118 protein-coding genes and 2 tRNA genes (1 of these 120 only partly in view) are annotated in these 110,295 nt (G+C 65.0%); 53 read left to right on the top strand and 67 right to left on the bottom strand.

Features of this window, described 5'->3' with window-relative positions:
* Both WJU21_RS06385 and WJU21_RS06380 read left to right on the top strand, forming a co-directional pair.
* Window positions 1-277 carry the 3' portion of a dienelactone hydrolase family protein gene (locus tag WJU21_RS06385; RefSeq protein WP_346322569.1) on the top strand. It extends 467 nt beyond the left edge of the window, so only the last 277 of its 744 coding nucleotides appear in the window; the start codon falls outside the window, past its left edge; it ends in the stop codon at window positions 275-277.
* A 23-nt stretch (window positions 278-300) separates the two neighbouring features.
* On the top strand, window positions 301-954 hold the full coding sequence (locus WJU21_RS06380; RefSeq protein ID WP_346322568.1) for a glutathione S-transferase family protein: 654 nt from the start codon (window positions 301-303) through the stop codon (window positions 952-954).
* Window positions 955-961: 7 nt separating this feature from the next.
* Here WJU21_RS06380 and gloA read toward each other — a convergent pair whose 3' ends face one another.
* The 9 genes from gloA to WJU21_RS06335 all read right to left on the bottom strand — a co-directional run bounded on the left by gloA (window position 962) and on the right by WJU21_RS06335 (window position 8,763).
* The gene (gene gloA, locus WJU21_RS06375) at window positions 962-1,486 is read right to left on the bottom strand and encodes a lactoylglutathione lyase (protein WP_346322567.1); all 525 of its coding nucleotides are present in this window, start codon (window positions 1,484-1,486) and stop codon (window positions 962-964) included.
* Between the two features lie 4 nt (window positions 1,487-1,490).
* On the bottom strand, window positions 1,491-1,940 hold the full coding sequence (locus WJU21_RS06370) for a cupin domain-containing protein (protein WP_346322566.1): 450 nt from the start codon (window positions 1,938-1,940) through the stop codon (window positions 1,491-1,493).
* 110 nt (window positions 1,941-2,050) lie between these two features.
* Window positions 2,051-3,433 carry an FAD-dependent oxidoreductase gene (locus WJU21_RS06365; RefSeq protein ID WP_346322565.1) on the bottom strand — a complete coding sequence of 461 codons (1,383 nt, stop codon included), beginning with the start codon at window positions 3,431-3,433 and terminating at the stop codon, window positions 2,051-2,053.
* 201 nt (window positions 3,434-3,634) lie between these two features.
* Window positions 3,635-4,054, bottom strand: a complete 420-nt coding sequence (locus WJU21_RS06360; RefSeq protein ID WP_346322564.1) for a GNAT family N-acetyltransferase — start codon at window positions 4,052-4,054, stop codon at window positions 3,635-3,637.
* An 86-nt stretch (window positions 4,055-4,140) separates the two neighbouring features.
* Window positions 4,141-4,986 carry a carboxylating nicotinate-nucleotide diphosphorylase gene (nadC, locus tag WJU21_RS06355; RefSeq protein WP_346322563.1) on the bottom strand — a complete coding sequence of 282 codons (846 nt, stop codon included), beginning with the start codon at window positions 4,984-4,986 and terminating at the stop codon, window positions 4,141-4,143.
* Window positions 4,979-5,998, bottom strand: coding sequence for a quinolinate synthase NadA (nadA, locus tag WJU21_RS06350; protein ID WP_346322562.1), 1,020 nt, complete (start codon window positions 5,996-5,998; stop codon window positions 4,979-4,981). The genes nadC and nadA overlap by 8 nt, the downstream gene beginning before the upstream one ends.
* Before the next feature lie 125 nt (window positions 5,999-6,123).
* Window positions 6,124-7,485: an aminotransferase gene (locus tag WJU21_RS06345; protein WP_346322561.1), complete on the bottom strand. Its 1,362-nt coding sequence runs from the start codon at window positions 7,483-7,485 to the stop codon at window positions 6,124-6,126.
* Window positions 7,485-8,390 (bottom strand): MBL fold metallo-hydrolase, encoded by a 906-nt coding sequence (locus tag WJU21_RS06340; RefSeq protein WP_346322560.1) that lies wholly within the window; start codon window positions 8,388-8,390, stop codon window positions 7,485-7,487. Before WJU21_RS06340 ends, WJU21_RS06345 begins: the two co-directional genes overlap by 1 nt.
* Window positions 8,391-8,394: 4 nt before the next feature.
* The gene (locus tag WJU21_RS06335; protein WP_346322559.1) at window positions 8,395-8,763 is read right to left on the bottom strand and encodes a DUF2147 domain-containing protein; all 369 of its coding nucleotides are present in this window, start codon (window positions 8,761-8,763) and stop codon (window positions 8,395-8,397) included.
* Between the two features lie 82 nt (window positions 8,764-8,845).
* Here WJU21_RS06335 and WJU21_RS06330 point away from each other — a divergent pair, with 82 nt between their 5' ends.
* Window positions 8,846-9,034: a hypothetical protein gene (locus WJU21_RS06330; RefSeq protein ID WP_346322558.1), complete on the top strand. Its 189-nt coding sequence runs from the start codon at window positions 8,846-8,848 to the stop codon at window positions 9,032-9,034.
* Here WJU21_RS06330 and WJU21_RS06325 read toward each other — a convergent pair whose 3' ends face one another.
* The 5 genes from WJU21_RS06325 to WJU21_RS06305 all read right to left on the bottom strand — a co-directional run bounded on the left by WJU21_RS06325 (window position 9,035) and on the right by WJU21_RS06305 (window position 15,277).
* Window positions 9,035-11,332 (bottom strand): PAS domain S-box protein, encoded by a 2,298-nt coding sequence (locus tag WJU21_RS06325; protein ID WP_346322557.1) that lies wholly within the window; start codon window positions 11,330-11,332, stop codon window positions 9,035-9,037.
* Between the two features lie 212 nt (window positions 11,333-11,544).
* Window positions 11,545-12,042 (bottom strand): MarR family transcriptional regulator, encoded by a 498-nt coding sequence (locus tag WJU21_RS06320; protein WP_346322556.1) that lies wholly within the window; start codon window positions 12,040-12,042, stop codon window positions 11,545-11,547.
* Window positions 12,039-12,878, bottom strand: coding sequence for an alpha/beta fold hydrolase (locus WJU21_RS06315; protein WP_346322555.1), 840 nt, complete (start codon window positions 12,876-12,878; stop codon window positions 12,039-12,041). The genes WJU21_RS06320 and WJU21_RS06315 overlap by 4 nt, the downstream gene beginning before the upstream one ends.
* A gap of 13 nt (window positions 12,879-12,891) precedes the next feature.
* Window positions 12,892-14,445: a wax ester/triacylglycerol synthase family O-acyltransferase gene (locus WJU21_RS06310; RefSeq protein WP_346322554.1), complete on the bottom strand. Its 1,554-nt coding sequence runs from the start codon at window positions 14,443-14,445 to the stop codon at window positions 12,892-12,894.
* Window positions 14,446-14,467: 22 nt separating this feature from the next.
* Complete coding sequence (locus WJU21_RS06305) at window positions 14,468-15,277, bottom strand: SDR family oxidoreductase (RefSeq protein ID WP_346322553.1); 810 nt, start codon at window positions 15,275-15,277, stop codon at window positions 14,468-14,470.
* A 238-nt stretch (window positions 15,278-15,515) separates the two neighbouring features.
* Between WJU21_RS06305 and WJU21_RS06300 the strand changes: the two genes are divergently transcribed.
* Window positions 15,516-17,057: an acyl-CoA synthetase gene (locus WJU21_RS06300; RefSeq protein ID WP_346322552.1), complete on the top strand. Its 1,542-nt coding sequence runs from the start codon at window positions 15,516-15,518 to the stop codon at window positions 17,055-17,057.
* A 10-nt stretch (window positions 17,058-17,067) separates the two neighbouring features.
* Here the strand turns inward: WJU21_RS06300 and WJU21_RS06295 are convergent, their stop codons facing one another.
* The 5 genes from WJU21_RS06295 to WJU21_RS06275 all read right to left on the bottom strand — a co-directional run bounded on the left by WJU21_RS06295 (window position 17,068) and on the right by WJU21_RS06275 (window position 22,795).
* A complete protein-coding gene (locus tag WJU21_RS06295) occupies window positions 17,068-18,279 on the bottom strand; it encodes a hypothetical protein (protein ID WP_346322551.1) in 1,212 nt (403 codons plus the stop codon).
* Complete coding sequence (locus WJU21_RS06290) at window positions 18,272-18,772, bottom strand: hypothetical protein (RefSeq protein WP_346322550.1); 501 nt, start codon at window positions 18,770-18,772, stop codon at window positions 18,272-18,274. Before WJU21_RS06290 ends, WJU21_RS06295 begins: the two co-directional genes overlap by 8 nt.
* Window positions 18,773-18,821: 49 nt before the next feature.
* Window positions 18,822-20,204 (bottom strand): aminotransferase class III-fold pyridoxal phosphate-dependent enzyme, encoded by a 1,383-nt coding sequence (locus tag WJU21_RS06285; protein WP_346322549.1) that lies wholly within the window; start codon window positions 20,202-20,204, stop codon window positions 18,822-18,824.
* Between the two features lie 184 nt (window positions 20,205-20,388).
* Window positions 20,389-21,297 carry a ChuX/HutX family heme-like substrate-binding protein gene (locus tag WJU21_RS06280; protein WP_346322548.1) on the bottom strand — a complete coding sequence of 303 codons (909 nt, stop codon included), beginning with the start codon at window positions 21,295-21,297 and terminating at the stop codon, window positions 20,389-20,391.
* Window positions 21,298-21,376: 79 nt separating this feature from the next.
* Window positions 21,377-22,795, bottom strand: a complete 1,419-nt coding sequence (locus tag WJU21_RS06275) for a DegQ family serine endoprotease (RefSeq protein WP_346322547.1) — start codon at window positions 22,793-22,795, stop codon at window positions 21,377-21,379.
* Window positions 22,796-22,962: 167 nt separating this feature from the next.
* Here WJU21_RS06275 and WJU21_RS06270 point away from each other — a divergent pair, with 167 nt between their 5' ends.
* On the top strand, window positions 22,963-23,472 hold the full coding sequence (locus tag WJU21_RS06270; protein ID WP_346322546.1) for a CYTH domain-containing protein: 510 nt from the start codon (window positions 22,963-22,965) through the stop codon (window positions 23,470-23,472).
* Window positions 23,473-23,680: 208 nt separating this feature from the next.
* Here WJU21_RS06270 and WJU21_RS06265 read toward each other — a convergent pair.
* Both WJU21_RS06265 and WJU21_RS06260 read right to left on the bottom strand, forming a co-directional pair.
* Window positions 23,681-23,757: transfer RNA gene (locus tag WJU21_RS06265), tRNA-Pro, on the bottom strand.
* A 76-nt stretch (window positions 23,758-23,833) separates the two neighbouring features.
* On the bottom strand, window positions 23,834-24,856 hold the full coding sequence (locus WJU21_RS06260) for a polyprenyl synthetase family protein (protein WP_346322545.1): 1,023 nt from the start codon (window positions 24,854-24,856) through the stop codon (window positions 23,834-23,836).
* A gap of 105 nt (window positions 24,857-24,961) precedes the next feature.
* Here WJU21_RS06260 and WJU21_RS06255 point away from each other — a divergent pair, with 105 nt between their 5' ends.
* The 6 genes from WJU21_RS06255 to WJU21_RS06230 all read left to right on the top strand — a co-directional run bounded on the left by WJU21_RS06255 (window position 24,962) and on the right by WJU21_RS06230 (window position 28,835).
* The gene (locus tag WJU21_RS06255) at window positions 24,962-25,171 is read left to right on the top strand and encodes a DUF2007 domain-containing protein (RefSeq protein ID WP_346322544.1); all 210 of its coding nucleotides are present in this window, start codon (window positions 24,962-24,964) and stop codon (window positions 25,169-25,171) included.
* Entirely contained in the window at window positions 25,164-25,895 is a 732-nt protein-coding gene (locus WJU21_RS06250; protein WP_346322543.1) for a methyltransferase, read from the top strand. Before WJU21_RS06255 ends, WJU21_RS06250 begins: the two co-directional genes overlap by 8 nt.
* Before the next feature lie 118 nt (window positions 25,896-26,013).
* The gene (locus WJU21_RS06245) at window positions 26,014-26,535 is read left to right on the top strand and encodes a hypothetical protein (protein WP_346322542.1); all 522 of its coding nucleotides are present in this window, start codon (window positions 26,014-26,016) and stop codon (window positions 26,533-26,535) included.
* A gap of 19 nt (window positions 26,536-26,554) precedes the next feature.
* Entirely contained in the window at window positions 26,555-26,848 is a 294-nt protein-coding gene (locus WJU21_RS06240; protein WP_346322541.1) for an HPr-rel-A system PqqD family peptide chaperone, read from the top strand.
* Complete coding sequence (locus WJU21_RS06235) at window positions 26,845-27,750, top strand: HprK-related kinase A (RefSeq protein WP_346322540.1); 906 nt, start codon at window positions 26,845-26,847, stop codon at window positions 27,748-27,750. The genes WJU21_RS06240 and WJU21_RS06235 overlap by 4 nt, the downstream gene beginning before the upstream one ends.
* On the top strand, window positions 27,747-28,835 hold the full coding sequence (locus tag WJU21_RS06230) for a nucleotidyltransferase family protein (protein WP_346322539.1): 1,089 nt from the start codon (window positions 27,747-27,749) through the stop codon (window positions 28,833-28,835). Before WJU21_RS06235 ends, WJU21_RS06230 begins: the two co-directional genes overlap by 4 nt.
* Here WJU21_RS06230 and WJU21_RS06225 read toward each other — a convergent pair.
* The 6 genes from WJU21_RS06225 to WJU21_RS06200 all read right to left on the bottom strand — a co-directional run bounded on the left by WJU21_RS06225 (window position 28,832) and on the right by WJU21_RS06200 (window position 32,609).
* Window positions 28,832-30,154, bottom strand: coding sequence for an MFS transporter (locus WJU21_RS06225; RefSeq protein WP_346322538.1), 1,323 nt, complete (start codon window positions 30,152-30,154; stop codon window positions 28,832-28,834). The two genes, WJU21_RS06230 and WJU21_RS06225, sit on opposite strands and share 4 nt — an antisense overlap.
* Window positions 30,155-30,220: 66 nt before the next feature.
* Window positions 30,221-30,466, bottom strand: coding sequence for a hypothetical protein (locus tag WJU21_RS06220; protein WP_346322537.1), 246 nt, complete (start codon window positions 30,464-30,466; stop codon window positions 30,221-30,223).
* A 54-nt stretch (window positions 30,467-30,520) separates the two neighbouring features.
* The gene (locus tag WJU21_RS06215) at window positions 30,521-31,225 is read right to left on the bottom strand and encodes an alpha/beta hydrolase (RefSeq protein WP_346322536.1); all 705 of its coding nucleotides are present in this window, start codon (window positions 31,223-31,225) and stop codon (window positions 30,521-30,523) included.
* On the bottom strand, window positions 31,222-31,515 hold the full coding sequence (locus WJU21_RS06210; RefSeq protein ID WP_346322535.1) for a hypothetical protein: 294 nt from the start codon (window positions 31,513-31,515) through the stop codon (window positions 31,222-31,224). The genes WJU21_RS06215 and WJU21_RS06210 overlap by 4 nt, the downstream gene beginning before the upstream one ends.
* Window positions 31,509-32,114 carry a hypothetical protein gene (locus WJU21_RS06205; RefSeq protein ID WP_346322534.1) on the bottom strand — a complete coding sequence of 202 codons (606 nt, stop codon included), beginning with the start codon at window positions 32,112-32,114 and terminating at the stop codon, window positions 31,509-31,511. Before WJU21_RS06205 ends, WJU21_RS06210 begins: the two co-directional genes overlap by 7 nt.
* A gap of 84 nt (window positions 32,115-32,198) precedes the next feature.
* Window positions 32,199-32,609, bottom strand: coding sequence for a nuclear transport factor 2 family protein (locus WJU21_RS06200; RefSeq protein ID WP_346322533.1), 411 nt, complete (start codon window positions 32,607-32,609; stop codon window positions 32,199-32,201).
* 202 nt (window positions 32,610-32,811) lie between these two features.
* Here WJU21_RS06200 and WJU21_RS06195 point away from each other — a divergent pair, with 202 nt between their 5' ends.
* Entirely contained in the window at window positions 32,812-33,825 is a 1,014-nt protein-coding gene (locus WJU21_RS06195; protein WP_346322532.1) for an energy transducer TonB, read from the top strand.
* An 83-nt stretch (window positions 33,826-33,908) separates the two neighbouring features.
* Window positions 33,909-35,144, top strand: coding sequence for a serine hydrolase domain-containing protein (locus tag WJU21_RS06190; protein ID WP_346322531.1), 1,236 nt, complete (start codon window positions 33,909-33,911; stop codon window positions 35,142-35,144).
* Window positions 35,145-35,151: 7 nt separating this feature from the next.
* Here the strand turns inward: WJU21_RS06190 and WJU21_RS06185 are convergent, their stop codons facing one another.
* The 5 genes from WJU21_RS06185 to WJU21_RS06165 form a co-directional block, all read right to left on the bottom strand.
* A complete protein-coding gene (locus WJU21_RS06185) occupies window positions 35,152-36,090 on the bottom strand; it encodes a beta-1,6-N-acetylglucosaminyltransferase (protein ID WP_346322530.1) in 939 nt (312 codons plus the stop codon).
* A 78-nt stretch (window positions 36,091-36,168) separates the two neighbouring features.
* Window positions 36,169-36,900: a pseudouridine synthase gene (locus WJU21_RS06180; RefSeq protein ID WP_346322529.1), complete on the bottom strand. Its 732-nt coding sequence runs from the start codon at window positions 36,898-36,900 to the stop codon at window positions 36,169-36,171.
* Between the two features lie 22 nt (window positions 36,901-36,922).
* Entirely contained in the window at window positions 36,923-37,897 is a 975-nt protein-coding gene (locus WJU21_RS06175) for an HWE histidine kinase domain-containing protein (protein WP_346322528.1), read from the bottom strand.
* 176 nt (window positions 37,898-38,073) lie between these two features.
* Window positions 38,074-38,649, bottom strand: a complete 576-nt coding sequence (locus tag WJU21_RS06170; RefSeq protein ID WP_346322527.1) for a putative 2OG-Fe(II) oxygenase — start codon at window positions 38,647-38,649, stop codon at window positions 38,074-38,076.
* A gap of 23 nt (window positions 38,650-38,672) precedes the next feature.
* A complete protein-coding gene (locus WJU21_RS06165; protein ID WP_346322526.1) occupies window positions 38,673-39,134 on the bottom strand; it encodes a VOC family protein in 462 nt (153 codons plus the stop codon).
* Between the two features lie 573 nt (window positions 39,135-39,707).
* On the opposite strand from WJU21_RS06165, the gene WJU21_RS06160 reads away from it, so the two are divergent.
* From WJU21_RS06160 to WJU21_RS06145, 4 genes are all read left to right on the top strand, one after another.
* On the top strand, window positions 39,708-40,337 hold the full coding sequence (locus tag WJU21_RS06160) for a VOC family protein (protein WP_346322525.1): 630 nt from the start codon (window positions 39,708-39,710) through the stop codon (window positions 40,335-40,337).
* A 6-nt stretch (window positions 40,338-40,343) separates the two neighbouring features.
* Window positions 40,344-41,291, top strand: coding sequence for an alpha/beta hydrolase (locus WJU21_RS06155; RefSeq protein WP_346322524.1), 948 nt, complete (start codon window positions 40,344-40,346; stop codon window positions 41,289-41,291).
* Between the two features lie 109 nt (window positions 41,292-41,400).
* Window positions 41,401-41,994, top strand: coding sequence for a pyridoxamine 5'-phosphate oxidase family protein (locus WJU21_RS06150; RefSeq protein WP_346322523.1), 594 nt, complete (start codon window positions 41,401-41,403; stop codon window positions 41,992-41,994).
* 107 nt (window positions 41,995-42,101) lie between these two features.
* Window positions 42,102-42,806 (top strand): outer membrane beta-barrel protein, encoded by a 705-nt coding sequence (locus WJU21_RS06145; RefSeq protein ID WP_346322522.1) that lies wholly within the window; start codon window positions 42,102-42,104, stop codon window positions 42,804-42,806.
* Window positions 42,807-42,857: 51 nt separating this feature from the next.
* Here the strand turns inward: WJU21_RS06145 and WJU21_RS06140 are convergent, their stop codons facing one another.
* The gene (locus WJU21_RS06140; protein WP_346322521.1) at window positions 42,858-44,969 is read right to left on the bottom strand and encodes an EAL domain-containing protein; all 2,112 of its coding nucleotides are present in this window, start codon (window positions 44,967-44,969) and stop codon (window positions 42,858-42,860) included.
* 176 nt (window positions 44,970-45,145) lie between these two features.
* On the opposite strand from WJU21_RS06140, the gene WJU21_RS06135 reads away from it, so the two are divergent.
* Window positions 45,146-45,883 (top strand): class I SAM-dependent methyltransferase, encoded by a 738-nt coding sequence (locus tag WJU21_RS06135; RefSeq protein ID WP_346322520.1) that lies wholly within the window; start codon window positions 45,146-45,148, stop codon window positions 45,881-45,883.
* A 2-nt stretch (window positions 45,884-45,885) separates the two neighbouring features.
* Here WJU21_RS06135 and WJU21_RS06130 read toward each other — a convergent pair whose 3' ends face one another.
* Entirely contained in the window at window positions 45,886-46,842 is a 957-nt protein-coding gene (locus WJU21_RS06130) for a restriction endonuclease (RefSeq protein WP_346322519.1), read from the bottom strand.
* A 225-nt stretch (window positions 46,843-47,067) separates the two neighbouring features.
* On the opposite strand from WJU21_RS06130, the gene WJU21_RS06125 reads away from it, so the two are divergent.
* The 3 genes from WJU21_RS06125 to WJU21_RS06115 all read left to right on the top strand — a co-directional run bounded on the left by WJU21_RS06125 (window position 47,068) and on the right by WJU21_RS06115 (window position 48,460).
* On the top strand, window positions 47,068-47,520 hold the full coding sequence (locus WJU21_RS06125) for a TspO/MBR family protein (protein ID WP_346322518.1): 453 nt from the start codon (window positions 47,068-47,070) through the stop codon (window positions 47,518-47,520).
* 64 nt (window positions 47,521-47,584) lie between these two features.
* Window positions 47,585-47,788 carry a hypothetical protein gene (locus tag WJU21_RS06120; protein WP_346322517.1) on the top strand — a complete coding sequence of 68 codons (204 nt, stop codon included), beginning with the start codon at window positions 47,585-47,587 and terminating at the stop codon, window positions 47,786-47,788.
* A 228-nt stretch (window positions 47,789-48,016) separates the two neighbouring features.
* Window positions 48,017-48,460 (top strand): EthD domain-containing protein, encoded by a 444-nt coding sequence (locus WJU21_RS06115; RefSeq protein WP_346322516.1) that lies wholly within the window; start codon window positions 48,017-48,019, stop codon window positions 48,458-48,460.
* Here the strand turns inward: WJU21_RS06115 and WJU21_RS06110 are convergent.
* From WJU21_RS06110 to WJU21_RS06095, 4 genes are all read right to left on the bottom strand, one after another.
* Complete coding sequence (locus WJU21_RS06110; protein ID WP_346323473.1) at window positions 48,457-49,734, bottom strand: phospholipase D-like domain-containing protein; 1,278 nt, start codon at window positions 49,732-49,734, stop codon at window positions 48,457-48,459. The two genes, WJU21_RS06115 and WJU21_RS06110, sit on opposite strands and share 4 nt — an antisense overlap.
* A gap of 300 nt (window positions 49,735-50,034) precedes the next feature.
* Window positions 50,035-50,475, bottom strand: a complete 441-nt coding sequence (locus WJU21_RS06105) for a cupin domain-containing protein (protein WP_346322515.1) — start codon at window positions 50,473-50,475, stop codon at window positions 50,035-50,037.
* 79 nt (window positions 50,476-50,554) lie between these two features.
* Complete coding sequence (locus WJU21_RS06100; RefSeq protein WP_346322514.1) at window positions 50,555-51,286, bottom strand: peptidase; 732 nt, start codon at window positions 51,284-51,286, stop codon at window positions 50,555-50,557.
* A gap of 25 nt (window positions 51,287-51,311) precedes the next feature.
* On the bottom strand, window positions 51,312-52,604 hold the full coding sequence (locus tag WJU21_RS06095) for a hypothetical protein (RefSeq protein ID WP_346322513.1): 1,293 nt from the start codon (window positions 52,602-52,604) through the stop codon (window positions 51,312-51,314).
* A 258-nt stretch (window positions 52,605-52,862) separates the two neighbouring features.
* On the opposite strand from WJU21_RS06095, the gene WJU21_RS06090 reads away from it, so the two are divergent.
* The 3 genes from WJU21_RS06090 (at window position 52,863) to WJU21_RS06080 (ending at window position 55,074) form a co-directional block, all read left to right on the top strand.
* Window positions 52,863-54,047: a hypothetical protein gene (locus WJU21_RS06090; protein WP_346322512.1), complete on the top strand. Its 1,185-nt coding sequence runs from the start codon at window positions 52,863-52,865 to the stop codon at window positions 54,045-54,047.
* A 240-nt stretch (window positions 54,048-54,287) separates the two neighbouring features.
* Window positions 54,288-54,524 (top strand): hypothetical protein, encoded by a 237-nt coding sequence (locus tag WJU21_RS06085; protein ID WP_346322511.1) that lies wholly within the window; start codon window positions 54,288-54,290, stop codon window positions 54,522-54,524.
* A 157-nt stretch (window positions 54,525-54,681) separates the two neighbouring features.
* Window positions 54,682-55,074 (top strand): nuclear transport factor 2 family protein, encoded by a 393-nt coding sequence (locus WJU21_RS06080; protein WP_346322510.1) that lies wholly within the window; start codon window positions 54,682-54,684, stop codon window positions 55,072-55,074.
* Between the two features lie 84 nt (window positions 55,075-55,158).
* Here WJU21_RS06080 and WJU21_RS06075 read toward each other — a convergent pair whose 3' ends face one another.
* The 3 genes from WJU21_RS06075 to gph all read right to left on the bottom strand — a co-directional run bounded on the left by WJU21_RS06075 (window position 55,159) and on the right by gph (window position 58,501).
* Window positions 55,159-57,402, bottom strand: a complete 2,244-nt coding sequence (locus WJU21_RS06075) for a TonB-dependent receptor (protein WP_346322509.1) — start codon at window positions 57,400-57,402, stop codon at window positions 55,159-55,161.
* Between the two features lie 254 nt (window positions 57,403-57,656).
* Window positions 57,657-57,732: transfer RNA gene (locus tag WJU21_RS06070), tRNA-Val, on the bottom strand.
* Window positions 57,733-57,823: 91 nt separating this feature from the next.
* Entirely contained in the window at window positions 57,824-58,501 is a 678-nt protein-coding gene (gph, locus tag WJU21_RS06065; protein WP_346322508.1) for a phosphoglycolate phosphatase, read from the bottom strand.
* A gap of 97 nt (window positions 58,502-58,598) precedes the next feature.
* Between gph and glmU the strand changes: the two genes are divergently transcribed.
* From glmU to WJU21_RS05995, 14 genes are all read left to right on the top strand, one after another.
* Entirely contained in the window at window positions 58,599-59,945 is a 1,347-nt protein-coding gene (glmU, locus tag WJU21_RS06060; RefSeq protein ID WP_346322507.1) for a bifunctional UDP-N-acetylglucosamine diphosphorylase/glucosamine-1-phosphate N-acetyltransferase GlmU, read from the top strand.
* Window positions 59,946-61,772, top strand: a complete 1,827-nt coding sequence (gene glmS / locus WJU21_RS06055) for a glutamine--fructose-6-phosphate transaminase (isomerizing) (RefSeq protein WP_346322506.1) — start codon at window positions 59,946-59,948, stop codon at window positions 61,770-61,772. It begins immediately after the preceding gene.
* A 162-nt stretch (window positions 61,773-61,934) separates the two neighbouring features.
* Window positions 61,935-63,332 carry a glutathione-disulfide reductase gene (gene gor / locus WJU21_RS06050; protein WP_346322505.1) on the top strand — a complete coding sequence of 466 codons (1,398 nt, stop codon included), beginning with the start codon at window positions 61,935-61,937 and terminating at the stop codon, window positions 63,330-63,332.
* A gap of 87 nt (window positions 63,333-63,419) precedes the next feature.
* Window positions 63,420-64,799: a 3-deoxy-7-phosphoheptulonate synthase class II gene (locus WJU21_RS06045; protein ID WP_346322504.1), complete on the top strand. Its 1,380-nt coding sequence runs from the start codon at window positions 63,420-63,422 to the stop codon at window positions 64,797-64,799.
* A 137-nt stretch (window positions 64,800-64,936) separates the two neighbouring features.
* A complete protein-coding gene (locus WJU21_RS06040) occupies window positions 64,937-66,631 on the top strand; it encodes an NAD+ synthase (RefSeq protein WP_346322503.1) in 1,695 nt (564 codons plus the stop codon).
* Window positions 66,628-67,947 carry a glutamate--tRNA ligase gene (gene gltX / locus WJU21_RS06035; protein WP_346322502.1) on the top strand — a complete coding sequence of 440 codons (1,320 nt, stop codon included), beginning with the start codon at window positions 66,628-66,630 and terminating at the stop codon, window positions 67,945-67,947. The genes WJU21_RS06040 and gltX overlap by 4 nt, the downstream gene beginning before the upstream one ends.
* Window positions 67,948-68,063: 116 nt before the next feature.
* On the top strand, window positions 68,064-69,494 hold the full coding sequence (gene cysS / locus WJU21_RS06030; protein ID WP_346322501.1) for a cysteine--tRNA ligase: 1,431 nt from the start codon (window positions 68,064-68,066) through the stop codon (window positions 69,492-69,494).
* Between the two features lie 117 nt (window positions 69,495-69,611).
* Window positions 69,612-71,222, top strand: a complete 1,611-nt coding sequence (gene cimA, locus WJU21_RS06025; protein WP_346322500.1) for a citramalate synthase — start codon at window positions 69,612-69,614, stop codon at window positions 71,220-71,222.
* Between the two features lie 263 nt (window positions 71,223-71,485).
* Window positions 71,486-72,886, top strand: coding sequence for a porin (locus tag WJU21_RS06020; RefSeq protein WP_346322499.1), 1,401 nt, complete (start codon window positions 71,486-71,488; stop codon window positions 72,884-72,886).
* A gap of 272 nt (window positions 72,887-73,158) precedes the next feature.
* The gene (locus tag WJU21_RS06015; RefSeq protein WP_346322498.1) at window positions 73,159-74,586 is read left to right on the top strand and encodes a porin; all 1,428 of its coding nucleotides are present in this window, start codon (window positions 73,159-73,161) and stop codon (window positions 74,584-74,586) included.
* A gap of 124 nt (window positions 74,587-74,710) precedes the next feature.
* Window positions 74,711-75,271: an N-acetyltransferase gene (locus WJU21_RS06010; RefSeq protein ID WP_346322497.1), complete on the top strand. Its 561-nt coding sequence runs from the start codon at window positions 74,711-74,713 to the stop codon at window positions 75,269-75,271.
* A complete protein-coding gene (locus WJU21_RS06005; protein WP_346322496.1) occupies window positions 75,268-75,852 on the top strand; it encodes a DUF1285 domain-containing protein in 585 nt (194 codons plus the stop codon). The genes WJU21_RS06010 and WJU21_RS06005 overlap by 4 nt, the downstream gene beginning before the upstream one ends.
* Window positions 75,853-75,854: 2 nt before the next feature.
* Complete coding sequence (locus WJU21_RS06000) at window positions 75,855-76,469, top strand: CoA pyrophosphatase (protein ID WP_346322495.1); 615 nt, start codon at window positions 75,855-75,857, stop codon at window positions 76,467-76,469.
* Window positions 76,469-77,671, top strand: a complete 1,203-nt coding sequence (locus tag WJU21_RS05995; RefSeq protein ID WP_346322494.1) for a CCA tRNA nucleotidyltransferase — start codon at window positions 76,469-76,471, stop codon at window positions 77,669-77,671. Before WJU21_RS06000 ends, WJU21_RS05995 begins: the two co-directional genes overlap by 1 nt.
* Window positions 77,672-77,680: 9 nt before the next feature.
* Here the strand turns inward: WJU21_RS05995 and hemF are convergent, their stop codons facing one another.
* Together hemF and WJU21_RS05985 are read right to left on the bottom strand one after the other, a co-directional pair.
* A complete protein-coding gene (gene hemF / locus WJU21_RS05990; protein WP_346322493.1) occupies window positions 77,681-78,532 on the bottom strand; it encodes an oxygen-dependent coproporphyrinogen oxidase in 852 nt (283 codons plus the stop codon).
* Entirely contained in the window at window positions 78,529-78,993 is a 465-nt protein-coding gene (locus WJU21_RS05985; protein WP_346323472.1) for a tRNA (cytidine(34)-2'-O)-methyltransferase, read from the bottom strand. Before WJU21_RS05985 ends, hemF begins: the two co-directional genes overlap by 4 nt.
* Window positions 78,994-79,171: 178 nt before the next feature.
* Between WJU21_RS05985 and petA the strand changes: the two genes are divergently transcribed.
* The 6 genes from petA to WJU21_RS05955 are packed head-to-tail and all read left to right on the top strand — an operon-like array spanning window position 79,172 to window position 83,896.
* Complete coding sequence (petA, locus tag WJU21_RS05980; RefSeq protein WP_346322492.1) at window positions 79,172-79,714, top strand: ubiquinol-cytochrome c reductase iron-sulfur subunit; 543 nt, start codon at window positions 79,172-79,174, stop codon at window positions 79,712-79,714.
* Window positions 79,715-79,726: 12 nt separating this feature from the next.
* A complete protein-coding gene (locus WJU21_RS05975) occupies window positions 79,727-80,953 on the top strand; it encodes a cytochrome b/b6 (protein ID WP_346322491.1) in 1,227 nt (408 codons plus the stop codon).
* 16 nt (window positions 80,954-80,969) lie between these two features.
* On the top strand, window positions 80,970-81,779 hold the full coding sequence (locus tag WJU21_RS05970) for a cytochrome c1 (protein WP_346322490.1): 810 nt from the start codon (window positions 80,970-80,972) through the stop codon (window positions 81,777-81,779).
* A 30-nt stretch (window positions 81,780-81,809) separates the two neighbouring features.
* Window positions 81,810-82,460, top strand: coding sequence for a hypothetical protein (locus tag WJU21_RS05965; protein ID WP_346322489.1), 651 nt, complete (start codon window positions 81,810-81,812; stop codon window positions 82,458-82,460).
* 21 nt (window positions 82,461-82,481) lie between these two features.
* The gene (locus tag WJU21_RS05960) at window positions 82,482-83,366 is read left to right on the top strand and encodes an S-methyl-5'-thioadenosine phosphorylase (protein WP_346322488.1); all 885 of its coding nucleotides are present in this window, start codon (window positions 82,482-82,484) and stop codon (window positions 83,364-83,366) included.
* Window positions 83,366-83,896, top strand: coding sequence for an adenine phosphoribosyltransferase (locus WJU21_RS05955; RefSeq protein ID WP_346323471.1), 531 nt, complete (start codon window positions 83,366-83,368; stop codon window positions 83,894-83,896). Before WJU21_RS05960 ends, WJU21_RS05955 begins: the two co-directional genes overlap by 1 nt.
* A gap of 49 nt (window positions 83,897-83,945) precedes the next feature.
* Here the strand turns inward: WJU21_RS05955 and WJU21_RS05950 are convergent, their stop codons facing one another.
* The 9 genes from WJU21_RS05950 to lgt all read right to left on the bottom strand — a co-directional run bounded on the left by WJU21_RS05950 (window position 83,946) and on the right by lgt (window position 91,185).
* Window positions 83,946-84,617: a dienelactone hydrolase family protein gene (locus WJU21_RS05950; RefSeq protein ID WP_346322487.1), complete on the bottom strand. Its 672-nt coding sequence runs from the start codon at window positions 84,615-84,617 to the stop codon at window positions 83,946-83,948.
* Window positions 84,610-85,086, bottom strand: a complete 477-nt coding sequence (locus WJU21_RS05945; RefSeq protein WP_346322486.1) for a MaoC family dehydratase — start codon at window positions 85,084-85,086, stop codon at window positions 84,610-84,612. The genes WJU21_RS05950 and WJU21_RS05945 overlap by 8 nt, the downstream gene beginning before the upstream one ends.
* Window positions 85,087-85,092: 6 nt before the next feature.
* Window positions 85,093-86,190, bottom strand: coding sequence for a redox-regulated ATPase YchF (gene ychF / locus WJU21_RS05940; protein ID WP_346322485.1), 1,098 nt, complete (start codon window positions 86,188-86,190; stop codon window positions 85,093-85,095).
* A complete protein-coding gene (pth, locus tag WJU21_RS05935; RefSeq protein WP_346322484.1) occupies window positions 86,190-86,777 on the bottom strand; it encodes an aminoacyl-tRNA hydrolase in 588 nt (195 codons plus the stop codon). Before pth ends, ychF begins: the two co-directional genes overlap by 1 nt.
* 30 nt (window positions 86,778-86,807) lie before the next feature.
* A complete protein-coding gene (locus WJU21_RS05930) occupies window positions 86,808-87,434 on the bottom strand; it encodes a 50S ribosomal protein L25/general stress protein Ctc (RefSeq protein WP_346322483.1) in 627 nt (208 codons plus the stop codon).
* A 91-nt stretch (window positions 87,435-87,525) separates the two neighbouring features.
* Complete coding sequence (locus WJU21_RS05925; protein WP_346322482.1) at window positions 87,526-88,458, bottom strand: ribose-phosphate pyrophosphokinase; 933 nt, start codon at window positions 88,456-88,458, stop codon at window positions 87,526-87,528.
* Between the two features lie 66 nt (window positions 88,459-88,524).
* Window positions 88,525-89,304: a peptidoglycan editing factor PgeF gene (pgeF, locus tag WJU21_RS05920; RefSeq protein ID WP_346322481.1), complete on the bottom strand. Its 780-nt coding sequence runs from the start codon at window positions 89,302-89,304 to the stop codon at window positions 88,525-88,527.
* Window positions 89,301-90,371, bottom strand: coding sequence for an SAM-dependent methyltransferase (locus tag WJU21_RS05915; RefSeq protein WP_346322480.1), 1,071 nt, complete (start codon window positions 90,369-90,371; stop codon window positions 89,301-89,303). The genes pgeF and WJU21_RS05915 overlap by 4 nt, the downstream gene beginning before the upstream one ends.
* Window positions 90,355-91,185: a prolipoprotein diacylglyceryl transferase gene (gene lgt, locus WJU21_RS05910; RefSeq protein ID WP_346323470.1), complete on the bottom strand. Its 831-nt coding sequence runs from the start codon at window positions 91,183-91,185 to the stop codon at window positions 90,355-90,357. The genes WJU21_RS05915 and lgt overlap by 17 nt, the downstream gene beginning before the upstream one ends.
* A gap of 99 nt (window positions 91,186-91,284) precedes the next feature.
* Here lgt and WJU21_RS05905 point away from each other — a divergent pair, with 99 nt between their 5' ends.
* From WJU21_RS05905 to WJU21_RS05890, 4 genes are all read left to right on the top strand, one after another.
* Entirely contained in the window at window positions 91,285-91,551 is a 267-nt protein-coding gene (locus tag WJU21_RS05905) for an accessory factor UbiK family protein (RefSeq protein ID WP_346322479.1), read from the top strand.
* Window positions 91,552-91,691: 140 nt separating this feature from the next.
* Complete coding sequence (locus WJU21_RS05900) at window positions 91,692-92,210, top strand: YbjN domain-containing protein (RefSeq protein ID WP_346322478.1); 519 nt, start codon at window positions 91,692-91,694, stop codon at window positions 92,208-92,210.
* An 11-nt stretch (window positions 92,211-92,221) separates the two neighbouring features.
* Window positions 92,222-93,055, top strand: a complete 834-nt coding sequence (gene proC / locus WJU21_RS05895) for a pyrroline-5-carboxylate reductase (protein ID WP_346322477.1) — start codon at window positions 92,222-92,224, stop codon at window positions 93,053-93,055.
* A gap of 146 nt (window positions 93,056-93,201) precedes the next feature.
* The gene (locus WJU21_RS05890) at window positions 93,202-93,972 is read left to right on the top strand and encodes an SDR family oxidoreductase (RefSeq protein ID WP_346322476.1); all 771 of its coding nucleotides are present in this window, start codon (window positions 93,202-93,204) and stop codon (window positions 93,970-93,972) included.
* Here the strand turns inward: WJU21_RS05890 and WJU21_RS05885 are convergent.
* Window positions 93,969-94,481, bottom strand: a complete 513-nt coding sequence (locus WJU21_RS05885; protein WP_346322475.1) for a MarR family transcriptional regulator — start codon at window positions 94,479-94,481, stop codon at window positions 93,969-93,971. The two genes, WJU21_RS05890 and WJU21_RS05885, sit on opposite strands and share 4 nt — an antisense overlap.
* Window positions 94,482-94,571: 90 nt before the next feature.
* Between WJU21_RS05885 and WJU21_RS05880 the strand changes: the two genes are divergently transcribed.
* Window positions 94,572-95,450 (top strand): branched-chain amino acid aminotransferase, encoded by an 879-nt coding sequence (locus WJU21_RS05880; protein ID WP_346322474.1) that lies wholly within the window; start codon window positions 94,572-94,574, stop codon window positions 95,448-95,450.
* On the opposite strand, the gene WJU21_RS05875 is transcribed toward WJU21_RS05880, so the two are convergent.
* The 9 genes from WJU21_RS05875 to WJU21_RS05835 form a co-directional block, all read right to left on the bottom strand.
* Entirely contained in the window at window positions 95,398-95,832 is a 435-nt protein-coding gene (locus WJU21_RS05875) for a gamma-glutamylcyclotransferase family protein (RefSeq protein ID WP_346322473.1), read from the bottom strand. The two genes, WJU21_RS05880 and WJU21_RS05875, sit on opposite strands and share 53 nt — an antisense overlap.
* Window positions 95,829-96,278, bottom strand: coding sequence for a molybdenum cofactor biosynthesis protein MoaE (locus WJU21_RS05870; RefSeq protein ID WP_346322472.1), 450 nt, complete (start codon window positions 96,276-96,278; stop codon window positions 95,829-95,831). The genes WJU21_RS05875 and WJU21_RS05870 overlap by 4 nt, the downstream gene beginning before the upstream one ends.
* Complete coding sequence (gene moaD, locus WJU21_RS05865; protein WP_346322471.1) at window positions 96,275-96,532, bottom strand: molybdopterin converting factor subunit 1; 258 nt, start codon at window positions 96,530-96,532, stop codon at window positions 96,275-96,277. Before moaD ends, WJU21_RS05870 begins: the two co-directional genes overlap by 4 nt.
* Window positions 96,529-97,092 carry a CDP-diacylglycerol--glycerol-3-phosphate 3-phosphatidyltransferase gene (pgsA, locus tag WJU21_RS05860; protein ID WP_346322470.1) on the bottom strand — a complete coding sequence of 188 codons (564 nt, stop codon included), beginning with the start codon at window positions 97,090-97,092 and terminating at the stop codon, window positions 96,529-96,531. Before pgsA ends, moaD begins: the two co-directional genes overlap by 4 nt.
* 39 nt (window positions 97,093-97,131) lie before the next feature.
* Window positions 97,132-99,060, bottom strand: coding sequence for an excinuclease ABC subunit UvrC (gene uvrC, locus WJU21_RS05855; RefSeq protein ID WP_346322469.1), 1,929 nt, complete (start codon window positions 99,058-99,060; stop codon window positions 97,132-97,134).
* Between the two features lie 370 nt (window positions 99,061-99,430).
* Window positions 99,431-99,841, bottom strand: coding sequence for a dihydroneopterin aldolase (gene folB / locus WJU21_RS05850; protein ID WP_346322468.1), 411 nt, complete (start codon window positions 99,839-99,841; stop codon window positions 99,431-99,433).
* Window positions 99,838-100,602, bottom strand: coding sequence for an SDR family oxidoreductase (locus WJU21_RS05845; protein ID WP_346322467.1), 765 nt, complete (start codon window positions 100,600-100,602; stop codon window positions 99,838-99,840). The genes folB and WJU21_RS05845 overlap by 4 nt, the downstream gene beginning before the upstream one ends.
* A gap of 163 nt (window positions 100,603-100,765) precedes the next feature.
* A complete protein-coding gene (locus tag WJU21_RS05840) occupies window positions 100,766-101,233 on the bottom strand; it encodes a Dps family protein (RefSeq protein WP_346323469.1) in 468 nt (155 codons plus the stop codon).
* Between the two features lie 86 nt (window positions 101,234-101,319).
* Window positions 101,320-101,616 (bottom strand): hypothetical protein, encoded by a 297-nt coding sequence (locus WJU21_RS05835; protein ID WP_346322466.1) that lies wholly within the window; start codon window positions 101,614-101,616, stop codon window positions 101,320-101,322.
* A gap of 46 nt (window positions 101,617-101,662) precedes the next feature.
* Between WJU21_RS05835 and WJU21_RS05830 the strand changes: the two genes are divergently transcribed.
* Window positions 101,663-102,607 carry a cobalamin-binding protein gene (locus tag WJU21_RS05830; protein WP_346322465.1) on the top strand — a complete coding sequence of 315 codons (945 nt, stop codon included), beginning with the start codon at window positions 101,663-101,665 and terminating at the stop codon, window positions 102,605-102,607.
* On the top strand, window positions 102,604-103,143 hold the full coding sequence (locus tag WJU21_RS05825) for a GNAT family N-acetyltransferase (RefSeq protein WP_346322464.1): 540 nt from the start codon (window positions 102,604-102,606) through the stop codon (window positions 103,141-103,143). Before WJU21_RS05830 ends, WJU21_RS05825 begins: the two co-directional genes overlap by 4 nt.
* 140 nt (window positions 103,144-103,283) lie before the next feature.
* Here the strand turns inward: WJU21_RS05825 and WJU21_RS05820 are convergent, their stop codons facing one another.
* The 4 genes from WJU21_RS05820 to WJU21_RS05805 form a co-directional block, all read right to left on the bottom strand.
* Entirely contained in the window at window positions 103,284-104,072 is a 789-nt protein-coding gene (locus WJU21_RS05820; protein ID WP_346322463.1) for a hypothetical protein, read from the bottom strand.
* Between the two features lie 222 nt (window positions 104,073-104,294).
* A complete protein-coding gene (locus WJU21_RS05815) occupies window positions 104,295-105,365 on the bottom strand; it encodes a histidine kinase dimerization/phosphoacceptor domain -containing protein (RefSeq protein WP_346322462.1) in 1,071 nt (356 codons plus the stop codon).
* Window positions 105,366-105,461: 96 nt separating this feature from the next.
* Window positions 105,462-106,148, bottom strand: a complete 687-nt coding sequence (locus WJU21_RS05810) for an HAD-IA family hydrolase (RefSeq protein WP_346322461.1) — start codon at window positions 106,146-106,148, stop codon at window positions 105,462-105,464.
* An 11-nt stretch (window positions 106,149-106,159) separates the two neighbouring features.
* Entirely contained in the window at window positions 106,160-107,362 is a 1,203-nt protein-coding gene (locus tag WJU21_RS05805; RefSeq protein ID WP_346322460.1) for a pyridoxal phosphate-dependent aminotransferase, read from the bottom strand.
* A gap of 125 nt (window positions 107,363-107,487) precedes the next feature.
* On the opposite strand from WJU21_RS05805, the gene uvrB reads away from it, so the two are divergent.
* Together uvrB and WJU21_RS05795 are read left to right on the top strand one after the other, a co-directional pair.
* Entirely contained in the window at window positions 107,488-109,674 is a 2,187-nt protein-coding gene (gene uvrB / locus WJU21_RS05800) for an excinuclease ABC subunit UvrB (RefSeq protein ID WP_346322459.1), read from the top strand.
* Between the two features lie 104 nt (window positions 109,675-109,778).
* Complete coding sequence (locus WJU21_RS05795) at window positions 109,779-109,958, top strand: hypothetical protein (protein ID WP_346322458.1); 180 nt, start codon at window positions 109,779-109,781, stop codon at window positions 109,956-109,958.
* Between the two features lie 177 nt (window positions 109,959-110,135).
* Here the strand turns inward: WJU21_RS05795 and WJU21_RS05790 are convergent.
* Window positions 110,136-110,295: SDR family oxidoreductase (locus WJU21_RS05790; protein WP_346322422.1), on the bottom strand; the 160-nt coding region annotated here is incomplete at its 5' end.

Genomic DNA, 110,295 nt, shown 5'->3' with positions numbered 1-110,295 from the left:
GACCGACGCGCCGACAAGCCCGCATCTGGCTGCGCGAAAGCTTGAGGCCGAGGTTTATATCGCCGCCGCCGATAATGATGGCAGTTATCCGCCCGAGATGGCCGAGCGGCTCGAGAAGACGCTGGCCCAGTCGAATGTGCGCTTCAGCACGGAAACCTACCCCGCGGCGCATGGCTGGATGAAGCCGGACTTCCCCGTGTACGATCATGTCGCCGCCGAGCGCGGCTGGGCCGCGATGCTCGCGCTCTTTGCGCGGAACTTGCGCCGCGGTGAGTAACTGCCAGCGACCCGGAGTTTGCGATGACGATCACCATCACCGCCTTCGCAGCATCGCCCGATCGCGGCAGGGGGCTGGCGCGCGACATGCGGGTTCGCTGGGCGCTGGAGGAGGTTGGCCAGCCCTACGAGGTCCGGCTCGTGTCGTTCCAAGAAATGCAGCAGCCCGCGCATCTGGCCCTGAATCCGTTCGGGCAGATCCCGACCTATGAGGAAGACGGGCTCGTGCTGTTCGAGTCCGGAGCGATCGTTCTTCATATCGCGCAGCGCCATGCGGGTCTGCTGCCGATCGACGCGAATGCACGGGCGCGGGCGATCATGTGGATGTTCGCCGCGCTGGGCACGGTCGAGCCGCCCATCGTCGATCTCGAACAGTCCGAATATATCGAGGGCGACCGGGCCTGGTTCGCCGAACGGCGGCCCATGATCGAGGCGCGAATCCGCAAGCGGCTGGACGAACTCGCCGAACGGCTCGGCGATGCCGACTGGCTCGATGGCGGGTTCAGCGCCGCCGACCTGCTGATGGTGCTGGTGCTGCGCCGGCTGGAGGGATCGGGCATTTTGCAGGACTACCCGACCCTGTCAGCCTACATCGCCCGCGGCGAGGCGCGGCCAGCCTATAAGCGCGCCTTCGCCGACCAACTGGCGGTATTCACCGCCAGCCAGCAGGCCGGCTGACCCGCCGTCAGGCCGCGCCGGCGTCCTGTTTTGCCGCCGCCCGCACGCCGGCCATCAGGCCGCGCAGATTCGGCCCCGAGACGATCTCGATCCAGTAGCCGTCCGGGTCCTGGATGAAGGCAAGGCCTTTCATCGACCCGTCCTGCGGCCGCTTCACGAAGGTCACGCCCAGCTGGTCGAGGCGGGCGCAGGCGCCGTCGACGTCGGGCACGGTCAGGGCGATGTGGCCGAAACCGCGCGGCTCGGTATTGCCGTTGTGATAAGCGAACGCGGCATCGGTCTCGGTGCCCCAATTGTGGGTCAACTCCAGCAGCCCGCGCTGCTCGAACAGCCATTCCACGCGTGCGTCCGCATCCTCCGGCACCGGTTCTTCCGGATAGCCCAGGAAATAGAGCGAGAAGCGGCCCGCCTCGAAGTCGAAGCGGTCGATGACGGTCATGCCCAGGATATCGCGGTAGAAGCCCAGCGAAGCCTCGGGATCGCGCACGCGCAGCATGGTGTGGTTCAGGCGGAAACCGGCCGTAGGCTGCATGAAGTTATTCCGCCGCCTTGGCCGGCGCCGCGGCGCCCGCGCGGCGGATCATCTCCACCTCTTCCCAGCTCTTGTAGCTGGTGAAGTGTTCGTCGTCATAGAACAGGATCGGTCCGTTGCAGATGAACAGATATTCCGTATCTTCCATCGCCTCGGTGGCGCCGTGCAGCACGCCGTTGGGCTCGTAGACATAGTCGCCGGCATTGAGCACGCCGTCGCGCACCTTGAGCTGGCCCTTCAGGATGAAGGTGTGCGAGGCGCCCAGATGCTTGTGCGGCGGCGCCACGTAGCCTTTCTTCCAGTTGAACAGCACCGCCCAGCTGCCGGTCTCGGCGCCGGTGTACAGCACCTTGATCGACGACAGCGGCGTCTGCTCGATCCAGGGGGTCTTGGAGGCCTCCACCAGGGTGTCCTGAAGATTGCCGTTGATCGGCCGAATGTCCTGCATAGCCATAATTATCTCCCCGTTTGGTTCAGGCTAGATCGCCCCCCGGCTACCGTCAATGTGGATGGCGGCGGCCGGTGAGCGGCGCAATGACCGGCCCTGTGGGGCCGGTATCTTCCTCAGTCGTTCAGTTCCTTGGCGTATCTGGCGGCATTCTCGCCCGCCAGCTTGCCGAAGACGAGGCAGGGCCCGTAGGAGCCGCCGCCGCCGATATAGACGTCGCCGTGCAGATTGCCGACGGTCTCGCCCGCGGCGTAGAGGCCCCGGATCGGCTTGTCGGCCTTGTTCATCACGGCAGTGTCCGCATTGATGCGCAGCCCCGTGCCGGTCCAGCACAGGATGGCGGGCCTGATCTCGACGGCATAGAACGGCGGGGTCTGGATCGGCGCCATGGCTGCCTTCTTGAAGAAGGCGGTGTCCTCGCCCGCCGCCACGTCGGCGTTGTAGCGCTCGGCCATGCCTTCCAGCCCGTCCGGGTCGATGCCGGCCTTGGCCGCCAGCCCGGCCAGGGTGTCGGCCCGGAAGATCCGTCCGTCCTCCGCCTTCTGCTCGAGCACGTCATTGACCCAGTAGGCCTGGAATTGCGGGCTCCGCTTGGCGGCGGCGCGCGCCGGCTCGTCGAAGATCGCGTAGGCGTTCCCGCCCTGCTTGTTCAGCAGGCCGGCGATCACCGTGTAATTGGCGGTTTCGTCGCAAAAGCGCCGGCCGTCCTGGTTGACCATGACCAGCCAGCCCGGCAGCGCCACCTCGAGGTCGCGGCTGAAGCCTGGCGTGGCCAGCATCAGCGCGCGGTCATGGCCGTCGACGATCCCGCCTACGGCCTGACCCATGGTGATGCCGTCGCCCCGCGCGCCGTCGGCGCCGATATACCAGCGCCAATCGCCGGTGGCCGCCGCCCTGGGCAGGTATTTCTCGATCATCTCCGGATTGTTGCCGAAGCCGCCCGTCGCCAGGATGACCGCGCCGCAGGTCGCCTCGTCGTCGCCGATCCGGATGCCGGTCACCCGGCCTTCGTCGTTGGTCAGGAGGCCGGTAACCCGCGAATCCAGCACCACATCGACGCCCTTGTTGCTGCGATGGCCGTCCAGCACGTTGATGACTTCCTCGCCGTCGCCCTCGGGCGGATGTCCGCGCGGCACCGAGCCGACGCCTGACACATACAGCGTTTCCTTGTGATATTTCACGCCCAGGCCCATCACCCATTCGAGGGTCGGCGCCGACAGATCGCAGTAGCGCCGCACCACGGCCGGGTCCACCAGCCACTGGGCCAGCGTCATGTAGTGCTCGAACATGGCGTCGGCGGTATCGCCGACGATGCCTGCCGCCTTCTGGACCGACGTGCCTGCGGCATAGAAGTGCCCGCCCGACAGACGTGACGATCCGCCCACCTTCTTTTCGCTTTCCACCACCAGCACCGAGGCGCCTTCATCCGCCGCCGCGACGGCGGCCGCCAGGCCCGCTGCGCCAGAACCGACGATAATTACGTCATAGTCTCTCGCCATAAGTCTTCTCCCCTTGACCGGCCGCGCCCTTGAGCGCGCATATCATCCATTCGCCGTTCCCCCTGTGAGGAACGCGGTCTCCCCTGACCGAGGGCAGAGTAATCCGGCAGTGGCCCACGGACCAGCCCCGATCTGAAACGGACGTTGGCTTTCGATGAGGCGGAAGGCGGTCAGACGCGGTCTGCCGGAACGCTTCGGCTGCTATAGATGCTTGCGGAGGAAGTACCGTTTCTGCCCGGCGGGATGATCCTCGAGGGTGCCGAATACCTGGAAGCCCAGCTTTTCGTAAAAGCCACGGGCCTGAAACTCGTAGGTGTCGAGCCAGATTCCGGTGCAGCCGCTGGCACGGGCAATGCTTTCGGCCTGCTCCATGAGCGCCGCGCCGTAGCGTTTGCCGCGATGCGCTTCGGGGACGGCAAGCAGCTCGACGAAAAGCCAGTCATAGGCGATCTTGCCCCACAGCCCGCCCACGTGGTCGCCCTGCTCGTCAGTCAACAGCAGGGCCACGGGGCGGATGCGCGGGTCGCCCGAGCGGCTGATGTTGTAGGCGCGCAAGGGCGCGAGAACCGCCTCGCGATCGGCTTCCGACGGGGTCTCTGGGATGGTGATGCGCAGCGCCATCGCGCGAGGATATCGCAAAACAGCCGGTGTTCAACGGCGGCCATCGGAGCCGGGCTGCCGGTGTTTCACCATGAACGGCTGCGGAGTCAGCCCAGGCTTTCGAAATCCATGCCCAGGTCGATGGCGGGCGCCGACTGGGTCAGCCGCCCGACGGAGATGAAGTCGACGCCGGTCTCGGCGATGGCGCGGATGGTCTGCAGATTGACGCCGCCCGAAGCTTCCAGCGGCACCGGCGCGAACGACACGGCCTCGCGGAGCTGGTCCAGGCTCATATTGTCCAGCAGCAGGCTGTCGGCGCCGGCGTCGATGGCCTCGCGGGCCTGTACCAGCGTGTCGCATTCCACCTGCACCCGCAGTCCGGTATGGGCGCGGCAGGCCGTCACCGCCGCCGTCACGCCGCCGGCCACGGCGATGTGGTTGTCCTTGATCAGCACGGCGTCATAAAGGCCCATGCGGTGGTTGGTGCCGCCGCCCATCTTCACCGCGTATTTCTCCAGCACCCGCAGGCCCGGAATGGTCTTCCTGGTGTCGAGCAGCTGCGCCTTGGTGCCGGCGATCAGATCCACATAGGAGCGGGTCAGCGTCGCCACGCCCGACAGGTGCTGCAGGATGTTGAGCGCCGAGCGCTCGGCGGTCAGCAGGGCGCGGGCCGGTCCCTCGATCCGCACGACGACATCGCCGGGCCGGGCTCTCTGGCCGTCCCGGATCGCCACATCCACCAGGGCGCCGGGCGCCAGCCGTTCGACGATGGCGATGGCGACCGGCAGGCCGGCGACCACCAGAGTCTCGCGCGCCGCGATCCTGGCGCCAAAGCGCGCGGTTTCGGGAATGGTCGCCTCGGCGGTGACATCGCCGGTGCCCACGTCCTCGGCGAGCGTCCGGGTGATGAAGTCGTCGAGCGCCTCCCGCGACAGCGGCAGCAGCTCAGACATTTTTGGCGGGTTGCACGGGCGGCGACATGTCCATCATCCGCTGCACCGAGCGAAGCGCCTTTACCCGGATGTCTTCCGGCACCTCGATCTGCGGCGTCATGTTGGCCATGCACAGATAGAGTTTCTCCATCGTGTTCAGCGCCATGAACGGGCAGTTGTTGCAGTTGCAGTTGCCGTCGTCATTGGGCGCGCCGATGAAGGTCTTGTCGGGCGCCGTCTTCTGCATCTGGTGAATGATGTGCGGCTCGGTGACGACGATGAACGTGTCGGCGTCCGAGGTCAGCACATAGTTCAGGATCGACGAGGTCGAGCCCACATGGTCGGCGTGCTGCAGGATGTGGCCGGGGCACTCCGGATGGGCGATCACCGGCGCACCGGGATGGGTGCCCATCAGCTTCACCAGTTCGCGCTCCGAGAACTGCTCGTGGACGATGCACGAGCCCTGCCACAGCAGCATGTCGCGGCCGGTCTTCTTGGCCAGGTAGCCGCCCAGGAAGCGGTCCGGCGCGAACAGGATCGGCTTGTCCCTAGGAATCTGGTCGACGATATATTCGGCGTTGCTCGAGGTCACGATGATGTCGGACAGCGCCTTCACCTCGGCCGAGCAGTTGATGTAGGTCAGCGACACGTGGTCCGGATGCTCCTCGCGGAACTTGCGGAACAGATCCGGCGGACAGCTGTCCTCCAGCGAACAGCCGGCCTTCATGTCGGGCAGGATCACGGTCTTGTCGGGGCTCAGGATCTTGGCCGTCTCGGCCATGAAGCGCACGCCGCAGAACACGATCACGTCGGCGTCGGTGGCGGCGGCCTTGCGCGACAGGTCCAGCGAATCCCCGACGAAGTCGGCGATGTCCTGGATTTCGCCCTCTTGATAATAATGGGCCAGGATCACGGCGTTGCGCTCCTTGCGCAGCCGGTCGATCTCGGCCTTCAGATCGATGAACGGATCGATCTCGGTGATGTTCAGCGGCTTCAGGTTGCCCTTGGGCCGATCGAGAACCGTAGTGTTCATGGCATCATCCGGACTTGCGCCCGCTCCCGCTAGATGACGTCGAGCGTGGCGCGTTATGTTGGATATGACGGAACGATTAACAAGACAATTAAGCGAAAGGCTGGGATGCGTTGCGTTGCCCTGCGCTAAAGCTCCAGCCCGTCCAGCGCTGCTTTCAGCCGGTCGAACATCTCGTCGATCTGGGGTTCGGTGATGATCAGCGGCGGGCACAATATGGCCACGTCGCCCACGGCGCGGATCATCAGGCCCTGTTCCTGGCACGCGAGCAGGGCCTTCATCCCCACAGTCAGCTTGGGATCGAAGGCCGTCTTCGCCGCCTTGTCGGCCACCAGTTCCACGCCGCCCATCAGGCCGGCGCCAAGGCGCGCCTCGCCCACCAGCGGATGACTTGCCAGCGCTGCCAGCCGTTGCTGGAAGCGCGGGATCAGTCCGCGCACATGCTCCAGCAGGTTGCGTTCCTCGTAGATCTGCAGGGTGCGCAGCGCCACGGCGGCGCAGACCGGATGGCCCGAATAGGTGTTGCCATGGCCGAAGGTGCCGATCTTCCTCGACTGCTCGACCATCGCCTCATGCATGAATGACGGGATCGTCACCGCGCCGATCGGCAGATAGGCCGACGACAGCGCCTTGGCGCAGGTCACCATGTCGGGCTGCATGTCGACGGTCTGGCAGCCCCAGTAATTGCCGGTACGCAGGAAGCCAGTGATGACCTCGTCGGCCACCAGCAGGATGTCGTGCTTTTTCAGCACCGCCTGCAATCTGGGAAAGTAGTTTTGCGGCGGCACGATCAGGCCGCCGGCGCCCTGGATCGGCTCGGCGAAGAATGCCGCCACCGTCTCCGGTCCCACCTTATGGATCAGCCGTTCCAGATTGCCGATGATCCGGTCGACGAAGTCATCTTCGCTCTCGCCGGGCAGGGCCTCGCGGTAGTGGTGCGGGCAGTCCGTGTGCAGGAAGCCCTTCAGCGGCAAGTCCCAGTCCAGGTGGTTGTGGGTCAGGCCGGTGACGCTGGCCGAGGCGACGGTAACGCCGTGATAGGCCTTCAGCCGGCCGATGATCTTCTTCTTCTCGGGGCGGCCGATGGCATTGTTGTAGTACCAGATCAGCTTGATGGCGGTATCGTTGGCGCTCGACCCGTCGCCGACGAAGAACACCCGCGCCGTTTCGCAGGGCGCCAGCGACTTCAGCTTTTCCGCCAGCTCGATCGCCGGGCCGTGGCTGCGGCTCTGGAACAGGTGGCCGAAGGCCAGCTTTTCCATCTGCGCGGTGGCGGCCTTGACCAGTTCGGTCTCGCCATAGCCCAGCGACGCGCACCACAGGCCGGCCACGCCTTCGATGTACTGCTTGCCGTCGGTATCCCATACATGGATGCCCTCGCCCCGGTCGATCACCAGCGGGCCGTTTTCGGCATGCTTGGCCAGGTTGGTGTAGGGGTGGACAAGACCGGCGACGTCACGCGCCTCGAGCGAGTTGGGCACGAAAGGCATTACCGGGTAACCGCTGTGTAAAGGGACTTCTGGCCAGGCGGCGTGGTCGAGGAGACGACTCGTCCTGTTTCGATCATGTGTTCGAGATGGGCAAGCACCGAGCGCGCCGCCGCCGGATGCAGGGTTTCGGCGACATTGGCGTACATGATTTTCACCATGGCCGGGATGTAGCGCACGTCCGAGTTCAGGCATGCCATGATCTGTGCCTCGCGCTCCTCGCGGTGGGCGATGAAGGCGCGCACGAACGGCTTGGGATCCAGGATTGCCGGGCCATGGGTCGGCCAGTAGACCTCGTCGTCACGGTCGAGCAGCAGGCGCAGGCTGTCCATATAGGCGTGCATGTCGCCGTCAGGCGGGGCGATCACCGAGGTGGACCAGCCCATGACGTGATCGCCGGTGAACAGCGCCTTTGCCTCGCGCCAGGCCCAGCTCATGTGATTCGACGTGTGGCCCGGGGTGAACACGCCTTCGAACGACCAGCCATCGCCCTCGACCACGCCGCCGTGGGGCACGCGCACATCCGGCATGAACGCCCAGTCGCCGCCTTCCTCGCTATCGCCCTTGCCACGGTCGCCGCCATGCGGCCCATAGGCATAGGTCTTCGCACCGGTCGCCTGCTTCAGCGGGGCTGCGCCGGGTGAATGATCCATATGGGTGTGGGTGATGAGAATGTGCGAGACGGTCTCGCCCTTCTCCAGCCCGGCCAGGATGGCATCGATGTGGGGCGGAAAGTCGGGGCCGGGGTCGATCACCGCCACCTTGCCCTCGCCGATGATGTAGGTGCCGCTGCCGGTATAGGTGAACGGCCCCTGGTTCGGCGCGATCACGCGCCTCAGGCCAGGCGCGACCTGCTGGGTCACGCCATATTCGAACTTGATGTCTCGGACGAAAGGAATCTCAACCATGGGGCTACTCTATCCGGGTCCAGACCTGTGAGCCGCAGAAAATCCACGCGCAGCCGGTGAGTTTCAACTGGTTTCCGTTCATCAGCCGCAATTTCGCCCGGTAGGCCCGGTTGTCGCGCGGGTTCCGGACGGTGCCTCCGGCCCAGGTCAGCGCGCCCTGATAGTGCAGGGCCTGCAGCAGGAGATGGCCGGCATGGGTGGGTTTGCCGTCGTCGATCCCGTCGTCGCGGATATGGCCGCAGATCATGTCGCCGCATGGATGGATTTCGATGCGGCCCCCATCCGGCGGGCGCCAGAAGCCGTAAATGTCCCCGACATGGAGGACCGCCGAGGCAGGGAGCGGGACGGTGGAGACGGCGGCGGCGGCCACCATTATCAGGGTGCGGCGGAAATACTTGCCAACTTGCCGACTCGCAGGTAGATTAGAACAAAACAGGAACAAGGGAATATGGCCGATGTCTGCTGAACTGGTTCATCTGTCTTGCTGGGCGTTGCTGGCGTCCATGGTTGTGTTTCTCGTCATCGGCGGCACGAGAACATTTCGTGAATACCGGCAATTGATGCGCGACCGGCGTGCGAGACGCAAGGCCTTCCAGCGCAGTCCGGTGTGTCGGGTGTCGGAAAAGGCGTTCCGCTACGCCTGATCAACTCGCCAGCACTTCCTGCAGCCGCTTGGCCAGGGCCTCGCGGCGGTAGGGTTTGCTGATCAGCTCGACCTTGGTGTCGGGCAAAACGTTCTCGAACGTCGCGCCTTCGCCGTAGCCCGACGTAAACAGCACCTTCAGGCCGGGGAAGCGCTTGCGCGCCGCCTTGGCGATTTCAGCGCCGCTCATGCCGTGCGGCAGCACCAGATCGGTGAACAGCAGGTCGATATGGGGCAGCTTCTCGAGCAGTGCCAGCGCCATTTCGCCATCGGCGGCTTCGTGGGTCCTGTAGCCCATCCGGCCCAGCAGCAGCACGGCGAGATCGCGCAGATCGCTGTCATCCTCGACAATCAGCACGATTTCGTTGTTGCCCGGCGCGTTGGCGCTCTTGGGTTTGCGGGTGTCCCTGGAGGGAAGCGACTGGGTTGAGCGCGGCAGGTAAAGATGGATGGTCGTGCCGGCGCCCGGTGCGCTGTCGATATAGACATGGCCCGAGGATTGCTGGACGAAACCGTAGATCATGGCAAGACCCAGGCCGCTGCCGACGCCCACATCCTTGGTGGTGAAGAACGGCTCGAACGCCTTGGCCAGCACCTCGGGGGTCATGCCCATGCCGGTGTCGCGCACGGTCAGTTTCAGGTAGTCGCCCGCCGGGATCACGGTTGGGGTCTTCACCAGGTCCTGATCCAGCGACAGATTGGCGGTCTCGAGCAGCAAGCGGCCGCCATGGGGCATGGCGTCGCGCGCATTGAGCGCCAGGTTGAGCAGCACGTTTTCCATCTGGCCCGGGTCGATCAGCGTTGGCCACGGCTCGGCGGCCAGTTTGGGCTCGACGTTGATGGTTTCGCCCAGGGTGCGCTGCAGGATGGTGGTCATCGACTCGACCAGATCGTTGAGATTGGTCAATTCGGGCTTCAGCGATTGCTTGCGGGCGAAGGCCAGCAGGCGCTTCGACAGCTCGGCCCCGCGCCGCACCGACCGCAGGCTGGCTTCGATATAGCTGGCATGGTCGCCTCTGGGCTCCATCTGCTCGCGCAGGAGCTCCAGATTGCCGGAAATGACCCCCAGCAGATTGTTGAAGTCGTGGGCGATGCCGCCGGTCAACTGACCCAGCGATTCGAGTTTTTGCGCGTGCAGCAGGGCCTCTTCGGCGCGCTGCTTCTCGCTGACGTCGACAATGGTGACCTGGCGGGCCGGCGTCCCCTCCCAGTCGACGGCCCGGGCATTCACCTCCACCCAGACCGTGCTGCCGTCCTCGCGGCGGCCGCGCAGTTTCCAGGCCGGTGAGATTGGCTTGAGGATGCTTTCTTCGCCACGGCGCAAATCCTCGGGCGAGCAATAATCCAGCACCGTGCGGCCGATCATTTTCTCGGGAGTCGAGCCGTAGATCCGGGCGGCGGACTGGTTGACATAGACGATGCGGGTATCGCGGTGGATCAGGACGCCCTGCAGCGAGCCTTCCACCAGATTGCGGAACTTGGTCTCGGCTTCCAGTACACCCCGTTCGGCGTCGCGCCGGGCGGTGACGTCGCGCATCACGCCGATGCGGCCGATGATCGTGCCATCGGGGCCGCGCATGGGCGTGATCGAGGACTGGATGGTCACGCACGTGCCATCGAGCCGCACGATCTCGGTCTCGTCGGACCAGGTTTGCTCGTCGTCCAGCGTGTCCTTGATGTCGTTCTCGACCGCCTTGCTGGCTTCGTTGGCCGGCAGGAACGAGTAGGTCGACATGCCCAGCAACTTGGCTTCGGGCACCCCGAGAATCTCGCAGGCCGCCGGATTGCAGTCGGTGACGATGCCGCCGACGTCGGTGACGACGAACCCTTCGCGGATCTGGCTGAGGATAAAGGCCTCGATCTTGCGCGCCTCGAAACCGTTGCCGCCGGCGCGGGCGCCGACGCTAGGACGGGTCTTGGCGCTGACGTCTTCCTCGGTCACGAACGCAACGCGCACACCATCATCGGCCTCGCGCGTCCGAAACCGCAGCGCGTCACGGCCATTGGCCGGCCAGGCGAGAAACGTGGTATGAGCGCCAACCAGGTGATCGACGGCGGCCTCCGCCAGAATATCGGCGTCGCCCGGGCCGAAGTCGCCGCGGCGGGCACAGGCCAGCATCAGGTCGCGCACGCCGATGGGCGCGGCAAACACCGCAGCCGGCAGCCGCAGCAGCCGTTGGAGCGCCGGGTTCCAGGACACGACCGACAACGACCTGTCGAAAACGAAAACGCCTTCCGAAAGATCATCGAACAGTGTGGCGCCCAGTTGCGACCACTTATTGTTTAACGTGTTGGCCAAGGTTCCTTCCAAGTCGCCCTAACTTGAGGATGGAAACCGTTCGCGAACGGTAACGATCAGCCGTATTGCCCAATGACGCCCATTGAACGCCTCACGGCATCCAGTCGCCGAAATCGTACCTGTAATGCACGGCATCCGCAAATAATGAAAGCGAGCGTTGGCGAATAAGCCACTGTTAAGATTCAGTTTCATGAAGGGAAATTCCAGCCGTATCAGCGCCGCATATTTTCGAACAGGCGGTCGAGAAGCCCACGGAGATGAACGACATCTTCTTCGCTAAAGCCTTTCAATATAAGGCTTTCATAGTGCTGGGCCTCGGGAATGAGGGTTTCGACGAGGCTCGAGCCCGCCTGTGTCAGTGAGACGATGACGCCGCGCGCATCCTCGTCGCCGCGGTGCCTCTCGACAAGGCCGTCCTGTTCCAGCCGCGACACAACGCGCGACACCGTCCACATTTCAATACCCGTAAAATCCGAAAGTTCCCCGATTCGCTGGCTCGTATGCTGGTTCAGGGACGCCAGCAGACGCCATACGGTGATGTTGACGCCATAGGGTTTGAGGCCCGCTCCGAAGTCCGCGGCCACGCGGGTCGCGCCTCGGTTGATCAGGAAGGGCACATATTCGTTCAGGTTGAAGTCGGGAATGGGATCGCTCCGGGTCGGCGTGTCAGGGGCAAGGGCGGCGGCGGGCCTGTCGGGGGTCTGCTTCATGCCGGCGCCCGATCGTTTACCGGCGGATAGAACACCGAATGGGCCAGTTTGACCGGCAATGGGAAGTACCGGGATGCTTCGAACGCCTGCCAGTCGCCGAGCGGCCGGGCCAGGCGGTCGGCGACGACGATCTGCACCAGCGGATTGACCGCCATGCCCAGATGCGAACAGAGTACCTCGACATTCTCGCGCGGCGATCCGTCGGGGTCGCTCAGCAGGTCGGCAGGAATCTGCGTCGTCTTCACCGGGGCGATCGCGTCAAGGCGGCTGTAGATCGCGACCAGCGGCATGCCGGGCGGCGGCTGGTCGCTGAACAGATGGTCGCGGTCGCGGCGGCCCAACGGTCGGCCATGGACGCCGCTGGCCGTGCCGATGGCGCCCGTCTCGTCTTGCTGGGTCATATGGGCGGGACTGCCCATGGTGATGACCCGGTCGATCAGCTGGGGGAAGCGCCGGCCGATCTCGCGCGCGAACATGCCGCCCAGTGAATGACCGACCAGCGACACACGGGTGCCGGTGGTTTCCGCGAGCCGCGAGGCGCGCTTGGCGATCTCGTTGATCTGCTGCTCGAACTTGTGCCGCCCGGGCACACCTGTATTGATGCCCAGACCCCAGGATTCGGCGGTGTAGCCGAGGCCGGCGAGGGCGTCGTTAAGTGGTGCTACAGCCTCGTCGGTGCCGGTATATCCGGGGATGGTGATGACCGCTCTTGGGCCGGTGGCGCGAGGCGCGACGGTCAGCGCCATGGGGCCATAGATGAACTGGCCCATATATTCGCAGCCCGCGAGAAACATGTCGCTGCCGAGGCGGAAGTGGCGGATGCCATTACTGATCATGAAATCTCCGGGCTCAGCGCGGGTGCTGGGATGAGGGGCGTCGGTTGGGCAGGCGGCGCGACTTGGACTGGGCCGGCGCGGAATTGCCGGCGCGCGGGCGCGACAGGTCGGGCACGGTTTCCTTCGGCGCCGCCGGCTTGATCGCGTCGCCGATCACCGCCTGGCGCAATTCCTCGAAGCTGCCCAGCAGGTCGTCGCGCAATTCGGCCAGGTCCGGCAGCAGCTTGGCGCAGGAGATCAGCCCGAAATCCAGCGTGTCGCAATAGCTCTGCACGGTGATGTTGAGCCCCAGGCCATGAGTCACCAGCGAAAGCGGGTGGTAGTGGAGCATGCGCGCGCCGTTGAGATACAGCGGCACGCGCGGGCCTGCCACGTTCGAGATCGTGACGTTGAACATGGGCCGGACCAGGTCGGCGAGGCGCAGGCCGCCATAGAGCTGCGACGCCAGCCGCAGGGCCAGTGGTGCGCCGGCGATGTTGTAGTTCTGGATCATGGCGCCCTTGGTCGCCTCGACCTCGGTCTTGGCGGCGCGGCTGCGCTTGTTGATGGCGCGCAGCCGGTCGACCGGATCCTCGACGTGGGTGGCCAGGCCGCAGACCATGCCGGTGACCAGCGTGCCCATCTTGTCGGTATCGGCGTCGCCCCGGCGCAGCGAGACCGGCACCATGGCCAGCAATTCGTCGCCGAGTTCGCCGCCCGTGCGCTGCAGGTAGCGGCGCAGGGCGCCGGCGCAGACGCTCATGACGACGTCATTCAGCGTCACCTTGAGCGCGTTCTTGATCGCCTTGGCTTCCTCGAGACCGACCGAGGCCATGACGTAGCGGCGGCTGCGGGACACCGAGCGGTTGAACGAGGTCGGCGGCGCAACCTGGTTCAGCGCTTCGCCGTGGCTCAGCTTGTCCATCATCACGGTGGAATAATTGTTCGCCGCCTCGGCCATGCGGGGCAGCGACTCCAGCATGGTCAGCGGCTGTTGCATGAAGCGCAGGAACGCATCGCTCAGCAGTTCCCACATATGCGGCGCGTCGGTGCCGTTCGGCAGGCCCGACGGCGGCAGCACCTGGCGTGGCTCGGGCGTCGGGTCCATCATCATGTCAAGCTGCATGACCCCCGATTCACCATCGATCACGGCGTGGTGGATCTTGATCACCAGGCAGACCCGGTTGCCCTGCAGGCCCTCGATCAGGTGATACTCCCAAAGCGGCCGGTCCATATCCATGGGTGCGGCGGCGATACGCGAGCAGGCGGCCTCGAGCTGCTCCAGCGACCCCGGCCTGGGCAGGCGCACCCGGCGGATGTGGTAGTCGAAATCGATGTTGGCCAGATCGTCGTGCCATACCGGATGGTCCAGGCCAAAGGGCGTGTCGACCCGGCGGATACGGTAGTTCTTCAGCGCCGGCGCCCTCTGCTTCACCAGTGCCTTGACCTGAGTGAAAAAGGTGCCCGGATCGGTGCCCTTGGGTAGCTGGAAGATCGGGCAGCTTGCCACGTGCAGGGGTACGTCCTCGTTCTCGAAGTGCAGCCAGCTGGCGTCCATGCCGGAAAGTTTCTGGATATGCGTATTCATCGTCCCACCCTCCTTCGCGGTCTCAGAAGCCGTCTTCGAGTTGTTTGCCGAACATGGCGCCGACGGTGCGAGCCACCGCCCGCGGCGTATAGCGCAGCCACTCCACCCCTAGCTGGTACGCCAGGCCATTGATCCGGATCACGTCACCGGCATGCAGCGCGTCGAAGCCTTCCTTGGCCACCTGCCTGGCATTCAGCATCATGAATCCGGGCACCGCCGGGTTGGCACCGGTCTTGCCGGTGGCCTCTCTGGAGAAGCCGGTCTCGGTCAGTCCCGGGCACAGCGCGGTGACGGTGATGTTGTAGGGCTGCAGCTCCTCGCTCAGCGCCTCGCTCAGCGACAGCACGAAGGCTTTGGTCGCGCCGTAGACGGCGGCGTTTGGCGTGGGATTGAACGCCGCCACGGACGCGACATTGAGGATGCGTCCCTCGCGGTGCTCGATCATCGGGCCGGCGAACAGGTGGCACAACTCGGTCAGCGCCGCCACATTGACGCCGATCATGCCGGTCACACGCGACAATGGTGTATCGGCGAAACCCCTGAAGGCGCCGAACCCTGCATTGTTGATCAGCACGTCGATATGAATGCCGTCGGCCTGAAGCGCCTTGAAGATCTGCTGGGGAGCCGACGCTTTCGACAGGTCCTTCGGCAGCACGGTTACCGTGGTGCCGAAGGCGTCGTACAATTCTTCGGCAAGGGCCTGCAGCGCGGCTTCGTTGCGCGCCACCACCACCAGATTGTAGCCGTGCTCGGCGAAAATCGCGGCGAGTTCGCGGCCGATGCCACTGGACGCGCCGGTCACCAGCGCCGTTTTGCCATATCCGTGTGCCATGGAAAGTTCCCCAGATTACAATCATGTTGCATTGCAGCATGACCCCCTCCCGGCGCATATAACCAGCAGAGCTGTTAATTGCAAATACAAGTATGCTGCGATGCAGCTATGCGGTGACTGCATGGTCAGTTTAAGTCACATCTGACCTTAAGTTGGCGGCGCCGGCGCGCGCTCGGTCGTTTACCGGGCGGTAAGCACAGTGTTAAATAGGCGCAAACAAAAGGGGAGACCGCGTTTCATGCACCCATCCGTGCACGCCCGGACCACGCCTGACAAAGCGGCCTATATCATGGCCGGATCGGGCGTCGTGGTGACTTATGGCGAGCTTGAAAGTCGCTCGAACCAGTTGGCGCAGCTGTTTCGTGCGCTCGGCCTCAAGACCGGTGACCACATCGCCCTGCTGATGGAGAATCAGCCCCGCTTCTATGAAGTGTGCTGGGCGGCGCAGCGCGCTGGCCTTTACTTCACCGCGATCAGCACCCGCCTTACTGCCGCGGAGGCCGCCTATATCGTCAATGATTGCGGCGCGCGGTTGCTGGTGACCTCCCATGCCATGGCGGCGGTGGCCGCCGATCTGCCCGGGCAGGCGCCGGGGGTCGAGGCGCTGCTGATGACCGGTGGCACGCTGCCAGGTTTCGAGAGCTATGAAACGGCGGTGGCTGCGATGCCGTCCGTTCCCATCGGCGACGAGACCTCGGGCACCGACATGCTCTATTCCTCGGGCACCACCGGCAGGCCGAAGGGCGTCAAACTGCCGTTGCCAGGCGAGCCGATCGATTATGTGTCGCCGCAAGGCATGGCCTCGCGCATGCTCTACGGGTTCGACGAGAACACCATCTACCTCTCGCCGGCGCCGCTCTATCACGCGGCGCCGCTGCGCTTCAACATGTGGGTCATGCGTGTCGGCGGCACCTGCGTGATCATGGAGCATTTCGACGCCGAGGATTATCTGCGCCAGGTGGAAAAACACCGCGCCACCCACAGCCAGCTGGTGCCGACCATGTTCGTGCGCATGCTGAAGCTGCCCGAGGAGGTGCGCGCCCGGTACGATGTCTCGTCGCTCAAGGTGGCGATCCATGCCGCCGCGCCCTGTCCGATCGAGGTGAAGCGGTCGATGATCGGCTGGTGGGGCCCGATCCTGATGGAGTACTACGCCGGCACCGAAGGCAACGGCTCCACCTTCATCAATTCCGAGGATTGGCTGAAGCACCCGGGTTCGGTCGGGCGTTCGCTGGTCGCCGGCCTGCACATCGTCGGCGACGACGGCGAGGAATTGCCGCCCGGCGAGCCGGGCGCCATCTATTTCTCCGGCGGGCCCGAATTCGCCTATCACAACGACCCGGACAAGACCGCGCAGACCCGGAACGACAAGGGGTGGTCCACGCTGGGCGATGTGGGCTATGTGGACGAGGAGGGCTTCCTCTACCTCACCGACCGCAAGGCCTTCATGATCATCTCGGGCGGTGTGAACATCTATCCGCAGGAGGTCGAAAACCTGCTGATCGGCCATCCCAAGGTGGCCGACGTGGCGGTGTTCGGCGTCCCCAACGAGGAATTCGGCGAGGAGGTGAAGGCGGTTGTTCAGCCCATGGACTGGTCCGACGCCGGGCCCGCGCTCGCGGCCGACATCATCGCCTATTGCCGCCAGCACCTGGCCCACCTGAAATGCCCCAGGAGCGTCGATTTCGAGGCCGAGTTGCCCCGCCATCCCACGGGCAAGCTTTACAAGCGGCTGTTGCGGGACCGCTACTGGGGCAAGCAGGAAGGCCGTATCGTCTGAACCGGCGCCGTCAGCACCCGCGGGAATAGAACCAGGCCGTCAGCTTTCCATTGGCCGAATAGGCGGGCACCCAGCCGGTGTCGACGACCTTGGGTGTGCCGCCCTCGCAGGGGCTCTGGTCGAAGGTCTGGACCCGCAGCCACAGACCGTCGCCAACCCGGCGCGTCTCCTGCACGTCGACGATGAATTCATCGTCTTCCGCCGCGGCTCCCTGCCTGAGCGTCGACGTTGCGGGGCGTGCGCCGGCCTCGGGTTCACTCCACAGGCGCCCGTCCCATTCCCGGTTCAGAAAGGTCATCGACCGGGTCAGCAGGTCGTCCACCGGCATGAAGTCTCCCGCGGCGTCGACCTTGATCCAGCCGTGCTTCAGCGAACCGGGCAGGGCGGCGCGCACGCCGATCCGGTACCAGGGCGGCCGGGCCTCATAGACCACCGCGGCAGCGCCTTCATAGGTATATTCGCGGTATTCCACGTCCTCGGGCGTGCGCAACACCGTGATCGCGGGCGCATCGTCCCGTGGCACGGCATAAACCGGCAGCGGCACCGGCTGCTCGGCCGCTACGACGCCCCCTGTCTCGGGTGGGCCGAAGATACCGGGCAGGAGGATCAGGCCAAGGACTGCGTTCTTGCCCGGCGCGGCCGACGGCAGCGGGGCGGCGTCCCCGCTCGCTGCGCACGGGCACTCAGCGCCGCAACCTTGCCGGAACTGCTCGAAGGCAATGGCGCCGTCGCGCGCCTCTTCGTGGTAGATCACCTTGGCCTGTTCCACGTCGAGCAACAGGTCGCTGAAAACCGTGCGGCCCCAGGCCACCCGCAGGAAAATCAGTTTCTCGTTGATCCAGCGCGGCGCGATGGGCTGCGCCACATCCCGCAGGAACAGGCTGACGCGTCCGGGCCGCTCGGTATCGGCGACCAGCACGGCATTCCACGGGCCGGGCCGGGCCGTGTCCGGCTGGTGGGCCCAGAACCGGTAGGCGCCATTGGGCGACAGGGTTGGCGCGCCCGACGCCGGGGCCACTTCGCCCACCTTGAGCCGCACGCGCGCCGCCAGATCGCCGGATGGCGCGCCCGCGTGATGGATACGCGGCGCGTCCCAGCAGGCGGGGCTGGTGTGATAGCTGTTGCCTGCCGCATCGGCAGGCATCGCCATCAGGGCGAGCAGCAGGCCCAGGACAACCGTACCGGACCGCCGCGGCGGACCTTCTGCAAGAGCCTCAGACACCGTCCATGGTGGCGACCTGAACGGTGGTCGTGTCGTCACCCGCGAACACGGTCACCGAGGCCCGCCGGTCATCCTTCGTGAAGCCCATGGTCTGCATGGTGTCGGCCTGTACCTGCGCCGCATCCCTGGTCCAGCCCTTCGACGTCATCCTGTCCTCATAGAACGCGACAACCTTGTCGAGGCTGTCGGTGCTCTGGGCATGGATCATGAAACCCTGCGGCGTGGTGCTGGTGGAGACGATCTTGATATCGGGATACATGGCAACGTCGTCGGGAAAGCCGCTCGGCAGGCCCAGATCCTGGCCGACCATCACCTTGGACCCGTCGGGACCGGTCATGGAAACGGTCGATTCGTCGCCGTCGCTGTCGATATCCATGTCGATGCCGTGCTGCTTGGCGATTTTCTCGGCGGCGGTTTCGGCCGCATCCTGGCCGCAGCCTGCCAGCATGACCACCGCCAGCAGCGGCAGCGCGAACTTCATGGTCGGTTTCATCGGAATTCCCCCTCTCCAGCCGGGCTCTGCGCCCCGTCAGGACCGCATCCTAGATCAGGCCGTCCTCCCGCACCAGATCGAGCGACCGGGTGATGCGGCCTACCGCCTCGTCGATCAGCTCAGGCGTATGGGCGAAGGACACGAACGACCGCCGCGTGCCCGGGACCAGCACGCCGTTGTCCAGCAGATGCAGATAGAACTCGGTCTCGGCCTGGGGTTTCTTCATGTTCAGGTCGCGGGCGGAACGGATCGGCTCCTTCCGGAAATAGATCTGGAACATCGAGCCGGCGTTCAGCACCTGCACCGCCATGTTCTTGGAATGGGCGTAGTCGTTGACCATCTTCGCCAGCCGCTCGCCCTGACCGTTGATGTGCGGATAGACCTTGTCCCGGTGCTCGTCGAAATACCGCGTCTGGGCATAGCCCGCCGCCATGGTCAACGGATTGCCCGAGAAGGTGCCGCCCGACATGATGCCCTTCGGGTCGCCCTCGTGCATGGCGTTGAACAGCCGCATGATGTCGGCCCGGCCGCCGACCGCGCCGATGGGCAGGCCGCCGCCCAGCGCCTTGCCATAGGTCGCCAGGTCCGGCTTCACGCCGTAGAATTCCTGGGCGCCGCCATAGGCGAAGCGGAAGCCGGTGATCACCTCGTCCATCATGAACAGCACGCCTGAGGCGGCGCACACCGCTTTCAGTTCGTGCAGGTAGTCGCGGATCTCGTCGTTCATATGCGGGTTCGAGCTCTGCGCCGCCTCGATCATCACCACCGCCAGCTCGTCCTTGTGCTGGCGGATGAGGTCGAATGCCGCCGGTGACCGGTAGGGCAGCATGACCTGGTTCTCGACGACGGCGGGCAGCACGCCCGCGCCCAGCGGCCGGTAGACCGGCGCGTCGCGCGGGCTGGCGGGATCCGCGATGCCGATGCCGTAATCGTGGGCGCCGTGATAGAAGCCGTCGAACACGCCGATCTTGTTCTTGCCGGTAAAGGCGCGGGACACGCGGATGGCGTACATCGACGCTTCCGTGCCGGTGTTGCAGAAGATCACCCGCTCGACGCAATTGTCGGCCTTGATCAGTTGCTCGGCCAGCGGCACCTGGTTGGGATTGTGCAGCCCGAACTGCCAGCCCCGGTTCTCGACCTGATCCAGGATCGCCTGGGTGATGACCGGGTGCCGGTGACCCAGGATCAGCGATCCGAAGCCGATCTGGAAGTCGATGTAGCGGTTGCCGTCGGCATCGATCAGATGGGCGCCTTCGCCCTTTTCGATCAGCACCGGAAACGGCATCTCGACACTGGCGGCCGAGCCCATGTTCATCAGTTCCCTGGTGCGTCCGGTCAGCTCCTGCGACCGCTGGTTCTTGCGGCTCAGGCTCTCGCGCACGGCGCGGCCGGCGGCGCCGATGTCGTCCGTGATGGTGAACGCCATGTTCATTGAATATCTCTCCCCGATCTTCACCGACTGTAAGGGGAGCGCAGATCAACCGGCAAGAGTGAAGGACAGGTCATCCACTCGGATATCTTCCAAGCAATGCGCAGCAGAGCAGCCGGACCGCCGGCCTGCCATCGGCCGCCCGGCTGGCGCGCGTCGCTAAACCCGCCAAGTCAACGGGAAGGCCCTATTTGCGCGGCAGCGTGTTCAGCAGTTCCAGCCAGCTTGCCGGTTGCGGATCGCCGTGCGGATGCTTGCCGAAAATGCTGGCCAGCGCCTGGTCCTCGGCCTCGCTGACGATCTCCAGCGACGAGATGATGCCGGCGGCGGTCGGCTTGTTCACCAGCCACAGATGCTGCAGCGCCGAATCGGGCACGAACACCTTGGCCCGGTCATGGACGATCTCCCAGCCGTGGCCGACCCGCTTGGGCGCCTTCGCCGGACCGGAGAAAATCTGCACGAAGCCGCGGTTGGCGACGAAAACCATCACCTTCTCGCCGGTCTTGTCCAGCTTGCCCAGCAGGTCGGGGAACGCGTCAGCCGCCAGTTCGTGGGTGAAGTCGCCGTTCATCATCCGGAACGCCTGCAGCCGGCCGACCCGGTGCTTGGCCAGCAGCGCCTCGAAGTGGTGGACGTTGGTCATGGCTTTCCAGTCGGCGCGCACTGCGTCGGCGTCCACGTCCTTGTCGGCAAGACCGGGACGGCGATTGCCGGCGTTGGAAATCTGCGCTCCGGCGTGATCGGTGCCGAATCGCTGGGCGATCGACTCAATGGCCGCCTTGCCCTCCTTGTCGGCGCCGTGGAACGACGTCGCCAGCACCCCGGCCTCGTTGTAGATGTCGATGGTGGTATGGGCAGGATGCACCTCGCCGCGCGCCAGGCGCTTCAGCAGGAAGCGCAGGTCCATGTCGTCCTGCACCACCGAGGCGAACTGGCCTTCGCCGCGGAGGAACACCTCGTCGATCACGCCGGTCTGTTCGATGGCCACACCGCCGCTGGTGGTGCGCACAGTGAACGTACCCGCCTTCTCGAACGCCTTGACGATCTCCTCCCAGGCGGGCTGGAGATAAAGGGTCTTCTCGGCGACGGTGCTCATGGCGGCTCTCCCAGATTGCTGCGTCCCATGATATTGGCTGAAGCGAAGGCAGGTCGAGAACTTTAGGTCGCCCCGGTGCCTAGGGCATGGCGAGGAACAGACTGCCCGCGCCGCGCACGATGTGGACCAGCATGGGCCTGCCCGCCGCCGCCGTTTCCGCCTGCCGCAGGTCGTCGGGGGTGGCCACCGGCCGGCGGTCCACCTCGACGATGATATCGCCTTCACGAATGCCCGCGCGCGCGGCCTTGCTGCCGGGGGCGACCGATTGCACATAAAGGCCCGTCGTCTCCCGCGACAGCGGGTGTCCCTCGGGGATGGGCGTGATACCCAGGCCCGCGAAACGGTTGCCCAGCGCGCTCGCATCGGCGGCCTGCTCCCTTGCCGCGAGCTTGAGCGAGACCTTCATGACCTTGCCGTTGCGCTGGACCTGCAGCTTGACCTCTTCGCCAGGCCGCATCAGTCCGACGCGGTTGCGCAATTCCGTGCCGCTGGAGATGTCGTGGCCGTTCACCTCGGCGATGACGTCGCCGGCGCGCAGCCCGGCCTGCTCGGCCGGCGTGCCGCGCATGACGTTGGCCACCAGCGCCCCCGACCAGGGTTTGATCTGCATGGCGTCGGCCAGTTCCGGCGTGATGTCCTGGATGCTCACGCCGATCTGGCCGCGCTCGACGCTGCCGTGCTCGATGATTTGCCGGGCGGCGCGCATGGCCATGTTGACCGGAATGGCGAAGCCGATGCCGATATTGCCGCCACTGCGCGACAGGATGGCAGTGTTGATGCCGATCAGATTCCCGCTCTGATCGACCAGCGCGCCGCCCGAATTGCCCGGATTGATCGAGGCGTCGGTCTGGATGAAATCCTCATAGCCTTCGATGCCCAGCCCGGACCGGCCCAGGGCGCTGACGATACCCAGCGTCGCGGTCTGGCCAAGCCCGAACGGATTGCCCATCGCCACCACGAAGTCGCCGGTCTTCAGGGCGGACGAATCGCCCACCGGCATGGCCACCAGATCGGCGGCGTCGACCTTCAGCACGGCAATGTCCATCTCGGCGTCCGCGCCGACCAGCTTGGCCTCCAGTTCGCGGCGGTCGGTCAGGGTCACCTCGACCCTGTCGGCATCGGCGATCACGTGGCGGTTGGTCAGGATGTAGCCGTTGGCCGCGTCGATGATGACGCCCGAGCCCACGCTGTTCGATTTCTGTTCGGGCACGGCCTCGGGCGCACCGAAGAACCGGCGGAAGAACGGGTCCTCCAGCAGCGGATTCATGGCGCCGGGCCGTGAGCCTTCGACCGACACGTTGACGACCGCGCCGGATACCCGCGTGAGGACGGGATGCAGCGACGGCATGGCCGGCGGCGTGGACCCGGGCTCGGCAAGGACCAGCGGCGGACGGGATGGTGTGCCGTCATGGAAGAGCGTGCGGACCTGGGGCACATAGGCCCAGGCAAGCGCGCCCGCCACCACCACCGCCGCCACGCCGATCATAAACCGTTTCATTCGCTGCACCTCTTTCGCTCGCCGTTCCACGAGGAGGTGGCGACCCGTTGGCCGTCGTTCAAGGCATGCCGGGCGTGTGCGCGGGGCAGCTTTCCGGAAGCAACCGGTGCGCCGGCACATTGTTGAATGCTAGATACCGGCCATTGGCAACGACCAGGGCATACCGGGTGCAGATCGAAATCGAACGCAAGTTTCTTCTCAGGAATGATGGCTGGAAAAATCACGTGATCGACAGCCGCGTCTTCACCGATGGCCTGATTGCCTCGGATGCGGGCGGCAAGGTCAGGGTCCGCCTCGGCGAGGCCAAAGCCACCATTACGGTCAAGAGCCCCCGCACCGGACTCCGCCGTACCGAATTCGAGTACGAAATTCCCCGCGCCCACGCCGAGGCCATGTTCGCGGCCTGCTGCGACCACCGAATCATCGAGAAGACCCGCTATTATGTCCGGGAGGGCGAGACCATCTGGGATATCGACGTCTATGGCGGCGATCTTGCCGGCATCGCCCTCGCGGAAATCGAGCTGCAGGATGAAAGCCAGCCCTTCACCATCCCCGACTGGCTGGGCCAGGAAGTCACCGGCGACCGGCGCTTCAGCAAGCGGAATATCGTTCGGCTGTATCTGGAGACGGGCAATTGCCCGTCCATGGCCGACCTACTTGCGCTGCCGGATGCGTAGCGGCAGCCGCACGCTGCCACGGAAGGCGCGCCGTGGTCTTGGAATACCTATCGCAAACGGGGTTTTACCGAAATCGGCCGCACGACTTTTCCGGGACACATGAAGCCGGAATGCCGGTTAATGGCCGTCAGCCGGCACGCGTGCGCCCCTGGTGACGCAGCGGTCGAAGGGAGGCGTTTTTCGGGACCGCCTGCCGTGCTGCATTAATTGGTCGGGGAGAGAGGATTCGAACCTCCGGCCCCTGCGTCCCGAACACAGTGCTCTACCAGGCTGAGCTACTCCCCGACGGGCCCTTAGGTGGGGCAGGGCGCGTGTATAGCGTTCCGCCGCGCCGCCTGCAAGCGGCCTTCGCAGTGAAAACCTAAAAAGCCCGGTCGATGGAGAAATCGACGATACCGGTCAGCGCATCGCGCATGGGCGAGGGCGCGAACAGGCGCAGGGCGTCCTTGGCCATGGCGCCGTAATGGCGGGCGCGGGTAAGCGTGTCGGCGAGGGCGTCGTACTTGGTCATCAGGCCGATGGCCCGGTCCAGATCGCCGTCCTGCTGCTGGTCCACCTGCTCGAGCGTGCGGCGCCAGAAATTGCGCTCCTCGGCGTCGGAACGGCGATAGGCAAGAATCACCGGCAGGGTGATCTTGCCCTCGCGGAAATCGTCGCCCACCGACTTGCCCAGGGTTGCCTGCTTGGCCGAATAGTCGAGCGCATCGTCGGCCAGCTGGAAGGCGATGCCGAGATTGCGGCCGAAGCTTTCCAGCGCCTCTTCCTCGGCGGCCGGCCTGGTGGCGACGATGGCGCCGATCTGGCAGGCGGCGGCGAACAGCACCGCGGTCTTGGCGCTGACCACCTGCAGGTAGCTGTCCTCGCTGGTGTCGACATCGTTCGAGGTGATCAGCTGGAGCACCTCGCCCTCGGCCAGCACGGCGGACGTGCCCGACAACAGGCGCAACACATCCAGCGAGCCGTCGTCGGTCATCACCTGGAAGGCGCGGCTGAACAGGAAGTCGCCCACCAGCACGCTGGCCTGGTTGCCCCACAGCACGTTGGCGGTATCGTTGCCGCGCCGCAGCCGGCTCTCGTCGACCACGTCGTCGTGCAGCAACGTGGCGCTGTGCAGGAACTCGATGCAGGCGGCCAGCGGGATGTGCCGGTCGCCCGAATAGCCGCACAGCGAGGCGGTCGCCAGGGTCAGCATGGGGCGAAGCCGCTTGCCGCCCGAGGCGATCAGGTGGCCGGCGAGCTGCGGGATCAGCGCCACGGGGCTCTGCATCCGGGTCATGATCACCTGGTTGACCCGCTGCATATCAGCCTTGGTCAGCTCTGTCAGCACGTCGAGCGCCGACGGCTGCCCGCGCTTGTCCCTGTCGATTCGGACGACGTTTTCCACCAGCCGCTTCCTTGCTTTCTTGCTTTTATGCGTTCTGGCCAAGATAGAAGGGCGTAAGATCGGCGGTCAAGTGACCTGCCCGCAAATCGGACTGGGGACAACGACATGAAGGAAGTGCTGCGCACCAACGACCCGGTCCTGATTTCCGTGGCGCAGAGCCTGCTCAAGGAAGCCGGAATCGAGACCATGCTGTTCGACGGGCATACCTCGGTCCTCGAGGGCAGCATCGGCGCCATCCAGCGCCGGCTGATGGTGATCGACGAAGACGAGACCGAAGCGCGCGGCATCATCGCCGATTCGAAGATCGATGAATGAGCCGGCGCTGACCGACGACACCCTGCTGGGCGGCCGCGTCCGGCTTTTCCAGCCGAAGGACGGCTACCGGGCGGCCATCGACCCGGTGCTGCTCGCCGCCGCCGTTCCGGCCCGTTCCGGCCACACCGTGCTGGACGTGGGCAGCGGCACGGGCGCTGCGGGGCTGTGCCTCGCTGCCCGTATCCCGGGGATCGAACTGAGCGGTATCGAGCGCGACCCCGGCGCGCTGGCGCTGGCGCAGCGTAGCGCCGGGGCCAACGGCGTCTCCGTGGACTGGATCGAGGGCGACGTGCTGGCGCCGCCGTCCGCCGTGCTTTCGCGGCAATACGATCATGTCATCAGCAACCCGCCCTACCGCTCGGCGGACCGGGGCCAGCGCAGCCCCGACCCGGCGCGGGCGGCGGCCCACAGCATCACCGACGCGGATTTCGACGCCTGGCTGGCGTTCTGCGTTGCGCGGGTGCGCGGCAAGGGGACGCTCAGCCTGGTGCTGCCGGCAGGCGAGCTGTCCCGCGCGGTGGCGTTGATCGAGCCGCGGCTCGGCGGCCTCACGCTGCTGCCGCTGTGGCCGAAACAGGGCGCCGAGGCCCGGCGCGTGATCCTCCAGGCACGCCGCGGCGGCCGGGCGCCGTCGCGGCTGCTGCCGGGGCTCGTGCTGCATGCGCAAGACGGCCGCTATACGCCGGAAGCCGAGCAGGTGCTGCGCCACGGCGCCCCGCTCTGAGTAGGCACCTTGCCACCCGGCATTGATTGGCGGGCTAAGCTCTTCTAAAATGAGGTGTTCGGCATGAGGCGACTTGCGGTGCCGGCAGGCCCTTGGGGGCGGCAGAGAGGTTAAGGTCATGTCCGAGCAGGAATCGCACGAGGCCCGCGGAGAGGGCGCCGTGGAAGCGCGCCGCGCCGCCGACATGCTGCGCCGACGGCTGCTCAAGACCGGCGCGGCGGCAGTCCCTGTCATCATTTCGCTGCAAAGCGGCACGGCCTGGGCCATCTCAAGTTGCGCCGGCACCACGAATCGACCGACAAAGGCCCAGCTGGTCAGCAAGTTCGGCAGCTTTACCGGTCCGGGTTCTCCCACCGCCACGCAACTCCAGAACCAGGCGTTGGTCACCAGCCTGACCGGCCTTCCCGACAAGGCGTCGGGCTCGGGCACGAACGACATCGAATCCATCGTCAAGGGTTTCAGCGGCACCAGCGGCGGGTATCCGTATCCGAGCGGCCCCGGAGATTCGGTCGAAACCGGCGACATGATCCATCTCATTGTCACCAACGGGTCGTGCTGGACGTCCTATTGCGCCGGTCCGATCAAGGGCAGCCGCAACGTCGCGATCCTTTCCGACACCACGCCCTCGGTCTGCAAATAGCGGCGGCCAGAGCCGCTCGATGGATGGCACCGGCGAAACCTACCGTCTCGCGGCGCCGTCCGGGTCGCTGCTGTGGCGCGAATGGGACGACGGCTGTGTCGTTTTCAACCTTGCGACGGGCGAGACCCATTACCTGGACGATTTCACCGCTTATCTGCTGCGGCTCGTAGAGACATCCGCGCAAACCGCCGACGCGTTGACCGGGACGGTCTGCGCCGAACTGGGACGCGAGCACTCGGCCGCGCTCGAGGCCCAGATCGGCCGGGCGCTGCGCAATTTCGAGGTGCTCGCGCTGCTGGAGAAAACGCGGTGACACGCATCGGCGCGATGGATACGGCGGCCCTGTCGCGGCGCCTTGCGGCGGGCGCGGTGATTGCGGTGCCGCCCTTCGCCGTCCGGCTGCAGACCCCGCTGGCGGCGCTGCACCGGTCCATGCACATGCTCTACGGCGAGTTCGACCTGCTGGACGACGGCGAGGCGCCGGATTTCGTCATCCGGGTGGCCGGGACGGGCGGCCTGCGCCGTTTCGCGCGCCGCCAGGCCATGGCCTTCATCGACACGCCGCCACCCTATACGCCGCTCCCTGAATTCATGGCGCCGATCATGTTCGAGCAGGCGCTGAACTGGTGCGTGGCGACTCGCACCCTGACGCACCTCATCCTGCATGCCGCGGTGGTGGCGAGGAACGGCCGCGCGGTGATCCTTCCAGGGCAGTCGGGCCAGGGCAAGAGCACGTTGTGCGCGGCGTTGGTTGCGCGCGGCTGGCGGCACATGTCCGACGAATTCGCGCTGCTGGACCCGTCGAGCTTGGCCATCACCGCCCATCCGCGCCCGATCTCGCTGAAGAACAGCTCGCTTGCCGTGGTCGCCGATTTCGCGCCGCAGCTCGAGCAATCCCAGGCCTTCGAGGGCACGCCCAAGGGCACCATCGGCTATGTCAGGCCCGCCCGCGCCGCCGTCGAGGCCGCGTCCCAGGCGGCGGCGCCGGTCGCCGTGGTGTTTCCGCGTTTCGATCCGGCCGAGGCTCCCTCGCTCGATCCCATGGGCAAGGCCGCCGCGTTCATCGCGCTCACCGCCTGCTCGGTCAATTACCGTGAATTCGGCCATGCTGGCTTCGATGCCATCAGCCGGCTGGTGGACGGACACGCCATGCTCGGCGCGTCCTATCCGGACACGGAATCGGCCGTCGCCCTGCTGGAGCAGGTGGTGGCATGACGGCCGATCCGCTGCTGCGGGCCCTGCGCGATCCGGCATCCATGACAGCGCTGACCGGGGCGGACTGGACCGGGCTGATGCAGCGCGCCCGACCGCGCGCTTTGCTGGGCAAGCTGGCGCAAGGGGCAGCCGACGCCGGTGTCACCGATGCGCTGCCGGCCGCGGTGCGGCGCCAGTTTGCGTCGGCCGGCCGGCTGTGCGCCTACAACGACGAACACCTGAAGGCCGAGGCGTTCCTCGTGCTGCACGCCCTGCGCGATGCCGGGTCACCCGTATTGTTCCTGAAGGGCGCGGCCTATGCGCTGCTGGGGTTGAAGCTGGCGCGCGGCCGGGTCTCGTCGGATATCGACGTGCTGGTGCCGCGCGAGCGGCTGCCGGCGGTAGAGCTGGCGCTGGACGCGGCGGGTTGGGCCGGCATGAAGCTGGACCCCTATGACCAGCGCTATTACCGCGAATGGATGCACGAGCTGCCGCCGCTCCAGCACCGCTATCGCGCCACGGTGATGGATGTCCACCACACGATCCTGCCGCTGACCGGCCGGATCACCCCCGACGCTGGCGCGCTGCTGCGCGATGCCCTGCCGGTCGCGGTGATGGGACGCACCGCGCTGGTGCCGCGGCCCGACGACATGGTGATCCACGCCGCGCTGCACCTGTTCCAGGATGGCGACCTTGCCGAGCGTCTGCGCGACCTGCTCGACCTGCATGAACTCGCGGCTGAATTCGCGGCGGCCGATGCCGGCTTCTGGAACGGCCTGGCGGAGCGGGCGCGATTGCATCAGGCCGGCCGGCCGCTGTTCTACGCCTTTCACTTCGCCCGCCGCCTGCTCGGTACGCCGGTGCCGGAGGAGTTCCTGCGAACCCTGTCGCCGCGCCCGGCCGCCCTCGCGCTGGCGGTCATGGACACACTGGTGCCGGCCGCTCTCCTGCCCAGCCATCCCGACCGGGTTTCCACGGGCGCGGCGCTGGCCCGGCGGATGCTGTTCATTCGCTCGCACTGGCTGCGCATGCCGCCATTTCTGCTGGCGCGGCATCTGGCGATCAAGGGGTGGGGCGCGGTGAAGGGGCGGCTGGGTTTCGCCTAACCTGCCCGCTCCGATGGTGCGGCGCCGCTCAGCGCCGCCTGCCGCAGCGCCCGGCCGGTGTCCGGCGACAGGCGCGCCAGAAGCAGGGTCAGCACGCCGGACAGGGCGACGAAAGCGCCCACCGCGACGATGCCCATGCCATAGTCGCCGGTGCGGTCCTTGACCGCGCCGATCATGTAGGGCCCCAGGAAGCCGCCCAGATTGCCCACCGAATTGATCAGCGCAATGCCGGCTGCCGCGGCCGAGCCGCGCAGTACCGCCATCGGCACGGTCCAGAACACCGGGAACGCGGCGAAGGCAGCCAGGAAGCCGGCACAGAACAGCACATAGGACAACAGCGGCCGGCTGGCCATCTGGCCGCTCGCCATGAACAGCGTGCCGCCCACCAGCGCCGGCATGGCCAGATTGCGGATGCGTTCGCCTGACAGGTCCGATCGCCGTCCCCAGGCCACCAGCACACCGGCCGCCAGCAGGTTCGGCACCACGGTGATCAGGATCGCCTGGGTCGTGCTGAGGCCGCCGAGCGATTTGGTGATCTGTGGCACCCAGAAGGTGAAACCGTATAGGCCAACCACGATTCCCATATAGATGAAGGCCATGACCCAGATCTTGGGCACGGTCAGTGCCTGGGCGATCGAGGCATGGGAGGTTTCGGTCGCGGCCCGGTCCTCTCTCTCGAGCGTGCCGTTGAGCCAGGCCTTTTCCTCGTCGGCGAGCCACCGCGCATCATCGGGTTTGTTGGGCAGCACCAGCAGGACGACGGCTCCCATCAAAATCGTGGGCAGGCCCTCGAGGATGAACAGCCATTGCCAGCCCGCCAGGCCCAGATGGTCCATGCCCATCAGAAACGTCGACAAGGGCGCGCCCAGGATGCTCGACAGCGGCAGCGCGACCAGGAACGAGCCGATGATCCGTCCTCGCCATGCTGCGGGGAACCATACCGAAAGGTAGTAGACGATGCCGGGAAAGAAGCCCGCCTCGGCAAAGCCCAGCAGGAAGCGCAGCACATAAAAACTCGTCTCGCCCTGGACCAGGGCCATGCAGGACGAGATGATCCCCCAGCTGATCATGATCCGGGCGATCCAGACGCGCGGGCCGAACCGTTTCAGCAGGATATTGCTGGGCACCTCGAACAACAGATAGCCGATGAAGAAGATGCCGGCGCCCAGTCCATAGGCGGTGGCGCTCAGCCCCAGGTCGGCATTCATGGTGAGCGACGCGTAGCTGACGTTCACCCGGTCGAGAAACGACAGGAAATAGCACGCCACCAACAGCGGCAGCAGCCGCCACGCCACCTTGCGGCAGATCCGATCGCCCATGTGCCCGGCCCCCTCCCAGTGAAAGGCAGCGGCACAATGGCACGGGATGGCAGGTGCGGAAAGGGTCTAGCCCTTGTCGACCACTTCGGTGTCGGGGCGGTCGTCGCCGCGGGCGGTTTCCTCGTGCCACACGCCGCGCTCGTCCTCGAACTCGATATCGGTCGTATCGCCGGGCAGTTCCTGACGCGCGGCGGCTGCATCCGCCGCCGCCCGTGCGTCGTCATGACTGGCGAAAGTTTCCGACAGCACATCGCCCACCTTGTAGGCCCAGCCGCCGTCGTGCTCGACGATCTTGTAGACGATTTCAGTCATGGCGCGCTCCTTGGTTTTCCCGCCATCAACGGGCGTGGGGCGGGCGGGTTCCGCTCAGTTCTGCGCCAGCAGCATTTCGGCCAGCGCATCCGGCATATCGATCATGATGTCGTGGCCGCAGGGCGCGGTGCGCGTGGTCCACGCCGGATCGTTGTTTAGCCGCTCATAGAGTTCGGCGTAAGGATTGGGAGACCAGCCGTCACAATAGACGTAGGTCTTTTGCGGCACGGTTTTCCACGCGCCGTTCAGCGATATGCGCTGCAGGAACGCCGCGAATGGATGCGGCCCGCATTTGGCATCGACCCACGCCCGGTCGCCCGGATTGACGCTGAAGCCCTCGGCCGGAATGGGCGGCGAGACCAGCCCGCCATGGCGTGACGCGCCATCGGTCAGGAACTGGCGAAACCCGCCGGTGGTCAGGCTCATCAGCGAATCCCCGTCATCGGGCACGAAGGCGTCGAGATAGACCAGTGCGGCGATGCGCGAGGCCATCCGGTCGGCCACGCCCGAGATCACCATGCCGCCGAACGAATGTCCGGCCAGCACCACGTCGTCCAGATCCTCGTAGGCGATGACGTTCGCCACATCCTGGATCTGGGTGTCCAGGTTGATGTCGGCGGACATCAGGTGCGAGCGTTCGCCCAGGCCGGTCAGGGTCGGTGTGAACACGTCATGGCCCTGGTCGCGCAGCAGGCGGGCGACCTTGCGCCAGCACCAGCCGCCGTGCCAGCCGCCATGGACCAGAACGAAACTGGTCATTGATCGTGCGCGGGTGTTGAAGAGACCGGTGCGCCGGGCGGGCGCGGGCGCGTTTCGGCGCGGGCGTTATTCTCGGCGGGCCTGGCCTTGCCGGCCTGGGCCTTCTCGACCTCCGTCTTGACCTTCTTGCCAGGGCCGTCGCTGTCCGGTCCGGGCTCCTCAGGGTCGGCCCGTGACGTAGTCTTCGCCATCTCGGGCTTGTGGGGCTGCGCCCAGGCCGGCGCCGGCAAGGCACCGGCGATGGTCAGGCCAGTTGTCAGTGTGAGAAGTCTGGCGGCCAGAATCAGCATGTGGTGCGGCACTTGACCTGCTCCCGGCGAATGACCTGTCCCGAATAGGTGTCGACATATTCATCGAAACAGCCTTGCGCCGTGCTGACGTGCCGCCGGAGGGTGCGGCCGTCCGGCAGGAATGCCTGGCAGATGACGGTGGCCGCTTCTGCCGATGCGATCTGAGTGCGGCCCTCGCTGCGCCATGTGGCGGTCTCGCCGGCATAGGCATGCGAGATGAACGGGAGGGATGCGGCCTGCTTGTCCTTGACGATCGAGTTCAGCAGCACCCACTGGTAAAAGTTGCCCTGCCGCGGCGTCGCGACGCGCACGAAGATGTCGCCGGAATTGCAGATGGTGGCGTCGACCTTCAGGTTTTCCGGCGTCGAGTACCAGTCGAAGGGGGCGGCCGAACAGGTCAGGTTGGCGCGCCAGGCGTCTTGCTGCTGCTTCGCCTCATCCCAGCCCCTGTCCTCGACGCCGTTGAACATGGCCTGTGCCTTGTCCACCCATTGCGGCGCCGCCGACACGATGGAAATCGCCAGCGCCGGGTAGAGGATGATCCATTGCCACCACTTGGCTGGCCCGCCCTTGGCCCCTGGCGCCTCGGAGTTGCTCACCTCTGGCATTGTCCTGCCCGGTTCTACAAGTGCCCATCCAAGCTCTTATGGTACCGCAATCAGGGGCCGAAATGAAGCCGAGTGCTATTCTCCGTGCAGGGCCTGGAACGAGCGGCGCTGGAAAAGCCAGCGGCCGTCCTGCTTTACCACCACATCGTCATACTGGCCGCGCGGGCGCAGCTCGGTGCCGTCCTGCATCACTGCCACCTCCGCCGTGTACGACCGGACATGGGCAATATCGCCCTCGACGCGGATCGTGCCGGGCATGGCCATCATGTTGACGAACGGGAACAGCTTCATGGACTCGACCCAGGCGGTGACGATGGCCGCCTTGCCTTTCACCGATTCCATGCCGGGAACAACGGGCAGGTTCCATTCGCTGTCCTCGGCCCAGTTGGCGCCCCACAGCGCCGCGTCGCGCTGGTTCACGGCATTGCAATAATGCTCGATCAGTTCGCGGATGGCGAGGCGGTCGTCGGTCGGTCCGGTGTTCATCTTGATCTCCCGTTTTGCGGTTTGGGCCGGGTTCCCCGCACCGGCGCGTCCATTGTGGGCAAGTCGGCGCCGCATTCCAATGGTGTTCCCGGCCCCGGGCGCGGCGGTTGCGCGCCGCTGCGGTCCGGTGCCTTGTGGCCGGCGCGTCCATCCGATAGCCTCCGGCGCACGAACGGGATCAACGACACGGAGACGGGCCAAGATGCGCTGGACTGAACGGGTTGCGCTGGCGGCGGTTGCTGGAATTTTCTCGATGGCCTGGACGGCGGCGCCGGTGGCGGCCGCCCCGGAAACGCCGCCTTCCACGTCCGAGATGGCTGCGGCGAGCGCCAGCCGGACAGATCCGCGTCAGGATCCGGCGAATCCCGTGACCCAGCCGGCCTATCCGTCCGACGCCTTCCAGAAGGGCGAGGTCGGCAATGTGGTGCTGAAATTCGTCGTCCGCCCGGATGGCAGTGTCGATCCCGCTTCCGTTGCCGTTGCCGAAAGCAGCGGCTCGCCGTCGCTCGACAAGGCAGCCGTCGCCGAGGCCAGCACCTCGTGGCGGTTCATCCCGGCGACTGAGAACGGCAAGCCGGTTGCTGCGACCCACATGTTCAGGGTGGTCTTTGCCATCGACGACGCACCCGATCAGGCGAAGGGCGCCTACATCGTCGCCAAACCGGGTCTGGTGGACGTCCAGAAGAAATTCGTGGCCGACGCGCGCACCGGCGTGACCAAGGAAGACAAGCGCGCCTATCAGGAAGGCCGGGCCGATGGCGTCTATTACCGCTTCTACGACGACGGCTCGGGCACCTTCCAGACCAGCGCGCCCGGTACCGACAGCGTCGGCGCCTGGAACCTGCTCTGCGGCATGGCCGGTTCCGATACCCTGTGCGTTGCCCGCTACTACAAGCTCGAGACCATGCTGGTGAAGGACAAGGGCTGGCTGGTGTCCCTGATCGGTCAGCGGATGACGGTCTGCCCGATCGCCTTTCTGCCGAAGGACAAGACGCAGGAACCCACAGCCATGAACGTGACCGATCCGACCGGTCCGGCGGTGTTCCCCGACAAGGACGGCACCAGCATTGTCAAGGGACTGATGGAGATGGAATCTTTCGTGGCGCCCTGCGGCCAGGAAGTCATCGCCGATCCCAACATGGCGATGACCCCGGCGCCGTTCCCCGTCATCCGCCGCTATATGGAGTGGGTCCTCGCTGGTCAGCCGGCCGGCTGACCGGCATGACAGCCTGTAGTTTCCCTTTCCATCCGGCGCGGCGAGGAGGCTAGACTGCCGCCACATTCCGGGGAGGGTACGTCATGGGAAAAACCAAGCATCTGGGCCTGTCGGCCGAGCGTCTCGATCGCATTACCGAGACGCTGGAGCGAAAATATGTGGCGCCGGGTGAGATACCCGGCAGCCTGATCCAGGTCTGGCGGCGCGGCGAACTGGCCTATACCGGCATCACCGGCTCCATGGACCTGGAGCGCGGCAAGCCTTTGCGGGAAGACACCATCTTCCGCATTTACTCCATGTCCAAGCCGATCACCGCCGTGGCGCTGATGATCCTGGTCGAGCAGGGCCTGATCGGTCTCGATGATGACGTGGCCACCCATATCCCGTCCTGGAAGAACCTGGCCGTGTTCGCCGGCGGCGTGCCTGGCGCGTTCATCACCACGCCGGTGAAGCGGCCCATGAAGGTGATCGACCTGCTCACCCACACGGCGGGCCTCACCTACGGCTTCCTCGCCCGCACCAATGTCGATGCCGCCTACCGCAAGCGCAAGGTGGCCGACATGCCCAACGCGCGCGGGCTCGAGGGCTTTATCGAGGACCTCGCCGAGCTGCCGCTGGAATGCTCGCCGGGTGATGCCTGGAATTATTCGGTGTCGATCGACGTCCTGGGCTATCTGGTGCAGAAGATTTCCGGCGAGACATTCGGGGACTTCCTTCGCAGCCGGCTGTTCGAGCCGCTGGGCATGAGGGACACCGCGTTCCACGTCCCTGCCGAGAAGATCGAGCGTTTCGCCACCTGCTATGTCGCCAGGCCGGAAGGCGGCATCAAGCTTCAGGATGACGCCCAGGCCAGCACCTATGCCGCGCCGGCTATATTTGAATCGGGCGGCGGCGGCCTGGTGTCCACGGCGGGCGACTACATGCGGTTCTGCCGCATGCTGCTGAATGGCGGCGAACTGGACGGCGCGCGCATCCTCAGTCCCAAGACCGTCGCCCTGTTCAGCCTCAATCACCTGCCGGGCGGCAAGGACATGACCGAACTCGGCCTGGCGCCTGCCCTGTTCAACGAGGCGGGATATGCAGGCGTCGGCTTCTCGCTGGCCTGCGGCGTGACGATCGACGTGGCGCGGACCCGGCTGCCGGGCACCGTGGGCGAATTCTTCTGGGGCGGCGCCGCCTCCACCGCCTTCTGGATCGACCCGAAGGAGGATCTGGCGGTGGTGTTCATGACCCAGGTGCTGCAGTCGCCCCACCACATCAGCCTGCGCCGCGACCTGCGCACCCTGGTCTATTCGGCGCTGACGGAATCCGACGCCTGACCGCTGTTCACGGCAGGGTGCGGCCGGTCCTGGCCTCGTCGAGCAGGTCGAGGATGCGGCTGTCGACATCGATGTCGAATTTGCGGGCGAACATGCGGTTTGACGCCAAGAGGGCGTCGAGATCGGTCTCGAGCAACGTGCGCGGCGAAGATTTCTTCCAGATTTCGAACCACAGGTAACTGCCCAGCGTGTTCTCGCGCCATTCCCCGCGAATTCTGGCGGGGTCGGCTCCCGAATTGACCAGCAGGGTCTGGAAATACATTTCCTCGGCATGGATGGTCCGCTCGTAGAACCGCGCCAGCGCCGGATTGGCGTCCGTCAACTCCAGTAGCCGGCGCGCTGTCTGGCCCGTGAGGCACCACCAGGCCGATCCGCCATAAGGTATGTAGCCGGCGGGAAAGGCCGGCTTTGGCAACAGGACATGTACCAGCTTGGTGAACAGCCTGAGCCGGAAGGTCATGTGCCGGGTGATGCGGCGGCTCTTGTTGGCCGGCCAGACCAGCGGGATCCAGTCGTAGAAGTTGTATCGTTCGATGCGGCGCATCTCGATCGGCGCCCAGAACGGCGTCGGCATCCGGGCATAACTGATGAATTCGGTGTCCGCGTGGCGCCTGAAATAGGCGGCGATCCCCTCGCTGGAGATCAGCGGATAGTCCTGTCCGCTCAACAGGCAAATTCGGTCCGGCGCGGCCCCGGACGGGTCGGCGAATATCTCCCGAAGGCCCGCAAGCGTGGCGCGGACCAGCGAATAGCCGCCCCAGTTCGCCACCACCCGGTTGGCGACGAACCTGACATCAGGCGCTGCCAGCGCCCGCCGGAACGGCGCCTCGTCCACCTTCCTGTCGATATGGATGAAAAACCGCACACCTTCGCCGCGAAGGGCGCCCACCAGCCGTGCCAATTGGTGCGGCGCCCTATGCGCTCGGATGAGGTAGACGAGGGTCATGCGCGATGCCTGTTCGCCGTATCGGTGCGAGACATTCTCCCACTTTCCGGCGATTGGAAAGCAGCATCGACATGCCTGTTAACCGGCGAACAACGTAGCCTCGTCGGCGTCGTCCAGGAAGCGCCAGGCGCCTTCCGGCAGGTCGCCCAGATCCAGGCCGCCGGTACGGAAGCGGTGGAGGGACACCACAAGATTGCCGAGTGTCTCGAACATGCGGCGAATCTGGTGATAACGGCCTTCGTCCAGCACCATGACACCGCTTGAGGATCCCTCCGGCGTCCATGTGGCGGGCTTGAGCGGCCGCGCGTCGCCGTTCATGACGAAGCCGCCGGCCGCGAACAGGGCCGTCTCGTCGCCGCGCAGCGGGTCGCGCAACGTCACGCGGTAATGCTTCGCCGCATGGCTGCGAGGATGGGTGATCCGGTGCAGCAGGTCACCGTCATCCGTCAGCAGCAGCTGGCCGGTGCTTTCCTTGTCAAGCCGGCCCACGGTCGACAGCGGCGGCTTGCGGATGCGCCAGCGATCGGGCAGCAGGTCGTAGACCAGCGCGCCCAGGTCATTATGCGAACAGGTATAGCCTGCCGGCTTGTGCAGCATGACGGTCATGGGCGGCGGAAGATCGATGGCCTCGCCGTCAAGGCGGACGGTGTCCGACCTGTCGAGCGGCACCGCGTATCCCGGATCGGTGACGTCCACGCCGCCCACGGTCACCCAGCCGTTGCGGATCGCGGCGATCATTTCCTTGCGGCTGCCATAGCCCAGGTTGGACAGGAGCCGGTCGAGGCGCATGGACGGGTGGGTCTTGGTCATCGTGGGGCGAGTATAGCGCCTCTCAGGAGGATTGCGGCGCTTCGATCGTCACCGGCGGCGACGCGAGCGTCCACTCGACGCCGCCGGGCGCGTAATTCATCTGCGCGCTGCCCTCCAGCGCCGCCGGCACCAGTTCGGTCAGCACCTTGCGGCCGAAACCCGAGGATTCGGTCGGCACAACGGGCGGGCCGCCGGATTCCGTCCACTTGATGTTGAAGCCGGGCTCGTCCAGCGACCAGGTAAGGTCGACAAGGCCCTCGTCCACGGACAGCGCGCCGTGTTTGGTGGCGTTGGTGCACAATTCGTGCAGCGCCATGCCCAGATAGCGCACCGCCATGGACGACAGCATGACCGGCGGACCGCTCTGGCGCACCCGCTCCGGCGGGCAGAAAGGGCGGATCTGGCCCTCGATAAGCTCGGCGAGCGGCGCGCCTTCGGCCTCGCGGGTCAGCAGGTCGCCGGAACTGGCCAGCGCGCGGATACGGTTGCTGAACTCCCGCAGGGCGATGTGTCCCTGCGGTGTCCTGGGTGTCACCGAACGGGCGATGGCGTCGACCAGCATCAACTCGTTGCGCCGGCGATGGCCCATTTCCGACATCAGCGCCGACGCCTCGTCGCGGGCGCGTTCGGCCTCGCGCTGGGTCACAGCCAGCCTGACCAGCGCCCGTGTCAGGCTGCCGGTGATTGTGGTGATCAACACGCCAAGGACAACATAGGCGACAATGCCGATGAGGCTTTCACGGCTGGGCGCGAATCGCTCGGCTGCCGGCACGTAGAGAAACCACAGGAATACCGCCGAGAACACGACGCTGGCATAGCCGAACGGGCGTCCAGCGAAGAACGCGACCAGCAGGATGGCCGGGTAAAACAGCATGAACGCCATCGGGGTGCCGCTGACGAACTGCGCCGCGATCGCGATGGCAAGGCATGATCCTCCCACCAGCAATCCCAGCCCTGGCCGCGCGTGCATGTTCTCGGATACGCGTTGTACCCACATGCGCCTCTCCCTGTCACCCCCCCGGTAACATGTCACTCCGAAGTCCCCCTGCAAAGGGCTTCTCGGGTGCGACCACGATGCGAGGGTAGCGTATCGGATCGCTAATGCCACCGTATCGAGTTACCACCGGTCCTGTATTGGAATACGAACGATATGCCGAATAGTTCCGGCCGGTATCAAGTCAGGTTGAAGGAAATCACGACGCGGGGGCTTTCGCTGTCGTAGCGCTGCACGCCGTGACACAGCGTGCTGGGAAACATCAGCATCAGGCCGGTCCTTGGCCGCACCGTGCCGACAATCCGCACGGCGTCCGGTGCGTAGACGGCGAACGCGCCGCCGCCAGCCTCGTCGCAATCCCCGCTATCTACGTAATAGGCGCCTGAAATCAGGCCGCTATGACTGTGCGGCCGTCCTTCCAGCCCCTGACGCGAGACGATGGCCCACATGGCCGTGATACGGTATTGGCCGGGCCGCAGGTTCGGCCAGGTGATGCGGTTGGCCGCCTGCTCGATGAACCCTACTAGCGATACCATCGCCGGATCGGGAAGGTGATGCAGATTTCTCGCCGACAGCCACTTGTTGCGGAAGTACGATTCGCCGGTGGCCTTGTTGGTGCCCTTGTCGGGAATGCGGTCGGCCATTTCCAGCAGCATCGGCCGCAGCCGCGCGTTGAGTGCCTCGTGTTCCGGCACCATGGCCTGACGCAGGAGCGGCGCGCCGGAATCGGGCTGGGTATCGGGGCTGTGCGTCATGGCAACACGATGGGCATCGGCGGTCAGAAGGTCATCGCCATGCGGCTCTTGGGGTTCAGGATTTCCTGGAACTCGACCACGTTGCCGTCCGGGTCGCGGGCATAGGTGGTCAGCACCGTGCCGTTGCCCAGCCATTGCGGCTCGCAATGGAACGGGACGCCGGCCGCCGTCAACCGGGCATATTCGGAGGGCAGGTCGACCACGTCGAAGCAGATATGGGTCAGGCCGTGGTTGCACACCGGCCGGTCCGGATCGCCGGTCTCCGGCACCGGGCGGGCATACTCGAACAGTTCGATATGCGCATTGGCGGCGCGCAGCATGGCGACGCGGCCCTTGGCGCCGGGCAGGGCGGTGATCGCCTCGATCTCGGCGCCGCTGAAGTCCACCTCGAAAAGCACCTCGATGCCCACCAGGTCGCGGTAGAAACCGAGCATGCGATCGAGATCGCCGGTCGAGATGGACGTGTGATGGATACCCCTGATCAAGTTCGTTCTCCCCGGAAGTGTGCCGCCATGATGACTCACGCAGCCCGCACCGGCAGCAAGGAATTTTTCCCGAGAGGATTGCCGGTCCCGTTTGAGTCTCGCGCCTGCGGGAGACGTGCTGCGTTTCTGCGGCCCGGATGCCCGAAGCGCCGCCGGCCGACATTGCGCCGTCGTGCCGTGACGGTGGCCAAAAGTGGCGCAATTGCGCCATTTTTTCGGTATTGCGTTTCTGCATAGCCGAATTGCTCCAATGTGTGTGGACGATGCTGCGGCGCACAATTACCTTCACATCTGTCGCCACGAAGTAACGGTTCAGCGTGGCGGCCCCGAAGACCTCCTCATATTGAGGTCTAGGGTTGGTGGCCCTGCTTTCCTCCCCGTTTCCAGGGCCGCCCATTTCATCGTCTCCCCAAGACATGAAGTCTTCCCTGATTTGCCGGGCTCGCAAGAGCCCGGCATTTCTCTTTTGGGCCTGTCGCCGTCCACCCGGTTAAATGCACGTGTGATTTTTCGCTTGGCCCACGCTGCCCGCCGCCCCATGCTGTGGCCGCGAAATCAAGCGGGGAGAGATCAATGAGCATTATCCTGGGCCCGATCGTCCAGCAGGGCTACGTGGTGCCCGACGTACGGGAAAAACTGCCCTATTTCATCGACATCGGCGTCGGTCCGTTCTTTATCCGCGACCGTTTCGACGTGGTCGGCGGCAATTGTACCTATCGCGGCCAGGAGCAGACCTTCAACATCACCGCCGCCTTCACCTATTCGGGCGAGCACCAGTTCGAGCTGATCTGCCATCACAATGAAGGTCCGTCGGTCTACAAGGATTTCCTGAAGGACAATCCGGAAGGCGGCCTGCAGCATGTGGCGGTCTGGGCCGACAATATCGACGAGGAACTGGCGCGGCTGAAGGCGCTGGGCGAGGATTTCGAGGTGCTGCAGCGCTTCAACGAGCTCGACTGCTATATCAAGAAGCCCGGCTTTCCCTGGCCGATCATCCAGCTGATGGCCACGGTCGAGCGCCACCGCCGCATGTTCACCATGGTGAAGTACTATACCGACCGCTACGACGGCACCCGGCCGATTCGCTTCATCGACGAGGAACTGAAGCTGTTCTACGGCCCCGGAGGTCCGGGCGTGGGCATGGACACCTGGGAGGTGACCAAGGCGCCCGGCCGCGAGCGCGTGCTGCAGCCGGCGGCTTAACGCGTCATGAGCACGCGGCATCTGGTCGATCCCGAACTGCTGCCCATGCTGGACATGTTTCCGCCCAGTAGTTTCAGCCTGGAAACCCTGCCCGTCATCCGGGCGGGCATGATGGAGATGCTCAAGGCCGCGCCGGTGCCCGAAGTTCCGGTCGATGTCGCCGAGCGGCGGGTCCCCGGCCCCGATGGCGCGCCGGACATCCGGCTGTTGATCTATACGCCGCAGGGCGACGCGGCGCCGCGGCCGGCCTTCCTTCATATCCATGGTGGCGGCTATGTGGTCGGGACGCCCGAGATGAGTGACGCCCGCAACCGGTTGCTGGCCGCCGATATCGGTTGTGTCGTGGTGTCGGTGGATTATCGCCTCGCGCCCGAGACGCCGCATCCCGGCCCGGTCGAGGATTGCTACGCCGCGCTCAAATGGCTGCACGGCAATGCCGGGTCGCTGGGCGTGGACAGGGCGCGAATCGCCATTGGGGGCGAAAGCGCGGGCGGCGGGCTCGCGGCCTCGCTGGCATTGCTCGTCCGCGACCGGGCAGAACTGGCGGTCGCGTTCCAGCTGCTGATCTATCCCATGCTGGACGATCGCACGACGTTGGCGGATCCTCATCCCTTTACCGGCGAATTTGTCTGGACGCCGCCGTCCAACCTGTTCGGCTGGGAAGCGCTGCTGGGGCAAAAGCCCGGCGGCGAGGGGGTGTCGCCCTATGCGGCGGCGGCGCGAGCCGAATCACTCGCCGGCCTGCCTCCCGCCTTTGTCAGCGTCGGCGCGCTGGACCTGTTTCTTGACGAAGACCTTGATTATGCGCGGCGGCTGGCGCGCGACGGCGTGCCGGTCGAGATGCACCTTTATCGCGGTGCCTTCCATGGATTCAACATGATGGCGCAGGCCTCGGTGTCCCGGACGTTCGAACGGGACTATCGCGAGGCCTTGCGGCGGGCGCTCGCGGAATGAACACGTAAAAACGGTAAAACAGTTCATCATTGATGATTGTTATTTCCGTCGGCTTCATCGAAAGTGCCAGTCGGAAGACGCATATGAACCGGAAGACTTGGAGAGACCCATGGCGCAAACACACGATCACGAAATCGTTTCGATCTATCCGTTTACGGAAGCTGAAGTCGACCTGCTGGCGAACAATTCCAATGAATGCGTGCTGATGTGGGCGACGAAGGACGGCTGGCCCGTCGGCGTCACCCATGCATTCGTCTGGCACGACGGCAAGATCTGGCTGACTTTCGCCGAACACCGTCACCGGGCTGCCGCCATTCGCCGCGATCCGCGCGTGTCGGTCAATGTCAGCAGCGGCGGCTATCCCAAGGGCGCTTCCGAGAGCCTGCCCACGGGCGCCATCACCTTCAAGGGCCGCGGCGAGTTTTTCGACGACCGCGAGACCAAGGAGTGGTTCTACCGGGCGCTTTCGAAGAAGCTGAATCCCACCAGCAAGGAAGGCGAGGAGTTCTTCTACAATCTGCTGGACTCGCCGCTGCGGACCGTCCTGGCGGTCACGCCCGAAAAGATGATCATGTACAATGGCGGCAAGGCCGGTCAGCACATGGCGGGCACCATTTCCGAAGACGAACTTGGCGAAAGGCTGAGCGGCGACAAGGAACGTATGAACGCGGAGCGCGCCAAGCGGGGCCTGCCGCCGCGCTGATCGTTTCGGTCAAGTATCTGTTCACGCACACTTAATTCCGGCCGGTAGGGAACAATGGGCGGTCTCTGAAGTTGATGGGCGCAATGTCGATCAACAAGGAGACACCAATGCACCATCTACTGCGCACCACCTGTGTTGCCGCCGGCATGCTCGGGGCGACGGTCGGCATGGCCGTCGCCCAGCCTGCCAGCGACCGGAATCCGTTCGACGGATTCTACGTGGGCGGCATGGTCGGCTATGACAGCTTCCATCTGGATAACGCTTCCGACCTCCCCGATTTCGATGAGGAGAACGGCGGTTTCATTACCGGCCTCGGCAGTGACGGCATCGCCGCCGGTGCCGTGCTTGGCGTCAACATGCCGCTGAGCGATCTGTTCATCGTCGGTATCGAGGGCACCGGCCGCTGGAGCGACGCCAGCGGCAATACATCCGTGTCCGACAATACCAGCGAGACGTCCATCGAGCAGGGCAACCGCTGGAGTTGGGGCGTCATGGGCAGGGTCGGCATGCGGGTCTCGGACGGCATGATGATCTACGGCTCGGGCGGCTGGGGCCAGACCCGGTTCAACACCCGTTTCATCAACACGCCGGCGGGCGGCTCGCCCACCACCGTCTTTGATGACGGTGTTACGCGCGATGCCTGGCGGGTCGGCGGCGGCGCCGAGATCGCGCTCGGCGGCGGCTGGACCGGCCGTCTGGACTATACCTATTCGAACTACGGCAACTACGATGTGGAGATCAATCCGACCAACGCCCTGGTGGTGAAGCCCGAGGCGCACCAGGTTTCGGTGGGTGTCTCGCACTACTTCTAGACGAGGCCACGGGAGCCCCGCCGGTTCGTCCGGCGGGGCTTTTGCGTCTGGTCAGTGGATTGCCGTTCGAACAACGGGCTGAGGGTCGGCCTCGAGCAAGGGGCCGCGGCGTACCAGCGCCGCCAGTTCGTTGGCCGGAACCGCGGGGCTGATCACGAAGCCCTGGATTTCGTCGCATCCCAGTTGGCGCAGGATCTCCAGCTGTTGCCGCGTCTCGACCCCCTCTGCGACGACACGCCGGCGCAACGACTGACCCATTGAAAGAATCGTCCGGATGATTTCGTAGTCGTCCGGATCGGAGGCGATGTTGTTGATGAACGAGCGGTCGATCTTGATGGTATGCAGCGGGAATCGCTTCAGGTAGGACAGCGACGAATAGCCGGTCCCGAAATCGTCCATGGCCAGGCTGACGCCCATATCGGCCAACTCCCCCAAAGTCCGGACCGCGTTTTCGGTGTCCTTCATCAGCATGCTTTCCGTGATTTCCAGTTCGAGGCCGCCCGGGTCGACGCCAGCGCGATCGAGCAGGTCGGCTACCGTCTGGGCGAATCCGGGCTGCCGCAATTGCCGGACCGACAAATTGACGGCAACCTTGATGTTCAGTCCCTCGTTCAGCCATTGGCGATGCTGTCTGCAGGCGGTTTCGATAACCCATTCGCTGACCGAGCCGATGAGGCCGCTGTCTTCCATGATCGGGATGAACTTGGACGACGACACCAGGCCCAGTTCAGGGTGATGCCAACGCAATAGCGCCTCGGCGCCGGTGAGACGCCCGTGCACCAGATCGACCTTCGGCTGGTAGTGGAGCACGAATTCGTTGCGTTCCAGCGCCGTATTGAGGCCATTGATCAGGATCAGGCGTTCCTCGATCTCGGCATTCATTTCCGACGTGAAGAACTGGAAGTGCTGCTTGCCCTGTTCCTTGGCACGGTACATGGCCGCGTCGGCGTTTTTCAGCAGGGTCGCCGCGTCGATGGCGTCGTTGGGGAAGGTCGTGATGCCGATCGATGCGGAGATGAAGGCTTCCTTGCCCATAAGGTTGAACGGTGCGCGCAATGTTTCGGTGATGCGCTCGGCGACCCGCGGTGCATTGTGGAAGTCATGCATCTGCGGCATCAGCACGGTGAATTCATCACCGCCCAATCGCGCAACCGTGTCGGACGAGCGCATGCACCGCTTCAATCGCGCCGCCACTTCCTGCAGCAGCAGGTCGCCCATGTCGTGGCCCATCGTGTCGTTGACCATCTTGAAGCCGTCCAGGTCGACGAACATCAGGCCCACCATCTCGCCCTCGCGCTCGGCCTGAAGGAGCGACCTGGCCAGCATGTCCATGAACAGGGCGCGGTTCGGCAGGCCGGTTAGCTGATCGTAGCTGGCCTGATAGCGGATGCGTTCTTCGTCATGCTTGCGTTGGGTGACGTCGCTGAACACCACGAGGTAGCGTCCAGCCTGGCCGTTGCTGCCGGGAATGGGCACGACGGACAGCTGTTCGGCATAGTGTTCGCCATTCTTCCTGCGGTTCCACTGTTCGCCGCTCCATTTGCCATGGGACTTGATGACCTTGCGCAGGATGGCCATGCTAATTCGTGGATGCTCAGGAATCGGCCGGCCCCATTCCAGGAAGGGTGGGAGACCGCCGATCACATCCCGGGCCGGAAAGCCGGTGATCGCGGAATAGGCGGGATTGACGGCGGTGACGCAAAATTCGTCATTCAACACCATGATTGCCTCGGCTGCCGTATCGAAAACACTGGCCGCGAGGCGCAGTCGTTCATCGGTCTTGATCCGGTCGGTAATGTCCTGAACGAACCCCTCATACCACTTCAGGGTGCCATCCTCGGCCAGTACGGATCGGGCGTTTTCATTGATCCAGATCTGGCTGCCATCCTTGCGGTACACCCGCGCGACGAAGTCGTGCACCGCGCTGGAGTCCTCCAGCGCCGTGCGGAATCTGTCGCGATCATGGGGGTTTACGTAAAGCGCCCCGGCAATGTCGGTCAGCCCCGACATCAGCGCCTCGGCGCTTTCATATCCATAAATTCGGGCCAGCGCATCATTCGCGGCAAGGTATCGTCCGTCCGGAGACGTGCGGTACATGCCTTCGACGGCGTTGTCGAACAGGGACCGGTAGTCCTGCTGGTCGTCGTCCACCCATGCCCCCATGTCCGCTTTTCGTCATTTATCTCATGCAAGCAACACGCCAGAAACCATTCGGGAGGCGGTGAAACAAGGCGAGCGGTCCAGCGCTGGATTTTCGCCGCCGCGCCCGTCATGATCGGTCATGGGCTGGGAGCAAAGTATTTTGACGCCGTGTTTTGGCATGACAGCGGAATTCTGAGATGAATTTGCGCATTGCCGCGAAATCCTTGCGGCTGCTGGCGCGTACGGCAGCGCCATGGCCGGTGTACGGGGTATTGATCCGGAGCCGTCTGCGCACCCCCGATTTGCGGCGGCGCTTCCGTACTCGCGCCGCGGCCTTCGGCTCCATGCTGCGGGAATACGACGTCTCGAAAGACTGGTTCACCTCCCGGCTGTGCGAGTGGCTCGGCGTATTCGAGCGTCATCCGCTACCCAGCGCCCCCGAAATCCTTGAGATCGGCAGCTGGGAGGGCATGTCCGCCCTGTTCATCCTCACCAACTGGCCCGATGCCCGCCTGACCTGCGTCGACACCTGGATGGGCGGAAGAACCACTGCGGGCACACCGCTTGCCGCTGCGAGTGAGATGCGATTCGATGCCAATATGGCCGGTCATGCCGGCAGGGTTCGCAAATTCAAGGGAACGTCGCTTGAGTTCTTTGCCGCCGAGGATATGAGGGACCGGTTCGACTTCGTCTATGTGGACGGATCTCACCAGTATGAAGATGTGCTGCATGATGCGTTCTCGGGATTCGACGCCCTCAAGCCGGGCGGCATCATGATCTTCGACGATTACCTGTTGGCGCCCTATGACGGCGCGACAGACTGTCCGGCAGCCGCTGTAAACCGGCTGCTTGACGAGCGGCGCGGCCGGTACGAACTGGTCGACGTATATTGGCAGCTCGTTATCCGCAAGCTACCCGCCGGTACGCCGCACTAGGCTCACGTATCCGCGCGGAACTTGTTCTTGCATTTCGGGCAATTCGCCATCAGGCGCTTGCCGCGCGGCAGCCGCATCTTGGTGTGGCACTTGGGACATTTGACGATCGATTTCAGTTCCGGCGTCGGCCCATGCCGAAGCCTGCCGGCGCGGGCGATTGTGGCGGGCACGGGGACGCCGCCGCGGCTGTTCCGGTCCCGCGGGGTCGGACGCGCCTGGAACGCACGCGTGGCGCGCTCCGGAAACATGGAGGCAGGCGTGAGATTCTCGATCGGTGAGGGCGCCACCGGCTCGGCGCCGGGTTTGGTGAAAAATACCGCGTAGACCGCCAGCGCCAGCGCGATCGCCATGAAAACGTAGAAGTAATAGGTCCCGAACAGCAGGAACGGCGGTGCGAGCGATGCTATTCCCAGGCCTCTTACCCAGGGATACCGGCGACGTGCCGCCTGCCACGACTTGACGTTGACGTCGTATTGGCCCACCGCCTCGTAATAGGACATCAAGGCGAGCCGGTTTTCGGTCTCCTGCCGCGACCGCGTCTCCTGCTGCTGCTGGAGTTCACGCTCGAGACGCAGCCTGACGCCGTACTCGGACCGGTCATAGGGGCTGGAGACCACCAGTTCGTCGGTGTGAACAAGGACAACCCCCATTTCGCCGGCAAGGGAGCGCGCGCGCTCCGACGGGGTGCCGTCGTGAACGATCAAGGCCTGGCCGGCCGAATGATAGGCTTTCAGGGCCGCGGCATGCTGCAGGTCGGACAGGTCGATTCCCGCGCCCTGCACGCACTGGACGATGGCCTTCTCGTCGCGCTGGGTGCAGAGGAGGTCAGAGCCGTGCCGGTCGGATGCATGAAGTGCCTCGCAGGTCCAGCCGAGCGCGCAAAGCTTCTTGCCGACCAGATTCTCGAAAATCTGATCAGCCCCATAAGCCGCTGCTTCTGGACGAGTCCAGGCGCTCATGTGTCAAGTGCCCCCAAGGCCCTTGGTTCCGAACCCTTTCGGTCCGGCGATCTACCCAAAATGGGTGGTTTCAAATTTTATGCTAATTCGAATCTTGGGCCGACGCTAACAGTTTGCACATATACGCCCGGATTCATGGACCCGTAACGCGATTTTGAAGGAAAACCGGCAACTTCGTGCTATTTCCGCAAGGTAACGGGAATGATTTGGGCGAGGCGCGGGATCGTGAACCGATTCGTTTCACTGGGAATTTTCCTGGTCTTCGTGGTAGGCGGCGGCGCTGCCATCGGAATGCTGACCGCGCCAGGCGGCTGGTATGCCGAACTGGCAAAGCCCGCATTCAATCCGCCCAATTGGCTGTTCGGCCCGGTCTGGACCGCGCTGTACGTTCTGATCGCCATCGCCGGATGGCGGTGCTGGCGCAGTGATCGACGCGGCCTGCCCATGCGGTTGTGGTGGCTGCAGATGGCCCTCAACTTCATCTGGTCGCCCATATTCTTCACGGCCCACGCCATCGGAGCCGCCCTTGCTGTGATCCTGCTGCTGCTGGGCGCGATCCTTGGCTTCATCCGCGCTTCGTGGGACAGCGACCGCACGGCATCCTGCCTGTTCCTGCCCTATGCGGCCTGGGTGGCCTTTGCCGCACTGCTGAACGCGGCCCTGTTCATTCTCAATTGAGTCCGTTGACTCCGGCAATGGCTCCGGCGAATATGAACAAAACAGGAACAAATGAGGCGCGATCATGTATGGCAGGCAGACCATCGGGCAGGATGACATCCAGCAATTGCTTGCCGGCCTGCGGCGCGGCCGGGACGAACTGGCCCGCATCAGGCGGCAGACACCCGTCGACAGCCTGTTCGGCGCCCAGGCCGATTACGTCATGAAGGCGATCGACGGCATGGCCGAAACCCTTACCGGCGACCGGGAATATTTTCGCGATCAGTAGTCGGTCTGCCGCAGTTCCGCGGCACCGCCTGCAGGCAGGCCGAATTTCCTGCCCACCTCGATCCGCCAGCAGCACGCTTGAAGCCGGGCCGATGCCGGCCGTATGCTTGGACCGCAACGTGGGCGGCGGCCGGCTGGTTCATCGCTGGACCGCTCACATCAGGGCAACCGGCGACGACGGGTTGAATACCCTGTTCCGCGACGGCCTCAACCAAGGACGGAGATGACGATGCGCCGGATGATCGTGTTGGTGACAGTCGGCCTGTTCGCCGCTCTGGCAGGTGCGCCCGCCCTGGCGGACAATACGGGCTGCAACAAGGGCGAAAACGCCATGAGCAAGAAGCTGATCATCCTGCTGGCCCGCAAGCCCGGCACCACGGTCGAACAGTTCAAGACCTATTACGAGACAGTGCATGCGCCCGGTGCTCGCGAGCGCATGCCGGCGCTGGCCCGCGCCGAGTACCGCCGCAATTTCATTCCCGAGCAAGGCCGTCCCGGCGCGCCCATCGATTTCGACGTGGTGACCGAGATGATCTTCGCCAGCGAGGCCGAATACGCGCAGATGCAGAAGGAACGCGAGACCGCCGCCCAGTGGATCGCCGACGACATTCCCAAATTCGCCGATCCGGCCAACATCCGAAGCTACGTCGCCGACGTCTGCGTGTCGGGCTAAAGCTGGGACGAGAACAGCCCGGCCAGCTTTTCCATCAACCGTTCGCGCAACGGACGATCCTGCCATTCCGCCAGGGTCATTTCCGTCGACCGTTTCAGGTCGGCCTCGAAGATACCGGTCATCTTCAGGGCGAAGGCGTGGTCGTAGATATTGAGGTTGGCCTCGTCGTTGAGGCGGAACGAGCGGTTGTCGAAATTGGTCGAGCCGACGGAGACGAGCAGGTCATCCACCACCAGCATCTTGCAGTGGAACATGGTGGGCTGGAACACGTGGATCTCGGCGCCGGCCTGCAGCAACTCGCCCCAGGTTTCGCGCGATGCCTTGCCGACGACGAATGTGTCGATGTGCTTGCCGGGCACGATGATCCGAACCCGCACGCCGCGCGCGATCGCCGCAATCATCGCCGATCGGGTGAAATCGTCGGGTACGAAATAGGCCGCTGACAGGTCGATGGTCCGTTCGGCCGCCGCAAGCGCGAACAGATACATGAGCTGCATGCTGTCGCCGCCGGCGCGGGGCGAGGAGATGAACATCTGCGCCCGCTGCTCGCCGGCAGGCTGCAGCGGCGGGAAATAGCCGTCGCCCTGCAGCACGCGGCCCGAGGTCTTCATCCAGTTGTCGGCGAAGGCCGCCTGGATCTGGGCCACGGCCGGTCCTTCCACCCGGTAATGTGAATCGCGCCAGTAGTCGGGATTCTGGGCGTTGCCCCGCCACTGGTCGGCAATGCCGACACCGCCGGTAAAGCCGACTCGGCCGTCGACCACCAGCAGCTTCCGGTGGGTCCGGTTGTTCATCCTTGCCAGCGAATACCAGTGAAGCGGATGGTACAATTCGACCTCGACGCCGGCCTGGCGGAGGATGGGGATCGTATTCCCATCCATTTTCTGGCTGCCGACCCAGTCCAGCAGCACATGGACCTTCACGCCGGCTGTTGCCCGCTCGACCAGCGCCTCGCGGAACTCCAGGCCGATCTGGCCGGACCAGTAGATGTAGGTCTCGAAGGTAATGGTGTGCTGGGCCCCGCGGATCGCCGCCAGCATGGACGGGAAGATGGCGTCACCGTTCTGCAGGTCCTCGATGCTGTTGCCGTCGAGCACCGGCGGCCCCAGCAACGTGCCCAGCTCGCGCATGAATTGCGGATCGGAAACGCCATAGAAGTGCCCGAGCGGCTTCTGGATGTGCTTTTCCGGTCCCGTAAGGTTCAGCACCAGGATGGTGACGAGGATGATGGCCACAGCACCGATCGATCCGGAGATGATCAGGTGTTCCTTGATCCAGTCCAAGACGGCTTCCTCCCACTGTGCCGCGATCGGCGGTAGCGGGATAACGCGGTAGGCTCGGTGAAGGATGCGCGTGCCGCGAAAAATAATTCCACAGACCCGGCAGCGAAACCACCGGGTGACGATGGAACGATAGGCTTCGGGGCGGCGTTCACCCGCTACCAACAGGGAGAAATACGTTGAACAACATCATTTACATTGTCGGTCTGGTCGTCGTTGTCGGGGCGGTTCTGTCCTTCGTCTTCTGATCTGGCGCGGGTTCTGATCGGGCGCGGGCGAGAGCCTCGGCGCCGGTCAGTCGCCCATCGTCAGGCCGTGGCGCCGGGCGATGGCGATCACCTTGGGAATGTCGGGCGCACCGGCGGGAATTTCCGCATCCATCGCGGCGAACATGCGCGCCGCATTGCCGTTGCCGCTGATGCTCAGCATCTTGCCGCCGCCTGCCGCGAACCGGAACCAGTGGGTGGTGCCGGCGGGCAGGTGCACCAGCGTGCCCGGGCCGGCTGTGAGGTGCTCGTCGCCGTGGCCGAACTCGACATTGCCCTGCATGACGAAGAACGATTCGTCCCAGGCGTGGCTGTGCGGCGGCGGCCCGCTGCCCTCGGGGCCCTGCTGAAGAAAGATTTCATAGCTGCCGGTGGCGTCGCTGGAGGCGAGTACCGTGATGTGCTCGCCCACCACATCGAGGGGCGCGGCATAATCGGCGGGAGAAACAACGAGCGGCCTTGCGGTCATTGGATTGCCCCTTGCTGGTCATCGGCGCGTTGCTGCGCCCCGGCAAGATTACCAACGTCCCCGGCTCGCCGCCAAGTGCCTAGCTGCGCCAGTCCGGTGGCCGCGGCAGGCGCTCGACCAGCGTCGCCAGTCCCTCGCCATAGGCGTTGCTGAGGGCGCGCCAGTAGGGATCGCTTTTCTCCAGCACGGTCCGGTTGGCGGCCGATAAGCTGCCGGTCTCATAGCGCAGGATATCGATCGGCATGTCGACGGACAGGTCGCTGCGCATGGTGGCGTCGAACGACAGCAGCGCCAGCTTGGCCGCTTCGTCCAGCGGGCTTCCGTAGGACAGCGCCCGGTCGAGGATCGGCTTGCCATATTTGGCCTCGCCGATCTGCAGGAAGCTGGCGCGCGCCGACGCCTCGACGAAGTTGCCCGCCGGATAGACCCGGAACAGCCGCGGGGCTTCGCCGCCGATCTGTCCGCCCACGATGAAGCTCCCCGTGGCGTCGCCGTAGGGACTGACATGGGCGCCGTCGCGGGCGACCACCACGCGCAGCATCCCGCCGACGGCCCGGGCCGCGTCATACAGGGTCGCGGCCGCGTGCAGATCGTCGGCGCCGGCCTTGCCCAGCGCCTCGCGCAACTCGGTGATGACCGACTGGGTGGTCGCCAGATTGCCGGCCGACAGGATCACGATGACCCGCTCGCCCGGCACGTCGATCACCTCCATCTTGCAGACGCTGGTGATGTCGTCGACGCCCGCATTCGACCGGGAATCGGACGCCATGACGAGGCCGTCCTGCAGCAATATGCCAAGGCAATAGGTCATCGCGCCCGTGCGGTCGTTGTCGCCATCACAGCGGCACCAGGTCTCCGTTGGGCAGGCCGCTTTCGCCCAGCACGTCCTTGGCCGCCTTGCGGAAAGCCGGGAAGTCGCCGATCACCACCATCCAGGTGAACACCCGCTTGACGCCGTCGATCTCCCGCTCATAGGGCGAGAAGCCCAGCGGCATGACGGCAAAGTCACCGGCGGCGTGATTGGGCAGATGGCGGGCGCAGAACGCCTGGAACTTGTCGTAATCCTCGAGACGCACCAGTTCGAAATAGGGCACCGCGTCGCGCCGGGCCTTGTTCACCCGGCGCAGCACCTGGGTGGGAAACAATCCGGCGGTCCAGCGCGGGTTGATCTCGGTCACCACCACCTCGCCGTCCTGCCCGATGAAATAGTCGATGCCCAGGCAATCGCCGGTTTCGGTGCCGAATCCGAACTTGCGGGCATAGGCGCCCACTTTCAGCAACTCGGCGGTCTGCGACGGGGTAATCGGCGGGTCGGCGTGGATGAGGTTGCCGATCCACAGCCCGTCGGTCACCAGAATCCTGCGGACATTGTCCAGGGTCACCGTATCCTCGGTGATCAGCAGGTCGGCGGTCCACTCGTCGAACTTCTCCAGCTCGAGCCGCTGCTGCACCAGCACCTGGTCGTCCGGCCGGTAGCCCTTCAGATATTCGTCGCCCTCAGCCGTGCTGGCGACGGCCTTGACGCTGCGCGCGCCGGGCTGGCCGGTCATCTTCAGGATGATGCGGTTGCCGTGCTTGGCGAAAAAGTCCTCGACCTGCCGGTTTCCGCTCAGCGGCTGCCGGGCGATGATGGTCTCGGGCGTGGGGATGCCGAACAGCGGCGCGTTCTCGGCGAAGTGGAACTTCGAGTTCAGCTTGAGCATGCGCTCGATAGCGCCCTGGTCTTTGTGCAGCACCTGGTTCGACCGGCTGATCATCAGCAGGGTCAGCAATTCGACATCGGGCAGCATGCCGGCGATGGTCTCGTAATAGGTCTCGACCGGTGCATAGAGCAGGTGGTCGAGCGGCACCATCTCGGCGCCGGCCTTCGCCGCCATGTCGTGCTGGTTGCGCAGATAGCCGTTCCACGGCGGCCGCGAGAACGCGTCGAACAGCGCCACATAATCGGCTGGCTTGCTGATCGACAGCAGCGCCGACTGCAGCATGGCCAGAAGCTGGTTCTGCTCGTAATGGTCGGCCTTCTGCTTGTCGGTCAGCTTGTCCATGTCGAAATGCAGCGGCAGATCGTCGGCCGCCATGGCATAGAGCGTCGGCAATGGCCGGTCGGGGAAGAACGAGCCGACCTTCATGGGGCGAATCCCGCGCGGCAGGCCGATTCTGAAAGCGCACCGCGCCGTACGAGACGTGACATATATTCCTCCCCCGGATTGGTTCCGCCGCGATCATTCCTGCTCGGCCGCGCCGTTGCAAAGGGAATTCGAAGTCGCGAATGATTAATTTCGGCGGCGATGATTGATTTATGGCGACGCTCGGGCTAGAGGGACTACAGGGAAGTTTCACCGCAGGCGGCGCGACCGGGCCGTCCTGACGCAGGAGAGGATGCGGCCATGAACATCGAAACGACGGCACAGGCGCGGACGCCGACCAAGGAAGACATGATCGCCCGCGCCGAGGCATTGCTGCCGGCGCTGCGCGAGCGTTCGGCCGAGGCCGAAAAGAACCGCCGGCTGCCGGACGTGACGGTGCAGGAGTTCCGCGAAGCCGGCTTCCCCAAGATTCTGCAGGCCAAGCGCTTCGGCGGCTACGAACTGGGTCCGGACACCGCCACCGAGGTGATCCGCACCATCGCCACCGCCTGCGGCTCGAGCGGCTGGGTGACCAACCTGTTCGTCATCCACACCTGGCAGGTCAGCCTGTTCCCCATCGAGGCGCAGGAGGAATACTGGGACGGCAGCGACGACAAGCTGTGCTCCACCGCGTCATTCGCCATGAACAGCAAGATGGAAGAGGTCGAAGGCGGCGCCCGCCTGACCGGCCGCTGGAAGTTCTCCTCCGGCTGCGACTTCGCCGACTGGTTCATCATCATGAAGCCCAGCCCCACCTGCCTGGACTGGATGCTGGTGCCGCGCAAGGACGTGACCCTGGTCGACGACTGGTTCGTCTCCGGCCTGTCCGGCACCGGCTCGAAGGACCTGGTGCTCGAGGATGTGTTCGTACCGGCGCATCGCCGCGTGTCGATCATGGATATCGCCATGGGCACCACGCCCGGCGGCGAGGCGCTGGGCATTCCCATGGCGCGCCTGCCGTTCGGCTGGCCGGCGATCTGGGGCATTCCCGCGGCGCTGATCGGCATGGCCGAGGGCATGGCCGCCGCCGTACAGAAGACCCTGGTCGGCAAGAAGGCGCTGTTCACCGGCGAGGTGCAGGTCGAGCGGGTCGCCAACCAGATGAAGCTGACCGAGTGCCTGACCGACATCCACGCCGCCACCCTGATCATGCGCCACCGCATGGCCGAGTTGAACAGCTGGGCCGAGGCCGGCGCCGCGCCGAACCCGGCGCTCGACGCCTATGTCTCGCACCGCGACGCGGCCTATGTGTCGCGCCTGATCGGCCAGACCGCGTTGAAGCTGACGCAGATGGCCGGCGCGACCTCGGTCTATCTCGCCAACCCGATCCAGCGTTTCCAGCGCGACATCAATGTGGGTGTCACCCACGTGTCGCTGGTATGGGAAGAGGCCGCCGAGAATTACGGCCGCGCGCTGTGGGACCTGGGGCCGAAGCCGCGGGGGTAGATGCGGGCTGCACTGCCGGTCCTTCGCTAGCCCGGCGCTGGTCTGGCAGCGGACCACCGCGCCGAGGCGCAGCAGCGTTCTCTCCGGTTCGGGGCTGGCGCAAATCCAGCGATTATCCGGCGGTGCTCCGCCGTTAAATAACCCTTCGCGCGCGCCGTGCGCTGCCGGGAAGCGTATGGCTGGCTTGCGGCGGCAAACCGGTCTAACGTTGGCGTGTCGGCCACGGTCAAGGGGAGAGCCATGACAGGCACAGCCAGCGAAGACGAACACCGCCCGCACAAGGTGTGGGCCGATGCCGAGGGCACGGTCCATAAATGCGAGTGGCTCAAGGTCGGAGACCGCAAGGTGCCGGTCGCCGTGACGCTCTGCGGCCAGCAGACGCCGCCGCAGGCCAGCGAGGTGGCCGACTGGACGGTCACCTGCGAAGCCTGCAACAACGAGATCGCCGCGCGGCATGCGCGGCTGGTGCAGGCCTGAGCCCTTTCGCACGCTGGCAACGGCTGCGGGGGTCAAGGGTCGCTGGACGGAAAGCCGGCTCACGACGAGCCAGGTTTTATTGGGCCAGAAATAACCCGGGCGTGCTCGGCCCGGGACCATAACTTACTTGCAATCAATCTTCAGGGAGACGACGGCCATGGTCCACAAGGCAACGGAAGACTTTTATGCGGCGCTGAACCAGATGTTCGCGGGGGATATTGCCCCGATGGAGAAGGTATGGTCGCACGCCGAAGATGCGGTCTATACGGGGCCGACCGGGGGCATTCATACGGGTTGGGCGAACATCCTGCCCATATGGCAGGAACAGGCCGGCCTGAAGCTCGGCGGCAAGGTGGACGCCCAGGACGTCCAGATCGTCTCGGGCGGCGAGATGGCCATGGTCAGCAATTACGAAGTCGGCGGGAACATCGTCGACGGGAAACTCCAGCAGGTAAGGCTGCGGGCCACCAACATCTTCCGCAAGGAAGACGGCCAGTGGAAGATGATCGGCCACCACACCGACATGTTGCCCTGGCTGGCCAAGCAATAGACCGGCCGCGAAGACGCTGGCGGGGTCCGCGCCGCAAGGCCGGATCCCGCCGACGCATCATGCCGCTAGCGTAATTCAGACCTCTCAGAAGCTGAGCGAGACGCCGCCGGTCACCGTCAGCGGCTTGCCCGGGCGCAGGCCGTAGGGCTGACGCGCGACAGGATAGGTCTTGTCGAACAGGTTCTCGGCCGACGCGAACAGCCGGATGGTCTCGGTCAGCTGGTAATGGGCGGCCAGGTCGAAGACCGTGTGGCCCTTGACCCTCTGGCTGGCCGGGATCGGGCCGCTGCCGGCCTCGGTGCGGATGGCGCCGAGGTGGTTCATGCTCACCACCACGCCCCAATCGGCCGCCTCGAGGCCTGCCGACAGATAGACCTGATGATGCGGCGTGTAGGGCAACTCGTCGCCCTCGGCGACGCTGCCCCAGAAGCTGTCGCTGAACGAGGTCGAGAAGGTGGCGTCGGTATAGGTGTAGTTGAAGTTCAGCGGCACGGTGAGACCGCCGCCCAGATCGAAGACATAGCCGCCCAGCACCTCGATGCCCTTGATCTCTGCGGCGCCGCCGTTGAACTGGTCGCCGATGTCGCCGCCGGTGCAGCCGGTGGCGTTGGAGCAGGTGCCGAGGATGTTGGAATAGTTGTTGTAGAAGCCGATGACTTCCAGGAAGGCATTCTGGCCGTTGTAGCGGAGCCCGGCCTCGAAGTTCCAGCTGCGCTCTTCGCTGGCATCGGTGGTGCCGGCGCCGGGCGGTGCAAAGCCCCGGTTGACGCCGGCCAGCAGCACCAGGCCCTCGGCGGCGTCGAAGGTGACGCCGAAGCCTGGAATGACCACATCGAGGCTGTTCTTGCGGATGCGGGTCGGGCCGTTGACCCGGTCCGGATCTGACCCCGCATAATCCAGCCGGCTCAGGTCGATGTGCTCGAACCGCACGCCCGGCCGGAACGTCCAGCGGCCCAGCGAGATGTCGTCCTGGATGAAGGCGGCGAAAGCCTTGCCCTTGGCCTCACGGTTGGCGTTCGAGCCGATGGGATCGACGGCGGTGCGGACCAGATCGCCGTCCAGCATGCTGAACCGTTCGTCGTTCTGCAGCCTGTCCTCTTCATCCTCGTGCCAGCGCAGCCCGATCTCGAGCGCATGCGAGGCGGCGCCGGTTTCCAGCGCCACGCCCAGCACCGACTGGATGCCCCAGCTGTCGTATTTCCGGTTGTTGTGGCGCAGGCTCAGCGCCCCATCGGGGCTGTCCATGTCGCCGCGCAGGATGGCGAGCACGGCCGGATAGGCGCCCGGCGCCTCGAAGACCGCGGCCGGGCTGAACGACGTGCCGCCATAATTGATCCGGTCCAGCTTGAACCAGTCGCGCTTGAAATGGTTGTAATAGGCCACCGTGGTCAGGTCGACGCTGGAGGACAGTTCGATGAAATGGGTCGCCTGGACCTGCTTGTGCTCGGTATTGATGTTGTCGAGCCGCGAGGCCGCATAGCGCCGGAAGGGCGTGGCGGCGAAGTCGGCATCGGTAAGGCCGAGATAGGATTCGTCGGAATCGTTGTTGGTATAGCCCAGCTTGATCTCGAGCGACTGGACGCGGCTGGCGCTGTCGCTGCTTCTCCAGCGCAGCTTGCCGACGAAATCCTGTACTTCGAAGCCGGTATTGCCGCCGCCGTCCAGCTTCTTGAAGCCGTCGGCGCCGGAGATGTAGCCTTCGCCCATCACCGCCAGCGTCTCGCCGACGGCGGCCGCGACGCCGTGCACCGCATAGAAATTGTCGCTGCCATAGCGGGCCTCGATCCGTCCGCCGCTGGCATCGGGAATCGGGGTGCTCAGCAGGTTGATGGCGCCACCCACCGTGCGCGGCCCGTATTTGATCGCCGACGGCCCCTTGGTCACCTCGATCGCCGACATGCGCGCGGCGATGGGGAAATAATAGGCGGCCGGGGCGGCATAGGGCGCCGGCGCGATCAGCACGCCATCTTCCATGAGGGTGATGCGCTCGGACCGCTCGGTGCCGCTGCCGCGCAGGCCGATATTGGGGCGCAGGCCGTAGCCGTCCTCTTCCTGGATGTTCACGCCGGGCACCATCCGCAACATGCGGTGGATGTCGGTGTACTCGAATGTCTCGAGTTGGTCCGCGTCGATCAGGTGGGCCGAGCCGGGCACCTTGTGCTCCTGACGCGAACCGACGACGGTGATGCGGTCGATGGCGCGGGACATGTCCGCCACCACAACGGCGCCAGCCGGCTGCGGCTCGGCCTCCGCCGCGCGCGTCGTCCCGGCGCCCAGAAGAATGCCCATGGCCACGATGACGGCGCCAGTCTGCCTCGAATGGTTCACGGTAAGGTTACTCCCGGATGTGTGTGGAATTCTTGTTTGTTGAGGGCAGCCTTAGGGCAACTGACAATGAGTTGCAATAATATTGCGACGCTTTCGCAGAAACGGGGGCGCCGGCAGGACGGCGCTGCTGCCCCTCGCCGCCACGCTGTCGAGGCGGTAACGCGGGGCGGAGGATGGGGTGGTGAATTTGGTGACGGGAGATTGTCTGGCGGCGGCCCGTCCTTGCGGCTGCTTCGGGGCCACGAGGCGGGGCGTGGTGGGCGAAGAGGGACTCGAACCCCCGACATCCACGATGTGAACGTGGCGCTCTACCAACTGAGCTATTCGCCCCTCGTCGCCGAGGACGCGCCGTAATACGGTTCCGGGTCGCGGGTGTCAAGCAGCGGTGGACGCCGCTTTCGCCGTTATTGCGGGCGGCCTGCTATTTGTGCGCGATCAGCGCGGCCAGCGCCTCGGGCAGCTGGATGAAATCGTCGATCAACCGGTCGGCCATCAGGTCGGCGGCGGGCACGGTGGAATAGCCGAAACTGACGGCAACCACCGGCGTACCCGCGTTCCGGGCGGTATCCACATCGGTCTGACTGTCGCCCACCATCACCGCGCGCCGCAGGTCGCCGCCGAGACGGTCGACGGTGGCGGTGAGATGGCCGGCATGAGGCTTGCGGTGCTCCACCGCGTCGGCGCCGACGATAGCGCCGAACCAGTGCTCCATGCCCAGCGCTTCCAGCAGCAGGTCGGCCAGACGCTGGGGCTTGTTGGTGCACACGCCCAGTTTCACGCCCTGATCGCGCAGGAAGCTGAGCGTGCCGAGCACATTGGGAAACGGCGTCGTCAGGTCGGCGACATGGTCGGCGTAATAGTCGAGGAAGGTGTCGAACGCGGCGTCGAACGCGGCGTCGTCGATGGTGGTGCCGGCTGCCGTCACCGCCTTCTGGATCAGCGCGCGGGCGCCGTGTCCCACCATGTGCCGGACATCGCCGGCGCCGATCTCCGGCAGGCCGATGGTGCGCATGGTGTGGTTGAGCGCGCCGGTCAAATCGGGGGCGCTGTCGACCAGCGTGCCGTCCAGGTCGAATATCACGGTATCGGGAAGGCGCATGGGCGGTGTGTCTGCATCCTGCGGTGGTAAACCGACGGTCTTTGTGGCAGGTTTCGGCCTTGAAAGCAAAGACCTGCGCGGAAGCGAGAAACCCTTCATGACAGCCCGGAAAACCGCCGTCGTCGTCCTTGCCGCAGGCAGGGGTACGCGGATGAAATCCAGCCTGCCCAAGGTGCTGCACCCCATCGCCGGCCGCGCCATGGTGCATCACGTGCTGGATGCCGCCGCCGCGCTGGCGCCGGCGCGCACCGTCGTCGTGCTCGGCAGGGACATGGACCCGGTGGCGCAGGCCGTCGCGCCGGCCATCGTCGCCGTGCAGGATCCGCCGCTGGGCACCGGCCACGCGGTGCTGGCCGCCGCCGAGGCGCTGGACGGCTTCGACGGCGACGTGATCGTCGCCTTTGCCGACACGCCGCTGGTGACGCAGGCAACCTACCGCCTGATGCTGGAGCGCCGCCGGGCCGACGACGATCCGGCGGTCGTCGTGCTGGGATTCCGGCCCGCCGACCCGGCCGCCTATGGCCGTCTTGTCGTCCGGAAGGACAAGCTTGAGCGCATCGTCGAGTTCAAGGACGCGGATACGGACGAGCGCGCCATCGGCCTGTGCAACGCCGGCCTGATGGTGCTCGACGGCAAGCATGCGCTCGCCCTGCTGCGGGCCATCGGCAACGACAACGCCAACAAGGAATATTACCTGCCAGACGTGGTCGCCATCGCCCGCGGCAAGGGGCTGGAGGCGGCCGTGGTCGAGGCATCGGCCGATGAGGTGATGGGGGTCAACTCCCGCGCCGAACTGGCCAGGGCCGAGGCGATCTGGCAGCAAAGGCGCCGCGCCCAGTTCATGGACGAGGGCGTCACCTTCGTCGATCCCGATACGGTCTGGCTCAGCGCCGACACGATCCTGGGCCGCGACGTCACGATCGGCCCGAACGTGGTGTTCGGCCCCGGCGTCAGCATCGAGGACGGCGTGCGCATCGAGGCGTTCTGTCATATCGAGGGCGCGCATGTGGCGAGCGGCGCGCGGATCGGCCCGTTCGCCCGGCTGCGTCCCGGCGCCGACATCGGCGAGGACGCCCATATCGGCAACTTCGTCGAGATCAAGAAGGCGGTGATCGAAAAGGGCGCCAAGGCCAATCACCTGTCCTATATCGGCGATGCGCGGGTGGGGGCGCAGGCCAATATCGGCGCGGGCACCATCACCTGCAATTACGACGGCTTCGCCAAGCACTTCACCGATATCGGCGCCGGCGCCTTCATCGGCTCCAACACCGCGCTGGTGGCGCCGGTGAAGATCGGCGACGGCGCGCTGATCGGTGCGGGCAGCGTCATCACCAGCGACGTGGCCGAGGACGCCGTCGCCGTGACCCGCGCGCCGCAGAAATCGATTCCCAAAGGCGCGGCCAGATTCCGGGCGAAAAGCGTGAAACAGAAGGTCAAGGGCTGAATGTGCGGCATTGTCGGCATTGTCGGCCGTGAGGCGGTGACGCCCAGGCTGGTCGAGGGACTGCAGCGGCTGGAATATCGCGGCTACGATTCGGCGGGTGTCGCCACCCTGCCGGACGGCGGCGCCATCGACCGCCGGCGCGCCGAGGGCAAGCTGGCGAATCTGCGGCAGGTGCTGGACGCCAGTCCGCTGGCGGGCACTGTCGGCATCGCCCACACAAGATGGGCGACCCACGGCGCACCGAACGAAAACAACGCCCATCCACACGCCACCGAGAAGGTGGCGGTGGTGCACAACGGCATCATCGAGAACTTTCGCGAGCTGCGCGAGGAACTGACGGCGCAGGGCCATGTGATGCTGACCGAGACCGACAGCGAGGTCATCGCCCATCTGGTCACCGCCGAGCTCGACCGGGGCATGACGCCGCAGCAGTCGGCGGCGGCGGCGCTGAAGCGGCTCGACGGCGCGTTCGCCATCGGCATCCTGTTCGCCGGCCACGGCGACCTCTTGATCGGCGCACGCCGGGGCAGCCCTTTGGTGGTAGGCTATGGCGACGGAGAAATGTATCTGGGCTCGGACGCGCTGGCCATCGGGCCGCTGTCGAACCGGATCTGCTATCTGGCCGAGGGCGACTGGGTGGTGCTGACGCCGCACAGCGCGGAAATCCACGACGAGACCGGGGCGCTGGTGCAGCGCGAGATCAAGCTGGCCAAGCTGGTCGGCGGCCTGATCGAGAAGGGCAATTACCGCCACTTCATGCAGAAGGAGATCTACGAACAGCCCGCCGTGATCGGCGACACGCTGGGCACCTATTACAACCAGCTCAGCCGCGAAGTGGTGATGCCGGCCATGCCGTTCGACCTCGCCGGGGTGCCCAAGATCACCATCGTGGCCTGCGGTACGGCGTTCTATGCCTGCATGGTCGCCAAGTACTGGTTCGAGCGGGTCGCCCGGGTCAGCGTCGAGATCGACGTGGCGTCCGAGTTCCGCTACCGCGAGGCGGCGCTGCCGGACGGCGGGCTGGCGATCTTCGTCTCCCAGTCGGGCGAGACCGCCGACACGCTCGCCGCGCTGCGCTATTGCCGCGCGCAGGGCCAGCACATCCTCAGCGTGGTCAACGTGCCGGAAAGCTCCATCGCGCGGGAATCTGACGTGGTGCTGCCGACCCATGCGGGGCCCGAGATCGGCGTTGCCAGCACCAAGGCGTTCACCTGCCAGCTGGTGGTGCTGGCCTGCCTCGTCATCGCGGCGGCGCGGGCGCGCGGCACGATCGACGCGGCGATGGAGGCCGAGCTGACCCATGCGCTGGTCGAATTGCCGATGGCGGCGACCGACGTGCTCAAGCACGACGACCGGATCGAGGCCATCGCCGCGGATATCGCCAAGGCCCGCGACGTGCTCTATCTGGGCCGCGGCGCGCTCTATCCCATCGCGCTGGAAGGCGCACTGAAGCTCAAGGAAATCTCCTACATCCACGCCGAAGGCTATGCCGCCGGCGAGATGAAGCACGGTCCCATCGCGCTGATCGACCCTGCCGTGCCGGTCGTGGTGCTGGCGCCCAGCGACCGGTTGTTCGCCAAGACCGTGTCCAACATGCACGAGGTGATCGCCCGTGGCGGCCGGATCCTGCTCGTCACCGACGTGGCCGGCGCGAAAGCGACTGGCGACGGCGCTGCCTGGATGCTGGTGCTGCCCGACATGCATGAATTCGTCGCGCCGATCCTGCAGGCGATCCCGGTGCAGCTGCTCGCCTACCACGCCGCTGTCAGCAAGGGCACCGACGTCGACCAGCCGCGCAATCTGGCGAAATCCGTGACTGTTGAGTAGGGTTGCCGCTCTCTTTTCCGAGCGGCGCTACTTCCAGATTGTCACACCGGTCTTGTTCCGGGGTGGCAATCGAGGGTGAGGCACGGGCCGTGTGCGCCTGGCGCCGGTTGAGTAATCCGCCACACGCCTCCATATTACCGCGACCTTTGCGGAGAGACGTTCATGGCTGACTACGACTACGACCTGTTCATCATCGGCGCGGGCTCGGGCGGGGTCCGGGCGGCGCGCATGGCCACGTCCCACGGCGCGCGGGTCGGCATCGCCGAAGACAGCCGGGTGGGCGGTACCTGCGTCATCCGGGGCTGCGTGCCGAAGAAGCTGCTGGTCTATGCGTCGGGCTTTGCCGAGGAATTCGAGTGGGCGCGCGGCTACGGCTGGACGCTCGAGGGCGCGACCTTCGACTGGCCGACGCTGATTGCCAACAAAGACAAGGAGATCGACCGGCTCAATGGCCTCTATCTCCAGACCTTGAAGAACAACAACGTGGTGCTGCACGAGGCGCGGGCGTCGCTGGTCGATGCGCATACCATCGCGCTGACCAAGGATGGCGCCGAAGTGGGCCGTGTCACCGCGGACAAGATACTGGTCGCGACCGGCGGCTGGCCGGCCATGCCGGAGATCCCCGGCATCGAACATGCCATCACATCGAACGAGGCATTCGACCTGCCCGAGTTCCCGCAGCGCATACTGATCGCGGGGGCCGGCTACATCGCCGTCGAGTTCGCCTGCATCTTCAACGGTATGGGCGCGCAGGTGATCCAGTTGTACCGGGGTGAACAGATCCTGCGCGGTTTCGACCGCGACATCCGGGATACGGTTGCCACCGAGATGCGCAAGAAGGGCATCGACATCCGGGTGAACTGCTCGATCATTGCGCGCATCGACAGGCAGGCCGACGGCAGCCTGCTGGTGACCCAGGAGGATGGCACGACGATCGAGACCGACGCGGTGATGTTCGCCATCGGCCGCGATCCGAAATCCAGCGGCATGGGTCTTGCCGAGGCGGGCGTCGCCATGGACGATATCGGCGCCATCATCATCGATGACGATTTCCGCACCTCGGTGCCCAACATCTTCGCCCTGGGCGATGTCACGCACCGTATCCAGCTCACGCCCGTCGCCATCGCCGAGGCCATGGCGTTCACCGCCACCCAGTTCGGCGGCCAGCCGACGAGCATGGACTATCGCGACATTCCGACAGCGGTTTTCACCCAGCCGCCGATCGGCACCTGCGGCATGACCGAGGAGGAGGCGCGCGAGCGGCACGGTGACGAGATCGACATCTACAAGGCCGACTTCCGGCCCATGATCCATACGCTTGGCGGCTCGAACGAGCGAACCCTGATGAAGCTGATTGTCGATACGAGGACCGACCGGGTGCTGGGCGCGCACATGGTCGGGCACGACGCCGGCGAGATCATCCAGGGCATCGGTATCGCCATCAAGTGCGGCGCTACCAAGGCCCAGTTCGACGCCACGGTCGCCATCCATCCGACCGCCGCCGAGGAGTTCGTCACCATGCGAACGCCGGTGCCCCGGCTGAAGCAGGCGGCCGAATAAGCGGGGTGATTCTAAAAACTGGCCAAATCCGGCGCCCCGGCGTATATCAGGCGCCCTTGAAACGACTCTAAACTACAAGGCGAAGCCATGACCAAGAAGTGGTCGCCGGACAGCTGGAGAGCGCTGCCGGCCAAGCATATCCCTGCCTACCCGGACCCGGCGGCCCTGGCCGACGTGGAACAGACCCTCAAGTCCTATCCGCCGCTGGTGTTTGCGGGCGAGGCGCGCAGCCTGAAGGCCGACCTGGCCGATGTGGCCGAGGGCAGGGCATTCCTGCTGCAGGGCGGTGATTGCGCCGAGAGCTTTGCCGAGTTCCATCCGGACAATATCCGCGACACCTTCCGCGTGCTGTTGCAGATGGCCGTGGCGCTGACCTGGGCCGCGTCGTGCCCGGTCGTAAAGGTGGGCCGCATCGCGGGCCAGTTCGCCAAACCGCGCTCCAGCGACATCGAGGAAATCGATGGCGTCACCCTTGAAAGCTACAAGGGCGACAACATCAACGGCATGGATTTCACGCCCGAGGCGCGCCGGCCCGATCCGCAGCGCCTGGTGCGCGCCTACTCGCAGTCGGCTGCCACCCTCAACCTGATCCGCGCCTTCGCCCAGGGCGGCTATGCCGACCTGCATCGGGTCCATGGCTGGATGCAGGGCTTCATCGCCGACAGCCCGGCCGGCAGCCGCTATCAGGAGATGGCCTCGCGCATTTCTGAGGCGCTCGCCTTCATGGAAGCCTGCGGCGTGACGTCCGAGACCGCGCCGGTGCTGCGCGGCACCAGCTTCTACACCTCGCACGAGGCGCTGCTGCTGGGCTACGAGCAGGCGATGACCCGCGTCGATTCGACGACCGGCGACTGGTACGACACGTCGGCCCACATGCTCTGGATCGGCGAGCGCACCCGCCAGCTCGATCATGCCCATGTCGAGTTCATGCGCGGCATCAAGAACCCGATCGGCTGCAAGGTCGGCCCGACGATGAACCCGGACGAGCTGATCCGCCTGATCGATGCGCTCAACCCGGACAACGAGGCCGGTCGTCTGACCCTTATCGCCCGCATGGGCGCCGAGAAGGTCGAGGACGTGCTGCCGGCGCTGGTGCGAAAGGTGAAGCAGGAAGGCCGCGCGGTCGTGTGGTCCTGCGATCCCATGCACGGCAACACCATCAAGTCGACCAGCGGCTACAAGACACGCCCGGTGGACCGGGTGCTGGCCGAGGTGCGCGGCTTCTTCGCCGTCCACCAGGCGGAGGGCACCTATGCGGGCGGCGTCCACTTCGAGATGACCGGCCAGGACGTGACCGAATGCATGGGCGGCGCCCAGGAGATCACGGCCGAGGGCCTGAAGGACCGTTACCATACCCATTGCGATCCGCGGCTCAACGGCAGCCAGGCGCTGGAGCTGGCCTTCATCATCGCCGAAGGCATCCGCAAGGAGCGCGGCGGCATCGCCCGCGTGGCGGCCGCTTCCTGAACGTCTCGGTGATCCTGGCGAACGCCGGGGCCCGAGCGGACACGAGTGCTGGGTCCCGGCTCTCGCCGGGATGACAAGGGTGTTTGGGTCCGATAAGTCTTGCGGAACCGGCTAATCTCCCGACGGGTTCACGTCCCATGACCGACACGCTCACCATCGCGCTGGCGCAGCTCAATCCCACCCTGGGAGACGTGAGCGGCAACGTGGCGAAAATTCGCGCGGCCCGGGCGCAGGCGGCGGCGTCGGGGGCGGATCTGGTGATCTATGCCGAGCTGGTGGTGAACGGCTACCCGCCCGAGGACCTGATGCTGAAGCCGGCATTCCAGGACGTGGTCGACGACGCGGTGCGCGAATTGGCCCAGGACACGGCGGACGGTGGCCCGGCCATGCTGATCGGCGCCAGTTGGCGCGAAGGCGGCGCCAAGCCGTTCAACGCCGCGATCCTGCTTGATGGCGGCGAGATCGTGGCGCGGCGCTACAAACACCATTTGCCGAATTACGGTGTGTTCGACGAGGTCCGCATCTTCGCGCCCGGACCCTTGCCGGGACCGATGAATTTCCGCGGCGTGCGCCTCGGCGTCATGGTCTGCGAGGATATGTGGTTCCCGGACGTGACCGAATGCCTGCAGGAGACCGGCGCCGAAATTCTGGTGGTGCCGAACGGCTCGCCCTACGAGATTGGCAAGGTCGACCTCCGCACCCAGCTTGCGGTCCAGCGGGTCAGCGAAAGCGGCCTGCCGCTGATCTATGTCAACCAGGTCGGTGGCCAGGACGAGATCGTCTTCGACGGCATCTCGTTCGTCATGAACACCGACCACAAGGTGCCGGTGCGGATGACCGGCTGGCGCGAATCCGTGACCATCACCAGATGGCGGCGCGACGGAGCCGCCTGGCACTGCGATGACGGCGAAAAGGCGCGCTATCCCGAAGGCCTCGAGGAAATCTACAGCGCCATGATGCTGGGCCTGCGCGACTATGTGGACAAGAACCGGTTCCCGGGCGTGGTGCTGGGCATGTCGGGCGGCATCGACAGCGCCCTGTCGGCGGCCGTCGCCGTCGACGCGCTGGGCGCCGACCGGGTGCGCTGCGTGATGATGCCCTATCGCTACACCAGTTCGGAAAGCGTGCGCGACGCGGAAGCCTGCTCGCGTGCATTGGGCGCAGCGCACGAGGTCATTCCCATCGAGCCGGCAGTGAGCGGCTTTCTCGACATGCTGGCGCCGGCATTCGCGGGCCGCGATCCCGACACCACCGAAGAGAACCTGCAGGCCCGCGCCCGCGGCATCACCCTGATGGCGCTGTCCAACAAGTTCGGCCACATGGTGCTGACCACCGGCAACAAGTCGGAGATGTCGGTGGGGTACGCCACGCTCTATGGCGACATGTGCGGCGGCTATTCGGTGCTCAAGGACGTCTACAAGACCACCGTGTTCGAGTTGTCCCGCTGGCGCAATGCGCATGTGCCGGACGGTGCGCTGGGGCCGGGACAGGTTGTCATCCCCGAGAACATCATCACGCGTCCGCCGTCGGCCGAGTTGCGCGAGAACCAGACCGACCAGGACAACCTGCCGCCCTATGACGTGCTGGACGACATTCTGGAGTGCCTGATCGAGAACGAGATGACGTTCCAGGAGATCGTCGCCCGCGGCCACGATCCGGCCGTGGTCCAGCGCATCGAGCACCTGCTGTATATCGCCGAGTACAAGCGTCGCCAGGCGCCGCCGGGCGTCAAGATCACCCGCCGCAATTTCGGCCGCGACCGGCGCTATCCGATCACCAACGGGTTTCGCAATGCACGCTCGGCGACCCGCAAGCGGGAGTTCAACGAATGAGCGTGCGGCTGCGCTTCGCGCCCAGTCCGACAGGCTTTCTGCATGTGGGCAACGTGCGGACCGCGCTGGTCAATTTCCTTTTTGCGCGCCAGCAGGGCGGCATCTTCATGCTGCGCTTCGACGACACCGATCCCGAGCGCTCGACCGACGCCTTCGCCGACGCCATCGAGGAGGACCTCCGCTGGCTTGGCCTGAAGTGGAATACCTCGTCGCACCAGTCGCATCGGCAGGACGCTTATGATGACGCCATCGCCCGGCTCAAGGAATCGGGCCGGCTTTATCCGTGCTGGGATACGCCGCAGGAGTTGGAGTTGCGCCGCAAGGTGCTGCTGTCGCGCGGCAAGCCGCCGGTCTATGAGCGCGGCGCGCTGGCGCTGACCCAGGCGCAGAAGGACGGCTATGCCGCGCAAGGCCGCGCGCCGCACTGGCGGTTCCGGCTGAACCAGCGGCCGGTCACCTGGCAGGATGGCGTGCGCGGCGAGGTCACGTTCGACACCGCCACCCTCTCGGACCCGGTGCTGGTGCGCGAGGACGGCAGCCTGCTCTATACCCTGCCATCCTGCGTCGACGACCTGGACCATCACGTTACCCATGTATTCCGGGGCGAGGACCACGTCACCAACACCGCGGTGCAGGTCGAGCTGTTCGAGGCGCTGGGCGGCGCGCCGCCGCAATTCGCCCATTTCGCGCTGCTGACCGGCGCGGGCGGCGAAGGCCTGTCGAAACGGGCCGGCTCGCTCGCCATCCGCGACCTGCGCGGGCAGGGGCTCGAGCCCATGGCCATCAACAGCCTGCTGGCGCGCATCGGGACTTCTGATCCCATCGAGCCCTTCACCGACCTGGCGCCGCTGGTCTACGGTTTCGACGTGACCAAGTTTGGCCGCTCGGCCGCCCGGTTCGATCCGCACGAACTGGAGGTGCTGAACGCCCGCATTGTCCACCAGCTTCACTACGCCAACGTGGCCGCGCGCATTCCCGGCGTCAGCGAGGAATTGTGGGAGGCGGTTCGTCCCAATCTGACCAGGGTTTCGGATGCGCTGGACTGGCTGAAGGTCGCCGAAGGCCCGATGCAGCCGGTCATCGAAGACGCGGAATTTCTCAGGCAGGCCGCCGAACTGCTGCCGCCGCTGCCCTGGGGCGAGGAAGCCTGGGGCGAATGGACCGGCGCGGTCAAGCAGGCCACCGGGCGCAAGGGCCGCGCCCTGTTCCATCCGCTGCGCCTGGCGCTGACCGGCCGCGAGCAGGGACCGGAAATGAAGCTGCTGCTGCCGCTGATCGGTCCGAAAAGGACGCGGGAGCGGTTGATTTCCACCTGACCTGCGGACCGGCGCGATCCATCCGGCCTGACCGGCAGCTTTGCGGGATACGCCAATCCCTTGCCGCCGGCCGTCCCGTGCGCTATAGCCCGCGATCCTGACCAGCGGCGAAAATCATGGACCTGACGATCTACAATTCCCTCACCCGGGAAAAGCAGCGCTTCGAGCCGATCGACGAGAGCAATGTGCGGCTCTATGTCTGCGGCCCGACGGTCTATGACTTCGCCCATATCGGCAATGCGCGGCCGGTCCTGGTGTTCGACGTGCTGTTCCGCGTGCTCCGCGACCTTTATGGCGAGGATGCGGTCACCTATGTGCGCAACATCACCGACGTGGACGACAAGATCAACGCCCGCGCCGCGGAGTCCGGCGAGGACATCCGGACGATCACCGAACGCACGGTTGCCGCCTATCACGAGGACATGGACGCGCTGGGCGCGCTCCGGCCGACCGTCGAGCCGCGCGCGACCGAGCATATCGGCCAGATGGTCGCCATGATCGAAAAGCTTATCGAGCGCGGCCATGCATACGAGGCAGAAGGCCACGTGCTGTTTGCGGTGGCCAGCGATCCCGCCTATGGCCGGCTTTCCGGCCGCTCCATGGACGAGATGATCGCCGGCGCCCGTGTAGACATCGCGCCCTACAAGAAGGATCCGGCCGACTTCGTGCTGTGGAAGCCGTCGACGCCGGACCTGCCGGGCTGGGAAAGCCCCTGGGGCCGCGGCCGTCCGGGCTGGCATATCGAGTGCTCGGCCATGGCCGAGACCCATCTGGGCGATGTGTTCGACATCCACGGCGGCGGCATCGACCTGATCTTTCCGCACCACGAGAACGAGGTGGCACAGAGCGCCTGCGCCCATTCCGGCGAGCCACAGGCGCATTACTGGATGCACAACGGCTTCCTGATGGTGGAAGGCGAGAAGATGTCCAAGTCGCTGGGCAACTTCTTCACCGTGCGCGACCTGCTGGCCGACTGGCCCGGCGAGGTGCTGCGCTACACCATGCTGGCGAGCCATTACCGCCAGCCCATCGACTGGACGAAGACGGGCATGCAGCAGGCGCGTGAGAGCCTGGACCGGCTGTACCGCACCCTGAAGGCGTTCGAGGACATCGAGACCGACGAGGCCGATGTTCCCGAGAGCGTGCTCGAGCCGTTGCTCGACGATCTCAACACGCCGCTGGCGCTCGCCGCGCTGCACGAGCTCGCGACCAAGGCCAACAAGGCCAAGAACGACCCGACCCGCGGCAAGTACAAGGCGCTGCTGCTGGCCGGCGGCAAGGCGCTCGGCCTGTTCGGGAGCGATCCGGACGACTGGCTGAAGCGCCGCCGCGACGTAGTGGTCCAGTTGCAGGGCTTGGGTATGGCTGCAAGTGTCGGCTCCGTGAGCATTCTAACCGAAGGCGAAATCGAACAACTCATCGCCGACCGTATCGCCGCGCGCCAGAACAAGGACTTCGGCGAAGCCGACCGAATTAGGGGCACCCTTGCCGCGCAGGGCATTATCCTTGAGGATGGCCCGCAGGGGACCACCTGGCGGCGAGGGTAGCAAATTCTGGTCCAGTACCCTTCGGGGTGATCGGAGTTGCGGCGGTAGTGTAAGCTGCCGCCCGTGCCCAGGCAGGCCACAGGGCCGCCGGCACACGGGACGAGAAAGAAGCACATCATGGCCCGCGAGAGGCTTTATCTATTCGACACCACGCTGCGTGACGGCGCCCAGACCCAGGGCGTCGACTTTTCCGTGCACGACAAACAGCGCATCGCCCGCGAACTGGACGCGTTGGGCGTGGATTATATCGAGGGCGGCTGGCCGGGCGCGAACCCCACCGACACCGACTTTTTCGCATCGCCGCCCAAGCTGAAAAGCGCGACGTTCACCGCGTTTGGCATGACCCAGCGGCCCGGCCAGAGCGCCGCCAACGATCCGGGGCTGTCGGCACTGCTGAACACGGACGCGCCGGCGGTCTGCATCGTCGGCAAGAGCTGGGATTATCAGGTCGATGTGGCGCTGGGCATCCCGCGCGAAGAGAACGTGGCGATCATCGGCTCGTCCATCGCCGAGATCAAAAAGCGCGGCCGCGAGCCCATGCTCGATGCCGAGCATTTCTTCGACGGCTTCAAGGCCAATCCGGACTACGCCATGCAGTGCCTGCGCGCCGCCTCGGAAGCGGGCGCGCGCTGGGTCGTGCTGTGTGACACCAATGGCGGCACGCTGCCCCACGAGGTGTCGCGTATCGTCGCAGAGGTGGTGAAGGAGATACCCGGCGACCGGCTGGGCATCCATACCCACAACGATACCGAGAATGCGGTCGCCAATTCGCTGGCGGCGATCCTGGCCGGCGTGCGCCAGCTCCAGGGCACCATCAATGGTCTGGGCGAGCGCTGCGGCAACGCCAACCTGATCTCGCTGATCCCGACCCTGATGCTCAAGCCCGACTTTGCCGAGCGGTTCGAGACCGGCATTCCGCAGGGGAACCTGCGCAAGCTGAAGCATGTCTCGCACGTGCTGGACGAGATCCTCAATCGCGCGCCCAACCGGCACCAGGCCTATGTCGGCGACAACGCATTCGCCCACAAGGGCGGGCTGCATGCCTCGGCGGTGGCCAAGGACCCGCACACCTACGAACACGTGGCGCCCGAATCCATCGGCAATGCCCGCAAGATCCTGGTGTCGAACCAGGCGGGCCGGTCCAACATCATCCAGCGGCTGGACGAGTTGGGCCTGAGCGTCCCGAACAATCATCCCGGCATCGGCCGCCTGCTCGACGAGGTCAAGGAAGCCGAGGCGCAGGGGCTGTCCTATGACGGCGCCGAGGCCAGTTTCGAGTTGCTGGCCCGCCGCGCGCTGGGCCAGATGCCCCGGTTCTTCGAGACACGGAGCTACCGGGTGCTGGTCGAGCGCCGCCACAACGCGCTGGGCGAAATGGTCACGGTCGCCGAAGCCACGGTCAAGATTGCGGTCGACGGCGAGAACCTGATCTCGGCGGGCGAAGGCAATGGCCCGGTCAATGCGCTGGACCAGGCGCTGCGCAAGGATCTGGGACGCTACTCGTCCTTTATCGAAGACCTGCGGTTGATCGATTACAAGGTGCGAATCCTGAACACCAGCGGCACCGAGGCGACCACGCGCGTGCTGATCGAGAGCGGCGACTCGAAGGGCAACCGCTGGTTCACCGTCGGCGTGTCGCCCAATATCGTCGACGCGTCGTACCAGGCGCTCAATGACAGCCTGGTTTACAAGCTGCTGCGTGACGGCGCGCCCCCCGTACAGGGCTGAACCGACCCTCGAGCATAGGCCTCCGATCCGCGGACATCTGCGGAATCCGTAGCCCGTGAAAACCGGCCTGTTGCATCGCAGCAACAGGGGTGCGGCCTGTAATCAAATCATCACGACAATTTCACGGAGCGGTAATAGCGGGACCGTACAGAGGCGTTGCTAACGATTGCGGACGCCAACGTTTGGGGGAGTCCTCGACTTTATCTTCCGCACGCAACATTCCTCAAGGGAGAACACCAACGATGCAACCCCCGAAAAGCGCGATGGGGCTACTGACGGCGGGACTGGTGGCGGCAGGCGCTACCATGTTTGCCGGTAATGCTCAGGCACAGTCGAACGAGCAGTTGCTGCGCATGATCCAGCAACTCAGCGCGACGGTCGAAGACCTCAAGGGCCAGGTTGAAGAGGCCAACATGAAAGGCGAGCAAGCCACCCTGGCCGCCGCCGACACGGCGAAGAAGCTGGAAAGCGGCGACGTGAAGTGGAAGTGGGGCCCGAGCCCGACGATCCAGAGCGGCGACGGCAAGTTCGAGATGCATGTCCGCGGCCGATTGCTGACCGACTTCGGCATTGTCAGTGACGGCGCCAAGAAACAGGACCGGACGGCCACCGAGTTCCGCGCCGCCCGACTGGGCATCGAGGGCAAGGCCTGGAAGGACATCAAGTACAAGTTCGAGGTGGACTTCGCCAACAATGAAGTCGATATCACCGACGCCTATCTGGAATATGCCGGCTGGAAGCCGTTCTACATCCTGGTCGGCCATGCCAAGACCACCAACTCGATGGAAGAGTTGACCAGCTCGCGCCATATCGACCTGGTCGAGCGTGGCGGTTTCACCGATGCCTTCAATTTCAACCGTCGCCTGGGTATCCAGGTCGGTTATGTCGGTGACTGGTTCCGCTTCGATGCCGGCGCCTTCGGTTCCGAATTCGACGTGCCGAACACGAACGTCAACGACGAGGGTTATGCCCTCAGCGCGCGCGCCGTGGCCTATCCGGAAATCGGCAATGGCGGCATCCTGCATGTGGGCGCCTCGGTCCTGTACCGCAATTACAACGACGACCTCTATCAGCGCGAGGTCCGTTACCGGCAGCGCCCGCACTCGCACCTGTCGGGTATCCGCTATATCGACACCAACACGCTCGACGCGGGCAGCGACCTGTTCTTCGGCGTCGAACTTGCCGGCGTGTTTGGTCCGTTCTGGGCCGATGCCGAATGGGGCTGGCTGAAGGTGAAGGACATCACCGGCCAGGGTGCCCAGACCAGCGCAAACTTCCAGGGCGGCTATCTGGGTGTTGGCTGGTACATCACGGGTGAAAGCCGCGGCTACGACGAAGGCAGTTTCGACCGTCCCAAGAAGGTCAACAATCCGGTCTTCGAAGGCGGCTGGGGTGCCTGGGCACTTGTCGCACGCGTCGATTTCGTGGACCTGAACGATGCCATCGGCAATGCCGGCTGCGTCAATGCCGCCTCCGGCATTTGCGGCGGCCAGCAGATGACCTATGTCGTCGGCGTCAACTGGTTCCTGAACCGCCACACGGTGATCAAGCTCAACTATGCGCACTCGGACATCGATGACGCGTGGGACAATCTGGGCGACACCTTTGCCACCGGCAAGAACGGCGTCGACAGCTTTGTCGCGCGCTTCCAGGTCGACTGGTAAACCCCTTAAACCTCCCCAAGGTTGGAGCGGTCCGTCCGAAAGGACGGGCCGCTTTTTTTGTTCGCCGGGCGGCGAGTGTCCCTGTGACGGAAGATTCAAGAGCCGAAGAACTGGACCACAACTAATAGAAATTTGGGCACTCCGTAACAATTAGAGGTGCCATTTTCATTTAACCATAAACCAATTGTAACCAAACCGTCACAGCCAGCCCCTACGAAGAACGCGTCACGAGATTGGCCGAACGAGGCCAGCCATCAAAGGGAGTTAGCCGCATGAGTTTTGGTAGGGGCCTGACGGTCATTGCCGTCGCCGGGGCAGCGGCGGTGAGTATGGGATTCACCGCAAATGCCCATGCCCAGTCGAACGAACAGCTGTTGCAGATGATCCAGCAGCTCAGTGCGACGGTGGAGAATCTGGAAGGGCAGGTCGAGGCTGCGAAGTCCACCAGCGAGCAGGCTGCGCTGGCCGCGGCCGACGCGTCGAAAAAGGCCCAGAGCGGCGACGCCAAGTGGAAGTGGGGCCCGAGCCCGACCATCAAGAGCGCCGATGGCAAGTTCGAGATGCATGTCCGCGGCCGCCTGATGGTCGATTTCGGTCACGTCAGCGACAGCGAGGGCTTCGAGGATCGCAACGCCACCGAATTCCGCCGTGCCCGTCTCGGCATCGAGGGCAAGGCCTGGAAGGACGTGAAGTACAAGTTCGAGATCGACTTCGCCGACAATGAAGTCTCCATCACGGACGCGTATCTCCAGTACAAGGGCTGGAAGAACGTCGCGCTGACCGTGGGTCAGTTCAAGGAGCGGGTCTCGCTGGACGAGCAGACGACGTCGCGCCAGATCCTCACCCAGGAACGCGCCGCCTTCACCGATGCCTTCGACTTTGCCCGCCGCATCGGCGTCGGCCTCGACTTCAAGGCCGGGGGCTTTGTGCTGTCCACGGGCGTCTATGGCGGCGCCGACCTGTCGGCCAACGAGGACAAGGAAGGCTACTCGATCGCCGCGCGGGCGCTGTACAACTTCGAACTCGGCAACGACAAGAGCGTGCTCCATGTCGGTGCCTCGTTCCGTCACCGCGATTTCGGAAATGATATCGACGGCAACGAGTTCCGGTACCGCCAGCGGCCGTTCGCGCATGTCGCGGGCAACCGTTTCGTCAGCACGGATACGCTCGACTACATCGCGAACGACACGTTCTTCGGCGCGGAACTCGCCGGCACCTTCGGGCCGTTTCATGCCTCGGCGGAATATGGTCTGCTGAAGGCCTCGATCGAGAACGGCATGGAAGCAGCCTATAATGGCGAAGGCAGCGCCACCTTCCAGGGCGGCTATATCGATTTCGGCTGGTTCCTCACCGGCGAGCACCGTCCGCTCGACGAAGGCGAGTGGGATCGTCCGAAGATCAAGAGCCCCGTCTTTGAAGGTGGCTGGGGTGCGTGGCGCCTGCTCGCCCGCGTCGACTACCTTGATCTGAACGACTTCGATGCCGGGATCGTTGGCGGTCGCCAGATCAGCTACATTGTCGGCGTCGACTGGTACCTGAACCGCCACACCCGGATCATGGTCAACTATGCCCATACCGACGTGAGCAAGGGCCTTTGCCCGACTGGGGCGACTTGCGGCTATGGCGATGCGCTGGTCAATCCGATTACCGGCAAGAACAGCATCGACGCCATCACCGCCCGCTTCCAGGTCGACTGGTAGGCGAACCTTCTCCCAAGAGGACGTTGTTAGCGCGTTCTCTGGCGGCCCGCCTCTTCGTGAGGCGGGCCGCTGTCTGTTTCTGGTCCGGCTTGGGACGGCGCGGAATTGCTGTATAGTGCGCGCCATGATCAACATTCGACCCTTTCGCGAGGCCGACCCGGCTGCCGTCGAGGCGCTGCTGGACCGGTCATTCGGGCCCGATCGCCAGAAGAAGACAGTCTATCGCTTGCGTGAAGGCGTCGCGGCGCTGCCGGAGTTGGGCTTTGTCGCTTTCGACAACAAGGCGCTTCGCGGCAGCCTGCAATTCTGGCCGATCCAGATTCGGCCCCTGCAATCGGACGGCGCGCCGGTGCCTGCGATCCTCCTCGGTCCGCTGGCTGTCGAGCCGGCATATGCGGGCCGAGGTATCGGCATGGGCCTGATGCGCGTCGGGCTCCAGCGCGCCACGCAGTTGGGACACAAGCTGGTGATCCTGGTCGGTGACCTGCCCTATTACAGCCGTGTCGACTTTCAGCGCGTCGGCGCCGAAGGGCTGCGGTTGCCCGGCCCGGTCGATCCGAACCGCGTGCTGATCCGGGCGCTGGTCGAGGGCGCCGCCCGCAACCTCGAAGGGCTGATCGAGAAGCCTGCCGCAAGCGGTGATCATGCCACCGACACGCTGGAGCAACGGGAAGCTGCGCCATGACCGATTCAACGCCTGGCCCGGCCACGCTCAACCTGGCGGAGATCATGGCCCGCCTGCAGGACAAGAAGCTGCCGCCGGTCGACAAGTGGAACCCGGATTTCTGCGGCGACATCGACATGCGAATCGCCCGGGACGGCACCTGGTACTATATGGGCTCGCCGATCGGGCGGAAGCGCATGGTGAAGCTGTTCTCCACCGTCATCCGCCGTGATGAGGACAGCTATTTCCTGGTCACGCCGGTCGAGAAGCTGGGCATCATTGTCGACGATGCGCCGTTCGTGGCCGTCGAAGCCGATATTTTCGAGCCTGGACCCGAGCAGAGCATCGTCTTCCGCACCAATGTGGACGACGAGGTGATCGCCGGGCCCGACAATCCCATTCGCGTCGAGATCGACCCGGAGACCGCCGAGCCGTCGCCCTATGTGCTGGTGCGCAAGAACCTCTGGGCGCTGATCGCCCGGCCGGTCTTCTATCAGCTGGTCGACGCGGGCGAGGAACGGATCGTCGATGGCAAAACCCAGCTGGGTATTGTCAGCCGGGGCCGGTTCTTCGCCATCGGCAGCCTGGACGCGGCCGACTGAGCATGCTGCACGAGCTGTTCCACGGGCGGCTTCTGGACGTGCCGAGCGTACCGGGTCTGCATGCGCCGGCCAGCGATTACGACCTGACGCCCGATATTCGCGCGGGCCTGCCGCCCGACCGCAAGCTGCGGCCCGCCGCGGTGCTAGTGCCGGTGATCGACCGGGACGGCGGCGCGACCGTGTTGCTTACCCTGCGCACCGACCATCTCAGCAGTCATCCCGGTCAGGTGGCGTTTCCCGGCGGCCGCGTCGATGACACCGACAGGGATCCGGTCGATACGGCGCTGCGCGAGACCTGGGAGGAGATCGGTCTCGACCGGTCATTCATCGACATCGTCGGCGCGCTGGACACCTATGAGACCGGCACCGGGTTTTCGATCACACCCGTCGTCGGTCTGGTGCGCCCCGGATTCAGCCTGACCCTGCAGGTCGACGAGGTGGCGCAGGTGTTCGAGGTGCCGCTCGACTTTTTTCTCGATCCGGCCAACCATCAGCGGGAAAGCCGGGAATGGCGCGGCGCCATGCGCCACTATTATGTGATGCCGTACGATGGTCATCACATCTGGGGGGCGACGGCGGGCATTCTGGTGAACCTGTACAACAAGCTCAAGGGCTGATGCGCAAGACGGGCACGGTAATCTCCCAGTCCTGGCTGTCCGAGGGCGGGGCGGCCGACGTCGTGGCCGCGCTGATGGCACAGGGCGGGACGGCCCGGTTCGTCGGCGGCTGCGTTCGCGACGCGCTTGCCGGCCGCACGGTCCGCGACATCGACATCGCCACCGACCAGAAGCCGGAAGCGGTGATCCAGTTGCTTCAGGACGCGAAGCTGAAAGCGATTCCCACCGGCATCGAGCATGGGACGGTCACCGCGGTGGCGCGCGGCCGGCCATTCGAGGTCACCACCTTGCGGGTCGACGTGGAAACCGACGGGCGCCGTGCCGTCGTGGCGTTCACCGACGACTGGGCCGAGGATGCAAGCCGCCGGGATTTCACCATGAACGCGCTCTATTGTGACCGGGACGGCACGGTCTACGATCCGGTTGGCGGCGTGGACGATCTCCAGGCGCACCATGTGCGGTTCATCGGTGACGCCTCCCGGCGCATCGAGGAAGACGCGTTGCGCATCCTGCGGTTTTTCAGGTTCCACGCCTGGTATGGCGCCGGGCCGATGAACGATGAGGGGCTTGCCGCCTGCCGCGACCGGCGGGACGATCTGGACCGGTTGTCGGTAGAGCGCGTCCGCGCCGAGATGCTGCGCCTGCTGGAAGCGCCGGCGCCGATGGCGACCTTGCGTGTCATGGCGGAGTCCGGCGTCCTGCAACTGGTCTTGCCCGAGGCGTGCGCGCCGCACTGCCTGGAGCGCCTCCTCGAGATCGGCGAGGGGGACGCGCTGCTGCGGCTTGCATCGCTGACCTGCCGCCGCGCGGATGTCCTGACCGGCCTTGCTGACCGGTGGAAGCTGTCGGGAAAGGACAAGGTCCGGCTTCGCCGCATGGCGGCAGGCGAGACCGAGATTGCCACGGGCCTGACGGACGCCGAGGCGCGGGCTCAGGTCTATTGGCTGGGCGCCGAACGCTTCCGCGACCTGGCCTTGCTGGAGTGGGCGTCGGACGGCCAGGACCGGCAATGGCTTGTGGCGCTGGCCGAGGCGTGGTCCGCACCGTCCTTTCCGGTCAGGGGCGCGGACCTTGTCGGCCACGGTATCCCGGCCGGCGAGCGGGTCGGCAAGCTGTTGCGGGCGCTTGAGCGGCAATGGGTGGACGAGGGCTTCGAGCCGAGCCGGGCCGAATTGCTGGCCAGGATCGACAGCCTGGATTGACCGGTTTCGCTACGGCCACTTCACCTCGGGCGGCATGGACATCAGGATGGCATCCACATTGCCGCCGGTCTTCAGGCCGAAGGTGGTGCCGCGGTCGTAGATCAGGTTGAATTCCACATAGCGGCCGCGGCGGACCAGCTGGTACTCGCGCTGCTCGTCGGTCCACTCGTCGTTCATGTGCCTCCGGACAATCCTGGGATAGACGTCGAGAAAGGCGCGGCCCACATCCTGGGTGAAGGCGAAGTCCGCCTCCCAGTCGCCCGTATTGAGCGAATCGTAGAAAATTCCGCCGACGCCGCGCGGCTCGTTGCGGTGCGGAAGGAAGAAATACTCGTCGCACCATTGCTTGAACTTCGGATAGTAGGCCGGGTCGTGCCTGTCGCAGGCGGCTTGCAGCGCGCCGTGGAACTGTTCCGTGTCCTGGTCGTCGGGAACCATCGGCGTCAGGTCGGCACCGCCGCCGAACCAGCCCCGGGTGGTGATAATGTGGCGGGTATTCATGTGGACCGCCGGCACCAGCGGCGAGCGCATATGCGCGACCAGCGAGATGCCGCTGGCCCAGAAGCGCGGATCCTCCTCGGCGCCCTGGATGTTCTTGGCGAATTCCGGCGAGAAGGTTCCCTCGACGGTGGAGACATTGACGCCGACCTTCTCGAACACCCGCCCTTTCATCACCGCCATGACTCCGCCGCCGCCACCGGAACGGGTCCACTCGGTGCGCTCGAAGCGGCCGGCGCGGCGGTCGCGGAACGGGCCGCGCAACTCGTCCTCGATCATCTCGAAGCTGGAACAGATGCGGTCGCGCAGGCTGTGGAACCACATGCGGGCCCGGACCTTGTGCTCGTCTGGAACGTGAGTCATCGATAATCCCCTGATGGCGGAAAACCGCCGGTCTGCCGTAACGCCTCTCCCAATACCATCGCGGCCGCCACCGCCACGTTGAGCGAGCGCAAGCCGGCGACCATCGGCACGGCGATCCGCGCGTCGGCCTGATCGTGGACCTCGTCCGGCACGCCTGCCGATTCCCGGCCCAACAGCAGCACATCGCCTGGCTCGAAGCGGAATGCCGTGTAGGATGTGCTCGCGCGGGTCGTCAACAGCACAAGTCGGCCGGGGCCGGCCGCCAGGAACGTCTCCCAGCTTGCGTGAGCGGTATAATCCGCGTGGTCGAGATAATCCATGCCCGAGCGGCGCAGCGCACGATCGCCGAAGGGAAACCCGCATGGCTCGATAATGTCCGCGGGCACGGCAAGGCAGGCCGCAAGGCGCAGCAGCGTACCAACATTCTGTGCCATGTCGGGCTGATAAAGGGCGATCCGCATGGCGGCGACGTTGGGCGGATCGCAGACCTGCGTCAAGCGTCGCATCGGCGTCCGCGAGGGCACAGATTTGCAAGCATCCCGACTGGACAATTGCTTTTGATGGTGCCAAAACACGGCAGCCACATCAGGGGCAGGAATGCCCCACATACAGAAAAAGAAGCAGAACGGGTGGGTCTGAATGTCCACAACTGATTCAACGAGCGAGCACCACGGCGAAGGCGTCAAGCGCAGGGATTTCCTGTTCATCGCCGCCGGGGGCTTCGGCGCCGTAGGCGCTGCAGCGGCGGTCTGGCCGCTGGTCGATAATCTCAATCCCTCGGCCGACGTGCTGGCACTGTCGTCCATCGAGGTTGACATCTCCAAGGTTCAGGTCGGTCAGAGCATCCGCGTCAAGTGGCGCGGCAAGCCGGTCTTCATCCGTCACCGCACGGAAGAAGAGGTCGCCGAGGCGAAGGATGTCAACATCCAGGAACTGAAGGACCCGCAGACCGACGCCCAGCGGACCAAGCCGGGCCACGAGCCCTGGCTGATCATGATTGGCGTCTGCACCCATCTGGGCTGCATCCCGCTCGGCGAGCAGGGCGAATTCGGCGGCTGGTTCTGTCCGTGCCACGGTTCGGAATACGATACGTCGGGCCGCATCCGCAAAGGTCCCGCGCCGCTCAACCTCGAAGTGCCGGAGTATGCGTTCCTGAACGATACCCGCGTTCGCATCGGCTAAAGAGGAAAAGCCATGCATCCATCACGCTCCTTCGAGCCGAAGAACGGCTTCGTTAAATGGTTTGACCGGCAGCTTCCGCTGTTCACCGTCATGCACGGTGCGCTGGTCGCCTATCCGACACCCAAGAACCTGAATTACTGGTGGAGCTTCGGCTCGCTCGCCGGTCTCATGCTGGGCGTCCAGATCATCACCGGCATCATCCTGGCCATGCACTATACGCCGCACACGGCGATGGCCTTTGCGTCGGTCGAGCACATCATGCGCGACGTCAACTATGGCTGGCTGCTGCGCTACGTGCACGCCAACGGTGCGTCGTTCTTCTTCATTGTCGTCTATATCCACATCTTCCGCGGCCTGTACTACGGATCGTACAAGGCGCCGCGCGAACTGTTGTGGATGCTGGGCCTGGTGATCTACCTGCTGATGATGGCGACCGCCTTCATGGGCTACGTGCTGCCGTGGGGCCAGATGAGCTTCTGGGGCGCTACCGTGATCACCAACCTGTTCGGCGCAATTCCGTTCGTCGGCCAGGACATCGTGACGCTGCTGTGGGGTGGCTTCTCGGTCGACAACCCGACGCTGAACCGCTTCTTCAGCCTGCATTACCTGCTGCCGTTCGTGATTGCCGGCGTCGCCGTCCTGCACATCTGGGCGCTGCATATCCCGGGGTCCAACAACCCGCTGGGTATCGACGTGAAGGGGCCGCAGGACCAGATCGATTTCCATCCGTATCACACGGCCAAGGACTCCTTCATGGTGTCCCTGCTGCTGCTGATCTTCTTCGCGGTGGTTTGCTTCGCGCCGAACTATATGGGTCACCCGGACAATTACATCCAGGCCGACCCGCTGGTGACGCCGGCGCACATCGTGCCGGAATGGTACTATCTGCCGTTCTACGCGATCCTGCGTTCGATCCCGGACAAGCTGATGGGCGTCATCGCCATGTTCTCGGCGATCCTGATCCTGTTCGCGCTGCCGTGGCTCGACTCGTCCAAGGTTCGCTCCGGCACCTTCCGTCCGATCTTCAAGCAGTTCTACTGGGTGCTGGTGGTCGACGTGATCGCGCTGGGCTTCGTTGGCGCCAATCCGCCGGAAGGCTACTGGCTGCTGATCGGCCGCGTCGCGACCGCCTACTACTTCTTCCACTTCCTGATCCTGCTGCCGGTACTGAGCCGGATCGAGAAGACGCGACCACTGCCTGAGAGCATCTCCCAGGCTGTGCTGGCCAAACACGCCTGAGCGAGGGGAAGCTGCAATGAACAACAAGAACATCCTCGCCGGCATGGCCCTTGTGTTGGGCCTCGCCATTCCCTCGCTCGCCTTCGGTGCGTCCGACCGCGAGGAGCCGAAGCACCCGCCGCAGGGCTGGCCGCACGAGAAGATCATTGGCGCCCATTATGACCGGGCCGCCGCGCAGCGTGGCTTCCAGGTTTACAAGGAAGTCTGCCAATCGTGCCATTCGCTCAATCTGGTGGCGTTCCGCCAGCTCGAAGGCATCGGGTTCAGCGAGCCCGAGATCAAGGCAATCGCCGCCAGCTTCACCGTGGTGGGCGAGCCCGACATGGAGACGGGCGACGTCAATGATCGTCCCGGCAAGCCGTTCGACTATGTTCCGTCGCCTTATGCCAATCCGGAGGCGGCCGCGGCCTCGAACAATGGTGCGGTGCCGCCCGACCTGTCCCTGATGGTCAAGGCCCGCGAAGGGGGAGCGTCCTATCTGTATTCGATCCTGATCGGGTACCATGACGCGACCGCCGAAGATCTGAAGCATATCCCGGGCGGCAAGATTCCGGACGGCAGCTATTACAATCCCTACAAGGCCGGTCACCTGATCGCCATGCCGCCGCCGCTGGTCGACGAGCAGGTGTCCTACACCGAAGGTCAGCCCACGGCCACGGTCGAGCAGATGGCCTATGACGTCACCACCTTCCTTGCCTGGGCCGCCGAGCCGAAGCTCGAGCAGCGCAAGAGCATGGGCTTCCTGATCGTCGGCTTTCTGCTGATCGTCTGCGGGTTGCTTTTCTTCAGCTACAAACGCATCTCTAAGCGAGTGCTCGGCCACTAGGCCCGGGACCGCAGGAGACGCCAGAACGTGATGTCCTTCAAGCTTTGCGCCATGGCCGTGTGCGCCTTCGTACTGACCGGCCATGGCGCGTTTGCGCAAACCATCAGCAAGGCTGAGGATCTGAAACCCGACACTCCCTTCGCCGGGTTTCTGAAGGGCAAGAAGCACAACGAGGCCAAGGCGTATATCGCGCTCCGCGAGGATCAGTCCGTGGGCCGTGCGTGCAAGGATGCCTACACGATGGGCAATTATGCCATGAAGATCATGGAGCCCATCGAAATGGAGGCCGGCGCAACCATTCCCAAGAAGGGGCGCTGGCTCGAACGCTTCCAGGTTACCCGATGCGGCCGGCAATCCTTGTTCAACGCGATTTTCACCGCCACCGACAAGGGCCTGGAAATCAAGCCGGTCGCGCCCGGCGAGACCGCTCAGGACCTGCAACTGGTGATCGATCTTCGACCGCTGATCATCAGGAAGGCGAAGATCCAGAATTGCGAGGCGCGCGGCCTGCTCGATACGGCCAAGGGGCCGCCAGAGGGCTATGAGCCCAAGGTCGCCGACGGCGAATATGAGACGTGGACGGTCAGCGGCTGCGGCAAGGATGTCGATCTTGTCCTGCTGTTCACCTCGACCGCCGACGGCAAGGTCGACGTACAGGTGGAAAAACAGCTTCCACGCTAACACCAGCCTGAGGGGGGCGCCGTGGCGGAACAACCGGTCCTTGGCATCATCGGCGGCAGCGGCCTGTACGAAATCGACGGCCTCGAGAACGCCCGTTGGGAGAGCGTCACCTCTCCGTTCGGCGAGCCGTCCGACCAGTTGTTCACCGGCACGCTGGGCGGCATCAAGCTGGTATTCCTGCCGCGTCATGGGCGTGGTCACCGCATTCCGCCCAGTGAAATCAACTACCGCGCCAATATCGACGCACTGAAGCGTGCCGGGGTTACCGACCTTCTCTCGCTCAGCGCCTGCGGCTCGCTTCGCGAGGACCTGCCGCCGGGCAGCTTCGTGCGGGTCACCCAGTTCATCGACCGCACATTCGCGCGGCAGAAAAGCTTCTTCGGCACCGGGCTCGTTGCCCATGTCTCCATGGCCGAGCCGGTCTGCAGCAGGTTCGGCGGCCTGGTTACCGAGGCGGCGATCGACGCCGGCATTTCGCTCGATCAGGGCGGCACCTATCTGGTCATGGAAGGCCCGCAATTCTCATCCCTGGCCGAGTCCGAATTGTACCGGCAATGGGGTTGCGACGTGATCGGCATGACCAACATGCCCGAGGCCAAATTGGCACGCGAAGCCGAAATCTGTTACGTCAGCATCGCCATGGTCACCGACTACGATTGCTGGCATCCAACCCATGCCGACGTTCAGGTGAGTGATATTCTGCGGGTGCTGGGCGCAAACGCCGACCGGGCGCGGGCCCTGGTGAAGTCGGTCGCAGCCCATATGAGCCTGTCGGTGCATCCCTGTGGACAGGGTTGCGACCATGTACTCGACACCGCCTTGATCACGGCGCCGTCGGCGCGCGATCCTGATCTCATCAAGAAACTGGACGCGGTGGCCGGCCGCGCATTGGGGGGAAAGCCATGATGGATTGGGTCAAGTCGCGTATTCGCACCATCCCGGATTATCCGAAGCCGGGTATCCTGTTCCGCGACATCACCACCCTGCTGGGCGATGCCCAGGGCTTTCGCAAGGCCGTCGACGAGATGGTGCAGCCCTATGCGGGTTGCGGTATCGACAAGGTAGCCGGCATCGACGCCCGCGGCTTCATCCTCGGCGGCGCCGTCGCGCACCAGCTGTCGGTTGGTTTCGTCCCGATCCGCAAGAAGGGCAAGCTGCCGTGGCAGACTTTCGGCCAGGACTATGCGCTGGAATATGGCTACGACAAGCTGGAGATCCACCAGGATGCGGTGGTGAAGGGCCAGCGCGTGCTGATCGTCGACGACCTGATCGCCACCGGCGGCACCGCCGAGGCGGCCGTCATGCTGCTGCAGCGGATCGGCGCGACCGTCGTCGGCTGCACGTTCGTCATCGACCTGCCCGAGATGGGCGGCACCAGGAAACTGGAAGCGCTGGGATGCCCGGTAAAGGCGCTGTGCGCGTATGAGGGACACTGACCCACCGGCGGCGGTGGAACTGCGCCGACCATGATGCCGGCGCGGCCGTTCAGTCCCTCATGTGCTGGTCGAGGAACGCCAGCATGCGCTCGTGCGACAGCGCGATGGCGTTGTCGTCGTGATTGGCCGGGCGGTCGGACCAGAAGCCGTGGTCAGCCTGGTAGATGTGAACCTTTACCGCCGGATGTGCTTCGGCGGTGGCGCGAACGCCATCCATCGGGATGCTCTTGTCGCGTGAGCCGAAGTGCAGCATGACCGGACACAGCGGCTGCAAGTCCAGATGTTCGGGGATCAGCCGGCCATAGAAACCGACGGCGCAGGCCAGGCCCTCGACCCTGGCGGCGGCGACCCAGGTTAGCGAGCCGCCATAGCAGAAGCCGGTGATGGCGACCGGACCGCGGGTTTTCAACTCGTCGGCCGTCGCCTGGATATCGAGCATGGGCGTCTCGATGCCGGAGGTGCCGGCCATCTTCACGGCGGCCTGCATGTCCTCGGGCGTATAGCCGGTGCTGAAGTTCTTCTGGTAGCGGTCGAAGATGGCGGGCGCCATGGTCTCGTAGCCCAGGCTGGCGAAATGATCGCACAATTCCCTGATATGGGCCGTCACCCCGAAGATCTCCTGGATCAGGATCAGGCCGCCCTTGCGCTCGCCTTGCGCCGGGGCCTGATAGACGGTGAATTCATGGCCGTCGATGGCCTTCAGCGTGATTTCCTTACCCATCAGCGGTCTCCCCTTGATCGCGCCGTGCGAACAGCGTCACGGCCTGGAAAGTCATGGCCAGTTCGCCATGCTGGTTGTGAACCCTGTAGCTGATGTCGACCGAGCCGCGGTCGGGCTTGCTGCGCGACAGCTTGGCGCTCAGCACCTTGCCGGTCAGGGTCAGCGTATCGCCCGGCCGCACCGGACGGACCCAGCGCAACTGGTCGAGGCCTGGCGAGCCCATGCCCGCCGCCCGCAGGAACAGGCCGTCGCACAGCAGCCGCATCATCATGGCGCCGGTATGCCAGCCGCTGGCGATGATGCCGCCATAGATCGATGCGGCGGCGGCGTCCTCGTCGATGTGGAATGGCTGGGGATCGTAACGCCGGGCGAAGTCGAGCACTTCTTCCCGGGCTACGGTGACGCTGCCGAACTGGAGTTGCTGGCATTCGAAGAAATCCTCGAACCAGATCTCGGGCGCAGCGGTCATGAAACCTCAGGTGTTGAAGCGGAAATGCAGGATGTCGCCATCCTGCACCACGTATTCCTTGCCCTCAAGGCGTGCCTTGCCGGCTTCCTTGGCGCCGGCCTCGCCGTTATGCGCCACATAGGCGTCGAAGGCGATGGTCTCGGCGCGAATGAAGCCCTTTTCGAAGTCGGTATGGATCACACCGGCAGCCTGCGGGGCCTTGGTTCCTTTCGGAATGGTCCAGGCGCGGGCCTCCTTGGGACCGACGGTGAAATAGGTCACCAGGCCGAGAAGTTCATAGCCGGCGCGGATGATGCGCGACAGGCCGGTCTCGACCAGGCCGATCTCTTCCAGGAACATGGCGCGCTCGCCCGAATCCAGCTGGGCGATCTCGGATTCGATGGCCGCGGAGATGACGACACAGGGAACGCCTTCCTGCGCCGCCTTTTCCGCGACCCGCGCGGAGAATTCGTTGCCCGTCGCGGCCGCCGATTCCTCGACGTTGCAGACATACAGCACCGGCTTGGCGGTGATCAGGCCGAGGCGCTGAAAGGCCAGTTGCTCATCGTCGGCCAGGTCCACGGTGCGGGCCGGCTGGCCTTCGCGAAGGGCGACGACCGCGCGCTCGAGCAGGACGATGTCGCGCTTGGCTTCCTCGTCGTTGCTCTTGGCCCGCTTCTGAAGGGCGGGGATGCGGCGCTCGACGCTGTCCAGGTCGGCGAGCATCAATTCGGTCTCGATGGTCTCGGCATCGGCCAGCGGGTCCACACGGCCATCCACATGGGTGATGTCCGAATCCTCGAAGCAGCGCAGCAGATGGATGATCGCATCGACCTCGCGGATGTGGGCGAGGAACTGGTTGCCCAGGCCTTCGCCCTGGCTGGCGCCGCGCACGAGGCCGGCGATATCGACGAAGGTGAGCTGGGTCGGAATGATCTGACCCGACTTGCCGATGCGGGCGCAGGAATCGAGCCGTGTGTCCGGCACCGGCACCACGCCCACATTCGGCTCGATGGTGCAGAACGGAAAGTTCTCGGCCGCCGCCGCCGCGGTCTGGGTCAGGGCGTTGAACAGGGTCGATTTACCGACGTTCGGCAGGCCGACAATGCCGCACTTGAAGCCCATCAGGTTCCGTCCTTCTGATCTTGCTGGGTCAGCATTGCGACCCGGGTCATGAATTTCTCGTCCTGGCCGGTGGCCAGATAGGGTGCCGCGTCGGCGATGGCCTCGATCAGCGGATCGAACCAGACGTCGTCGGATTTGGTGAAGTCGGACAGCACATAGCCGGTCACCCGGCTCTTGTCGCCGGGATGGCCGATTCCGATCCGCACCCGCCGGAAGCCGGCGCCGATGTGTCGTTCGATGTCGCGCAGGCCGTTGTGGCCGGCATGACCGCCGCCCACCTTCATGCGCACCTTGCCGGGCGGCAGATCAAGTTCGTCATGGAGCACGACCACGTCGCTGGGGCTCAGCTTGTAGAAGTTCACCGCCTCGGCGACGGCCTCGCCCGACCGGTTCATGAATGTCTGCGGCTTCATGGCCAGCACCTTGGCGATGCCCAGCAGGCCTTCGCTGATCTCGGACTTGAACTTGCGGCGCCATGCAGGAAAGCGATGGCGGCGGACAATCTCGTCCACCGCCATGAAGCCGACATTGTGCCGGTTGTCGTAGTACTGGTCGCCCGGATTACCCAGGCCGACGAGCAGCAGCATGATTTCCCGAGGGAAGGGGCCTGAGCCCCCTTATTCTCCCTCGCCCTCGGTTTCCTCAGCGGCTTCTTCATCCGACTCGTCACCGACGCCGCCAGACGGGGCGGCAATGGTTGCGATGGTGAAATCGCGATCGGTGATCGCCGGCGTGACGCCTTCCGGCAGCTTGATGTTGGTGATGTGGACTGCATCGCCGATATCGAGGCCGGTGAGGTCGACGTCGATCGACTCGGGGATGTGCTCGGCCGGGCAGATCAGCGCGACATCATGGCGGACGATGTTGAGCACACCACCGCGCTTGAGGCCGGGCGATGCTTCCTCGTTCCTGAAGTGCACGGGCACCTCGACTTCGACCTTTGCATCCTTGGCGAGGCGCAGGAAGTCGATGTGGATCGGGAAGTCCATGACCACGTCGACCTGGATGTCGCGCGGGATGACCCGCTCGACAGTGCCGTCAACGTCAAGGTTGAAGAGATGGCCGGCGAGGCGACCCTTCTTCATCTCGTTGTTCACGATGTTGAAGGGCAGGGTGATGGATACAGGGGGTTTGCCCAGACCGTAGATGACGGCGGGGACGAGGCCAGCGCGGCGCGCCGCACGGGAGGACCCCTTACCCACCCGATCACGAGGTTGCGCCACCAGAGTGCCGATTTCCGACATTTGAAACTCCGTTAATTACACCACGAGCGTCCCGCCTCCAGGGGTGCGGGTCCGCAAGATCGCGGCGTTCTAGCGGAAAAAGCCGGGAAACTCAATCAAACAAACTGGAGACCGAGCTTTCATCGTTGATTCTGCGCATGGCCTCGGCGATCAGCGGGGCGATGGTGACAATGCGGATGTTGGGACAGCCCAGCACCGTTTCGCTGGGCGCAATGGAATCGGTGATTACCAGTTCCTTCAGGACCGAGCCGGCGACCCTCTCGACCGCCTTGCCCGACAGCACGCCATGGGACACATAGGCCGACACCGATGCTGCGCCGTGTTCCATCAGCGCCTTGCCCGCATTGCACAGGGTGCCCGCCGAGTCGACGATGTCGTCGACGAGGATGCAGTGGCGGCCTTCGACCTCGCCAATGATGTTCATGACCTCGGACACGCCGGCCTTTTCGCGGCGCTTGTCGACGATCGCCAGATCGGCATTGAGCCGCGACGCCAGACGCCGGGCGCGCAGCGTGCCGCCGACATCGGGCGACACGAACATCAGGCTCTCGCCGTCATATTGTTCCTGGATGTCGCGCAGCAACACGGGCTCGGCATAGAGATTGTCCGTCGGGATGTCGAAGAAGCCCTGAATCTGGCCGGCGTGCAGATCCATGGTCAGCACCCGGTTGGCGCCCGCGCCGGTGATGAGGTTGGCGACCAGCTTCGCCGAGATCGGTGTGCGCGGCCCCGGTTTCCGGTCCTGGCGCGCATAGCCGAAATAAGGCAGCACGGCGGTGATCCGCTGCGCCGACGCCCGGTGCAGCGCGTCGATGCAGACAAGCAGTTCCATGAGATTGTCGTTGGCCGGGTAAGACGTGCTCTGCACCACGAAGACATCCTGCCCACGGACGTTTTCATGAATCTCGACCCAGACCTCCTGGTCGGCGAAGCGCTTGATATCGGCTTTGGTCAGTTCCATGCCGAGATAGGCGGCGATCTGGGAGCACAGTTCTTTATTGCTGTTCCCGGCCACGATTTTCATTGGCGCTCACTCCAGGAATTGAATGTTGTTTTGGACGCGACTGGCGGCGTCTTCGGGGATTCACTATCAGGCCGGTCCACGCCCCACAAGGGCAATCGCCGAGAGCTGGCGGCCATAATCCGGCTCTCCCCGGTGAGTCGTTCGGCGGTAACTGAAGAATCTGTCGGCGTCGGAATAGGTGTCGATGCCGAGTCGCTCGATGGTGCCGACACCAGCCTCGGCCAGCCGGGCTTCGATGAATCCGGGCAGGTCGAACAGGAAATGGCCGGGTTTGGGCGAGGGCGAGAAGAAGTGCTGGAACGCGTCGTACTTCAGCACGAAGCGGGCGCGGAACTCGGGGCCGACCTCGTAGGATTGCTGGGCGATGCAGGGGCCGATGGCGGCGCGAATCGCCGCAGGCCGTGATCCCAGCCGGACCATGGCCTGCACCGTCGCCTGCGCCACGCCCTTGAACGCGCCCTGCCAGCCGGCGTGACACGCGCCGACGACGCGGGCGACCGGGTCGGCGAACAGAACCGGCGCGCAATCGGCGGCCAGCACGCCCAGCGCCACGCCCGGGGCGCGGGTGACCATGGCGTCGGCTTTCGGCCGGCTTCCCGCGGTCCACGGTTTGGTGACGAACACCACGTCGTCGCCATGGACCTGATGCACGGTGCACAGCATGGATTCCGGCATGCCGAGCAGATCCATGGCAACCCGCCGGTTCTCGGCGACGTGCTGCGGCAGGTCATCCGAGCCGGGGCCGCAATTCAGCGAGGCATAGATGCCGTTCGAGACCCCGCCCTGGCGGGTGAAGAAACCATGCACCACATGGGGTACGGTCAGCCCGTGGGCGCGGATGATCATGAAAACCCCGCGGGCGGCGGCATATGGGGGTCGGTCAGCGCCAGGGCCTTGAACAGGCTGCCCATCTGGTCGGGCGCCGTCAGCCGGTGGACGGCCAGGTCGATCTCGCGGGCCTCCTCCGGCGTCGCGCTGCGCTTCAGCACCTGGGCGCGCACGAACACGCCCAGCGCCTCGAGAAACAGGGACTGGGGTGAGGGGCCGTGAACCACGGCGCCCGCGGCGTGGGCCTCGGCGGCCAGCGCCGCGAAATCCACATGGGCCGTCAGGTCGGCCTGGCCGGGCGCCTCGAGCGGATCGTGGTAGCGGTGGCCGCGAACCGCCTGAAGGCTGTCGCCGGGGCGGCTGGTGGTGGTGCCATAATCGACAAACAGGGCCGCGCCGCCCTGGTCCACAAGCCGGGCCGCGACATCGCGAATCAGCGCCAGCGCGGCCGGACAGGTCTCGGCCATGCTGCCCTGATCCGCCGAGTCGAGCGCACCGGGCAAGCCCGCGTCCTGCCTCGAGCGGGCGTCGCCCAGCGCCCATTCGAGGCGCGAGCCGTCGGCGGCCGCGGTGACAAGCCGCTCGCGCCAGCCATCAGCGTCCAGGCTGAACTGGCGGATCGGCAGGGCGTCGAGGAACTCGTTGGCGATCAGCACCATGGGGCCGGCCGGCACCTCGTCCAGGCCATCGGCCCAGTGCGCGTCGACCCGGCCGCGCTGCGCCTCGCGCAGCACGGGACTGGTCTCGATCAGCCACGGCTCGGGGAGCATGGCGGGCGCCACCCTCAGGGTACGCAATACATCGGCCATCAGGGTGCCGCGGCCGGGGCCCAGTTCGACGATCTTCAGGCGGCGCGGCCGGCCCATGGCATCCCAGCAATCGGCGACCCACAGCCCGATCAGCTCGCCGAATATCTGGCTGATTTCCGGCGCGGTGATGAAGTCGCCGGCAGCGCCCAAGGGATCGCGGGTGGCGTAATAGCCGTGGGCCGGGTCGGCGAGCGCGGCCTGCATGTATTCGGCGACACTCAGCGGACCTGCCTCGCGGATCCGCGCGATCAGCATGGCGTTAAGCGGGGTTGGCATGGGGCTGGGCCGGTTGCGCCTTCGCCCGGGCGAGCAGCCAGACGCCGAACAGGACCATGGGGATCGACAGCAGCTGGCCCATCGATGCGCCGAACCACAGGAATCCCAGGTAATTGTCGGGCTCGCGGAAGAACTCCACCACGATGCGCGACAGGCCGTAGCCGATCCAGAAGCAGCCGCACAGCGCGCCCGGCCGGAACCGCAGGCCGGTGCGGGTGAACAGCAGCCGCAGCACGACGAACAGCACCAGACCCTCCAGCGCGGCCTCGTAGAGTTGGCTGGGATGACGTGGCAGGCCATCGGAGCCGGGGAAGATCATGCCCCAGTCCGAACCCGTGGCGCGGCCATACAATTCGCCGTTGACGAAATTGGCGATGCGGCCAAGACCGAGACCGATGGGTACGGCGCAGCCGATCAGATCGCCGATGGCGTACATGGAGCGACGGGTGCGAAACGCATACAGGATGATGACGGCGGTCACGCCCAGCAGGCCGCCGTGAAACGACATGCCGCCTTGCCACACCTCCAGAATCCGCAGCGGATGTTCCAGGTAGTCCGCCGGCTTGTAGAACAGCACGTATCCAAGCCGGCCGCCCAGCACCACGCCTAGCATGATGTAAAACACCAGATCCTCGACCTGCTTCCGGTTCAGCGGCGGCCCGTTGGGCCACCACTTGTCGGCGATCAGACGGCCGAGATACCACCAGCCCAGCAGCAATCCGCTGATATAGGCGAGGGCGTACCATCGAATCTGGAAGAATCCGAGGTCAAGCGCGACCGGATCGAATGCGGGAAAGCTGATGGCGGCTGGCATCATGGCCTCAGAAAGCCTTGCAGAGGTAGAATCTGTCAAGCGTCTTGGAAACAGCGCCGGGCAACGCCATATTGCGCAGGCATCACCAAGGAGACCGCCATGCAGACGGAAAACCGGATTCTCAACGATTTGGGCAAGCTTGCCACCGGCGCCGCCGGTGTTTTTCAGTCCTTGCGCGAGGAAGTGGAGACCATGGTGCGCCAGCGCCTGGAGCGCGCCATCGCCGACCTCGACGTGGTTACCCGCGACGAATTCGAGGCGGTCAAGGAGATGGCTGCCAGGGCGAGACAGGAGAACGAGGCGCTCGCTGCCGAGAATGGCCGTCTTGCCGAACGCATCGCCGCGCTCGAATCCGTCCGCGGGTGAAGGCCGCCAGACGCCGACTTGTCCTGGTTGCGTCAGCACTGCTTCCACAACATCTAGGGACTTGAACCCGCCTGATATCAATGGCAGGCTAGATTTTGTGCTGCATCGCAATGCCGCACCATAATTGGAGGATCCGAGCTATGACGTCATTGAGCTCCGACCACGAAGTCACCTCCGTCGACCCTCTCGACTTGATCGAACAGATCGTCTCTGCAAACGAATGGCCGTATGACCGCCAGAACGAGCAGGAATTGACTGTTTTCGTGGCGGGAAACTGGGCTGAGTACAATCTGCACTTCGCGTGGAACGGCCCCCATTCGGCGAGCGACTTCGGCGGACTGCAGGTGGTCTGCGCGTTCGAAGGCCGCGTGCCGAAGGGAAGCAAGGCTCCCCTCCATGAATTGATGGCCAAGATCAACGCCCAGATGTGGCTGGGCCATTTCGACCTGGTCGAGGACGAAGGTCTGCTCATGTATCGGCACGGCGTGCTGATGTGCGAGGGGCAGACCGCGACGGCGCTGGAATGCGAGAATCTCATCGAGATCGCGATCACCGAGTGCGAACGATTTTTCCCTGCTTTCCAGTTTGTGCTCTGGGGTGGTAAGACACCCGCCGAGGCCATGGAAGCCGCGTTGTTCGAGACTGTCGGCACGGCCTGACTAGGAGTGTCGTGACGGAATTCGGCGCAATTGGCGCCAGCCGGCCGCTTGTGCTGGTTGGCGGTGGACGAATGGGCTCGGCGCTTCTGGCCGGATGGCTGGCTCAGGGGCTGCATGGCACCGCCATCATCGTGGTCGAGCCGGACGCCGAGACGTCCAGGCGGCTCAAGGCGGAAAATCCGGACGTCACCGTCGTGCCCGATCTGAAGAAGGTGCGCCGGGATCCCGAAGTCATGGTCCTGGCGGTCAAACCCCAGGTGATGGGCGACCTCCTGTCGGACGCCGCAGCGTTTCCCCAGGCCCTGTTCCTCTCCATAGCGGCCGGCAAGACGCTGGATTATTTTGCCCAGGCGTTCGGCGCCAATGCGGCGATCGTCCGGGCCATGCCCAACACGCCGGCCGCGATCGGTAAGGGCGTCAGCGTCTGTGTCGCCAGCGGCAAGGTGAAGGAGGACCAGCGCCGGCTGTGCACCGCACTGCTGGGCGCCGTGGGCACGGTCGCCTGGATCGACAACGAGAAGCTGATGGATGCGGTCACGGCCCTGTCCGGCAGCGGTCCGGCCTATGTATTCTACCTGATCGAATGCATGGCGGCGGCGGGCCAGGCGGCGGGCTTGCCGGCGGAACTGGCCGACATGCTGGCGCGCCAGACCGTGGCGGGCGCGGGCGCGCTGGTCGAGGCGTCAGACGACGAATCGACAGCCACGCTTCGCCGCAACGTCACCAGCCCCAACGGCACGACGGAAGCCGCGCTCAACGTACTGATGGGCGAAAACGGCCTTGCCCCGCTGCTGCGTCACGCTATCGAGGCGGCGGCACGGCGATCCAAGGAACTGTCGGCGTAAAACCCCGCTTCCTGTGCAAGCGGATGAGCGGCGTTCCTGCCGTCCGTTTCCGGCCCTTCGCCGGCCTCTCCCACGGGGCGAGGGCATTTGCGCGCATATGCTCCCGCCGCTAAGGTGCGTCTGCATCCTGGACAGGGGAGAATCTGATGGACGGGAAGGTCGTCATCGTTACCGGCGCCACGTCCGGCATCGGCGAAGCCGCTTGCTACCTGCTGGCAGGACGCGGCGCGAAGGTGATCGCGGCGGGCCGGCGTGCCGATCGTGGCGAGGCGGTTATCCAGCGCCTGCGCGATGCGGGCGGCGACGGCATTTTCGTGCAGGCCGACATGGCCTCGAATGATGACATTCGCCACATGGTCGATACGGCGGTTCGCACCTATGGCAGTCTCGACGGCGCGTTCAATAATGCAGGCACCGGCGGTGCGCGCGAACAGCTTCACGAATACAGCGACGACAACTGGAACCAGGTGGTCGCGGTCAACCTCACCGGCATTTACCGCTGCATGAAGTACCAGATCGGCGCCATGCTCGAGTCCGGCGCGAAGCAGCCCGGCGGCGCGTCGATCGTCAATACCGCCTCGACCCTGGGGCACCGGGCCAGCCACCTGTCGGGCGCCGCCTACACGGCCACCAAGCACGGCGTCATCGGCCTCAGCCGCCAGGCCGCGATCGCCTATGTCCGCGAGGGCATTCGGGTGAACGTGGTTTCGCCCGGCGCGACGGACACGGAGTTGCTGGCGCCGCTCAAGGCGATGGGGCCGGATTTCGTCAAGCAGGTCAATGAGACCAATCCGATCGGCCGCATGGCGACGGCCGAGGAGGTGGCGAACGCCGCCCTGTTCCTGTTGTCGGACGCCGCCGCCATGATCACCGGTCACGCACTGCCCGTAGACGGCGGCTTGCTGGCGCAGCTCTAGGGGGTGGTTGGTTGCCTGCCTGCGATCAGCGCCAGCACCTGCTCGCGTTCGTCCTCGTTGATGAGTTCGAGCAGCAGCCTGCGGAACGATTGCGAGGCCTCGGGGCCGGCCTTTTCGAACAGCCGGCGAAACCGGGCGCGCTGCGGATTGGACAGGGCGGTTTCGAAGGCTTCGCCCTTGTCGGTCAGATACAGCAGCCGCTGCCGCGCATCTTCGGGTCCGCGTTCCTGCGCGACGAAGCCTTCGTCGATCAGCTGCCGGAGTACCCGTGCCAGGCTCTGCTTGGTGATCTGCAGGATCGACAGCAATTCAGCCACGGTCATGCCGGGATTGCGGCTGACGAAATGGATCACCCGATGATGGGCGCGGCCCAGCGATCCGGCCGGGCTTTCATATTCGGCGAGCACCTTGTCCGGGTCGGCGACAAAGTCCCGATAGGCGAAAAACAGCAGCTCGATGGCTTGCCGGACTTCTTCGTCGGTGGGCTCTTTGATGGTTATGTCAGCCATGTTGACTTAGTTTAGACACAATGTTACTCAGTGCAACCGTCAAGAGTCAGATTGTTCCGCGCAACACGCTTCCGCCAAGGATATGCTCCCATGTCTCTCATTCCGTTTGACGATCGCGATGGCCACATCTGGTTCAACGGCAAGCTCGTGCCCTGGCGCGAGGCACAGGTTCACGTGCTGTCCCACGGCCTGCATTATGCCAGCGTCGTGTTCGAAGGACAGCGTGCCTATAACGGCGAAATCTTCAAGCTGAGAGAACACACCAGCCGCCTGTTCAACTCGGCGCGGATCCTTGATTTCGAGATTCCCTACACGGAAGACGAGATCAACGCGGCCTGCGACGAAGTGATGAAGGCCAACAACCTGCCCGACGGCTATTGCCGCCCGGTGGCGTGGCGCGGCCCGGAGCAGATGGGCGTGGCGGCGCAGGCGACCAAAACCCACGTCGCCATCGCCGGCTGGGCCTGGCCGTCCTATTTCGATCCTCAATTGCGCGACAAGGGCATCCGTCTGGATGTGGCGGAATGGCATCGTCCGGCGCCGAACTGCGCGCCGACGGCGGCGAAGGCGGCGGGTCTGTACATGATCTGCACGTTGTCGAAGCACGCCGCCGAGCGGAAGGGCTATAACGACGCGCTGATGTTCGACTATCGCAACCAGGTTGCCGAGGCGACCGGCGCCAATGTTTTCTTCGTCCAGGACGGCAAGCTCCATACGCCGACGCCGGATTGCTTCCTCGACGGCATCACCCGGCGCACGGTCGTGGGCCTGGCTCGCAAGCGTGGAATCGAGATCGTCGAGCGGTCGATCCAGCCCGAGGAGATGGAAGGCTTCGAGCAGTGCTTCCTGACCGGCACGGCGGCCGAAGTGACGGCGGTCGGCGAAATCGGCCCCTACAATTTCGTTGTCGGCGACATCACCAAGACGCTGCGAAGCGATTACGAACAGCTCGTGCGCGGCAACCGCTGAGCGGCTCGGCCGGCGCCCAGGGACCTTCCGGCGCCAGGCTGCCGGCGGGCGGCTTCCGGTTGTACACATAAACCCAGGCCCAGAGGGCGGGATTGGCGAGCAGGACGGGGCGCCGCAGATATTCCGACTGCTTCGGCCGGCGCGGCCAATAGGCCTCGAAGGCGTCGAGCAGGCGCAGCACCCGGGGATCCCTGATACGGTAGAGTCGGCCCTCGGTCATGCCCGGCCGGCGGGTCAGGCCCGGATAGGCGCCCAGATCGTGCAGCCTGCCGGGGATACGGCACGGTCCCACAAGGTCCAGCGCTTCAGCCAGCCGGAATTTCTCGAACGGCCCATGGCCCGGATTGAGTAGGCCGTAGAAGGCGATGTGCCGGGGACTCATTTGCGCCAGCGCGCGGCGGCCCTGTCGTCGGTGGCCTTGGCCTCGACCCAGCGATCACCGTCCGGACCCGCCTCGCGCTTCCAGAACGGCGCCTTGGTCTTCAGCCAGTCGACGAGGAATTCGGCGGCCTCGAAAGCGGCCTGGCGATGGGCGCTGGCGGTGATGACCAGCACGATGTTCTCGCCCGGCCCTAGCGGCCCATGGCGGTGGACGATCAGGCTGGCATCGAGCGGCCAGCGGTGGTTGGCCTCGGCCTCGATATCCGCCAGCATGCGCTCCGTCATGCCGGGATAATGCTCCAGGGTCATGGTGCTGATGGCGGCGTCGCCGGCAAAGTCACGCACCAGGCCGGTGAAGGTTACCACGCCGCCGATATGGGTCTTGCCGCCGGTCAGCGCGGCGATCTCGGCGCCGATGTCGAAATCATCCGTCTGCACCCGGATCACGGGCACCCTCCGGTAACCGGCGGAAAAAACGCCACCTCGTCGCCGGGACTCACCGTGTCGCCGGGATCGGCGAAGTCCTGGTTGACGGCGGCGCGGATCACGTCCCGCTGCGCGAAGGCATGGGCATGGCCCGGGCTGCGCGCCGAGAGCCAGTCGATGAGATCCGCAACGGTGTTGACGCCGGCAGGCGGGTCGACGTCTTCCTCGCCGGTGCCGACCCGTTCGCGCAGCCAGGCGAAGTAGAGCACCTTCATGGCGCGCGCGGTCCTGTCAGGTGGCGCAGGCCGGCCCGCAGATAGTCGTAGCCGGTGTAGAGCGTCAGCACGGCCGCGATCCATAGCCCGAAGGTCCCGATCTCGACCGCATAGAGATGGCGGGCCGCGTCGCCCGCCAGCAGGAACGCGATGGCGACGATCTGTACGGTGGTCTTCCACTTGGCGAGCCTGCTGACCGGCAGGCCCACCTTGATTTCGGCCAGCACCTCGCGCAGCCCCGACACCAGCATCTCGCGGCACAGGATGACCACGCCCGGAATCAGGTGCACGCCGGTGAGCGGGCCCTTGGCCGCCAGCATGAACAGGGCGGACGCGACCAGCAGTTTGTCGGCGACGGGATCGAGGAACTGGCCCAGCTTGGATTGCACGCCCAGGGCGCGCGCCACATAGCCGTCGAAGAAGTCAGTGATCCCGGCGGCCACGAACAGGCCGAGCGCCAGCCATTGCTTGAGCGGCGCATCGAGCCAGAATGTGCCGATGAGCGCCGGAATGACCAGGATGCGCGAGAGGGTCAGGAGGTTTGGTATGGACGAGATCATGCCGTTCCGTTCGCGGATTGGCGCGACTATAACGCCGCGTCATCCTTCTGCGTGGAAATAATCGTAAACCTTGCGCGCGACAGCCTTGCTGATGCCGTCCGCCGACTCAAGGTCCTCGAGCGCCGCACCCGCCACCGCCCGTGCCGAACCGAAGTGGGCGAGCAGCGCCTTCTTGCGGCCCGGTCCGACGCCGGGCACCTCGTCGAGCTGCGACTTCTTCATGGCGCCGGCGCGCTTTTGCCGGTGGGTGCCGATGGCGAAGCGGTGAACCTCGTCGCGTATCCGCTGCAGGTAGTACATCACGGCGCTGCGCGGATCGAGGGTGAACGGTTCGCGCCCCGGCAGGAAGAATCGCTCGCGGCCCGCATTCCTGTCGGCTCCCTTGGCGATGGCGACAAGGGGCAGATCCTCGATGCCCAGTTCCGCCAGCACCTGCTCGGCCGCGGCGAGTTGACCGGCGCCGCCGTCGATCAGCACCAGATCGGGCCATTGACCCCGGCTGCGTTCGGGATCCTCCTTGACCAGCCGGCCGAAGCGCCGGGTCAGCACCTCGCGCATCATGCCGTAGTCGTCGCCGGGCGCCAGCCGGCTGTCCTTGATGTTGAACTTGCGGTAGTTGTTCCTCATGAAGCCGTCCGGCCCCGCGACGATCATGGCGCCGATGGCGTTGGTGCCCGAGATGTGACTGTTGTCGTAAGCCTCGATGCGCCCGGGCGGCCCTTCCAGGTCGAAGACGGTGGCCAGTTCCGACAGCACAAGTTGCTGCGAGGCACTTTCCGCCATGCGCAGGGCCAGCGCGTCCCGGGCGTTGCGCAGGGCCAGGTCGATCATCTTGGCCTTGTCGCCCCGCTTGGGGACCACCAGCGATACCTTGCGCGGCGACTTCAGCGACAGCGCCTCCTCCATCAGCGGCCGTTCGGCGAAGTCGTGGCTGATCAGGATGGTCTGCGGCGCCGGACGGCTGTCGTAGAACTGGCCGATGAATGCCTCCAGTACCTCTTCGAGCCCCTGCGTCGTGTCGTGCTTGGGAAAATAGGCGCGGTTGCCCCAGTTCTGGCCCGCACGCAGGAAGAACACCTGCACGCAGCTTTGCGCGCCCTGCTGGTGCACGGCGATGACGTCGGCATCCTCAAGGTCGCCGGCGGTGACTCCCTGGTGACCCTGGATGCTGGCCAGTGCCTTGATGCGGTCGCGGATCGCGGCAGCGCGCTCGAACTCCATGGCCTCGCTGGCCTGCATCATCTGCTCGGACAGGTCGCGCTGCACCCGCTGGCTCTTGCCGCCGAGAAACGTCCGGGCATCGTCGAGCAGCGCGTCATATTCCTCGCTGGTGACGCGGCCGACGCATGGCGCCGAGCAGCGCTTGATCTGGAACAGCAGGCAGGGACGGGTGCGCGCGGTGAACACGCCGTCCGAACACGAGCGCAGCAGGAATGCCCGCTGCAGCGTATTGAGCGTGGAGTTGACCGCACCCGCCGAGGCGAAGGGGCCGAAATAATGGCCCTTGAGGTTCTGTGCGCCGCGATGCTTCTTGATTTGCGGCCACTGGTGGTCGGTGCGGATCAGGATATAGGGAAAGCTTTTGTCGTCGCGCAGCAGCACGTTGTAGGGCGGCATGTAGCGCTTGATCAGTTGCGCTTCGAGCAGCAGGGCCTGGCTCTCGGTCTCGGTGGTGACGACGATCAGGTCGTGCACCCGGCCGATCATCCGGGTGACCCGGTTGGTATGGGCCTTGCCGCTTGCATATTGCCCGACGCGGGCCTTCAGATTGCGCGCCTTGCCCACATACATGACGTCGCCATGCTGATCCAGCATCCGGTACACGCCTGAACCCGCAGGAAGTTTGCGCGCTTTCGTACGAATCAGCGCGCGACCGGAGAGGGCCGGTGCGTCAGTTGGCGAGGCCGCCGATTCGGAGGCCTCGTTCCCAATATCGCTGTTGATTTCGTCGTCCGGTATTAACGTCATGTGTGCAGGCATCGTGGTTAAGCGACTGGACTCTAGGATGGATTGGCGAACCAATCCAACAGGTCTGATCGGGTGTCCCAATACCCCATTTGTGGCGCGGCGTACTATCCACGGATTCTGTGGATAAGTCTGTGTACAAGGTCCCTGCGCGGGCGTGTGGGCCGCAGAACCCTTGGAGTCTCATCGGGTTGCCCAAATTATAGGCAAATTATACAAACTATTGAAAACAAAAGACTTTTGTAGCCGAAAGCGTCATGGAAGTTTAACGGTGTTGTAATCCATCGAGAGTCAAGCGCGCTAAGCCCTCTGTGTGCACAACTTTAGATGATGTGACCGCTGCGCCGCGATATGGGATGAATTGTGACATTTTTCAGGCACTTGTCCGCTCGATCTCAACGCCCACGCTAGCGACGTTCGCAAACGCGTCCAGCTTTTCCACGCGGACTCTCACGGTAACCACGTCCGGAGTGGCCAGGATTTCCTGGGCGATCTCCTCGGCCAGTGTCTCCACCAGGTTCACATGGCCGCGCGCGACGATCGCCGTGGTGGCCTCGACGACCTCCTGGTAGCAGACAACATGTGCGATGTGATCGGCCGGCAGCGGGTGCCGGTCCACCACGGACAGGTCCAGGTTGATCCGCAGGCGTTGGACGACTCCCTGCTCATGGGCATGGATGCCGATATGACCGTCGAGCATCAGGTCCCGTACGAAGACGTGGCGGATGCGCCTGTCGGCATCGGCGACCCGGAAGGGAACGACGGTGTTATCGGGATTGCTCATTCCGCTCCCATCACGTCAGGCGTCTGCCAGGCCAGATGCTGTCCGCCGTCCAGTGCGATCATCTGGCCGGTCATCGAAGGCGCGTCCAGGATCAGGGAGACGGCGGCGACGAATTCATCGAGCGCGGGTCCGCGCTCCAGCGGCAGCGCCGCCACCTGTGCCGCGAAATCCGCGTGAGACTGGCGGACATTGGGCAATGTGGGTCCGGGCGCGATGGCGTTGACCCGAATTCGGGGCGCAAGCGCCTGCGCCAGTGTCTGGGTCAGGGTCCAAAGCGCAGCCTTGCTGATCGTGTAGGAGGTAAACAGGGGCGTCAGCCGCAATACCCGCTGATCGATCAGGTTGATGATGTTGCCGGGTTCGTCATCTGGCAGGTTGGCGGCAAGCTGCTGGGCGAGCACCAGCGGGGCGCGCAGATTGATATCCATGTGCCGGTCCCAGCTCTCGCGGGTGACGGTCAGCGCGTCGTCACGCTCGAAAATCGAGGCGTTGTTGACCAGACAGGTCACCGGCCCCAGCGCGGCGGCCGCGCGTGTCACCAGCGATTCCACCTGCACCTCGTCGGCGAGGTCCGCAGGCACCGCTGCGGCGTGGCCGCCGTGGCGCTGGATGTCGCGCACGGTTTCCTCGGCGGCCAGGTCTGATTGGTGGAAATGCACCGCCACGGCCCAGCCGCGCTCGGCGAGGCCGAGAGCGATGGCGCGCCCGATGCGGGCGCCGGCGCCGGTAACCAGCGCTGTCCTGACCGTTTTGGTGTTCATGGGCCGATTCGGCTTCAGGGTTTCCTGTTGGGCTGCCTTCTATATAGACGTTCGACTGATTCTGGAAACCGCTTGAGGCGGGGCAGGGGCGCGTGCAGGGCTCAACCCGGCTTCCGGCGCATATCCGCGACAGGCAGTTGATCTGGTCCGGCCCGCTCGCCGGTCAGGCCAGCAGGCTGCGCAGCATCCAGGCGTTCTTTTCCGAAACCTGCATGCGCTGGGTCAGCAGGTCGGCGGTCGGCTCGTCATGGGCCTTGTCGGCCAGCGGGAACACCGAGCGTGCGGTACGGACCAGGGTCTCATGCGCATTCACCAGGTTGCGGATCATGTCCTCGGCCTTTGGAACGTCGTCCTCTTCCTTGATGGCGCTGAGCTTGGCCAGCGACTTGTAGGTGCCTGGCGCGTAGACGCCCAGCGCCCGAATCCGCTCGGCGACCAGATCGACCGCCAGCGCCAGTTCGGTGTACTGGGTCTCGAACATCAGGTGGAGGGTCTGGAACATGGGGCCGGTCACGTTCCAGTGATAATTGTGTGTCTTGAGATAGAGGGTGTAGGTATCCGCCATCACGTGCGACAGGCCTTCGGCGATGGCCTTGCGCTGCTTCTCGGGGATGCCGGTGTTGATTTCCATGCCCATGTCCTGCTCCATCCAAAGATTAGACTGATTCCAACATAGGCCCGGAAACGCCGGATGCAAGCGCGCGAATCGGCAGGGCGCTATGTGCTGGCGGGCTTGTCCGCCCGGGCTTGTTTCGCCGGCTTGCCGCGCCGGATGAACCGCCGCAGGGGACGGAGAAATCTGGGGTATCGATGCTCCATCCGGATAAACATGCGCTTGGCCGTGTAGGACTGGCTGAGGATGATCACCAGGCCGGCCGCAGCCACCGGAATGCCGCCGGGACCGGGCAGGATGCCGATAATCGGCCCCGCGATCACCAGCATCCAGCCGGTGCCAAGCAGCACGACTTTCTTGACGGTGAAGCCCTGGGCGGGATTGTCTTGCGGTGAGGCCATCATCAATATCTGGTGCGCCCATCACGCCACAGCAAGGAATTAGACGATGCCGGTCCCATCCAAGCGAGTCGTCTCGCTCATCGCCAGCGCTACCGAGATCGTTTGCGCGCTGGGAAAGCGTGACTGGCTGCTGGGACGGTCCCACGAATGCGACTATCCGCGGTCGGTCGAATCGCTGCCCCGGCTGACCGAACCCAAGCTCGACGTGCACGGCACGTCGCTGGAGATCGACACCCAGGTCAAGACTCTGCTCAAGGAAGGGCTGTCCGTTTACCGGGTCGACGTGGACCTGCTGCGCGGGATCGACCCGGACGTGATCGTCACTCAGGACCAGTGCGAGGTCTGCGCCGCCAGCCTGGCCGATGTGGAGGCGGCACTGTGCGACTGGACCGGCCGCGACGTGGATATCGTGTCGCTGCGGCCCGACTCGCTGGCCGACGCCTGGACCGATATCGAACGGGTCGCGGCGGCGCTGGATTGCGCGGAAGACGGCGCGGCTTTGATTGCCGTACTGAAAGCCCGGATGCGGGGTGTGACGCAGCGCTGCGCCGGGCTGCCGAAGCCCACCGTCGCCTGTATCGAATGGATCGATCCGCTGATGGCGGCGGGCAACTGGATGCCCGAACTGGTCGAGATGGCGGGCGGCGTGAACCTTTTCGGCGAGGCGGGCAAGCACTCGCCGTGGATGACCTGGGAGCAGATCCGCGCCGCCGATCCGGATGTCATCGCCATCCTGCCCTGCGGCTTCGACATGCCCCGGGTGCTGGAGGAGATGCCGTTGCTGACCGGCAAGCCGGGCTGGACCAGCCTCAAGGCCGTGCGTGCCGGCCGGGTCTATGTCACGGATGGCAACCAGTACTTCAACCGGCCTGGCCCGCGCCTTGCCGAATCGCTCGAGATTCTCGCCGAGATCCTGCATCCGGGCCGCTTCGACTTCGGCCACAAGGGCAGCGGCTGGATGCGCTTCGAAAATGCCCGCGAGGCCGCATGATCGTCACCGACCGTCTCAGGCTCAGACCTTGGCGCGAGGCGGACAAGCCCGCCTTCGCGGCGGCGACCAATACGGAAGCCGTGATGCGGCACCTTGGCGGCGTCATGACGCGCGAGGCGATGGACGCGGTGGTCGACGGCCAGATCGCGCGGCAGGCCGAACAGGGTATGTGTTTCTGGGCGGTGGAGACGCGCGCCGACGAACGCCTCATCGGTTTCTGCGGCCTGCGCTATTCGAGCCTTCCCGGCACCGGCCTTATCGACGAACTGGAGATCGGCTGGCGTCTGGCCGAAGCCGAATGGGGCAAGGGCTACGCAAGGGAAGCGGCGGCCGCCAGTATCGAATGGGGCTGGGAGAACACGCCGCGTGACCGGATCGCCGCGTGGACTGTTCCCGCGAACACGCCGTCGTGGGGGCTGATGATCCGCCTCGGCATGACCCACCGCTTGGACCTCGATTTCGAGCACCCGCGCTTCCATGTGGGCCACCCGCTCAGCCGGCATGTGGTGTATGTGGTGGAGCGGCCGGTCAGCTGACGGTCTGGAGACCTTCCGACCGGGGGAGCCAGCTCAAGGAAATGTCTTCGGCCAGTCGAATTCGGCGAACATGGCAAGGATATCCGCTTCATCGTAGTCCTCCTTGACGCTCGCGACGCGGAAGCCGATATGCGTGTCGCCTAAGGGATGAAGAAGGTCTCAACCCTCCAGGTGGCCCCCTCTCTTTCCACATCCTGCCAAAGCCGGCGGACGCCGGTATGGAGCGGCTGTCCCACCTCGAAATTTCCGTACAGGAAGTCGGCCCCCTCGATGCCTAGCCACAATACCGCCTCATCCGACAAGCGATGAAGGCTCTGATCCCAATCGAGCGAGCCGATCCAGATCGTCACCCTCACCTCGAGGCGGCGCGGCAATTCGGTCCTGTAGAAAATGGTGCCGTCCATGCCGTCGGACGCCTCGAAGCTGCGCTCCGCGCGCAGCAGCGCTCCGAACGACGTAGGGAAACGGATATTGCCGTGGGTGTGGATGACGTCGCCTGTGCCCGCATCCACGGTCCAAGCCAAATGGTCCACTGCCGAAGTGATCTTCAGATGGCGTTCGCGGACCGGGGCTGCCGCATCGGACTCGCCGCGTATCTCCAGGCTTTTTGCCCACATGTTGAGGGGGCTGACCGCGCGCGAGAGGTCGCCGAGGGCCTCGGCGAGATCTGCGGTACGTTCGAGCATCGATTCGGCCTGCTCCGTTTCGCCCTGCCACAACATGGTCATGCCGAGGTAGTAGTTGGTCTGCAGGCGGCAGTCATCCGGCATATCGTCAGTCAGCAGTCGGCTTAATCCTGCCCGCGCCTGTCTGAGTTGGTGGGCCTCCATCGAATACACCGCCTTTGACATGGCGGCTTCCCACCGGTCTCGGTCAAAGGGCTGCGGCTGGCGCTCGCCCCTGATAACGGAAATGAGCTTCGACAACATGATCGCCCCCAAATGTCCTGGCGCGGTCAAGAACATAAACAGAACATTTCGGGCGATCAACTATTTTGTCGACACCTGACAGTCAGTCGGCTGGGTTTATCCCCAGCAACTCCGGTACCAAGCGCATGTCGCAGAACGGATGGCCGGCGGAAAGCTCGGCGGGCTGGTGCGCCGGGCTGACGACATAGGCCAGCGCCTTCATGCCGGCCGCCTGCGCCGCCTTCAGGCCGCGTCGGACAGCTGGGGCGTGAAGATGCTGTGGGTGATCGTAACCCGCGTTCCCTTGGGGCTGCTCGACACGCCCACACTGGCATCAAGCTGATTGCTGAGCGCATCGACAAGGCTTGTGCCAAGCCCCGCTTTCGCCCCGTCGGCGGCAGGCGCCTTGCCGCAACCGTTGTCGGTGACCGAGAGCCGCCAGCCGGTATCGTTGGTGTCATAGGAGACGATAATCTCCGCACCGGGCGTATCATCGGGAAAGGCATGCTTGAGCGCGTTGATGACCAGTTCGGTGACGATGAGGCCGATACTGACTGCCTCGTGCGACAGGGCGGTGCCGGCCTGTGCGCGGACCAGCAGGGCTATGGGCCGGGCATCACCGATCATCGATCCCGCAAGGGTTTCGCACAACCGGTTCAGGTAAGGCGCCAGCTCGATGGAGTCGCCATGTGCGGACGCCTGGAGCTGTTCCTGGACGGCGGCGACCGACATCACCCGCTGGTGGGCATCGCGCAGGTGCAGGCGGGTTTCCTCGGACTGCACCCTGCGTGCCTTCAGCATCAGGATGCTGGCGATGATCTGCAGGCTGTTCGCGACACGGTGCTGCATTTCCTGGAGCAGCATCTTGGACTGTTGCAGCATGTCCTGGGCCAGCCGTTCTGCGGCGCGCCATTCCGTCACGTCTTCCATGGCGAGCAGGATCAGGCGTTCCGCACTGCTCTCGAAGTACACGCTGCGGGCGTTCAGCAGCATGATGCGATGGCCTGTGCCCGCGAAGTCGTGCTCGACCTGATAGCCTTCCATGACCGATTGCTCGGGGAGAATCTGCTCGAGCAGCACGCGAAGCTCGGGAATATCCCACTTGGCGTTTCCAAGCATGTAGATGGCGCGGCCTTCCACCTCCTGCTGCTGCATCTGAAAGATGACATAGAAGGATCGGCTGGCGGCGACGACGCGCAGCTCCTGATCGAGCACCAGCAAGGGCTCGCGCACCGTGTCCACGATCGCCTGCGCCAGCAGGTGTGCATCGGCGACCTTGGTGAAAGGGTGCGGGGTGTCGATGGGAGGGTTCAAACGCTGCTCCATTTCGGCTTCAAGCGTTGCAGCCATGGCGGCACAATAGCAGATCGGCGCCTGCATTGTACCAATTCGCACGGGAGGACAATGCGTCTAGGCGAACCCGAGCAGCGCCGGGACCTGCCGCATATCACCAATGGGATGGCCGCCGGATAGATCGGCAGGCGCGTGCGCCGGGCTGGCGACATAGGCCAGTGCCTTCATGCCGGCCGCCATCGCCGCCTTCAGGCCGGCGGCGCTGTCCTCGATCACCATGCAGTCTTCGGGCGCCGCGCCCATGACCTTGGCCGCGTGAAGGAACAGGTCGGGGAAGGGCTTGCCGCGCTTCATGTCCTGGCCGCTGAACAGCCTGCCCTCGAAATGCGATAGCAGGCCGGTGATGCCCAGGCTGGTGTTCATCTTGGAAACCGAGCCATTGGAGCCGACGCAAATCGGTATGCCGGCGGCTTCTAGCGCGACAATCAGTTCCTTCACATGCGGGATCGGCTCAAGCCCGGCGTGGAACGCCGCTTCGGTTGCGACGCGCACCTCTTCGAGCCAGTCGCTTCCCAGCGACAGGTCGTAGCGGCGGTTCACGTCCTCGACGACGGCCTGCATGGTGAGACCCATGTAGCGGGCCGAGATGTCGCCCGCCGCGACGGCGACGCCCTGCAGCGAGAGCAGGTCGGCGATCACACGGTCGCCGATCGCCTCCGAATCAACCAGCACGCCGTCGCAGTCGAAGATGACCAGCTTCGGCGGTGAAAGGAGCGGGAACGGCGAGGGTTCCCGCTCCATCATTTCCTGGCTGCTCAGCTAAGCGCCGCGCAGGCGCGCTGGATGCGCCGGCAGGCTTCTTCCAGCGCCTCGGTCGAGGTGGCGTAGGAGATGCGGAAATGCGGCGACAGGCCGAACGCGGCGCCGAACACCACGGCGACGCCCTCGGCTTCCAGCAGATAGTTGGCCACATCCGCGTCGTTGTGCAGCTCCAGCCCGGCCGGCGTTTTGCGGCCGATCATGCCGGCGCAGCTCGGATAGACATAGAACGCGCCCTCGGGCGTCGGACAGGACATGCCCTTCGCCTGGTTGAGCATGGACACGACGAGGTCGCGCCGTTCCTTGAAGATGGCGTTGCGCTCGGCGATGAAGTGCTGCGGGCCGTTCAGCGCCGCGACCGTGGCCGCCTGGCTGATCGACGACGGGTTTGAGGTGCTCTGGGACTGCATCTTGGCGATGGCCTTGATGAGCGGTGCCGGGCCGCCGCCATAGCCGATGCGCCAGCCGGTCATGGCATAGGCCTTGGCCACGCCATTCATGGTCAGCGTGCGGTCGAACAGGCCGGGTTCCACCTGCGCTGGTGTGTGAAACTTGAAGCCGTCATAGACCAGATGCTCGTAGATATCGTCCGAGAACACCCAGACATGGGGATGGCGCAGCAGCACGTCGGTCAGTGCCTTGATCTCGTCATAGGTATAGGCAGCGCCCGACGGGTTGGACGGCGAGTTGAAGATCAGCCATTTGGTGCGATCGGTGATCGCCGCCTCCAGCTGGTCGGCGGTCATCTTGAAACCGGTGGCGATGGTCGCCTCGACAATGACCGGCGTGCCGCCGCACAGCTGGACGATGTCCGGGTACGACACCCAGTACGGCGCCGGGATGATCACCTCGTCGCCGGCATTCACCGTCGCCATCATGGCGTTGAAGATGGTGTGCTTGCCGCCGCAGTTCACGGTGATCTGGTCAGGCTTGTAGATCAGCCCGTTCTCGCGCTGGAACTTGCCGCAGATCGCCTCCTTCAGCTCCTTCGTGCCGTCAACGTCGGTGTATTTCGTCTGGCCATCGCGGATCGCCTTGATGGCGGCTTCCTTGATGTTGTCCGGCGTGTCGAAGTCCGGCTCGCCGGCCCCCAGGCCGATCACGTCCAGACCGGCCGCCTTGAGTTCACGGGCCTTGGCCGTCACCGCGATGGTGGGCGATGGCTGGATGCGTCCAATGGCATCGGAGAAGAAGCTCACGGCGGTACCTTTCCTGTCTATGGAGCGGGTCGCAAAACGGGCCGGACCCTACGCTTGAGCATCCTTGCGTTCAAGCGGCAATCGAGGACTCGAAATACACCCTAGCATCGCCATATAACCAGTCCATGTCCGATCCAGTGCTCGCCGACAACGCCTATCCCTTCGATCCGCCGAAAGTCGTGCGGCCGCCGAAGGGCGAGGGCGGCATTCCACTGAAGGTGGAAAGCCCGTATGTGCCCGCGGGCGATCAGCCGCGCGCCATCGCCGAACTGGTGCAGGGCGTGCGCAACGCCGAGCGCGACCAGGTGCTGCTGGGTGTGACCGGCTCGGGCAAGACCTTCACCATGGCCAAGGTCATCGAGACCACCCAGAAGCCGGCGCTGATCCTGGCGCCGAACAAGACCCTGGCGGCCCAGCTCTACGGCGAGATGAAGTCGTTCTTTCCGTCGAACGCGGTGGAGTACTTCGTCTCCTACTACGATTATTACCAGCCCGAGGCCTATGTGCCGCGGACCGATACCTATATCGAGAAGGAATCCAGCATCAACGAGCAGATCGACCGCATGCGCCATTCGGCGACGCGGGCGCTGCTGGAGCGCGACGACGTGATCATCGTCGCCTCGGTGTCGTGCATCTACGGCATCGGGTCGGTGGAAACCTATTCGGCGATGACCTGCGAGGTGAAGATGGGCCAGTCCATCGACCGGACGACCTTGCTGCGCCGCTTCGCCGAACTGCAATACAAGCGCAACGACCAGTCGCTGTCGCGCGGCACGTTCCGCGCCAAGGGCGACGTCATCGAACTCTTTCCCAGCCATCACGAGGACCGCGCCTGGCGCATCTCGCTGTTCGGCGACGAGGTCGAGAGCATCGTCGAGTTCGACCCGTTGACCGGCGAGAAGACGGCCAGGCTGGACAGCATCAAGGCCTATCCCAGCTCGCATTACGTGACGCCGCGGCCGACCCTGGACCAGGCGATCAAGCAGATTGCCCGCGACCTGGAGATCAGGCTCGATGAACTGCGCCGTGACGGCAGGCTGCTGGAGGCCGAGCGGCTGGAGCAGCGGACCCGGTTCGATATCGAGACCATGGCCGCGACCGGGGTCTGTGCCGGCATCGAGAACTATTCCCGCTATCTGACCGGACGGCCGCCGGGCGCGCCGCCGCCGACCCTGTTCGAGTACCTGCCGCCCGAGGCGCTGGTGATCGTCGACGAAAGCCACGTCACCATCGGCCAGCTCAATGCCATGTACAACGGTGATTTCCGCCGGAAATCCGTGCTGGCCGAATTCGGCTTCCGGCTGCCCAGCTGCATCGACAACCGGCCGCTGAAGTTCGAGGAATGGAACGCCATGCGGTCGCAGACCGTCTACGTGTCGGCGACGCCCGGCCCGTGGGAGCTGGAGCAGACCGGCGGCGCATTCGCCGAACAGGTAATCCGGCCGACCGGCCTGACCGATCCGGACATCTTCATCCGTCCGGTGGAGAGCCAGGTCGACGACCTGATCGCCGAATGCAAGCTGGTCGCGGCCAAGGGACAACGAATCCTGGTTACCACGCTGACCAAGCGCATGGCCGAGGATCTGACCGAATATCTGCACGAGAACGGCCTGCGGGTGCGCTACATGCATTCGGATATCGAGACGCTGGAGCGCATCGAGATCATCCGCGACCTGCGGCTGGGCGTGTTCGACGTGCTGGTCGGCATCAACCTGCTGCGCGAGGGCCTCGACATTCCCGAATGTGCGCTGGTCGCCATCCTGGATGCCGACAAGGAAGGCTTCCTGCGTTCCGAGACGGCCCTGGTGCAGACCATCGGCCGCGCCGCGCGCAACGTCGAGGGCAGGGTGATCCTGTATGCCGACAAGATCACCGGCTCGCTCAAGCGCGCCATCGACGAGACCAACCGGCGCCGGAGCAAGCAGGAAGCCTACAACGAGCTGCACGGCATCACGCCCGAGAGCATCAAGCGCGAGATCAGCGACGTGATGCAGAGCGTCTATGAGGCCGACTACGTGACCGTCGAAACCGGCGACAGCGGCGTGCAGCATCTGGTGGGCCACAATCTGAAGACCCATCTGGACGACCTGAAGAAGCGCATGCTGGACGCGGCCGCCAATCTGGAATTCGAGGAGGCGGCCCGGTTGCGCGACGAGGTCCGCCGGCTGGAAGCCAGCGAACTGGCGGTAGCCGAGGATCCGCTGGCGCGGTCGACTGGGTTCGAGTCCAATGTGCCCGCGGGCAAGGGACGCTCCATGTCAGGGCGTCCCGGCACCCGTCAATGGCGCGGCAAGGGCAAGAAGCGGCGGTAGGGCGATCCTGGCGCGGCGGGCCATGCGGGCCGATTGACTGCGATCAATGCCGCCCGGCCGGGGCTGGCCGATGCTCCCTCCATCTTACCTGGATGGAGTCAGCCATGTTGCATGCCGAAATGGTGCTTGTCGTTCCCGTCCTCGCCTTCACCTTCCTGGTGATGGGATGGATCGTGTCCCAGTTCCGCAGCTATCTGAAACAGCGCGACGCGATCATGGCGTCGTGGGAGGAAGACCACAGTCCCGTTTACCAGGACAACCACCATCACCGCGAGGCGGCCTGACGTCGTTTGGCCGGTGGCGGGTCGGGGTGTGTTTGCTGGCCGGTGGGCCGGCCGCCGCCGCCAATGCGATGACGTGACGCCCTCCCGCCGGAGAGGCCAAGCGAGCATGGCCTCGTGCCGCCCATGAAAAACCGGGCTCGGTGATACGAGCCCGGTTTTCGCAGTCTCGGACGGGTTCTAGAACTTGACGCGTTTGTTCTGGCCGCCGTCGACGGTGACGTTGACGCCGGTGACCCAGCTGGCCGCCGAGGAGAGCAGGAAGACGATGACGTTGGCGACTTCCTCGGGCTTGCCGTAGCGGCCCATGGCGATGGTCGAGAGGACATGCTTGAAGAAG

It is taken from the genome of Emcibacter sp. SYSU 3D8 (assembly GCF_039655875.1).
In the GTDB taxonomy this organism is placed as follows: domain Bacteria; phylum Pseudomonadota; class Alphaproteobacteria; order SMXS01; family SMXS01; genus RI-34.
The sequence above is the reverse complement of the archived record's forward strand: the minus strand, read 5'-3'. Positions and strand labels throughout refer to the sequence as shown.

Bases quoted from the DNA above. Each gene is read 5' to 3' on its own strand.
- WJU21_RS05945 (WP_346322486.1), bottom strand. From the start codon at position 85,086: ATGACCGCTGCGCCCGAGATCTGGTTCGAGGATTTCTTCGAATGCCAG.
- WJU21_RS06210 (WP_346322535.1), bottom strand. From the start codon at position 31,515: ATGCTGATTCTGGCCGCCAGACTTCTCACACTGACAACTGGCCTGACC.
- WJU21_RS06190 (WP_346322531.1), top strand. From the start codon at position 33,909: ATGGGAAAAACCAAGCATCTGGGCCTGTCGGCCGAGCGTCTCGATCGC.
- WJU21_RS06140 (WP_346322521.1), bottom strand. From the start codon at position 44,969: ATGGGGGCATGGGTGGACGACGACCAGCAGGACTACCGGTCCCTGTTC.
- WJU21_RS06275 (WP_346322547.1), bottom strand. From the start codon at position 22,795: ATGAAACGGTTTATGATCGGCGTGGCGGCGGTGGTGGTGGCGGGCGCG.
- WJU21_RS06255 (WP_346322544.1), top strand. From the start codon at position 24,962: ATGAAGGAAGTGCTGCGCACCAACGACCCGGTCCTGATTTCCGTGGCG.
- WJU21_RS05830 (WP_346322465.1), top strand. From the start codon at position 101,663: ATGCCGGTCCCATCCAAGCGAGTCGTCTCGCTCATCGCCAGCGCTACC.
- WJU21_RS05825 (WP_346322464.1), top strand. From the start codon at position 102,604: ATGATCGTCACCGACCGTCTCAGGCTCAGACCTTGGCGCGAGGCGGAC.
- nadC (WP_346322563.1), bottom strand. From the start codon at position 4,986: ATGTCTGAGCTGCTGCCGCTGTCGCGGGAGGCGCTCGACGACTTCATC.
- WJU21_RS06300 (WP_346322552.1), top strand. From the start codon at position 15,516: ATGCACCCATCCGTGCACGCCCGGACCACGCCTGACAAAGCGGCCTAT.
- WJU21_RS06360 (WP_346322564.1), bottom strand. From the start codon at position 4,054: ATGGCGCTGCGCATCACCATCCCAGAGACCCCGTCGGAAGCCGATCGC.
- WJU21_RS05930 (WP_346322483.1), bottom strand. From the start codon at position 87,434: ATGTCGGAAATCGGCACTCTGGTGGCGCAACCTCGTGATCGGGTGGGT.
- WJU21_RS06370 (WP_346322566.1), bottom strand. From the start codon at position 1,940: ATGGCTATGCAGGACATTCGGCCGATCAACGGCAATCTTCAGGACACC.
- WJU21_RS06160 (WP_346322525.1), top strand. From the start codon at position 39,708: ATGAGCATTATCCTGGGCCCGATCGTCCAGCAGGGCTACGTGGTGCCC.
- WJU21_RS05875 (WP_346322473.1), bottom strand. From the start codon at position 95,832: ATGAGTCCCCGGCACATCGCCTTCTACGGCCTACTCAATCCGGGCCAT.
- WJU21_RS06155 (WP_346322524.1), top strand. From the start codon at position 40,344: ATGAGCACGCGGCATCTGGTCGATCCCGAACTGCTGCCCATGCTGGAC.
- WJU21_RS06120 (WP_346322517.1), top strand. From the start codon at position 47,585: ATGTATGGCAGGCAGACCATCGGGCAGGATGACATCCAGCAATTGCTT.
- pth (WP_346322484.1), bottom strand. From the start codon at position 86,777: ATGCTGCTGCTCGTCGGCCTGGGTAATCCGGGCGACCAGTACTACGAC.
- WJU21_RS06330 (WP_346322558.1), top strand. From the start codon at position 8,846: ATGTCTGCTGAACTGGTTCATCTGTCTTGCTGGGCGTTGCTGGCGTCC.
- hemF (WP_346322493.1), bottom strand. From the start codon at position 78,532: ATGACTCACGTTCCAGACGAGCACAAGGTCCGGGCCCGCATGTGGTTC.
- WJU21_RS06305 (WP_346322553.1), bottom strand. From the start codon at position 15,277: ATGGCACACGGATATGGCAAAACGGCGCTGGTGACCGGCGCGTCCAGT.
- WJU21_RS05970 (WP_346322490.1), top strand. From the start codon at position 80,970: ATGAACAACAAGAACATCCTCGCCGGCATGGCCCTTGTGTTGGGCCTC.
- WJU21_RS06145 (WP_346322522.1), top strand. From the start codon at position 42,102: ATGCACCATCTACTGCGCACCACCTGTGTTGCCGCCGGCATGCTCGGG.
- ychF (WP_346322485.1), bottom strand. From the start codon at position 86,190: ATGGGCTTCAAGTGCGGCATTGTCGGCCTGCCGAACGTCGGTAAATCG.
- WJU21_RS06135 (WP_346322520.1), top strand. From the start codon at position 45,146: ATGAATTTGCGCATTGCCGCGAAATCCTTGCGGCTGCTGGCGCGTACG.
- cimA (WP_346322500.1), top strand. From the start codon at position 69,612: ATGGCCCGCGAGAGGCTTTATCTATTCGACACCACGCTGCGTGACGGC.
- pgeF (WP_346322481.1), bottom strand. From the start codon at position 89,304: ATGATCATCCGCGCCCACGGGCTGACCGTACCCCATGTGGTGCATGGT.
- WJU21_RS06380 (WP_346322568.1), top strand. From the start codon at position 301: ATGACGATCACCATCACCGCCTTCGCAGCATCGCCCGATCGCGGCAGG.
- WJU21_RS06180 (WP_346322529.1), bottom strand. From the start codon at position 36,900: ATGACCAAGACCCACCCGTCCATGCGCCTCGACCGGCTCCTGTCCAAC.
- WJU21_RS05985 (WP_346323472.1), bottom strand. From the start codon at position 78,993: ATGCGGATCGCCCTTTATCAGCCCGACATGGCACAGAATGTTGGTACG.
- WJU21_RS06100 (WP_346322514.1), bottom strand. From the start codon at position 51,286: ATGACCTATTGCCTTGGCATATTGCTGCAGGACGGCCTCGTCATGGCG.
- glmS (WP_346322506.1), top strand. From the start codon at position 59,946: ATGTGCGGCATTGTCGGCATTGTCGGCCGTGAGGCGGTGACGCCCAGG.
- WJU21_RS06010 (WP_346322497.1), top strand. From the start codon at position 74,711: ATGATCAACATTCGACCCTTTCGCGAGGCCGACCCGGCTGCCGTCGAG.
- WJU21_RS06225 (WP_346322538.1), bottom strand. From the start codon at position 30,154: ATGGGCGATCGGATCTGCCGCAAGGTGGCGTGGCGGCTGCTGCCGCTG.
- WJU21_RS05795 (WP_346322458.1), top strand. From the start codon at position 109,779: ATGTTGCATGCCGAAATGGTGCTTGTCGTTCCCGTCCTCGCCTTCACC.
- WJU21_RS06240 (WP_346322541.1), top strand. From the start codon at position 26,555: ATGGATGGCACCGGCGAAACCTACCGTCTCGCGGCGCCGTCCGGGTCG.
- glmU (WP_346322507.1), top strand. From the start codon at position 58,599: ATGACAGCCCGGAAAACCGCCGTCGTCGTCCTTGCCGCAGGCAGGGGT.
- WJU21_RS05995 (WP_346322494.1), top strand. From the start codon at position 76,469: ATGCGCAAGACGGGCACGGTAATCTCCCAGTCCTGGCTGTCCGAGGGC.
- gltX (WP_346322502.1), top strand. From the start codon at position 66,628: ATGAGCGTGCGGCTGCGCTTCGCGCCCAGTCCGACAGGCTTTCTGCAT.
- WJU21_RS06340 (WP_346322560.1), bottom strand. From the start codon at position 8,390: ATGGTTGAGATTCCTTTCGTCCGAGACATCAAGTTCGAATATGGCGTG.
- gor (WP_346322505.1), top strand. From the start codon at position 61,935: ATGGCTGACTACGACTACGACCTGTTCATCATCGGCGCGGGCTCGGGC.
- cysS (WP_346322501.1), top strand. From the start codon at position 68,064: ATGGACCTGACGATCTACAATTCCCTCACCCGGGAAAAGCAGCGCTTC.
- WJU21_RS06195 (WP_346322532.1), top strand. From the start codon at position 32,812: ATGCGCTGGACTGAACGGGTTGCGCTGGCGGCGGTTGCTGGAATTTTC.
- WJU21_RS06365 (WP_346322565.1), bottom strand. From the start codon at position 3,433: ATGGCGAGAGACTATGACGTAATTATCGTCGGTTCTGGCGCAGCGGGC.
- WJU21_RS06185 (WP_346322530.1), bottom strand. From the start codon at position 36,090: ATGACCCTCGTCTACCTCATCCGAGCGCATAGGGCGCCGCACCAATTG.
- WJU21_RS05905 (WP_346322479.1), top strand. From the start codon at position 91,285: ATGCAGACGGAAAACCGGATTCTCAACGATTTGGGCAAGCTTGCCACC.
- gph (WP_346322508.1), bottom strand. From the start codon at position 58,501: ATGCGCCTTCCCGATACCGTGATATTCGACCTGGACGGCACGCTGGTC.
- WJU21_RS05845 (WP_346322467.1), bottom strand. From the start codon at position 100,602: ATGAACACCAAAACGGTCAGGACAGCGCTGGTTACCGGCGCCGGCGCC.
- WJU21_RS05810 (WP_346322461.1), bottom strand. From the start codon at position 106,148: ATGATGGAGCGGGAACCCTCGCCGTTCCCGCTCCTTTCACCGCCGAAG.
- WJU21_RS06320 (WP_346322556.1), bottom strand. From the start codon at position 12,042: ATGAAGCAGACCCCCGACAGGCCCGCCGCCGCCCTTGCCCCTGACACG.
- WJU21_RS06170 (WP_346322527.1), bottom strand. From the start codon at position 38,649: ATGACGCACAGCCCCGATACCCAGCCCGATTCCGGCGCGCCGCTCCTG.
- WJU21_RS06095 (WP_346322513.1), bottom strand. From the start codon at position 52,604: ATGAAGGTCGGCTCGTTCTTCCCCGACCGGCCATTGCCGACGCTCTAT.
- WJU21_RS06335 (WP_346322559.1), bottom strand. From the start codon at position 8,763: ATGGTGGCCGCCGCCGCCGTCTCCACCGTCCCGCTCCCTGCCTCGGCG.
- WJU21_RS06285 (WP_346322549.1), bottom strand. From the start codon at position 20,204: ATGAACATGGCGTTCACCATCACGGACGACATCGGCGCCGCCGGCCGC.
- WJU21_RS06040 (WP_346322503.1), top strand. From the start codon at position 64,937: ATGACCGACACGCTCACCATCGCGCTGGCGCAGCTCAATCCCACCCTG.
- WJU21_RS06080 (WP_346322510.1), top strand. From the start codon at position 54,682: ATGGTCCACAAGGCAACGGAAGACTTTTATGCGGCGCTGAACCAGATG.
- WJU21_RS05965 (WP_346322489.1), top strand. From the start codon at position 81,810: ATGTCCTTCAAGCTTTGCGCCATGGCCGTGTGCGCCTTCGTACTGACC.
- WJU21_RS06175 (WP_346322528.1), bottom strand. From the start codon at position 37,897: ATGTGGGTACAACGCGTATCCGAGAACATGCACGCGCGGCCAGGGCTG.
- WJU21_RS06200 (WP_346322533.1), bottom strand. From the start codon at position 32,609: ATGAACACCGGACCGACCGACGACCGCCTCGCCATCCGCGAACTGATC.
- WJU21_RS06150 (WP_346322523.1), top strand. From the start codon at position 41,401: ATGGCGCAAACACACGATCACGAAATCGTTTCGATCTATCCGTTTACG.
- WJU21_RS06220 (WP_346322537.1), bottom strand. From the start codon at position 30,466: ATGACTGAAATCGTCTACAAGATCGTCGAGCACGACGGCGGCTGGGCC.
- WJU21_RS05900 (WP_346322478.1), top strand. From the start codon at position 91,692: ATGACGTCATTGAGCTCCGACCACGAAGTCACCTCCGTCGACCCTCTC.
- WJU21_RS06130 (WP_346322519.1), bottom strand. From the start codon at position 46,842: ATGAGCGCCTGGACTCGTCCAGAAGCAGCGGCTTATGGGGCTGATCAG.
- WJU21_RS05950 (WP_346322487.1), bottom strand. From the start codon at position 84,617: ATGGGTAAGGAAATCACGCTGAAGGCCATCGACGGCCATGAATTCACC.
- WJU21_RS06215 (WP_346322536.1), bottom strand. From the start codon at position 31,225: ATGACCAGTTTCGTTCTGGTCCATGGCGGCTGGCACGGCGGCTGGTGC.
- folB (WP_346322468.1), bottom strand. From the start codon at position 99,841: ATGAGCAATCCCGATAACACCGTCGTTCCCTTCCGGGTCGCCGATGCC.
- petA (WP_346322492.1), top strand. From the start codon at position 79,172: ATGTCCACAACTGATTCAACGAGCGAGCACCACGGCGAAGGCGTCAAG.
- WJU21_RS06105 (WP_346322515.1), bottom strand. From the start codon at position 50,475: ATGACCGCAAGGCCGCTCGTTGTTTCTCCCGCCGATTATGCCGCGCCC.
- WJU21_RS06115 (WP_346322516.1), top strand. From the start codon at position 48,017: ATGCGCCGGATGATCGTGTTGGTGACAGTCGGCCTGTTCGCCGCTCTG.
- WJU21_RS05925 (WP_346322482.1), bottom strand. From the start codon at position 88,458: ATGAAAATCGTGGCCGGGAACAGCAATAAAGAACTGTGCTCCCAGATC.
- pgsA (WP_346322470.1), bottom strand. From the start codon at position 97,092: ATGATCTCGTCCATACCAAACCTCCTGACCCTCTCGCGCATCCTGGTC.
- WJU21_RS05885 (WP_346322475.1), bottom strand. From the start codon at position 94,481: ATGGCTGACATAACCATCAAAGAGCCCACCGACGAAGAAGTCCGGCAA.
- WJU21_RS05840 (WP_346323469.1), bottom strand. From the start codon at position 101,233: ATGGAAATCAACACCGGCATCCCCGAGAAGCAGCGCAAGGCCATCGCC.
- WJU21_RS05975 (WP_346322491.1), top strand. From the start codon at position 79,727: ATGCATCCATCACGCTCCTTCGAGCCGAAGAACGGCTTCGTTAAATGG.
- uvrC (WP_346322469.1), bottom strand. From the start codon at position 99,060: ATGACGTTAATACCGGACGACGAAATCAACAGCGATATTGGGAACGAG.
- WJU21_RS06090 (WP_346322512.1), top strand. From the start codon at position 52,863: ATGAACATCGAAACGACGGCACAGGCGCGGACGCCGACCAAGGAAGAC.
- WJU21_RS06085 (WP_346322511.1), top strand. From the start codon at position 54,288: ATGACAGGCACAGCCAGCGAAGACGAACACCGCCCGCACAAGGTGTGG.
- WJU21_RS06230 (WP_346322539.1), top strand. From the start codon at position 27,747: ATGACGGCCGATCCGCTGCTGCGGGCCCTGCGCGATCCGGCATCCATG.
- lgt (WP_346323470.1), bottom strand. From the start codon at position 91,185: ATGCCAGCCGCCATCAGCTTTCCCGCATTCGATCCGGTCGCGCTTGAC.
- WJU21_RS06245 (WP_346322542.1), top strand. From the start codon at position 26,014: ATGTCCGAGCAGGAATCGCACGAGGCCCGCGGAGAGGGCGCCGTGGAA.
- WJU21_RS06315 (WP_346322555.1), bottom strand. From the start codon at position 12,878: ATGATCAGTAATGGCATCCGCCACTTCCGCCTCGGCAGCGACATGTTT.
- WJU21_RS05835 (WP_346322466.1), bottom strand. From the start codon at position 101,616: ATGGCCTCACCGCAAGACAATCCCGCCCAGGGCTTCACCGTCAAGAAA.
- WJU21_RS06015 (WP_346322498.1), top strand. From the start codon at position 73,159: ATGAGTTTTGGTAGGGGCCTGACGGTCATTGCCGTCGCCGGGGCAGCG.
- WJU21_RS06310 (WP_346322554.1), bottom strand. From the start codon at position 14,445: ATGAATACGCATATCCAGAAACTTTCCGGCATGGACGCCAGCTGGCTG.
- WJU21_RS05820 (WP_346322463.1), bottom strand. From the start codon at position 104,072: ATGTTGTCGAAGCTCATTTCCGTTATCAGGGGCGAGCGCCAGCCGCAG.
- WJU21_RS06250 (WP_346322543.1), top strand. From the start codon at position 25,164: ATGAATGAGCCGGCGCTGACCGACGACACCCTGCTGGGCGGCCGCGTC.
- nadA (WP_346322562.1), bottom strand. From the start codon at position 5,998: ATGAACACTACGGTTCTCGATCGGCCCAAGGGCAACCTGAAGCCGCTG.
- WJU21_RS05890 (WP_346322476.1), top strand. From the start codon at position 93,202: ATGGACGGGAAGGTCGTCATCGTTACCGGCGCCACGTCCGGCATCGGC.
- WJU21_RS05880 (WP_346322474.1), top strand. From the start codon at position 94,572: ATGTCTCTCATTCCGTTTGACGATCGCGATGGCCACATCTGGTTCAAC.
- WJU21_RS06020 (WP_346322499.1), top strand. From the start codon at position 71,486: ATGGGGCTACTGACGGCGGGACTGGTGGCGGCAGGCGCTACCATGTTT.
- WJU21_RS06290 (WP_346322550.1), bottom strand. From the start codon at position 18,772: ATGAAACCGACCATGAAGTTCGCGCTGCCGCTGCTGGCGGTGGTCATG.
- WJU21_RS06045 (WP_346322504.1), top strand. From the start codon at position 63,420: ATGACCAAGAAGTGGTCGCCGGACAGCTGGAGAGCGCTGCCGGCCAAG.
- WJU21_RS05915 (WP_346322480.1), bottom strand. From the start codon at position 90,371: ATGCCAACCCCGCTTAACGCCATGCTGATCGCGCGGATCCGCGAGGCA.
- WJU21_RS05955 (WP_346323471.1), top strand. From the start codon at position 83,366: ATGGATTGGGTCAAGTCGCGTATTCGCACCATCCCGGATTATCCGAAG.
- WJU21_RS06000 (WP_346322495.1), top strand. From the start codon at position 75,855: ATGCTGCACGAGCTGTTCCACGGGCGGCTTCTGGACGTGCCGAGCGTA.
- moaD (WP_346322471.1), bottom strand. From the start codon at position 96,532: ATGAAGGTGCTCTACTTCGCCTGGCTGCGCGAACGGGTCGGCACCGGC.
- uvrB (WP_346322459.1), top strand. From the start codon at position 107,488: ATGTCCGATCCAGTGCTCGCCGACAACGCCTATCCCTTCGATCCGCCG.
- gloA (WP_346322567.1), bottom strand. From the start codon at position 1,486: ATGCAGCCTACGGCCGGTTTCCGCCTGAACCACACCATGCTGCGCGTG.
- WJU21_RS06345 (WP_346322561.1), bottom strand. From the start codon at position 7,485: ATGCCTTTCGTGCCCAACTCGCTCGAGGCGCGTGACGTCGCCGGTCTT.
- WJU21_RS06005 (WP_346322496.1), top strand. From the start codon at position 75,268: ATGACCGATTCAACGCCTGGCCCGGCCACGCTCAACCTGGCGGAGATC.
- WJU21_RS06280 (WP_346322548.1), bottom strand. From the start codon at position 21,297: ATGAGCACCGTCGCCGAGAAGACCCTTTATCTCCAGCCCGCCTGGGAG.